The sequence below is a fragment of the Allobosea sp. Root483D1 genome (assembly GCF_001429505.1).
Classification (GTDB): Bacteria; Pseudomonadota; Alphaproteobacteria; order Rhizobiales; family Beijerinckiaceae; genus Allobosea.
Genome location: NZ_LMJW01000022.1, coordinates 1,182,205 through 1,264,239 on the forward strand (window position 1 = coordinate 1,182,205; position 82,035 = coordinate 1,264,239).

Annotated in this window: 88 protein-coding genes and 3 pseudogenes (1 of these 91 only partly in view); 39 read left to right on the top strand and 52 right to left on the bottom strand. The window is 66.6% G+C overall.

The features are described from left to right. From ASE66_RS28270 to ASE66_RS28285, 4 genes are all read right to left on the bottom strand, one after another. Positions 1–843, bottom strand: the 5' portion of a protein-coding gene (locus ASE66_RS28270) for an arginase family protein (RefSeq protein ID WP_057193026.1). The gene continues 90 nt to the left of window position 1, outside the view; only the first 843 of its 933 coding nucleotides appear in the window; its start codon is at positions 841–843; its stop codon lies beyond the left edge, outside the window. Positions 844–1,007: 164 nt separating this feature from the next. Continuing rightward, complete coding sequence (locus tag ASE66_RS28275; RefSeq protein ID WP_156412357.1) at positions 1,008–2,633, bottom strand: SPOR domain-containing protein; 1,626 nt, start codon at positions 2,631–2,633, stop codon at positions 1,008–1,010. Positions 2,634–2,822: 189 nt separating this feature from the next. Then, on the bottom strand, positions 2,823–4,589 hold the full coding sequence (gene argS, locus ASE66_RS28280; RefSeq protein WP_057193028.1) for an arginine--tRNA ligase: 1,767 nt from the start codon (positions 4,587–4,589) through the stop codon (positions 2,823–2,825). 35 nt (positions 4,590–4,624) lie between these two features. Continuing rightward, the gene (locus tag ASE66_RS28285) at positions 4,625–5,866 is read right to left on the bottom strand and encodes a deoxyguanosinetriphosphate triphosphohydrolase (protein WP_156412358.1); all 1,242 of its coding nucleotides are present in this window, start codon (positions 5,864–5,866) and stop codon (positions 4,625–4,627) included. A gap of 98 nt (positions 5,867–5,964) precedes the next feature. On the opposite strand from ASE66_RS28285, the gene ASE66_RS28290 reads away from it, so the two are divergent. Continuing rightward, positions 5,965–6,315: a HesB/IscA family protein gene (locus tag ASE66_RS28290; protein ID WP_057193030.1), complete on the top strand. Its 351-nt coding sequence runs from the start codon at positions 5,965–5,967 to the stop codon at positions 6,313–6,315. 9 nt (positions 6,316–6,324) lie between these two features. On the opposite strand, the gene ASE66_RS28295 is transcribed toward ASE66_RS28290, so the two are convergent. The 3 genes from ASE66_RS28295 to ASE66_RS28305 all read right to left on the bottom strand — a co-directional run bounded on the left by ASE66_RS28295 (position 6,325) and on the right by ASE66_RS28305 (position 8,974). Beyond that, positions 6,325–7,359, bottom strand: a complete 1,035-nt coding sequence (locus tag ASE66_RS28295; protein ID WP_156412359.1) for an HD-GYP domain-containing protein — start codon at positions 7,357–7,359, stop codon at positions 6,325–6,327. Between the two features lie 107 nt (positions 7,360–7,466). Continuing rightward, positions 7,467–8,144 (bottom strand): HPP family protein, encoded by a 678-nt coding sequence (locus ASE66_RS28300; RefSeq protein WP_162262542.1) that lies wholly within the window; start codon positions 8,142–8,144, stop codon positions 7,467–7,469. Between the two features lie 218 nt (positions 8,145–8,362). After that, complete coding sequence (locus ASE66_RS28305; RefSeq protein WP_057193033.1) at positions 8,363–8,974, bottom strand: cold-shock protein; 612 nt, start codon at positions 8,972–8,974, stop codon at positions 8,363–8,365. A 205-nt stretch (positions 8,975–9,179) separates the two neighbouring features. Between ASE66_RS28305 and ASE66_RS28310 the strand changes: the two genes are divergently transcribed. Next, complete coding sequence (locus tag ASE66_RS28310) at positions 9,180–10,298, top strand: mandelate racemase/muconate lactonizing enzyme family protein (RefSeq protein WP_057193034.1); 1,119 nt, start codon at positions 9,180–9,182, stop codon at positions 10,296–10,298. 11 nt (positions 10,299–10,309) lie between these two features. Continuing rightward, the gene (locus ASE66_RS28315) at positions 10,310–10,942 is read left to right on the top strand and encodes a LysE family translocator (RefSeq protein WP_057193035.1); all 633 of its coding nucleotides are present in this window, start codon (positions 10,310–10,312) and stop codon (positions 10,940–10,942) included. On the opposite strand, the gene ASE66_RS28320 is transcribed toward ASE66_RS28315, so the two are convergent. Further along, positions 10,943–11,698 carry an SIR2 family NAD-dependent protein deacylase gene (locus tag ASE66_RS28320; protein ID WP_057193036.1) on the bottom strand — a complete coding sequence of 252 codons (756 nt, stop codon included), beginning with the start codon at positions 11,696–11,698 and terminating at the stop codon, positions 10,943–10,945. A gap of 110 nt (positions 11,699–11,808) precedes the next feature. Here ASE66_RS28320 and ASE66_RS28325 point away from each other — a divergent pair, with 110 nt between their 5' ends. Further along, positions 11,809–12,993, top strand: coding sequence for an aminotransferase (locus ASE66_RS28325; protein ID WP_057193037.1), 1,185 nt, complete (start codon positions 11,809–11,811; stop codon positions 12,991–12,993). On the opposite strand, the gene ASE66_RS28330 is transcribed toward ASE66_RS28325, so the two are convergent. The 4 genes from ASE66_RS28330 to ASE66_RS28345 form a co-directional block, all read right to left on the bottom strand. Beyond that, a complete protein-coding gene (locus ASE66_RS28330; protein WP_057193038.1) occupies positions 12,990–13,385 on the bottom strand; it encodes a hypothetical protein in 396 nt (131 codons plus the stop codon). The two genes, ASE66_RS28325 and ASE66_RS28330, sit on opposite strands and share 4 nt — an antisense overlap. Positions 13,386–13,584: 199 nt before the next feature. Then, positions 13,585–15,114 (bottom strand): UxaA family hydrolase, encoded by a 1,530-nt coding sequence (locus tag ASE66_RS28335; protein WP_057193039.1) that lies wholly within the window; start codon positions 15,112–15,114, stop codon positions 13,585–13,587. Positions 15,115–15,235: 121 nt separating this feature from the next. Further along, positions 15,236–16,576: a cytochrome c peroxidase gene (locus tag ASE66_RS28340; protein ID WP_057193040.1), complete on the bottom strand. Its 1,341-nt coding sequence runs from the start codon at positions 16,574–16,576 to the stop codon at positions 15,236–15,238. Positions 16,577–16,580: 4 nt separating this feature from the next. Then, positions 16,581–17,450 (bottom strand): hypothetical protein, encoded by an 870-nt coding sequence (locus tag ASE66_RS28345; protein ID WP_057193041.1) that lies wholly within the window; start codon positions 17,448–17,450, stop codon positions 16,581–16,583. A 226-nt stretch (positions 17,451–17,676) separates the two neighbouring features. On the opposite strand from ASE66_RS28345, the gene ASE66_RS28350 reads away from it, so the two are divergent. After that, positions 17,677–18,336 carry a Fe2+-dependent dioxygenase gene (locus tag ASE66_RS28350; RefSeq protein WP_057193042.1) on the top strand — a complete coding sequence of 220 codons (660 nt, stop codon included), beginning with the start codon at positions 17,677–17,679 and terminating at the stop codon, positions 18,334–18,336. Positions 18,337–18,352: 16 nt separating this feature from the next. Here ASE66_RS28350 and ASE66_RS28355 read toward each other — a convergent pair whose 3' ends face one another. Both ASE66_RS28355 and gnd read right to left on the bottom strand, forming a co-directional pair. Further along, positions 18,353–18,880, bottom strand: a complete 528-nt coding sequence (locus ASE66_RS28355; RefSeq protein WP_244495083.1) for a gluconokinase — start codon at positions 18,878–18,880, stop codon at positions 18,353–18,355. 4 nt (positions 18,881–18,884) lie between these two features. Further along, positions 18,885–19,871 carry a phosphogluconate dehydrogenase (NAD(+)-dependent, decarboxylating) gene (gene gnd, locus ASE66_RS28360; RefSeq protein ID WP_057193043.1) on the bottom strand — a complete coding sequence of 329 codons (987 nt, stop codon included), beginning with the start codon at positions 19,869–19,871 and terminating at the stop codon, positions 18,885–18,887. 213 nt (positions 19,872–20,084) lie between these two features. Here gnd and ASE66_RS28365 point away from each other — a divergent pair, with 213 nt between their 5' ends. Next, complete coding sequence (locus ASE66_RS28365) at positions 20,085–21,899, top strand: monovalent cation:proton antiporter-2 (CPA2) family protein (RefSeq protein WP_057193044.1); 1,815 nt, start codon at positions 20,085–20,087, stop codon at positions 21,897–21,899. Positions 21,900–21,918: 19 nt separating this feature from the next. Here the strand turns inward: ASE66_RS28365 and ASE66_RS28370 are convergent, their stop codons facing one another. Both ASE66_RS28370 and ASE66_RS28375 read right to left on the bottom strand, forming a co-directional pair. Beyond that, positions 21,919–22,209, bottom strand: coding sequence for a hypothetical protein (locus tag ASE66_RS28370; protein ID WP_057193045.1), 291 nt, complete (start codon positions 22,207–22,209; stop codon positions 21,919–21,921). Between the two features lie 5 nt (positions 22,210–22,214). Further along, a complete protein-coding gene (locus ASE66_RS28375; protein WP_057193046.1) occupies positions 22,215–23,225 on the bottom strand; it encodes a 1-aminocyclopropane-1-carboxylate deaminase in 1,011 nt (336 codons plus the stop codon). Between the two features lie 93 nt (positions 23,226–23,318). Between ASE66_RS28375 and ASE66_RS28380 the strand changes: the two genes are divergently transcribed. The 3 genes from ASE66_RS28380 to ASE66_RS28390 all read left to right on the top strand — a co-directional run bounded on the left by ASE66_RS28380 (position 23,319) and on the right by ASE66_RS28390 (position 24,649). Continuing rightward, positions 23,319–23,783, top strand: coding sequence for an Lrp/AsnC family transcriptional regulator (locus ASE66_RS28380; RefSeq protein WP_057193047.1), 465 nt, complete (start codon positions 23,319–23,321; stop codon positions 23,781–23,783). A 97-nt stretch (positions 23,784–23,880) separates the two neighbouring features. After that, positions 23,881–24,309: a MerR family transcriptional regulator gene (locus tag ASE66_RS28385; protein WP_057193048.1), complete on the top strand. Its 429-nt coding sequence runs from the start codon at positions 23,881–23,883 to the stop codon at positions 24,307–24,309. Beyond that, positions 24,245–24,649, top strand: a complete 405-nt coding sequence (locus ASE66_RS28390; protein WP_057193049.1) for a carboxymuconolactone decarboxylase family protein — start codon at positions 24,245–24,247, stop codon at positions 24,647–24,649. Before ASE66_RS28385 ends, ASE66_RS28390 begins: the two co-directional genes overlap by 65 nt. Before the next feature lie 48 nt (positions 24,650–24,697). Here ASE66_RS28390 and urtE read toward each other — a convergent pair whose 3' ends face one another. The 5 genes from urtE to urtA all read right to left on the bottom strand — a co-directional run bounded on the left by urtE (position 24,698) and on the right by urtA (position 30,456). Next, complete coding sequence (gene urtE, locus ASE66_RS28395; RefSeq protein ID WP_057193050.1) at positions 24,698–25,393, bottom strand: urea ABC transporter ATP-binding subunit UrtE; 696 nt, start codon at positions 25,391–25,393, stop codon at positions 24,698–24,700. A 175-nt stretch (positions 25,394–25,568) separates the two neighbouring features. After that, positions 25,569–26,333 carry an urea ABC transporter ATP-binding protein UrtD gene (gene urtD, locus ASE66_RS28400; RefSeq protein WP_057193051.1) on the bottom strand — a complete coding sequence of 255 codons (765 nt, stop codon included), beginning with the start codon at positions 26,331–26,333 and terminating at the stop codon, positions 25,569–25,571. 5 nt (positions 26,334–26,338) lie between these two features. After that, complete coding sequence (gene urtC / locus ASE66_RS28405) at positions 26,339–27,478, bottom strand: urea ABC transporter permease subunit UrtC (protein WP_057193052.1); 1,140 nt, start codon at positions 27,476–27,478, stop codon at positions 26,339–26,341. Continuing rightward, positions 27,475–29,076: an urea ABC transporter permease subunit UrtB gene (urtB, locus tag ASE66_RS28410; protein ID WP_057193053.1), complete on the bottom strand. Its 1,602-nt coding sequence runs from the start codon at positions 29,074–29,076 to the stop codon at positions 27,475–27,477. Before urtB ends, urtC begins: the two co-directional genes overlap by 4 nt. Positions 29,077–29,196: 120 nt before the next feature. Then, entirely contained in the window at positions 29,197–30,456 is a 1,260-nt protein-coding gene (gene urtA, locus ASE66_RS28415) for an urea ABC transporter substrate-binding protein (RefSeq protein ID WP_244495102.1), read from the bottom strand. A gap of 652 nt (positions 30,457–31,108) precedes the next feature. Here urtA and rnr point away from each other — a divergent pair. From rnr to rpmG, 4 genes are all read left to right on the top strand, one after another. Then, the gene (gene rnr, locus ASE66_RS28420; protein WP_057193483.1) at positions 31,109–33,424 is read left to right on the top strand and encodes a ribonuclease R; all 2,316 of its coding nucleotides are present in this window, start codon (positions 31,109–31,111) and stop codon (positions 33,422–33,424) included. 82 nt (positions 33,425–33,506) lie between these two features. After that, entirely contained in the window at positions 33,507–33,893 is a 387-nt protein-coding gene (locus ASE66_RS28425) for a DUF983 domain-containing protein (RefSeq protein ID WP_413814295.1), read from the top strand. After that, positions 33,890–34,624, top strand: coding sequence for an NUDIX hydrolase (locus tag ASE66_RS28430; protein WP_057193058.1), 735 nt, complete (start codon positions 33,890–33,892; stop codon positions 34,622–34,624). The genes ASE66_RS28425 and ASE66_RS28430 overlap by 4 nt, the downstream gene beginning before the upstream one ends. 154 nt (positions 34,625–34,778) lie before the next feature. Beyond that, complete coding sequence (gene rpmG / locus ASE66_RS28435; RefSeq protein ID WP_057193060.1) at positions 34,779–34,946, top strand: 50S ribosomal protein L33; 168 nt, start codon at positions 34,779–34,781, stop codon at positions 34,944–34,946. A gap of 95 nt (positions 34,947–35,041) precedes the next feature. Here rpmG and ASE66_RS28440 read toward each other — a convergent pair whose 3' ends face one another. From ASE66_RS28440 to ASE66_RS31660, 3 genes are all read right to left on the bottom strand, one after another. After that, the gene (locus ASE66_RS28440) at positions 35,042–35,491 is read right to left on the bottom strand and encodes a DUF5662 family protein (protein WP_057193061.1); all 450 of its coding nucleotides are present in this window, start codon (positions 35,489–35,491) and stop codon (positions 35,042–35,044) included. A gap of 160 nt (positions 35,492–35,651) precedes the next feature. Beyond that, the gene (locus ASE66_RS28445; protein WP_057193063.1) at positions 35,652–35,843 is read right to left on the bottom strand and encodes a hypothetical protein; all 192 of its coding nucleotides are present in this window, start codon (positions 35,841–35,843) and stop codon (positions 35,652–35,654) included. A 188-nt stretch (positions 35,844–36,031) separates the two neighbouring features. Beyond that, positions 36,032–36,358 (bottom strand): hypothetical protein, encoded by a 327-nt coding sequence (locus tag ASE66_RS31660; RefSeq protein WP_244495084.1) that lies wholly within the window; start codon positions 36,356–36,358, stop codon positions 36,032–36,034. 268 nt (positions 36,359–36,626) lie between these two features. Here ASE66_RS31660 and ASE66_RS28455 point away from each other — a divergent pair, with 268 nt between their 5' ends. After that, positions 36,627–36,830 (top strand): hypothetical protein, encoded by a 204-nt coding sequence (locus tag ASE66_RS28455; protein WP_057193066.1) that lies wholly within the window; start codon positions 36,627–36,629, stop codon positions 36,828–36,830. Positions 36,831–37,114: 284 nt separating this feature from the next. Here the strand turns inward: ASE66_RS28455 and ASE66_RS28460 are convergent, their stop codons facing one another. Beyond that, the gene (locus ASE66_RS28460; protein ID WP_057193068.1) at positions 37,115–38,491 is read right to left on the bottom strand and encodes a PleD family two-component system response regulator; all 1,377 of its coding nucleotides are present in this window, start codon (positions 38,489–38,491) and stop codon (positions 37,115–37,117) included. Between the two features lie 16 nt (positions 38,492–38,507). Continuing rightward, positions 38,508–38,879, bottom strand: coding sequence for a response regulator (locus ASE66_RS28465; RefSeq protein WP_057193070.1), 372 nt, complete (start codon positions 38,877–38,879; stop codon positions 38,508–38,510). Positions 38,880–39,022: 143 nt separating this feature from the next. Between ASE66_RS28465 and ASE66_RS28470 the strand changes: the two genes are divergently transcribed. The 3 genes and pseudogenes from ASE66_RS28470 to ASE66_RS28475 all read left to right on the top strand — a co-directional run bounded on the left by ASE66_RS28470 (position 39,023) and on the right by ASE66_RS28475 (position 40,593). Beyond that, on the top strand, positions 39,023–39,313 hold the full coding sequence (locus ASE66_RS28470) for a DUF3572 domain-containing protein (RefSeq protein WP_057193072.1): 291 nt from the start codon (positions 39,023–39,025) through the stop codon (positions 39,311–39,313). Then, positions 39,310–39,511, top strand: a pseudogene (locus tag ASE66_RS33495) (hypothetical protein); the annotation flags it as partial. The gene ASE66_RS28470 and the pseudogene ASE66_RS33495, both read left to right, overlap by 4 nt. An 8-nt stretch (positions 39,512–39,519) precedes the next feature. Then, positions 39,520–40,593, top strand: coding sequence for a DNA polymerase IV (locus ASE66_RS28475; protein WP_320409793.1), 1,074 nt, complete (start codon positions 39,520–39,522; stop codon positions 40,591–40,593). On the opposite strand, the gene ASE66_RS28480 is transcribed toward ASE66_RS28475, so the two are convergent. Both ASE66_RS28480 and ASE66_RS28485 read right to left on the bottom strand, forming a co-directional pair. Continuing rightward, a complete protein-coding gene (locus ASE66_RS28480; protein ID WP_057193075.1) occupies positions 40,550–41,377 on the bottom strand; it encodes a cell envelope integrity EipB family protein in 828 nt (275 codons plus the stop codon). The two genes, ASE66_RS28475 and ASE66_RS28480, sit on opposite strands and share 44 nt — an antisense overlap. A 110-nt stretch (positions 41,378–41,487) precedes the next feature. Continuing rightward, positions 41,488–42,063 (bottom strand): TetR/AcrR family transcriptional regulator, encoded by a 576-nt coding sequence (locus ASE66_RS28485; protein WP_057193077.1) that lies wholly within the window; start codon positions 42,061–42,063, stop codon positions 41,488–41,490. A 119-nt stretch (positions 42,064–42,182) separates the two neighbouring features. On the opposite strand from ASE66_RS28485, the gene ASE66_RS28490 reads away from it, so the two are divergent. The 9 genes from ASE66_RS28490 (at position 42,183) to ASE66_RS28530 (ending at position 48,941) form a co-directional block, all read left to right on the top strand. Further along, complete coding sequence (locus ASE66_RS28490; RefSeq protein WP_057193484.1) at positions 42,183–42,995, top strand: SDR family NAD(P)-dependent oxidoreductase; 813 nt, start codon at positions 42,183–42,185, stop codon at positions 42,993–42,995. Positions 42,996–43,102: 107 nt separating this feature from the next. Next, positions 43,103–43,576 carry a RidA family protein gene (locus tag ASE66_RS28495; RefSeq protein ID WP_057193079.1) on the top strand — a complete coding sequence of 158 codons (474 nt, stop codon included), beginning with the start codon at positions 43,103–43,105 and terminating at the stop codon, positions 43,574–43,576. Next, entirely contained in the window at positions 43,576–44,325 is a 750-nt protein-coding gene (locus ASE66_RS28500; protein ID WP_057193081.1) for a glycerophosphodiester phosphodiesterase family protein, read from the top strand. The genes ASE66_RS28495 and ASE66_RS28500 overlap by 1 nt, the downstream gene beginning before the upstream one ends. Then, positions 44,322–45,557, top strand: a complete 1,236-nt coding sequence (locus ASE66_RS28505; RefSeq protein WP_057193083.1) for a GNAT family N-acetyltransferase — start codon at positions 44,322–44,324, stop codon at positions 45,555–45,557. Before ASE66_RS28500 ends, ASE66_RS28505 begins: the two co-directional genes overlap by 4 nt. 32 nt (positions 45,558–45,589) lie before the next feature. After that, a complete protein-coding gene (locus tag ASE66_RS28510; protein WP_057193085.1) occupies positions 45,590–46,018 on the top strand; it encodes an HIT family protein in 429 nt (142 codons plus the stop codon). A 64-nt stretch (positions 46,019–46,082) separates the two neighbouring features. Next, positions 46,083–46,550 (top strand): carboxymuconolactone decarboxylase family protein, encoded by a 468-nt coding sequence (locus tag ASE66_RS28515; protein WP_057193087.1) that lies wholly within the window; start codon positions 46,083–46,085, stop codon positions 46,548–46,550. A gap of 70 nt (positions 46,551–46,620) precedes the next feature. Continuing rightward, complete coding sequence (locus ASE66_RS28520; protein WP_057193089.1) at positions 46,621–47,094, top strand: carboxymuconolactone decarboxylase family protein; 474 nt, start codon at positions 46,621–46,623, stop codon at positions 47,092–47,094. 10 nt (positions 47,095–47,104) lie between these two features. Then, positions 47,105–47,992 (top strand): sigma-70 family RNA polymerase sigma factor, encoded by an 888-nt coding sequence (locus tag ASE66_RS28525; RefSeq protein ID WP_057193090.1) that lies wholly within the window; start codon positions 47,105–47,107, stop codon positions 47,990–47,992. Between the two features lie 163 nt (positions 47,993–48,155). Continuing rightward, the gene (locus ASE66_RS28530) at positions 48,156–48,941 is read left to right on the top strand and encodes a M48 family metallopeptidase (RefSeq protein ID WP_057193092.1); all 786 of its coding nucleotides are present in this window, start codon (positions 48,156–48,158) and stop codon (positions 48,939–48,941) included. Positions 48,942–49,030: 89 nt separating this feature from the next. Here the strand turns inward: ASE66_RS28530 and ASE66_RS28535 are convergent, their stop codons facing one another. The 7 genes from ASE66_RS28535 to ASE66_RS28565 all read right to left on the bottom strand — a co-directional run bounded on the left by ASE66_RS28535 (position 49,031) and on the right by ASE66_RS28565 (position 55,410). Next, positions 49,031–49,387 carry an AzlD domain-containing protein gene (locus ASE66_RS28535; RefSeq protein WP_057193093.1) on the bottom strand — a complete coding sequence of 119 codons (357 nt, stop codon included), beginning with the start codon at positions 49,385–49,387 and terminating at the stop codon, positions 49,031–49,033. Continuing rightward, positions 49,384–50,118 (bottom strand): AzlC family ABC transporter permease, encoded by a 735-nt coding sequence (locus ASE66_RS28540; protein WP_082613784.1) that lies wholly within the window; start codon positions 50,116–50,118, stop codon positions 49,384–49,386. The genes ASE66_RS28535 and ASE66_RS28540 overlap by 4 nt, the downstream gene beginning before the upstream one ends. Before the next feature lie 218 nt (positions 50,119–50,336). Continuing rightward, positions 50,337–50,612 carry a hypothetical protein gene (locus tag ASE66_RS28545; RefSeq protein WP_057193097.1) on the bottom strand — a complete coding sequence of 92 codons (276 nt, stop codon included), beginning with the start codon at positions 50,610–50,612 and terminating at the stop codon, positions 50,337–50,339. A 3-nt stretch (positions 50,613–50,615) separates the two neighbouring features. Next, positions 50,616–53,126 carry an ATP-dependent Clp protease ATP-binding subunit ClpA gene (clpA, locus tag ASE66_RS28550; protein WP_057193100.1) on the bottom strand — a complete coding sequence of 837 codons (2,511 nt, stop codon included), beginning with the start codon at positions 53,124–53,126 and terminating at the stop codon, positions 50,616–50,618. Between the two features lie 46 nt (positions 53,127–53,172). Next, the gene (gene clpS, locus ASE66_RS28555; RefSeq protein WP_244495103.1) at positions 53,173–53,514 is read right to left on the bottom strand and encodes an ATP-dependent Clp protease adapter ClpS; all 342 of its coding nucleotides are present in this window, start codon (positions 53,512–53,514) and stop codon (positions 53,173–53,175) included. Positions 53,515–53,784: 270 nt separating this feature from the next. Beyond that, on the bottom strand, positions 53,785–54,870 hold the full coding sequence (locus ASE66_RS28560) for an aromatic ring-hydroxylating oxygenase subunit alpha (protein WP_057193102.1): 1,086 nt from the start codon (positions 54,868–54,870) through the stop codon (positions 53,785–53,787). Between the two features lie 195 nt (positions 54,871–55,065). Beyond that, entirely contained in the window at positions 55,066–55,410 is a 345-nt protein-coding gene (locus tag ASE66_RS28565; RefSeq protein ID WP_057193105.1) for a phasin family protein, read from the bottom strand. Between the two features lie 383 nt (positions 55,411–55,793). Between ASE66_RS28565 and ASE66_RS28570 the strand changes: the two genes are divergently transcribed. Beyond that, a complete protein-coding gene (locus ASE66_RS28570; protein ID WP_413814296.1) occupies positions 55,794–57,434 on the top strand; it encodes an SPOR domain-containing protein in 1,641 nt (546 codons plus the stop codon). A 17-nt stretch (positions 57,435–57,451) separates the two neighbouring features. Here the strand turns inward: ASE66_RS28570 and ASE66_RS28575 are convergent, their stop codons facing one another. Beyond that, positions 57,452–58,180: a DnaJ domain-containing protein gene (locus ASE66_RS28575; protein ID WP_320409791.1), complete on the bottom strand. Its 729-nt coding sequence runs from the start codon at positions 58,178–58,180 to the stop codon at positions 57,452–57,454. Further along, positions 58,177–58,926, bottom strand: coding sequence for a hypothetical protein (locus tag ASE66_RS28580; protein ID WP_057193111.1), 750 nt, complete (start codon positions 58,924–58,926; stop codon positions 58,177–58,179). The genes ASE66_RS28575 and ASE66_RS28580 overlap by 4 nt, the downstream gene beginning before the upstream one ends. A gap of 86 nt (positions 58,927–59,012) precedes the next feature. Between ASE66_RS28580 and panC the strand changes: the two genes are divergently transcribed. Beyond that, positions 59,013–59,861: a pantoate--beta-alanine ligase gene (panC, locus tag ASE66_RS28585; RefSeq protein ID WP_057193113.1), complete on the top strand. Its 849-nt coding sequence runs from the start codon at positions 59,013–59,015 to the stop codon at positions 59,859–59,861. Positions 59,862–59,864: 3 nt separating this feature from the next. On the opposite strand, the gene ASE66_RS28590 is transcribed toward panC, so the two are convergent. Further along, on the bottom strand, positions 59,865–60,308 hold the full coding sequence (locus ASE66_RS28590) for a cupin domain-containing protein (protein ID WP_057193115.1): 444 nt from the start codon (positions 60,306–60,308) through the stop codon (positions 59,865–59,867). Positions 60,309–60,494: 186 nt separating this feature from the next. Next, positions 60,495–60,932, bottom strand: a complete 438-nt coding sequence (locus ASE66_RS28595; RefSeq protein ID WP_057193117.1) for a DUF1489 family protein — start codon at positions 60,930–60,932, stop codon at positions 60,495–60,497. Positions 60,933–61,083: 151 nt separating this feature from the next. Between ASE66_RS28595 and ASE66_RS28600 the strand changes: the two genes are divergently transcribed. Together ASE66_RS28600 and ASE66_RS28605 are read left to right on the top strand one after the other, a co-directional pair. Then, the gene (locus ASE66_RS28600; RefSeq protein ID WP_057193119.1) at positions 61,084–61,863 is read left to right on the top strand and encodes an SDR family NAD(P)-dependent oxidoreductase; all 780 of its coding nucleotides are present in this window, start codon (positions 61,084–61,086) and stop codon (positions 61,861–61,863) included. 53 nt (positions 61,864–61,916) lie between these two features. Beyond that, positions 61,917–62,777, top strand: coding sequence for an aminoglycoside phosphotransferase family protein (locus ASE66_RS28605; RefSeq protein WP_244495086.1), 861 nt, complete (start codon positions 61,917–61,919; stop codon positions 62,775–62,777). Here the strand turns inward: ASE66_RS28605 and ASE66_RS28610 are convergent. Continuing rightward, positions 62,774–63,742, bottom strand: coding sequence for a threonine/serine dehydratase (locus ASE66_RS28610; protein WP_057193121.1), 969 nt, complete (start codon positions 63,740–63,742; stop codon positions 62,774–62,776). The two genes, ASE66_RS28605 and ASE66_RS28610, sit on opposite strands and share 4 nt — an antisense overlap. 94 nt (positions 63,743–63,836) lie before the next feature. On the opposite strand from ASE66_RS28610, the gene ASE66_RS28615 reads away from it, so the two are divergent. Next, the gene (locus ASE66_RS28615) at positions 63,837–64,418 is read left to right on the top strand and encodes a helix-turn-helix domain-containing protein (protein ID WP_057193123.1); all 582 of its coding nucleotides are present in this window, start codon (positions 63,837–63,839) and stop codon (positions 64,416–64,418) included. A 25-nt stretch (positions 64,419–64,443) separates the two neighbouring features. On the opposite strand, the gene ASE66_RS28620 is transcribed toward ASE66_RS28615, so the two are convergent. From ASE66_RS28620 to ASE66_RS28640, 6 genes and pseudogenes are all read right to left on the bottom strand, one after another. Then, positions 64,444–66,429, bottom strand: coding sequence for an acetyl/propionyl/methylcrotonyl-CoA carboxylase subunit alpha (locus tag ASE66_RS28620; protein WP_057193126.1), 1,986 nt, complete (start codon positions 66,427–66,429; stop codon positions 64,444–64,446). 88 nt (positions 66,430–66,517) lie between these two features. After that, positions 66,518–67,768, bottom strand: a complete 1,251-nt coding sequence (locus ASE66_RS28625) for a YeeE/YedE family protein (protein ID WP_082613785.1) — start codon at positions 67,766–67,768, stop codon at positions 66,518–66,520. A gap of 18 nt (positions 67,769–67,786) precedes the next feature. Continuing rightward, positions 67,787–67,944, bottom strand: a pseudogene (locus ASE66_RS33500) (sulfurtransferase); the annotation flags it as partial. A gap of 1 nt (position 67,945) precedes the next feature. Then, positions 67,946–68,655 (bottom strand): annotated as a pseudogene (locus ASE66_RS28630) (sulfurtransferase); the annotation flags it as partial. 193 nt (positions 68,656–68,848) lie between these two features. Beyond that, positions 68,849–69,577 (bottom strand): cation transporter, encoded by a 729-nt coding sequence (locus ASE66_RS28635; RefSeq protein WP_156412362.1) that lies wholly within the window; start codon positions 69,575–69,577, stop codon positions 68,849–68,851. A 136-nt stretch (positions 69,578–69,713) separates the two neighbouring features. Further along, positions 69,714–70,475: an SDR family oxidoreductase gene (locus ASE66_RS28640; protein ID WP_057193130.1), complete on the bottom strand. Its 762-nt coding sequence runs from the start codon at positions 70,473–70,475 to the stop codon at positions 69,714–69,716. A gap of 155 nt (positions 70,476–70,630) precedes the next feature. On the opposite strand from ASE66_RS28640, the gene ASE66_RS28645 reads away from it, so the two are divergent. Together ASE66_RS28645 and ASE66_RS32300 are read left to right on the top strand one after the other, a co-directional pair. After that, entirely contained in the window at positions 70,631–71,713 is a 1,083-nt protein-coding gene (locus ASE66_RS28645; protein ID WP_057193131.1) for a Kelch repeat-containing protein, read from the top strand. A gap of 15 nt (positions 71,714–71,728) precedes the next feature. Next, on the top strand, positions 71,729–72,628 hold the full coding sequence (locus ASE66_RS32300; protein WP_156412363.1) for a hypothetical protein: 900 nt from the start codon (positions 71,729–71,731) through the stop codon (positions 72,626–72,628). An 80-nt stretch (positions 72,629–72,708) separates the two neighbouring features. Here the strand turns inward: ASE66_RS32300 and ASE66_RS28655 are convergent, their stop codons facing one another. After that, positions 72,709–73,668 carry a nucleoside recognition domain-containing protein gene (locus ASE66_RS28655; RefSeq protein WP_057193136.1) on the bottom strand — a complete coding sequence of 320 codons (960 nt, stop codon included), beginning with the start codon at positions 73,666–73,668 and terminating at the stop codon, positions 72,709–72,711. Between the two features lie 113 nt (positions 73,669–73,781). On the opposite strand from ASE66_RS28655, the gene ASE66_RS28660 reads away from it, so the two are divergent. Then, positions 73,782–74,234, top strand: a complete 453-nt coding sequence (locus tag ASE66_RS28660; protein ID WP_057193488.1) for an Lrp/AsnC family transcriptional regulator — start codon at positions 73,782–73,784, stop codon at positions 74,232–74,234. A 23-nt stretch (positions 74,235–74,257) separates the two neighbouring features. Here the strand turns inward: ASE66_RS28660 and ASE66_RS28665 are convergent, their stop codons facing one another. Next, a complete protein-coding gene (locus tag ASE66_RS28665) occupies positions 74,258–74,848 on the bottom strand; it encodes a hypothetical protein (RefSeq protein ID WP_057193138.1) in 591 nt (196 codons plus the stop codon). A gap of 285 nt (positions 74,849–75,133) precedes the next feature. On the opposite strand from ASE66_RS28665, the gene ASE66_RS28670 reads away from it, so the two are divergent. Continuing rightward, entirely contained in the window at positions 75,134–76,099 is a 966-nt protein-coding gene (locus tag ASE66_RS28670; protein ID WP_057193140.1) for a Bug family tripartite tricarboxylate transporter substrate binding protein, read from the top strand. Between the two features lie 65 nt (positions 76,100–76,164). On the opposite strand, the gene ASE66_RS28675 is transcribed toward ASE66_RS28670, so the two are convergent. From ASE66_RS28675 to ASE66_RS28690, 4 genes are all read right to left on the bottom strand, one after another. Next, positions 76,165–76,728, bottom strand: coding sequence for a methylated-DNA--[protein]-cysteine S-methyltransferase (locus ASE66_RS28675; protein ID WP_057193142.1), 564 nt, complete (start codon positions 76,726–76,728; stop codon positions 76,165–76,167). A 58-nt stretch (positions 76,729–76,786) separates the two neighbouring features. Continuing rightward, a complete protein-coding gene (msrP, locus tag ASE66_RS28680) occupies positions 76,787–77,743 on the bottom strand; it encodes a protein-methionine-sulfoxide reductase catalytic subunit MsrP (RefSeq protein WP_057193489.1) in 957 nt (318 codons plus the stop codon). Positions 77,744–77,860: 117 nt separating this feature from the next. Next, positions 77,861–78,403 (bottom strand): SRPBCC family protein, encoded by a 543-nt coding sequence (locus ASE66_RS28685; RefSeq protein ID WP_057193145.1) that lies wholly within the window; start codon positions 78,401–78,403, stop codon positions 77,861–77,863. A gap of 11 nt (positions 78,404–78,414) precedes the next feature. Then, positions 78,415–78,723, bottom strand: coding sequence for an ArsR/SmtB family transcription factor (locus ASE66_RS28690; protein ID WP_057193147.1), 309 nt, complete (start codon positions 78,721–78,723; stop codon positions 78,415–78,417). 113 nt (positions 78,724–78,836) lie between these two features. Here ASE66_RS28690 and ASE66_RS28695 point away from each other — a divergent pair, with 113 nt between their 5' ends. The 4 genes from ASE66_RS28695 to ASE66_RS28710 are packed head-to-tail and all read left to right on the top strand — an operon-like array spanning position 78,837 to position 81,986. After that, positions 78,837–79,781, top strand: coding sequence for a DMT family transporter (locus tag ASE66_RS28695; RefSeq protein ID WP_057193149.1), 945 nt, complete (start codon positions 78,837–78,839; stop codon positions 79,779–79,781). Positions 79,782–79,793: 12 nt separating this feature from the next. Continuing rightward, positions 79,794–80,342, top strand: a complete 549-nt coding sequence (locus tag ASE66_RS28700; protein ID WP_057193151.1) for a hypothetical protein — start codon at positions 79,794–79,796, stop codon at positions 80,340–80,342. Next, positions 80,329–80,835 carry a hypothetical protein gene (locus ASE66_RS28705; protein WP_057193153.1) on the top strand — a complete coding sequence of 169 codons (507 nt, stop codon included), beginning with the start codon at positions 80,329–80,331 and terminating at the stop codon, positions 80,833–80,835. Before ASE66_RS28700 ends, ASE66_RS28705 begins: the two co-directional genes overlap by 14 nt. A gap of 17 nt (positions 80,836–80,852) precedes the next feature. Continuing rightward, on the top strand, positions 80,853–81,986 hold the full coding sequence (locus ASE66_RS28710; RefSeq protein ID WP_057193155.1) for an iron-containing alcohol dehydrogenase: 1,134 nt from the start codon (positions 80,853–80,855) through the stop codon (positions 81,984–81,986). The last annotated feature ends 49 nt before the right edge of the window (positions 81,987–82,035 follow it).

An 82,035-nucleotide genomic window follows, 5' to 3' on the forward strand; every position in this document is an offset into this window, starting at 1 on the left:
GGGAACGAACTCGACGATGTTGAAGCCGATGATCGGCGCCCGTTCCGCGACGCCGTTCAGGAGGTCGACGACATCGCCATAGCCGAGGCCGCCCGGCGCCCGGCCGAGCACACCCGGCACCACCGACGGATCGAGGCCGTCGACGTCCAGGCAGACCACGACAGGCCGGCCCGTCGGCACGCATTGAACCGCATGGCCGATCCCCTTCTCCCTCAGCGTCCGCATATCGATAAGCTGCGCCCCCGCGGCCCGCGCCTCGATGACATCCGCTTCGCGAGCACTGCCGATGCCACGGGCGCCGACCTGGACGATCGCCTTGACGCCGGCGAATTCGGAAACACGCCGCATCGTGCTGGACAGCCCGAAGCGCTCACCTTCGACTTCCTCCCGCCAGTCGATATGCGCATCGATCTGCAGGATCGTGATCTCGCCGAGCGCAGCGAAGGCTTTCAGGGCGGGAATCTGCACGCTGTCATCGCCCCCGAGCAGCAAGGGTGCAGCACCCCGCGCCAGCAAAGCCGTGTAGACGGCTTCGATCCTCGCCCGATTGCCGGCGAAATCACCGGGATCGAAAGCGATGTCGCCGCAATCCACCAGGTTCTGGTCCGACCAGGCCGACGCCCGACCGAGATCGAAATCATAGTGCCCGCGCCGCGCAGCCGCTCGCGCGCTCGCATGGCGGATCGCCGCCGGCGCCGACGCGCTGTGCAAGCTGCCTGACGGATAGGGCGTCGCGCCAGGAATGCCGATCACCGCGACCGCGCCATCAGGCACCGCGTCGAAGGGAACGGCTTCGCAGCCGAGAAAACTCTCGCTGGCACGGGGCGTCGAGTCGAGAGGCATGGCAAACGAACCAAATGTGGAGGACGGTTTTCCCAGCCTGCCTGCCGCCAGGCGTCCGGGCAAGCAGCGGCGTCGACGAGCTACCGGCCCGCAAACGTCACATGAAAACACCGGCCGCTATGATCGCGGCCGGTGTCAGGGTTGAGAAGAATGTCTTGTGTGCGTCAGTTCTTCGCGATGAAGCACTGGCCGCCGGCGGCCTGCAGCGCCGTGCACATCGAGCTCGCATCCTCGCGGGCATACGGGCCGACGCGCAGCCGGTAGACCGTCTTGCCGCCGGCGAGCTCGGTCTTGCGGATGATCGGGCTCTGGCCGGTGAGCTGGTCGGGATATTTGCGCTGCAGCGCCGCGAAGGTGGCGCGCGCCTCGGCCTCGCTGCCCGGCGCGCCGAGCTGCACGGCGAAGCCGCCATTGGGATCGGTCTGCGGGCCAGCGGCCGCCGGCGCGGCTGCTTGCGTCTGCTGCTGCGGCGCGAGCGCCGCGGTGCGGGTATTGGCGGGCGGCGTCTGCGCGGCCGGCGGGGTCACCGGGACGGCGGCCCGTTCCTGCGTCTTCGGCGCCGTGGCGGGCGTTGCGCCCGGCTGCTGCGGACGCGGGGCAGCCTGGGCCTGCGTAGCCGGTGCCGAGGCTGGGCGATTCGACGGGGCGGAGCCGGTCACGAGGCCCTGCCCTGCGCCGTTCGTGGCGGCGGCGCTGGTGGGCGCCGGCGTGCCGTCGGGGCGGATCGCGACGGTGCGGACCTTGCGCGGCTCGCCGAGGCCCGGCACGGCCGGGATCGGAATCAGGCCGGGCTCGGTCAGGGCAAGGCCTGCGGCGGCGGTGTCGGTCGGCGTGATCGCGCCATTCGAGCCTTGAGTCGGACGCGGCGCCATGGCGCGCGCCGCCTGCTGCACGTCGACCGGCTGCTCCTCACGGCTGACCACCTTGGTCTTGTCGGCCGAGGCATCGCCGCTGCGCTCGTAGATCTGCTTGTTCTGATTAGGGATTTCGGCGCCGCCCGGATTAACGGGAGCGACCTTGGACGGGCCGTTGTCGGCCGTGATCACCGGCGGCTGGCCATTGACGCCGGCCGGACGCCCGTTGCGGAAGACCATCGCGGCGCTGACACCGCCGACCGCCACGACGACAAGCGCCGCCGCCGTCAACATGCCCTTGCGCGAACGCGAGCGGCGGAAGTCGCGATGCTCGTGCTCGGCATCCTGGGGCTGCGCGTCATAGTCGGCTGCCGCCTGATGGTAGTCCTGCACCGGCTGGGGATCGTAGGCGTGGACCTGGGCGTGGGCCTGCCCGGCCGCCTCGTCGAGATCGCGCGGCTGCTCGGGGACATAGGCATGCGTACCCTCCTGCTGCATCGCATAGGGCTGCGCATGCGCCGGGAGCGGCTCCGGCTCGTCATAGTCGTGCACCGGCGGCTTTGCGATGGGCTGCGGCGTGGCCTTCACCGGCTCGGTGCGGCGCAGCAGCGCCTCGAACTCGTCGAGCGCGCCGCGCACATCGGCCGGCGGCGGAGCCGACGGCACCGGCGGCGCGGCGACCAGCATCGGCTGGAAGCTCGGCTCGGTGCGAGCCCAGGAGGCTGGCTGCGGCGCAGCCGGAACGGCGGGACGCGCCGGCTCGGCGGAGCGGCCGGCGAAGAGCTCCTTCAGCGGATCGTCCTGCCCGACGAGGCGGGTCAGCTCCATCAGCGGATCGGAAGCCGTGCCCGGCTTCTGCGGCTGGGCCGCTCCACGCAGCTGGCGCTCGAGATCGTCGAGATCGAGGGCGAAACGGTTTCTAGCTGGCTCGCTCATGACATGATCCATTCCAGCGCGTGCCGTCGCCCATCAAAGAACGTCGCCACAGCGCGGTCAATCTGACGAAAGCCTTAGCCAGCCTGCTTTCCAGCACACCCGGCCAACATCGCTTCCGTATCGGACCCGGCGGACGCCGACCGGATCATCCTGATCCGCAAAGCGCCCGATGCGCCGGGATGGACCCCGTCAGCGCATCTCCTCCGGCGCCGTCACCCCAACGACCGCCAGACCGGAAGCAAGGACGCTGCGCACTGCATGCACGAACGCCAATCTTGCCGAGGTCGACTTTCGATCAGTTTGATTAACGAACCGTAATTGCGGCGAGTCTTTGCCCTTGTTCCAGAGCGAATGGAAAGCGCTGGCCAAGTCATGCACGAAAAAGGCGACACGATGGGGCTCGTGTGACGCCGCCGCGGCGTCGATCATCCTCGGATAGGCGGCAATCATCTTGACGATGCCGATCTCCGACTCATCGGTCAGCAGGCCGAGATCGGCTTCAGCCAGCGCCTGGGGCGACAGGTCGAGATCGGGGAAGACCTCCGCCGCCTGGCGGAAGATCGAGGCGCAGCGCGCATGCGCATACTGGACGTAGAAGACCGGATTGTCCTTCGACTGCTCGACGACCTTGGCGAGATCGAAGTCGAGCGTCGCATCGTTCTTGCGGAAGATCATCATGAAGCGCACCGCGTCGCGGCCGACCTCGTCGATGACCTCGCGCAGCGTGACGAAGTCGCCGGAGCGCTTCGACATCCGGACCTGCTCGCCATTGCGCAGCAAGCGAACCAGCTGGCAGAGCTTGACGTCGAGCGCGCCCTGCCCGTTCGTCACCGCCTTCACCGCGGCCTGCATGCGCTTGACGTAGCCGCCATGGTCGGCGCCCCAGACATCGATCATCTCGGCGAAGCCGCGCGCGAACTTCGAGCGATGATAGGCGATGTCGTTGGCGAAATAGGTGTAGCTGCCATCCGACTTCAGCAGCGGCCGGTCGACGTCGTCGCCGAACTTGGTGGCGCGGAACAGCGTCTGCTCGCGGTCTTCCCAATCCTCGTCCTTCTGGCCCTTGGGCGGCGGCAGCCGGCCTTCATAGACCAGGTCGCGGGAGCGCAGGTCCTCGATCGTCTGGTGGACGGCGTTGGAATTGCCGTCCCGGCCCTGCAGCGAGCGCTCCGAGAAGAAGAGGTCGTGGACGACGCCGAGCGCGGCGAGATCGTCGCGGATCATCACCATCATCCCGTCGATCGCCGCCTGGCGGACCAGCGCGAGCCAGTCCCATTCCGGCTTGTCGCGCAACTCCGGGCCGTACTGCGCGGCGAGCGCCTGGCCGACCGAGACCAGGTAGTCGCCGGGATAGAGCCCTTCCGGGATCGCGCCGATATCCTCGCCCAGCGCCTCGCGATAGCGCAGGAAGGCGGAGCGGGCCAGCACATCGACCTGCGCGCCGGCATCGTTGATGTAGTATTCGCGGGTGACGTCGTGCCCGGCAAAGGCGAGCAGGCTCGCCAGCGCATCGCCGAACACCGCGCCGCGGCCATGGCCGACATGCATCGGCCCGGTCGGATTGGCCGAGACGTACTCGACATTGATCCTCGGCTCGCCCTTCGGCGCACCACGACCATGCTCGGTTCCGGCCAGCACCGCCGACTTCAGAACCGCAGTGAAAACAGCAGGTTGCAGCGTCAGGTTGATGAAACCGGGACCGGCGATCTCGGCCTTGAGGACATCGCTGTCCTTGGTCAATTCGGCGACGATCAGCTCGGCAAGCGCGCGTGGCGCCATGCCGGCCTCCTTGGCGAGCACCATGGCGGCGTTGATCGCAAGATCGCCATGCGCGGGGTCCTTGGTCGGCTCGACCACGACGCGCGCCAGCGACAGTCCGGCCGGGATACGGCCGGCCTCGGCCAGTCCGGCGAGGACAGTGGCGAGGCGTGCGGAAAAGGTCTCGAAAATGTTCATGGTGACCAGCAATATCAGGAAAAGCGCGCCCGGCCCTATCGCAGCGACGGGGTGGCGTCAAACAGGCGTCGGTGCTCGTCGAGCGCGTAGGAATCGGTCATGCCGGCGATGTAGTCGGCGATTCGGCGCGAGAGGCGCGCTTCGTCGAGCGCCTCGCATCCCGCTGCCCACTCCGAGGACATCGCCTGCGGCTGCGCCTTGAAGCGCACGAACAGGTCGCGGACGACGTCCGCCGCCTCCTTGCGGATCATGCCGATGCGCGGATGCCGGTACATGTTCGGATAGAGGAAGCCCTTGATCGCCTGATCGGCGGCGACGATCGCCGGCGAGAAGGCGACGACCGGCGCTCCGGCCCGCCTGATCGCGTCGGCATCGGCTGGGGCCAGCGCCACGATTCGCGCCTCGGATTCAGCGATCACGTCCTCGACGAAGCGGGTGATCACCCGGCGCACCAGCTCGTTGGTGGCGCGCGGCTTCTCAAGCCCCGGATGCAAGGCATCGATCTCGTCGAGCAGCTCGGCCAGGAACGGCACCATCCGCAGTTCGGCGAGTTCGAACAGCCCGGCACGCAGGCCGTCATCGATGTCATGGGCGTTGTAGGCGATATCGTCGGCGAGCGCGGCGACCTGCGCCTCGGCGGAGGCATGGCTGCCGAGCCAGAGGTCCTGCTTCTCCTGGTATTCGAGGATCGCGACCGGAATGCCGGTCTTGGCATAGCGCTCGGTCGGCCTGCCATCGGCGCCCAGCAGCGGGCCGTTGTGCTTGACCAGCCCCTCAAGCGTCTCCCAGGTCAGGTTGAGCCCGTCGAAGCCGGCATAGCGCCGCTCGAGCCGGGTCACGATCCTGAGCGTCTGGGCGTTGTGATCGAAGCCGCCGAAGCCGGTCATGCATTCGTCGAGCGCGTCCTCGCCGGTATGGCCGAAGGGCGTGTGACCGAAATCATGCGCCAGTGCCAGCGCCTCGGCGAGGTCCTCGTCGAGCCCGAGCGCCCGGGCGAGCGCACGGGCGATCTGCGCCACCTCGATCGTATGGGTCAGGCGGGTGCGGAAATGGTCGCCCTCATGCGAGACGAAGACCTGGGTCTTGTGCTTCAGCCGGCGGAAGGCAGTCGAATGAATGATGCGGTCGCGATCGCGCTGGAACGGGTTGCGCGTCGCCGAGCCCGGCTCCTCGACGAGTCGGCCGCGGCTCGTCGCCGTCCGGCAGGCATAGGGCGCACGCCAGCGATCGCCGGGCTCGCGGCCCATGACGGCAAGAGTCTCTGTGGCTTGCGGCATGTCTGCTTGCTGCATGGCAGCCCCGTCGGCGGGCGCTTGAAGCAACGCCTGCTGGCCATTACCTTTGCAGATGAGGCAGGAGCAAGGATGTTCTGCGCATGAGCACGGCAATCGAAGCCAATCCGCACACGATCTCGCTGACCGGCAAGGCGGCGAGCCGCATCGTCGCGGTGATGGCGAACGAGGCTCCCGGCGCGATGCTGCGCGTCAGCGTCGCCGGTGGCGGCTGCTCCGGATTCCAATACGTCTTCGATATCGATCGCGAGAAGGCGCAGGGCGATCTCGTGCTGGAACGCGACGGCGCGACCGTCCTGATCGACGAGACCTCGCTCGAATTGCTCGACGGCTCGACCATCGACTTCGTCGACGATCTCGTCGGCCAATCCTTCAAGATCATCAACCCGAACGCGACCAGCTCCTGCGGCTGCGGCACGTCCTTCGCGCTCTGAAGAACGGCGTCAGCCCGACAGTACGACCGGGCGAAAAGCCCGCAGCAGATCGGCGTCGAGCTTGGGGCCCATTGCGACCAGCACGGAATAAGCCTCTTCGGGCGCCATCGGCTCCTTGTAGGAGCGCCGCTCGATCAGCGCGGCATAGATGTCGCAGATCGTGATCATCCGGACGATATCCGGGATCTCGTTCGCCTTCAGCCCCTGCGGATAACCCGAGCCGTCGAGATATTCGTGGTGGCTGCGCGTCGCCTCGACGACCTCGCGGGCGAAGGCCCCCTGCCGCAGCAGCATCTCGTAGCCGGTCTGCGGGTGTTCGCGCACGATCGCGAACTCCTCCACCGTGAGCTTGCCACGCTTGTGCAGGATCGCGAGCGGGACGCGCGCCTTGCCGATATCGTGCAGCACGGCGGCGCTTGTGACCAGCTTGCGCGCGCTCTCCGGAAAGCCGAGTGCATGGGCGAAGGCGGCCGCAAGTCCCGCGACCAGCAGGCAATGCTGATAGGTCGCATCGTCATGGTTCCAGACCATGTCGAGCCAGGCGCCGAGATCGCGATCGTCGGCGGCACGGTTGATCGCCTCGACACTGCCCTCCAAGGCCGCCACCGGCAGTGACCCGCCCTCGGAGGCGGCCGTGAGCAGGTCGGCCATGGCGGCGGAAGCGGCCACGAACTGGCGCTGCATCGGCATCGCCCCGCCCGGATTGAGGATGCGGCCGATCTCGTCGAGCAAGGCCTTTGTCGGAAGGTCGGCCGGCAGGATCGCGCTCGCGCCGATCGCGTTCGCCTGGGTGGTCAGGCGCGCTGACTGGTCACGCAGCAGGCAGAGAAGGGGCATTCCCTTGCGCCTGTGCTCCGCCAGCCGGTCGCGAACGGCTTCGACCGCGATGCGGTCGGACAGGTCGACATCGCTGACGAGCAGCCGATTCGGCGCCGGCCCGCCCTGCACCGGGCGATGCAGGTCGACGACGTCGCAAGGGCCCCATAGCGACAGGAGCCGCTCGAGCTTCACGCTCTGCTCCGGGCGGTCTGTGATCAGCAGCACGGCAATCGGCATGTCCTCATAACGAGGTCACACTAGCCGCGGGTCCGTTGAAGCCGAATAAAAGTGAATCGTTCAAATTCGCCGTTTCCGTTCAGAAACGGCTGAGCTCATGAACTGCGGGCCTGCCGGCGCATCGCGCTCGCTTCGGCATATTGCAGCAGCCGGTCGAGATCCTCGCGGGCGATGTCGAAGGAATCGCCCATCTGCGCCAGCGCCTCGTCGATATCGGGCGCACTGAACGTCGCCGGCAGCGCAGCCTGCGGAACCATATTGCCGGCCTGCGGCGGCCGATGCGGATAGCTGCGCCGCGTCACGGCGTGGAATGCGACACCGAGCGCGACCAGCGACAGCGAGCACAGCCCGATCGGCACGAAGGGGAACAGCAGCCCCCATTTCATCACCGCCGGGCCGCCGAGCACCGCCGTGAGCGCGACTGCCCCGCCCGGCGGGTGCAGCGAGCGCGTCAGCGACATGATCGCGATGGCGAGCGCCACGGCCAGCGCCGCGGCGATGGTCAGGTCCGGTACGGCCCAGCCCACCGCAGTTCCGACCAGGGCCGAGATGACATTGCCGCCGATGACCGGCCAGGGCTGCGCCAATGGGCTCGCCGGCACCACGAAGACCAGCACGGCCGAAGCGCCGATCGGCGCCACGACCAGCGGCGAGTTCGTCGGGAAAACATATCCGGCGGCAGCGGTGAGCGCGATCGCGGCAAAGACGCCGGCACAGGCAATGACGCGCTCGGTCAGCGTCGCGCCGGCAAGGATCGGATGGAACAGCTTCACGGCCGGCTCTCCGGAGCCCGTCCCGCCAGCCATCCGGCCGGGCGAAGCGTGCTCTCATATCAGTCTCGGATCGCCTCTATAATGGGCATTACGCACAATTCAACGGCAAAATGATCAATCCACATCCACCAATGTGAATTGCGTGAGCTATTCTCTGCAACTACCCGAAGCTCAATAAAAAAGGCGCCCGAAGGCGCCCTTTCGGAGAACGTTATTCCTCAGTGCGAACTGGGAGGCCCGCCCTGCTCGAACCGGATCTCGGCCGCCATCAGCCCCTTCGGTCCAGGCCCATAGCGCACCAGCACGATCTGCCCCGGAATTAGCTCGACGATGCCGTAGCGGCGCAGCGTCTCCATATGGACGAAGATGTCGGGCGCGCCCTCGCCGGCGGAAACGAAGCCGAAGCCGCGCAGCCGGTTGAACCATTTCACCACCATGCGCTCCAGCCCGCTGGTCGGCGTGACCGTCGCATTGGTGCGCGGCATCGGCATCTCGGCCGGATGGCGTGCAGCGGAGGTGTCGATCGAGAGCACGCGGACAGCCTGGCGGCCACGGGCCTTGGCGACCACCTCGAGCACGATGCGCGCGCCCTCGGCGATAGCGTGGAAGCCGTCGCGCTTCAGAGTGGTGACATGGACCAGAACGTCGCTGCCGCCATCCTGCGGCACGACAAAGCCGTAGCCTTTGCTCACGTCGAACCATTTGACGTGACCGATGATCTCGACCGTCTGCTCGCCAACGTCGTCAGGCCCATCCAGCCGCACGATCCGGTTGAGCGATTGCAGCGGGCCGACCGGTGGCCTGCCTCCGTCGCCGTATTCGTCGGACATGTCCCGCTCATCTCCGCCGCGAACGTGATTCGTGACATAACGATAGCACCCCGGCGGAGTCGGGAAACAGCCGCATCCGGCTCATCCACATCATCAGCATGCGCAAAGCGCGTGCGGGACCGACAAAAGCTGCGCCTTGTCGCTCCCGCGCATCAGGTCGATGATCCCCGGCACAGTGTTTCGGCACAGCGCTTCGGAGACCAGCATGCGCATCGCCCGCATCGAACCCTTCATCCTCCACATCCCGGTCACCGGCGGCTCGATCGCCGACTCGACCCACCGGATCAGCCATTGGGGGGTGGTCGGCACGAAGATCGTCACCGAGGACGGTCTCACCGGCTACGGCTTCACCGGCACCCATGCCGATCTCGCCTCGGACCGATTGATCACCGCCTGCATCCGCGACTGCTATGCGCCGATGCTCGTCGGCGAGGACGCGTCCGAGCATTCACGGCTCTGGCTCAAGCTTGCCCGTCATCCTGCCCTGCAATGGGTTGGCCGCGCCGGCATCACCCAGCTCGCCCTCGCGGCCGTCGACATCGCGCTCTGGGATCTCAAGGCCAAGAAAGCCGGCGTGCCGCTCTGGCATCTGCTCGGCGGCGCCAGCAAGGCCAAGCTCGAAGCCTACAACACCGATATCGGCTGGCTCTCGATCCCGAAGGACGAGCTGGTCGAGGGCGCGCGCATGGCGGTCGAGCGCGACGGCTTCCATCGCATCAAGATCAAGGTCGGCCATGCCGATCCGATGACCGATATCGGCCGCCTCGAAGCGGTGCGCCGCGCCATCGGCGACCATGTCAGCATGGCGGTCGACGGCAATGGCAAATGGGACCTGCCGACCTGCAAGCGCTTCTGCGCCCGCGCCGAAGGGCTCGACCTGTTCTGGTTCGAGGAGCCGCTCTGGTACGACGATATCGGCTCGCATGCCGAGCTCGCCCGCTCGACCTCGATCCCGGTCGCGCTCGGCGAGCAGCTCTATACGCTCGATGCCTTCCGCGCCTTCGTGCAGGCCGGCGCGATCCACTATGTCCAGCCCGACGTCACCCGCCTCGGCGGCATCACCGAATACATCCAGGTGGCGGAGCTGGCGCTGGCCCACCGCCTGCCTGTCGCGCCCCATGCCGGCGAGATGAGCCAGGTCCACGTCCACCTCGCCTACTGGCATCCGGCGACGCCGCTGCTCGAATACATTCCCTGGATCAAGGACGCCTTCGCCGAGCCGGCCAATGTCGCCGATGGCTGCTTCCTGCGTCCGCAGCAGCCCGGCGCCGGCACCACGCCGACGAAGGACGCCTTCGCGCGCTTCGCCAAGCCGCTGGCCTGAAGGAACCCGTCATGCCGGATTTCACCACGCTCGCTGTGTTCACCGCCGCCTGCGCCGTGCTGACCGCGACGCCCGGCCCCGACATGCTGCTGATCGCCTCGCGCAGCATGAGCCAGGGCCGCGCCGCCGGCTTCATGACCTATGCCGGCATCGCCACCGGCAGCTATCTCCAGGCGCTTGCCGCCGCCTATGGCCTGTCGCAGCTCTTCCTTCTGGTGCCGGCGGCCTATGACGCGCTGCGCTGGGCGGGTGCGGCCTACCTGGCCTGGCTCGCCTGGAAGACCTTCAGATCGCCGGCGACGCTGTTCGCTCCGACAGCGGATGCGGCACGATTTCCGCTGCGCCAGATCTTCTTGCAGGGCCTGCTGACCAACCTGCTGAACCCGAAGATGGCGCTGTTCATGTTGGCGCTGCTGCCGCAGTTCCTGAAGCCGGAGGCCGGCTCGCTCCTGCTCCAGGTCGTGGTGCTGGCGTCGATCCTCAATCTGATGGGCCTGATCGCCAACGGCATCGTCATCATGACCGCGAGCCGCCTCGGCCGCGCCATCGCCAACCGCCCGCATCTGGCGCACTGGCCGCAGCGCGTCCTCGGCGTCGTCTTCGGCGGGCTGGCGCTGCGACTCGCCTTCGCCTCGCGCGACTGATCAGTTCGCCAGCCGCGCCAGCACCGGGCCTATCTCGCTGCGCACGACGAGATCGGCGATCGGGTCGAGATCGGTCGGCTCGCGGTTGAGGATGACGAGCTTGGCGCCATTGCGCTTGGCGATCACCGGGAAGGTCGCGGCCGGAAAGACGACGAGCGAGGAGCCGGCGACCAGGTAGAGATCGGCCGACATGGTCAATTCATGCGCACGCAGCATTGGCTGCTGCGGCATCTGCTGGCCGAAGGAAATCGTCGCCGTCTTCACGATACCGGCGCACATCATGCAGGCCGCCGGTTCGCCGCTCGCCTCGAACGCCTCCCGGATCGCCGCAAGCTCATGCCGCCAGCCGCAGGTCAGGCAGGTCGCATAGGTGCCGTTGCCATGCAACTCGATCACGCCGTCCTCGGCGATGCCCGAAGCCTGGTGCAGGCCGTCGATGTTCTGGGTGATCACGCCAGGTGAGCGCCCTTCCGCCACCAGTGTCGCCAGCGCGCGGTGGCCGCGATTGGGCTTGGCGTCGCGATAATGGTCATCCATCGCGAATTTGCGCCGCCAGGCCTCGATCCGTGCCTCAGGGCTGGCGAGGAAGGCCTCGAACGGGATCGGCTTGTTGCTCATCCAGGGCGAGCCCGGCGTGCGGAAGTCCGGCACGCCCGATTCGGTCGAGATCCCCGCCCCGGTGAACGGCACGATCACCCGGGCGCGGTCGAGCATGGCATGCAGTTCCTCGATCGCGTCCTGTGTCGCCTCGTCCATTCCGTCAGCCTCGCCTTGTTGCGGTTCGAATATGGGGCGTACCGGCGCTGCGCTCCAGCCCTGCCGGCGAAGCCGTTGACGCCGCGGGAAACGCGCCGCAAAGCTCAGCCATGCCTGCGCCCTCTCCCACCCCGCTCAATCCCGATCTCATCGACACTGCGACCCCGCCGATCCCCGAGGCCAAGGCCTGGGCGCGCGGCTATGCCGGCGGTGCCGGCCCGCTGATCGACCTGTCGCAGGCCGTGCCCGGCTCGCCACCACCGGCTGCCCTGCTCGAACGCCTAGCCGAGGCAGCGGCGCTGCCGGAAAGCACGCGCTATGGGCCGATCGCCGGCGACGATGCCCTGCGCGAGGCCTATGTCGCCGAGAGCAGCGCCTTCTATGGCGCGGCGATCCGGCCGCAGGAGGTCGCGATCACCGCCGGCTGCAACCAGGCCTATGTCACCGTGATGATGGCGTTGGCGCGGGCCGGCGACAATGTGCTGCTGCCGACGCCCTGGTACTTCAACCACGAGATGACGCTGAACATGCTCGGCGTCGAGCCGCGCCCGCTCCCTTGCAATCCGGCACAAGGCTTCGTCCCTGATGCGGCGATGGCCGAGACGCTGATCGACGAACGCACCCGCGCCATCGTGCTGGTGACGCCGAACAACCCGACCGGCGCGGTCTATCCGCCCGCCACCATCGCCGCCTTCGCCGAGCTCTGCCGTCGGCGCAGGATCTGGCTGGTACTCGACGAAACCTATCGCGACTTCCTACCCGAGGGCGCCAACCGCCCGCATGAGCTCTTCGCCGCAAGCGACTGGCAGGATTCGTTGATCGGCCTCTACAGCTTCTCCAAGGCCTATGCCGTTCCCGGCTGGCGATTGGGCGCCATCACCGCCGGCGAGGCACCGCTCGCCCAGATCGGCAAGGTGCTCGACTGCGTCCAGATCAGCCCGGTCCGTGCCGGCCAGAGCGCCGTCGCCTGGGGCATCGACGGCATCCGCGCCTGGCGCGAAGCCAACCGCGCCGAGATGAACTCCCGCGCCGCGCTCTTCCGCCAGGCGATAGCGCCGCTGAACGGCTGGCAGGTGCTCGCGGCAGGCGCCTACTTCGCCTATGTCGCCCATCCCTTCGAGGGCGTCCCGGCCGCCGAAGTGGTTCGCCGGCTGGTGCAGGAGCGCGGCGTGCTCGCTTTGCCCGGCCCCTATTTCGGCCCCGGCCAGGAGCAGCATCTGCGCATCGCCATCGCCAATGTTGCGGCTGAGCGTATCGCAGAGCTCGGCGAGCGGTTGAAGAGCTTCGGCCTCTAAGACCGCAGTAGCGCCGCGTAGCGCTCGCGATAGGCCCAGACAAGGAGCCCGCCAGTCACGATCAGAATTAGCGCGACCGGAATACCTTGCGCGTTGACCGCGAAGTGGAACAGCACGATCACCGCCATCACCGGCGCGATCAGCGCGAGCCCGAAGGCCGGCGCGACGTTGAGCAGCAGGCTCAGACCTCCGGCGAGGTTCACCACCTTGAGAAAAGGCCAGAAAAAGCCGGCATTCTGCAGCGCCGCCTCGAAGGCGAGGCCGCGGTCGGAGGTCGGCGGGTGGATCAGATGGGCGCCGGTGGCGAGCCACCAGAAGCCATCGACGGCGCTGACGATGAAGAGCAGGCCGAGCACGGTGCGCGGCAGGGCGACCAACAGAAAATTGCGCATGATGTTCCGTTGAGCTTCTTGTGAAGGCTCGGCCTGGACGGCCGGTGCGCGACGCTTGGCGGCGGCTGAGGGTTTTTGGCGCCTGCGGTCATTCTCGGGCGAAGCGAAGCGCAGACCCGAGAATCTCGTGACAAGAAGGCGCCGACCGGCACCTCCTCCTGCCTGAGATGCCAGGGTCAAGCCCGAGCATGACAGTTCCTCACATCGTCGCGCCGATCTGCCAGGGCACGAATTCGGCGTCGCCATAGCCCATCTCTTCGGACTTCGACTTCTCGCCCGAGGCGATCTTCAGCAGATAGTCGAAGATTTCCTTGCCCTTCTCCTCCAGCGTCACGCCGTCGAGGACATCGCCGCAATTGAGGTCCATGTCGTCGGTCTGCTTCAGATACATCGGCGTGTTGGTCGCGAGCTTGACCGAGGGCGTCGGCTTGCAGCCATAGGCCGAGCCGCGCCCGGTGGTGAAGGCGAGGATGTTGGCGCCGCCGGCGACCTGCCCCGTCGCCGAGACCGGGTCGTAGCCGGGCGTGTCCATGTAGACGAAGCCCTTGGTCCGGACCGGCTCGGCATAGTGGTATACCGCCGCCAGCGTCTTGGTGCCCCCCTTGGCGGCGGCGCCGAGCGACTTTTCCAGGATGGTGGTCAGCCCGCCGGCCTTGTTGCCGGGCGACGGGTTGTTGTTCATGTCCATCCGGGCGCGGGCCGTGTAGTCCTCCCACCACTTGATGATGCCGACGAGTTTTTCGCCGACCTCGCGGGTGGCGGCGCGGCGGGTCAGCAGATGCTCGGCGCCGTAGATCTCCGGCGTCTCGGAGAGGATCGCGGTGCCGCCATGCTCGACCAGGAGGTCGACTGCCTTGCCCAGCGCCGGGTTGGCGGTGATGCCGGAATAGCCGTCCGAGCCGCCGCACTGCAGAGCCAGCATGAGCTCGGAGGCCGGCACGGTTTCGCGCACGGCGCGATTGGCGATCGGCAGCATTATCTTCAGGGCGTCGATCCCGGCCGCGACGGCCTTCCTGGTGCCGCCGGTTTCCTGGATGGTCAGCGTGCGGAAGACGTCGCTCTCCTCGACGCCATAGGCTTCCTTCATCCGCTTGATCTGGAAGCCCTCGCAGCCGAGGCCGACGACGAGCACCGCCGCCATGTTCGGGTTGCAGGCATAGCCCCAGGTCGTGCGCTTCAGGACCTCGAAGCTCTCGCCATTGTAGTCGATGCCGCAGCCGGTGCCGTGCGTCAGCGCGATGACGCCGTCGACATTGGGATAATCGGCGAGCAGGCCCGAGCGCTTGACCTCCTCGGCCATGAAGCGCGCAGCCGAGGCCGAGCAGTTCACCGAGGTCAGGATGCCGACATAGTTGCGCGTGCCGGCATTGCCGGCCTTGCGGCGAAAGCCCTCGAAGGTCGCTTGCTGCTCGACCGGCAGCACGAACTCCGTCTTCGCCTCGGCGGCATAGGCATAGTCGCGCTCGAAGGGGTGGAAGCCGGTATTGTGCTCGTGCACCCATTCGCCCGGCGGAATGTCGAGCGTGGCGAAGCCGATGATCTGGCCGAATTTGCGGATCGGCTCGTCCTTGGCGATCGGCACCAGCGCGACCTTGTGGCCGCGCGGGATGCGCTTCAGCGCGGTGACGCCGGCAGCGCTGACGCCGACATCGATCGGATCGACCGCGACCGCGACATTATCGGCGGCATTGAGCTTCAGCGTGCGCGGCGGAACGGCTTTGTCGAGCATGGTGATACCTTGGGATCGGCGGCTCCCCCGCCTCCCCCAAGCAATGCGCTGATTGCGGCCTTTTTTCAATCGGTTGAAACTGGGAGCTGCCTTGCAGCCCGCACTGGGCGGGCAAGTTCCGCTAGCGTTCGACCGAAACGTCGAGCCGCATTGCCGGGTGGATGCCGCAATAGAGCTCGTACCGTCCCGGCCGCGCGAAGGGCAGCGTCACCGACTGGCCAGGCTCCTGCGCGCCGGAATTGAACTTCTGCGGCCCGGTGTCGAGCCGGACATTATGGGTGCGGACATCGTCGTTGACGATCGTCAGGCTCTGCCCGGCCCGCACGCGCACCACCGAGGGCTGGAACAGCTTGTCCTTCTGCGAGATCACAATGCCCTCGCGCGCTGCCGGCGGAGCAGCGGGGCCCGCGGCGACCAAAGGCGCCGGCACAGGCGGGTTCTCACTCGACAAGACAGCCAGAAAGGCGAGCAGCGCCGCGCGCTCCGGCTGCGTCAGCGTGACCCGCTTCAGATCGGGCGACAGGCTCGGCCGCCGGACGACGCCATGATCGTAATGGTCGAGCACCGCATCGAGCGTCGCCAGCGAGCCGTCATGCATATAGGGCGCCGTCCAGGCGAGCTCGCGCAGCGACGGCGTCTGGAAGGCATGGTCGGCCGCCGGCAGGCCGATGATCTTGCCGCGTCCGAGATCGCTGCCGGCCAAGCCGATATCGTGGAAGGCCCGGTCGGTGAAGGCCCAGCCGGAATGGCAATTGCTGCAGCCTGCCTTGCCGTTGAAGAGGGCGAACCCCGCCTTCTCCTCGGCGTTCAGCGTCGCCTCATCGCCCTCGACCCAGGCGTCGAAGCGTGTTTTCGGCGAGACCAGGCTGCGCACATGGGTCGCGAGCGCGGCGGCGATCTGGTCCGGGCCGATCTGCGGATGCTCGGGAAACGCCTCGGCGAAGGCCTTGCGATAGGAACGATCGCGTCCGAGCCTGCCGGCGAGATGGGGCAGGCTCTCGCCCATTTCGAGCGGGTCTTCGATCGGCCCGCGCACCTGCTGCTCGAGCGTGCGTGCCCGGCCGTCCCAGAAATAGGCGGCTCCCCAGGCGAGATTCCACAGATGCGGGACATGCCGGACGAGCGGCTTCTTGGCGACGCCGCGACCGATCGGCACTCCGTCCGTGAGACCGAGCGCCGGATCATGGCAGCTCTTGCAGGAGACCGCACCGTTCACCGACAGAGCGGGATCGGAAAAAAGCCGGCGCCCGAGTGCGAGGCTGGCCGGCGTCGGCGGATTGGCATCGGGAAACGGTACACCGTCCGGCCGGCGATAGAGCCCCCGCAGGGCTCCGGTGTCGCCCGCCTCCGGCATCTGCTCCTGCGCCTGCGAGCCGCCGGTCAGCGCGAGCGCGGCTGCGAGCATGCCGGCGAGGAACGCCTTGGGCAGCGACGGCGCCGGCTTTGTTTCGCCAAGGCCCATCGCCTCAGCGCAGGAAGTTCCCGGCCTGGAGCTCGACGCGGGCAATGTCGGAGAGGACGTCGCTGGCATCCTTCACCGGCTTCTTCGGTGCGACGGCCGCCGGCCAGGCCTGCTTCAGCCCGGCGAATGCGCTGCGCACCTCCTTGAGTGCATCGGCGTCCTTGGCCTGGAGATCGCTCGCGACGGCCTCGATCATCGCTTCGGCCTGCCAGACGAAGCCGCGCGAGTCCTGATACTCCACCGCCTTGGCGATGCGGCCCTTCTCGATCGCGTTGCCATATTCGTCGGCAGCGACCTTCAGCGCCTCGAGCGCGGTCTCGACCGAGAAGCGCGGCCAGTTCTGCTCGGCCGCACGCAGGCCGACATCGGCCTCGGCGAGCCGCTCCTGCACCTGCTTCAGCGCGCCGTCATACGCCTCCTTCTTCTTGGCCTTGACCGTCTGCACCAGCGCCTTCAGCGCCGCCTCGAAAGGGCGGACCTTGTAGGTGGAAAGGTCGCCCTTGATGCCGCCATAGATCTCCTCGGCCGGGTGCAGGAAATGCGGCAGCGCCTCGCCGAAGCGACCCTCGCGCACCAGTTCGTCGCCGACCAGAAGATGGCCGCGGATCAGGGCGATCGACCGTGCGAATTTCAGGTTCGGAGCGAGCGCCTCGGCCTTGCCGCCTTCGCCGCCCTCTCCGCCTTCGCCACCTTGCCCCTTGGCAGGCTTGGCCGGCGCGCCATGACTGCCCGCCGCATGCTGCGCGAGCTGGATATCGTCCGCCTGACGCAAGCCCGGCGCCGCAGTGACCTGGCCGAAATTGGTACCGGCAAGACCCGTCCCCGCGACGACCACGGTGCCGAGGCCGAGCCAGAGTTTGCTGGTGGTCTTCATCACGGCCTCCTGTCATTGAGCCGGTTCGACTTGGCCTGCCAAAGGGCTTCCAAGTCATCGCAGCGGCATGAGCCTGAATTCCCGGTCAGTCAAGGAAAGAGCTTGGATCGAAGTCTTGATTTTATTGATTCCAAAAAGGCTTGACCGAAGCGCCGAAGGTGGCCTTGCAGTAGACAGGTCGCGCCATGCCACCGCATGATGACCGAGCCTGCATGAAGGTCCCGCCATGATCCTGCCTATCGGCAACGTCCTCAGCCCCAGCGAAATCGACGAGGTCCGGATCGAGCTCGCCGCGATCCGTTTCGAGGATGGGCGCAGCACCGCCGGCTGGAGTGCAAGGCTGGTCAAGAACAACCGGCAGGCCGCGCCTGGGGCACGCAGCGAGGCGATGTGCCTAAAGCTCGCCGAGCACATCCTCGCCAACGAGGTCTTCGCCGCCGCCGTCCGGCCGAAGGCGCTGACGCCCCTGCTGATCAGCCGCTACCAGCCCGGCCAGGCCTATGGCAGCCATATCGACGACGCGCTGATTGGCGGCCTGCGCACCGACGTATCCTTCACCCTCTTCCTCGCCGCGCCCGAGAGCTATGAGGGCGGCGAACTGGTGATCGAAGGCACATCCGGCGACGAGCGGATCAAGCTGCCCGCCGGCTCGCTGATCGCCTACCCCTCGACGAGCCTGCACCATGTTGCGCCGGTGACGGCAGGCGAGCGCCTCGCCGCCGTCGGCTGGGCCCGCAGTTTCATCCGCGACAGCGGCCAGCGCGAGATCCTGTTCGATCTCGACCGCGCGAGGCGCGCTCTGTTCGCCCGCGAAGGCAAGACGGCCGAGTTCGACCTCTTGTCGAAGTCGCTCGCCAACCTGACCCGGATGTGGGCGGAAGATTGAGGTCGCGGCAACCCGGTCAGCCGAGCCGCAACTCCCGAACGACCTGCTCGACGAGCGCCTCCTTGCTCGCCTCGATCTGGACGACGAGCGGATTCTCGTCCGCGCCCGGCTCCTCCAGCGTCGCAAACTGGCTGTCGAGCAGCGAAGGCGGCATAAAATGGTGCTGGCGGGCGGCCATGCGTTCGCCGATCAGCTCGCGCGAGCCCTTGAGATAGACCAGCGCCACATCCGGCCGCTTCCCAACGATTACGTCACGATAGGCTTTCCTCAGCGCCGAGCAGGTGACGATGCCGTGGCCACCGGTGGTGCGCAATTCGTCGATCCAGGCGGCGATCGCCGCAAGCCAGGGCTTGCGGTCCTCGTCGGTCAGCGGGATACCGCCCGACATCTTCGCAACATTCGCAGGCGGATGAAAAGAGTCGGCGTCGCGGAACGGCCAGCCGAGCTTCTCGGCGAGCCGCTCGCCGAGCGAGGTCTTGCCCGAGCTCGCCACGCCCATGACGACAACCACCGCCGGCGCGCCGGCTCCGTTCGCGCGGCTCATCGCCTCAGCCCTGCTTCTTCGGCTCGACATGGCCGCCGAAGCCGGCGCGCATGGCGGAAAGGATCTTCTCGGCGAAGGTATGGTCCTTGCGCGAACGGAAGCGGGTGTAGAGCGAGGAGGTCAGCACCTCGGCCGGTGTCGCGGTCTCGATCGCCGCCTGCACCGTCCAGCGCCCCTCGCCCGAATCCGAGACATGGCCGGAATAGGCGCCGAGCTCCTCGTCGGCGGCGAGCGCCTCGGCGGTGAGATCGAGCAGCCAGGAGGTGACGACCGAGCCGCGCCGCCAGACCTCGGAGATCTCGGCGACGTCGAAATCGAAGCCGTATTCCTCCGGCAACCCCTCCTTGGCCGAGGCGTTGCGCAGGAGGTCGAACCCTTCGGCGAAGGCCTGCATCATCCCGTATTCGATGCCGTTATGGATCATCTTGACGAAGTGGCCGGCGCCAGCCGGGCCGCAATGCAGATAGCCCTGCTCGGCCGTCGGATTGCGGCCGTCACGATGCTTGGTCGGCTCGATCTCGCCCTTGCCCGGCGCCAGCGCCTGGAAGATCGGCTCGAGCCGGTCGAACACCTGCTTGTCGCCGCCGATCATCAGGCAATAGCCGCGCTCCAGCCCGTGCACGCCGCCGGAGGTGCCGATGTCGAGATAGTGCAGGCCCTTGGCCTCGAGCTCGCGCCCGCGCCGGACATCGTCCTTCCAGAAGGCGTTGCCGCCATCGATCAGCGTATCACCAGGCGCCAGCATCGCCGCGAGCTCGGCGAGCGTTTTCTCGGTGATCTCGCCGGCTGGCAGCATGATCCAGATCGCGCGCGGCGCCTGCAGGTTCGCCACCATCTCCTTGAGATCGCCGACATTGACGGCGCCGTCCTTGGCGAGCGCCTCGCCCGGCTTCGGGTCGCGGTCATGGACCACGCATTGGTGCCCGGCGCGGTGCAGCCGGCGGACGATATTGGCTCCCATGCGGCCGAGGCCGACCACTCCAAGCTGCATCGCGAACGCTCCTGCCGGCCGGCGGGAAGCCGGCTTTGGCGACGCTACATGCCCCGGCCGACAGCGGCGAGCAAGCATCGCGCGGCCGGCACGCTAGCTGCATCGTGTTGTCCGGGCAGTCTGGCGGTCGAGCAAAAGCTTGCCTAAACCCGGCCGACGCTTCTTTTTCATGAGCGGCGGGTATCCACAGCGAAGGCAGGCAAAGGGAGCGTTATGGCGGCGGAGGGTTTCTCACAGGATCTGGTTCAGGCGGTCGGGCTTCTGGGCGCGGGCGTCATCGCGGTGCCGATCTTCCGCAAGCTCAAGCTCGGCTCGGTGCTCGGCTATTTCGCCGGCGGCCTCGTCATCGGCCCCTCCGGCATCGGCCTGTTCTCCAATCCCGAAAGCGTGCTCCACGTCGCCGAGTTCGGCGTCGTCATGTTCCTGTTCATCATCGGGCTGGAGATGCAGCCCTCGCGGCTCTGGAACCTGCGCGGCGAGATCTTCGGCCTCGGGGTCGCCCAGGTCGGGCTCTGCGGCGCACTTCTGACCGGAGTCGGTATCCTTGCCGGCCTGCCTCCTGCCGCAGCCTTCATCGCCGGCATGGGTTTCGTTTTGTCCTCCACTGCCGTCGTGATGCAGATGCTGAACGAGCGCGGCGAAGCCTCGACGCCGCAGGGCCAGCAGGCGGTCTCGATCCTGCTGCTCGAAGATCTCGCCATCGTACCGCTGCTCGCGGTCGTCGCCGTGCTGGCGCCGGCGAAGGCGGCGGACAGCGGCGGCCTGATGCCCCTGCTGATCGGGACCGGCTCGCTCATCGGCCTCGTCGTCGCCGGCAAATGGCTGCTCAATCCGATGTTCCGGCTGCTCGCCAATGCGCAGGCCCGCGAGGTCATGACCGGCGCGGCGCTGCTCGTCGTGCTCGGCTCGGCCCTGGCGATGCAGCTCGGCGGCCTCTCGATGGCGATGGGCGCCTTCCTCGCCGGCGTGCTGCTCTCGGAATCGACCTTCCGCCACCAGCTCGAGGCCGACATCGAGCCGTTCCGCGGCCTCTTGCTCGGCATGTTCTTCCTCGCGGTCGGCATGTCGCTCGACCTCAAGCTGATCGGCCAGGAATGGCGGGCTGTGGCGCTCGGCGTCGCCGCCTTCATGCTGGTCAAGGCGGCCGGCATCTTCATCGTCGCCAAGCTGTTCCGTACCCGCACGCGCAATGCGATCACCCGCGTCGCATTGTTCTCGCAGGGCGGCGAGTTCGCCTTCGTGCTCTACAGCGCCGCGGCCGCGGCCGGCATCTTCGATGCGCGGGTCAATGCGATCGCCAGCGCCATCGTGATCCTGTCGATGGCGATCACGCCATTGGTCGTCCTCGCCATCGACCGCTTCATGCCGGCCGAGCGGGAATCGCTGGATGGCATCGAGCATGCCGAGGGGCTCAAGGGACGCATCCTCGTCATCGGCTTCGGACGTTTCGGCCAGGTCGCGAGCCAGGCTTTGCTCGCCCGTGGCTGCAGCATCTCGCTGATCGAGACCGATGTGGAGATGATCCAGGCTGCCGCGAGCTTCGGCTTCAAGGTCTACTATGGCGACGGCACCCGCGCAGACATCCTGCATGCCTCGGGCGCCCATCAGGCTGAGGCGATCCTGGTCTGCGTCGAGAAGCGCGAGACGGCCAACGCGATCGTACGGGTGGCGCAGGCCGAGTTCCCGCATGCGAAGCTGTTCGTGCGCGCCTTCGACCGCGGCCATTCGATGGACCTGATTAGGGCCGGCGTCGACTATCAGATCCGCGAGACCTTCGAATCCGCCATGGTCTTCGGCGGCGAAGTGCTGCGCGCGCTGGGCGTGCCCGAGGACGAGGCGATCGAGATCGTCGAGGACGTGCGCCGTCGCGACGCCGAGCGCCTCGACCTCCAGGTCGCCAGCGACATCCATGCCGGTCAGGATCTGATCCATTACGGCAACCAGCCGATCCCTGCCCCGCTCACCAAGCCGAAGGCGGCGGGCACGGTCATTGGCGACCTTCCGGCCTCGGCCGGCGCCAGGCCATAAGGCCCGGCGCCGAGCCCGGTCAGGGGAACATCAGCGGCAGCGGCTCGGCCTGCCAGGTGGGCTCGACCGCGAGCAGCCTGACGTCAGCCGGAGCAAGCCCGTCGCCGATGGCCTCGGCGACGAAGCGCTCGGCGCTCGCCCTGTCGGGGAAGCCGACCGCCACGAGCGTGTTACCAGGGACATTCCGGTCGCGGGCGACGAAGCTGAGCTTTGCCCGCTCGCGGAGTCCGAGCCGGCCGACGCGCGCCAGCAGGGCCTCGCGCAGATCCTTGCGCCCCGCCGCGATCTCGCAGAGGACGAGCGCCTCCATGGCGCTCAACCGTTGCGGAAGGTGTAGCTGTAGCCGTTGATCGCCGGCACGCCGCCAAGATGGGCGTAGAGCACCTTCGATCCCGCCGGGAAGAAGCCTTTCCTCACCAGGTCGATCATGCCCTGCATCGATTTCCCCTCATAGACGGGGTCGGTCATCATGCCCTCGAGCCGGGCCGAGAGTCTGATCGCCTCGATCGTCTCCTTTGAGGGCACGCCATAGACCGGATAGGCGTAGTCCTCGTTCAGCACGATGTCGTCTGCGGTGATCGCCTTGCCGCCAACGAGATCGGAGGTCTTCTGGGCGATGTCGAGCACCTGCGCCCGGGTCTGTGCCGGCGTGAAGGAGGCGTCGATGCCGATGACATTGCGCTGGCGGCCATCCTTGGCGAAGCCGACGACCATGCCGGCATGGGTCGAGCCGGTGACGGTGCAGACGACGATGTAGTCGAACTGGAAGCCGAGCTCGGCCTCCTGCGCCCTCACCTCCTCGGCAAAGCCGACATAGCCGAGCCCGCCGAACTTGTGCACGGAGGCGCCGGCCGGGATCGCATAGGGCTTGCCGCCCTTGGCCTTCACATCCGCCAGCGCGTTTTCCCAGCTCGCCCGGATACCGATGTCGAAGCCCTCGTCGACCAGCTCGACATGGGCGCCCATCACCCGCGACAGCAGGATATTGCCGACCCGGTCATAGACCGCATCCTCATGCGGCACCCAGCTCTCCTGCACCAGGCGGCACTTCATGCCGATCTTGGCGGCCGTCGCCGCGACCATGCGGGTGTGGTTCGACTGGACGCCGCCGATCGAGACCAGCGTATCGGCGCCCGAGGTGATCGCGTCCGGCACGATGTATTCGAGCTTGCGCAATTTATTGCCGCCGAAGGCGAGGCCGGAATTGCAATCTTCGCGCTTGGCATAGAGCTCGACGGCGCCGCCGAGATGCGCGGAAAGGCGCGGCAGCTTCTCGATCGGCGACGGCCCGAAGGTCAGGGGATAGCGTTCGAACTTGGCGAGCATGGCGGGNCCTCTGATTTTTCTTCAGCTTTCGCATAACTCGCAATCTGCTAGCTTTGGGCGACATCAAATGCGGTAAAAACGGAAGAATCATTCATGGAGGCCGAGCTCGACAAAACCGACCTCAGAATCCTGCGTTTGCTGCAGGCCGACGGGCGCATGGGCAATGCCGAGATCGCCAAGCGGGTGAACACCAGCGCCGCGACCTGCCATCGCCGCATCCAGCGCCTGTTCGCCGAGGGCTATGTCACCGGCGTGCGGGCGCAGGTCGATCCGCACAAGGTCGAGAAGGGCACGCTCGCCATCGTCGGCGTGGTGCTCGACCGCTCGACGCCGGAAAGCTTCGGCCTGTTCGAGGAGGCGGTGAAGCAGCTCCCCGTCGTGCTCGACTGCCACATCGTCGCCGGCGATTTCGACTATTTCCTCAAGATCCGCGTGCGCGACCTCGCCGATTTCAACAGGCTGCACGCCAGGACGCTGCTCGCTTTGCCCGGCGTGCGCCAGACCCGCACCTTCTTCGTGATGAAGGAGGTCATCGACAACGCGCCGCTGGAGTTTTGAGACGGCGCGCAGCCCTCAAAAAAACCTCGCATGACGGCATTGACTTAGAGTGCACTCGAACTCGTAGCTTCCCCGGCATCGTGATGAGAAGGCGGCCATGAAGATCGGTGAACTGGCAAGGCGATCGGGACTGTCGGCCCATACGATCCGCTATTATGAGCGGATCGGGCTGCTGCCCTATGCCGACAGGGATCGGTCACGCCAGCGCGACTACGACGCCTCGATCCTGACCTGGATCGAATTCCTCGGTCGGCTCAAGACCACCGGCATGCCGATCCGCGAGATGTTGCGCTATGCCGCCTCGCGGGAAAAGGGCTCCGGCTCGGAAGCCGAGCGTCGTGCATTGCTGGAACGGCACCGCGAGCAGGTTCGCGCTCGCGTCGCCGAACTCGAAGCCTGCCTTCTCGTCCTCGACACCAAGATCGCCGGCTATGCCGACATCGAGAAGAGGATCGAAGACCATGACGCACATCAACTCACACGTCGAAACCAGCAGGCTGGAGCGCGGCAAGCGGGCCCTCGCTGAGATCGATGGCGAGGCCGGCCACAGAGTGATCGCAGCGCTCGCCGACATCGCACCCGATTTCGCAAATTACGTATTCGAGTTCTCGTTCGGAGACATCTACTGCCGGCCGGGTCTCGACCTGCGCTCCCGCGAGATCGCGACGATTGCGGCACTCGCCGCGATGGGCAATGCCCAGCCGCAGCTCAAGGTCCATATCGAGGCGGGGCTGAACGTCGGCTTGTCGCGCCAGGAGATCACCGAGATCCTGATCCAGATGGCAGTCTATGCCGGCTTCCCGGCGGCGCTCAACGGACTGTTTGCGGCGAAGGAGGTCTTCGCGGCGCGCGACCTCGCAGCTTGAACCGAGGCTGCATCGGACCCGCTGACTCCTGATCAGCGGATCTGACCCTCACACCTGAATCAATCTCTGAACCTGTGCTCCGTCGAGCTCCGCCATCGGCCCGGCCAGCACGACCTCGCCGCGGTCCATCACGAACATCGTGTCGGCGAGGTCGCGGGCGAAGTCGAAATACTGCTCGACCAGCACGATCGCCATGTCGCCGCGCTGGCGCAGATAATCGATGGCGCGGCCGATATCCTTGATGATCGAGGGCTGGATGCCCTCGGTCGGCTCGTCGAGAACCAGCAATTTGGGTCGGGTGACCAGCGCTCGCGCAATGGCGAGTTGCTGTTGCTGGCCGCCCGAGAGGTCTCCGCCGCGCCGGCCCAGCATGGACTTCAGCACGGGGAATAGGTTGAAGAGCTCATCCTGGATGTAGCGCTCCTTGCGCGACAAAGGCGCGAAGCCGGTCTCCAGGTTCTCCTTGACGCTCAGCAGCGGGAAGACCTCGCGGCCCTGCGGCACGAAGCCGATGCCGGCGCGCGCCCGGTCCTCGGTACGCAGGGTCGAGATGTCCTCACCGCCGAAACTGATCCTGCCGCCGCTGATCGGCTGCTGGCCGACGATGGCACGCATCAGCGAGGTCTTGCCGACGCCGTTGCGGCCCATGACGCAGGTGACCTTGCCGATCTCGGCGCTGACCGAGACCCGCCGCAGCGCCTGCGCCGCGCCGTAATGCAGATCGATGGCTTCGACGTTCAACATGAGACGGGCTCCGCCATAACTTTACGGGAAACCACGCGGGTCATCCCGGGCGGAGCGGAGCGCAGACCCGGGATCCATTCCTGAACGGTTCCGGCATGGATCCCGGATCGGCGCGGCTTTGCCGCTTGTCCGGGATGACGGCCGAGGGGGATCAGAAGGCAATGCACGATCATGCTTAGCGCCCCAGATAGACTTCGACGACTCGCTCATTGGCGCTAACCTGATCGAGCGGCCCCTCCGCCAATACCGAGCCCTCGTGGAGTACCGTGACCTTCACCCCGAGTTCGCGGATGAAGCCCATGTCGTGCTCGACCACGATCACGGAATGGTCTTTCGCGATCTCCTTGAGCAGCACCGCTGTCTGCGCCGTCTCGCCATCGGTCATGCCGGCGGCCGGCTCGTCGACGAGCAGGAGCTTGGGGTCCTGCGCCAGCAGCATGCCGATCTCGAGCCACTGCTTCTGGCCATGCGAGAGCGAGCCGGCGAGCCGCTCGCGCTTGTCGGCAAGCTTGACGATGCCGAGGATCTCGTCGATCCGCTTTTGCTGGGCGCCTTCCGTCTGCCAGAACAGCGTCTTCAGCACTGTCCGCTTCGACTTCAGCGCCAGGAGGATGTTGTCCTCGATCGTGTGGAAGTCGAACACCGTCGGCTTCTGGAACTTGCGGCCGATGCCGAGATTGGCGATCGCCGCCTCGTCGAGCTTGGTCAGGTCGACCGAACCGCCGAACATCACGGTGCCCTCGTCGGGCCGCGTCTTGCCGGTGATGATGTCCATCATCGTCGTCTTGCCGGCGCCGTTCGGGCCGATGATGGCGCGCATCTCGCCGGGCTCGATGGTGAGCGACAGGCCGCGGATCGCCTTGAAGCCGTCGAATGAAACGCTGACACCGTCGAGATAGAGCAGCGAGGAAGTCAGCGCGCCGGGTGTGGGAGCGTTCATACCAATTACTCCGCCGGAGCCGGTTCGGCCGCTGGCACGGGCGCGGGCCGCTTGCGGCTCTCCCACCAGCCTTGCGCGGTGCCCAAAATGCCCTTGGGCATGAACAGGGTGACGAAGACGAAGAGCGCGCCGAGCGCGAACAGCCAGTACGGCGCCATGAAGCCCGAGGTGAACATTGTCTTGGCCCAGTTGACCACCACAGCACCGAGCGCCGCGCCGACCAGCGAGCCGCGCCCGCCGACCGCGACCCAGATCACCGTCTCGATCGAATTGGCCGGGGCGAATTCGCTCGGATTGATGATGCCGACCTGAGGCACGTAGAGCGCCCCCGCAACGCCCGCCATGCAGGCCGAGACGGTGAAGACGAAGAGCTTGAAGCGGTCGACCCGGTAGCCGAGGAAGCGCGTGCGCGATTCAGCATCCCGGATCGCGATCACCACCTTGCCGAGCTTCGACGAGACGATGCCGCGCGCGATCAGGAAGCCGGAGATCAACATCACGCAGGTCATCGCGAACAGCGCCGCGCGCGTGCCCTGGGCCTGGACGTTGAAGCCGAGCAGGTCCTTGAAGTCGGTCAGGCCGTTATTGCCGCCAAAGCCCATGTCGTTGCGGAAGAAGGCGAGCAGCAGCGCATAGGTCAGCGCCTGGGTGATGATCGAGAGATAGACGCCGGTGACGCGGCTGCGGAATGCGAACCAGCCGAAGACGAAGGCGAGCAGGCCGGGGACCAGCAGCACCATCAGCATGGCGAAGGGAAAGGACGAGAAACCGTACCAATACCAGGGCAGTTCCTGCCAGTTCAGGAACACCATGAAATCGGGCAGCACCGGATTGCCGTAGACGCCGCGCGAGCCGATCTGGCGCATCAGGTACATGCCCATCGCATAGCCGCCGAGCGCGAAGAAGGCGCCGTGGCCGAGCGAGAGGATGCCGCAATAGCCCCAGACCAGGTCGAGCGAGATCGCCAGCAGCGCGTAGCAGAGATACTTGCCCCAGAGCGACATGGTCGCGGTCGAGACATGCAAGGGCGAGCCCGCCGGCATCAGCAGGTTGGCCAGCGGCACCAGCAACCCGATCGCAGCGATGAGGGCGAGGAAGACGAGGCCCCGCCTGTCCATGTTCGAGAGCAGGAAGCGGGTGATCATGCTTCCACCGCCCTGCCCTTGAGCGCGAACAGGCCGCGCGGGCGCTTCTGGATGAACAGGATGATGAAGACCAGCAGCGCGATCTTGCCGAGCACGGCGCCTGCGTAAGGCTCCAGGAGCTTGTTGGCGACGCCGAGGCTCATGGCGCTGATCAGTGTGCCCCAAAGATTGCCGACGCCGCCGAAGACCACGACCATGAAGCTGTCGATGATATAGCTCTGGCCGAGATTGGGGCTGACATTGTCGATCTGCGAGAGCGCGACGCCGGCCAATCCCGCGACACCCGAGCCGAGCCCGAAGGTCAGCGCGTCGATCCGGCCGGTGCGGATGCCCATAGCCGAGGCCATGCGCCGGTTCTGCGTCACCGCCCGCATCTGCAGGCCCATCGGCGTCAGCTTCAGGATGGCGAGCAGCGCCGCGAAGACGAGGGCCGCGAAGACGATGATCCAGAGCCGGTTCCAGGTGATGGCGAGCCCGCCGAGCTCGAAAGCGCCGGACATGAAGGCTGGCGCGCCGACCTCGCGATTGGTCGGGCCGAAGGTCGTGCGCACCGCCTGCTGCAGGATCAGGCTGATGCCCCAGGTCGCGAGCAGCGTCTCCAGCGGCCTTCCATAGAGGAAGCGGATGACGCCGCGCTCGATCGCGACCCCGACCGCGCCGGCGACGATGAAGGCGGCCGGGATCGCGATCGCCAGCGACCAGTCGAACAGGCCCGGCGCGTGCGTGCGGATCAACTCCTGCACCACGAAGGTGGTGTAGGCGCCGAGCATGACCATCTCGCCATGGGCCATGTTGATCACGCCCATAACGCCGAAGGTGATGGCGAGGCCGATCGCGGCGAGCAGCAGCACCGAGCCGAGCGAGAGCCCGTACCAGAGGTTCTGGCCGGCCCGCCACAGAGCGAGCCTGCCCTCGATCTCGGAAATGGCGCGCGCCTGGGCCTCCTTCAACCCCGGCGAGGCGTCGCCCGGCAGGGCCCGCAGCGTCGCCAGCGCATCCTGGTCGCCGCGCTCGCGCAGCACGTCGACGGCAGCGATGCGGTCGAACGGCGGCGCGTCGGTCTTGGCGATCAGGATCGCAGCTTGCGCCTGCCTGAGTGCAAGGCGCGCCCGGTTGTCGGTTTCCTTGGCGATGGCCGCCTCCAGAACCGGCAGCACCGTAACGTCGCGCGCCCGAAAGACAGCTTCGGCAGCGGCGATGCGCTTGCCGGGATCGGGATTGATCAGCCCGAGCCCGCCGAGCGCGCCCTGGATCACCCGCCGGACATTGTTGTTGAGCCTGACCGGGTTGACGCCAGCCGGTTGGGCGGTGAGCGCCTGCCCGGTCCGCGCGTCGAGGAAGCCGCCTTCCTTCGTCTTGACCACGACCGCGCCGCCACCGGCGAGCAGGCGCCCGTCAGCCAGCGCCTCGATCACCACCCCGGCATTCGGATGCGCGCTCTGGACCAGGATGTCGATGGCGCGCGCCGTGTCCGAGAAGCTGTCGGCGCCGAGCCGGGCGAAGGCGTCGTCGGTGCTCTGCGCGGATGCGATGGCCGGCATGAGCGCAAGCGTCATCGCGAGCGCAAGCATGCGCAAGAGGCTGGAGAGGATCCGCATGTCTCGCTTCGATTGGCTGGTCGGCTGTCCAGCATGCCGCCGGACGATCCGGCGGCATGCTCAGGCAATTTCGAAGGGCGGCCGGGCTTTCCGACCGTGCCGCCCTTCCCCCTCTTCAGCTCAGGCGCCGCCGCCGCACTTGCCGGTCTTGACGTTGAAGTTGCCGCACTTCTTCTCGACCCAGTCGCCGACCAGGTCCTTGGAGCCGTCGAGCTCCTTCGACCAGGCGTCGCCGGCGACGAGGCCGGTCTTCGACACGACATCGAACTGGCCGTCGGCCTTGATCTCGCCGATCAGCACCGGCTTGGTGATGTGGTGGTTCGGCAGCATCTTCGAGATCCCGCCGGTCAGGTTCGGCGCCTCGATGCCGGGCAGCGCGTCGATGACCTTGTCGGGATCGAAGCTCTTGGCCTTCTCGACGGCCTTCACCCACATGGCGAAGCCGATGACATGGGCCTCCATCGGGTCGTTGGTGACGGCCTTCTCGTTCTTCTTGTAGGCCTTCCATTGCTTGATGAAGGCCTCGTTCTCGGGCGTCTTGACCGACTGGAAGTAGTTCCAGGCGGCGAGATGACCGAGCAGCGGCTTGGTGTCGATGCCGGCGAGCTCTTCCTCGCCGACCGAGAAGGCCACGACCGGGATGTCGGTCGCCTTGATGCCCTGGTTGCCGAGCTCCTTGTAGAACGGCACGTTGGCATCGCCGTTGATGGTCGAGACCACGGCGGTCTTCTTGCCGGCCGTGCCGAACTTCTTGATGTCCGAGACGATGGTCTGCCAGTCGGAATGGCCGAACGGCGTGTAGTTGATCAGGATGTCCTCCTTCTTCACGCCCTTGGCGAGAAGGTAGGCCTCCAGGATCTTGTTGGTCGTGCGCGGATAGACGTAGTCGGTACCGGCGAGGACCCAGCGCTCGACCTTCTCTTCCTTGGCGAGGTAGTCGACGGCCGGGATCGCCTGCTGGTTCGGCGCGGCGCCGGTGTAGAAGACGTTGCGCTCGCTCTCCTCGCCCTCGTACTGGACGGGGTAGAACAGGATCGAGTTCAGCTCCTTGAAGACCGGGAGCACCGACTTGCGCGACACCGAGGTCCAGCAGCCGAACACGGCCGCGACCTTGTCCTTGACGATCAGCTCGCGCGCCTTCTCGGCGAAGAGCGGCCAGTTAGAGGCGGGATCGACCACGACCGCCTCGAGCTTCTTGCCGAGCACGCCGCCCTTTTTGTTCTGCTCCTCGATGAGCATGAGCATGACGTCCTTCAGCGTCGTCTCCGAGATCGCCATCGTGCCGGAGAGCGAGTGCAGGATGCCGACCTTGATGGTCTCTTGCGCCGCCGCCGGCAGCAGCGAGGAGAGAACCGTAGCGCCTGCGAAGGCGGCGCCGATGACCGTGCGACGAGTGAGTTTCACTGCGATGTCCCCTGAGGTCCCTGTTGACCACGCCCTTGCCGGGCGCCAGCTGCCGTTCCAGCTGGCGGGGAGGTTCGCAAGCGACGTGCCAACCCGGTGCGAGACCGTCACAGTGCCGCAACAAGGCGTGTTCAGGGCGCTTTCCGAAGCGATTTCCTGCCGGCGAGACGCCATCTCGCGCAAACATCATGCGCGGCGGCGGCTTGTGACCACTCAGTGAGCAGATCGCTCGCCCATAAAATGGGCAGCGACGTCCGAAGCCGGCCTAATGCCTGATTTTATTGCAGTCAGGCGAGCTGTGAGCCGCCGAATCTTTGCCATTTACGGCGGCGACGGAATCACCCTAGCCTCCTCCTTGTCGGTAACAACTGAAAGGAGGTGATCCAGTGTCTCATTGTCATCAACCGCTGTCGCGGGGACTGCGTGGCCTGGTCTCATCCCATGAGGGGTTCGGTTCCGCGTGAGTTTTCGCAACGCCTAGCCCTGTTACCGGGGCTGCGGTTCGGCAATGGAAGGGCTGCCCGCAAGGGCAGCCCTTCTCCGTTTCGGGGAGCAGTTCTGCACAGGCCGTTCTGGCGCCCTTGGCCGTGGCATGGCAGAAACCCTCCATGTCTTTTGCGCCCAGCCGCTGCTGACGAGGCCCAAGCCTTTGTCCCGTTCCGACGCCGACCCCTCCCGCGACGCCATCCTCGCCTTTATCGAGGAGGAGCGTGCCGCCGGCCGCGAGCCCGGCCGGCGCGACATCGCCAAGGCCTTCCAGCTCGATGGCGGCGGCAAGATCTGGCTGAAGCGCCTGCTGCGCGAACTGGAGCTGGAGGAGAACGGCGGCGCCGGCCCGGTCAGCCCACATGCGGCCCTGCCCGCCGTCCTGCTCTGCGAGATCAAGACGCGCGACCGCGAGGGCGACCTCATCGCGGTCCCGCTAGAATGGAACGAGACTGATCAAGGCGAGGCGCCGAAGATCCTGCTCGAGCGCCAGCGCGAGTTTCGCCGCACGCCGAAGACCCCGGCCGCGGCTGCCCCCGGCGTCGGCGACCATGTCCTGCTCAAGCTGACGAAGCTGCGCGGCGTGGAAGGCTATCAATGGTCCGGCCGCACCCTCAAGGTCATGGGCAAGGCCAAGGCGCAGGTGCTCGGCATCTTCCGCGCCCTCCCCGACGGCTCTGGCCGGCTCGTCCCCGTCGACAAGAAGTCGCAGGGACGCGAGGCGATTGTTCCCAAAGGCCAAACCGGCAACGCCGAGGATGGCGATCTCGTCTCAGTCTCCTTCGCCAGCGAAAGCCGATTCGGACCGGCTCAGGCCAGGGTGCGCGAGCGACTCGGCTCGCTGAAGTCGGAGCGCGCGGTCTCGCTGATCGCGATCCACGCCCACGGTATCCCGAACGAGTTCCAGCCGGCGACGATCGCCGAGGCGGAAGCCGCCAAGCCGGCCACGCTCGCTGGCCGCGAGGATTGGCGCACCCTGCCGCTGATCACCATCGATCCGGCCGATGCCAAGGATCATGACGACGCGGTCCATGCCGCACCGGACGACGATCCCGACAATCCCGGCGGCCATGTCGTCACCGTCGCCATCGCCGACGTCGCTTCTTACGTCCGCCCCGGCTCCGCACTCGACCGCGAGGCGCTGGAGCGCGGCAACTCGGTCTATTTCCCCGACCGTGTCGTGCCGATGCTGCCTGAGCGGATCTCCAACGATCTCTGTTCACTGCGCGGCGGCGAGGACCGCCCTGCCCTCGCCGTCCGCCTGATCCTCAAGGCCGACGGTTCGAAGAAGAGCCACTCTTTCCACCGCATCATGATGCGCTCGGCGGCGAAGCTCTCCTACCAGCAGGCGCAGGCCGCGATCGACGGCACGCCGGACGACACCACCACGCCGATCCGTGACAGCATCCTGATGCCGCTCTGGGCCGCCTATGGCTCGGCAGCGCGGGCCCGCGACGCCCGCCAGCCGCTCGATCTCGATTTGCCCGAGCGCAAGCTCGTCCTCGACGCCAATGGCAAGGTCACCCGCGTGATCGTTCCCGAGCGGCTGGCCGCGCACCGGCTGATCGAGGAGTTCATGATCCTCGCCAACGTCGCCGCGGCCGAGACGCTGGAGAAGGCGAAGAGCCCGCTGATCTATCGCTGCCATGACGAGCCCTCGCTCGAGAAGATGCGGGCGCTCGGTGAGGTGCTGGCTTCGATCGGGATCAAGCTGCCCAAGGACGCCGCGCTGCGGCCGGTGCTGTTCAACCGCATCCTCGCCATGATCAAGGGCTCGGAGAACGAGCTGCTGATGAACGAGGTCGTGCTGCGCACACAGGCGCAGGCCGAATACGTCGCCGAGAATTACGGGCATTTCGGCCTCAACCTGCGCCGCTACGCCCATTTCACCTCGCCGATCCGGCGCTATGCCGACCTGATCGTGCATCGCGCTTTGGTCGCGGCCCTCAAGCTCGGCGATGACGGCCTGCCGAAAGCGACGACGCTCGCCGAACTGCGCGAGGTCGCGACTCGGATCTCGGCGGCCGAGCGGCGCGCCATGGCGGCCGAGCGCGAGACCACCGACCGGTTGATCGCGCATTTCCTCGCCGACCAGATCGGCTCCAGCTTCGACGGCCGCATCGCCGGGCTCAACCGCGCCGGCCTCTTCGTCAAGCTCGACGGTACCGGCGCCGACGGCTTCATCCCGGCTTCGACATTGGGCGCCGACTACTACCGCCATGACGAGCGCGCCCATGCGCTGGTCGGCGATCGCACCGGCGAAAGCTGGCGCCTCGGCGACCGCGTCCATGTCAAACTGGTCGAGGCAGCCCCTGTTGCGGGCGCGCTGCGATTCGAGTTGCTCACAGAGGGCAGGCCCGCGACATCCGACCGCTCTGGCAAAAGGTCACGGCCTGCTTTACCTATGGGGCGAAAGCAGGGCCGCCCCCCGCCCAAACGATCGGGCCGCAAGCGCTGACGCCCCGCATTAACGAAGACATCCCATGTCCATACATTGTCACCAACCCAAGCCGGTCCAGGCTCGCGACTGGCGTCAGGCTATGCGTCGCGGCCTCTTCGGCCGCTGCCCGCATTGCGGCGAGGGCCGGCTCTTCCGCGCCTTCCTGAAGCCGGTCGATTCCTGCCAGGCCTGCGGCGAGACCCTGCACCACCAGCGCGCCGACGACCTGCCGCCCTATATCGTCATCACCATCGTCGCCCATGTCGTGGTCGGTGGCATCCTGCTGGCCGAGAAGTACAGCGACTGGTCGATCGCCCTGCACCTCTGGGTCTGGCTGCCGCTGACTGTCGTGCTGAGCCTTGTCCTGATGCAGCCGGCGAAGGGCGCGGTCATCGGCCTGCAGTGGGCGTTGCGCATGCACGGCTTCGGCGGCGCCATGCCCAAGCCCGAGCGCCAGCCCGCCATGAAGGCCGTGGGGGGCCGATGAGCGACCACACCATCACCCTGACCCAGGCCGAGCGGGCGCGCACCAACGTCAACCTGCGCCCACGCGACGCCGCGACCATGCTGATCCTCGATCATTCCGGGAAGAAGCCCAGGGTGCTGATGGGCAAGCGCCATCCCGGTCACAAGTTCATGCCGGGCAAGTACGTCTTCCCGGGCGGCCGCATCGAGGCGGGCGACCGCCGCATGGCCGCGACCGGCGCCCTCTCCACCCCTTGCGAGCAGCGCCTGCTCGCCCGCTGCGTGCGCCCGAGCATCCAGCGCGGCCGTGCCCTGGCGCTCGCCGCGATCCGCGAGACCTTCGAGGAGACAGGCCTGCTCTTCGGCAACGCCGATTACGGCTCCCCCGAGAATTCGCCCGAGGGCGTCTGGGCCGACTTCGCCGCCAAGGGGATCTTCCCCGATCTCGGCGCGATCACCTTCGTCGCCCGCGCCATCACGCCGCCGCGCCGGCCCAAGCGCTTCGACACGCGCTTCTTCGCCGTCGATGCCCGCGCCGTCGCTGGCAAGGTCGAGGGCGTGATCGGTCCCGATTCGGAGCTCATCGACCTCGTCTCCGTGACCTTCGACGAGGCGCGCGAGCTCGACCTGCCGACCATCACCAAGGTGATCATCGCCGAGGTGGAGGAGCGGCTGAAGGCCGGATTCGGCCCGCATCTGCCGGTTCCGTTCTATTGGGAGAAGCGCGGCAGCTTCGTGCGCGAGTTGCTCTGACGCAAACGGTGGCGGAGAATCCGGTCCCCCGCCCGATATTCCTTGACTTGCCAGCGCCGATACGGCATTCCCCGCCCATCGGATTGCCGGGTTCGCCCGGCCGTTTTGTTTTTTGCGCGGGCCCAGGCGGCCCCATCTATTCGAGGGCTCGCCCATGGCCAAGGCCGTGACCATCAAGATCAAGCTCATCTCGACCGCGGACACCGGGTTCTTCTACGTGACCAAGAAGAACTCGCGCACCATGACCGAGAAGATGTCGAAGAAGAAGTACGACCCGATCGCGCGCAAGCACGTCGAGTTCAAGGAAACCAAGATCAAGTAAGGCCAACCGCCTTAACTGACTGGATTTCCACGCAAAAAGCCGCCCTGTTCGGGGCGGCTTTTTCGTTTGCCGGTGTCCGCTGGAAGAAGGCTCGCCTACATCCAGCCCAGGCGCTGCGCCGTGTTGATCAGGATGGCGCGCAGTTGCGGGTCGAGGCGATGACGGCTGCTGTTGATCTCGATGCCCTTGGCGATGCTGTCATGGCGGTATGGCTCGCCCGCTGCTTTCCAGTCGCAAAACATCTCGACGAGGTCGAACAGGTCCATGCCCGCAACACCGCGCTCCCCGTAGAACTCGGGATGATGCGGGTTGACCGCGTGATGGCTCGCAATGGCATGCTTCATCTCCTCGGAGCGGACATGCGGATCTCCGAAGCGATGCTCGAAATTGGGCGGATTGGCATCGCGCGCAGGCTTTTCAGCCGGCCCGAGCTTGCTGGCATCGTGGACCTCGCCACGGCGGGCAAGCTCCGCGGCACAGGCCGCGAGCAACTCTTGAACGCGGCGAATATGGCGCAGCGTATCGGCCGTAGAATCGTAGCTCATCACGACAGGTTAGCGGATCGGCCCGGGCTCGATAATCCACACCCGCCCCCGCACCGTCCTCGTGCCGATCCTCCGGCGAATAAGGCGGTCCCGGCTCCAACGCGCTGAAACCAGGCTCGGGAGCGGCCCTGGGCCTTCACGGTCCGAGCCGTGACGGCCGTCACGTCTGGCCGGCCGCGCGCTCCGTCAGCAGCGCGTTGAGCCGGTCCTGCTTCTCGTTGAGCAGGTCCGACAGCCTTTCCTCGCTTCCCGAGCCGGAGGCGGCGGTGGCCTGCTCCGTCAGGTCGGAGATTTGCCTGCGCAGGAGCGCAATCAGATCGTCCAGCGCTTCATGATTGCCGTTCTCCGCCATGGCCGATGCCTCCGTCCGTCTCGATACCGGGCAGCGAGCTACCTGCATTGCAGATGACGGCAAGGCAGGATCTCGCGGTCTTCGGTAGCCTTCCAGGCAACACACATTTGCGCCATGGCGAGGCAAATTCAATCGCCCCGACGTTGCACCGCCACCGGGCTACCCCGGCTTTCCAAGCCTGCGTCCGCTCAGAACGCCGGCTTCGGCACGAACAGGCAGAACGGCCGCTGTGACGGCGCGATCACCGTGCCGGTCAGCATTCCGCCACTGCGGCAGATGTGAAAGCGCCCGTCCTTTGAGACCCGCGTATTCTGCTCCGCGACGAAATGCCCGTCATGGGTAAGGTATCCGCCCGGAACGATGCGCGGCTCCGGCTCGCGCGCATCGGCGTCGAGGCCCATCGGCCAGCAATCGCGGTCGCTGCAGCAATCGTATGGGTACCAGCTATGCGCGTGAACAGGCCCTCCGCCCCACGACAACAGCGCGAGGCAGAGCGCCGATGCGATGAGACGCATGGGTCGCTCCTTGGCGAGGATGTCAGGCCAGCAACTTCGCAGCCGAAAAGCAGGGCATACGAATCGTCGTCAGATTAGCATGAGATGACGACGGTTGATGCTCTGCATAGCTAGGCCGTCTAATCCCTGAGCGGTACTCGCCCATAAACTCGCCCGACGCCTGAACGCCGTCGGCGCTTTCCAGTTCTTCGCTCGCCGCTGGCGCCGAGGGCTTCGATCTTCTAGCCTGCCCGCGCGGCACTGCCCGTGCCATCCGCAGGAGCGCCTTTTGAACACCGGCCCAGATTCAGCCGAACCACCACCGCGCCCGGGCGGGCTGGTGCGCGGCTTCCTGCGCCTGATCGTCGAGGTCGATGAGTCGCGCCGCTGGACGCACCGGCTGAGGGCCGCCTTGCTGCTTCTGCTGCTGCTCGTCGGCATCGGCCTGCTCGGCTACTGGGTGCCGGAGGTGATCGAGCGCTACCTGCACTGAAGCAGGCGCCGGGGCTCGCTACACCCAAAAACAAGGTGGCCGGCCGACGACGGGGCTGAGGAGGCCAGGATCCCGCCATCGACCGGCCGAGCCCAGCGGTGACCCAGGAGATGCGGCGGAACCTGGGCTGCCGAAGGGCGTTCCGGACGGCTGCTCAGCAGCCGTTCTCTTGGAAATCACCCTACGTGGAAGCCCCCTCGAATCAATCGAATCCGATTGATTCACCAATATTCATCGAAACTTAACCCTACTTGGAAACCTTACCGGCCCGGCGCCCCTGCCCTTCAGGCGGCGCTGGCGACGATGACGCGATTGCGGCCCGCGGCCTTGGCCCGGTAGACCGCCTCGTCTGCCCGTTTCATCATCTCGACCGGCCCGCCATCACCCGCCCGCCGGCTGGCGACGCCGATGGACACCGTCACGGAAATCGCGCGCTGCCCGCGCTGGATCTGGAAAGGCTCGCCCTCGACCCGCTTGCGGATCCGTTCGGCGACCGCCTGTGCCGCGTCGAGCGCCGTGTCAGGCAGCACGACGACGATCTCCTCGCCGCCCATGCGCGCCACCAGATCGATGCCGCGCGTGCAGGTGCGCACCCGGTCTGCGAATTCGCGCAGCACCTCGTCGCCGGCATCATGGCCCCAGCTGTCGTTGACCGCCTTGAAGCGATCGACATCGAGCACCAGCAGCGAGAGCGTCCGCGCCCGCAGCGCCGACTCGTCGAACAGGGTCGAAAGCCGGCTGTCGAGATAGCGGCGATTATGCAGGCCGGTGAGCTGATCCATCACCGCCATTTCCATCGAGGACTGCACGCTGTCGCGCAGCCGCTCGGCGAAGCGCTTGCGACGGACCAGAGTCCGCGCCCGCGCCAGCAATTCGTTGCGGTCGATCGGCCGGACCAGGAAATCATGCGCGCCGATCTCGAGCCCGCGCAGCACGCGGGACTTGTCCGCTGCCTCGCCGAGCAGGAGCACCGAGAGATTGCGGGTCCGCTCGAGCGTGCGCAGCTGGCTGCAAAGTCGGAGGCCGTCGTAATCCTTCAAATCCAGGCTCACCAGCACGATCTCGAAATCGCCCTCGGCGGCGCGGGTCAGCGCCGTCTGCGCATCCGGCTCGGTCTCGATCGAGTGGAAGGCCGACAGCGCCTGGGTCAACCGTTCGGCGATCAGCGGCCGATCCTCGATCAAGAGGACGCGGCCGTTGAGCCCGGTTTCCGCCGCGGCGGCCGCCAGCGGATCGGCGATGCCGAGCTGGCGCGAGGCGAGCGCGCGCTGGCGCAGTTCGTCGGTCACCGACTTCAGCCGCACCAGACTGCGCACCCGCGCGAACAGGGCGATGTCGTCGATCGGCTTTGTCAGGAAGTCATCGGCGCCGGCATCAAGCCCCTTCAGCCGGTCGCTCGGCTGGTCGAGCGTCGTCACCATGACCACCGGGATATGCGCCGTGGTCGCGCTGCTCTTCAGCCGGCGGCAGACCTCGAACCCGTTCATGCCCGGCATCATCACATCGAGCAGGACGATGTCGGTCTCGCCGCGCTCGCAGATCTCCAGCGCATCGATCCCGTTCATCGCCGTGACGACGTCGAAGTACTCGGCGCCGAGCTTGGCTTCGAGCAGCTTCACATTCGCGGGAATGTCATCGACGACCAGCACCCGTGCGGACATGGCTCAGCGCTTCCCTTCAGGCCGAGCCGACATAGGCGCGCACCGTCTCGAGGAACTTGCCCACCGAGATCGGCTTGGAGATATAGGCCTCGCAGCCACCCTCCCGGATGCGTTCCTCGTCACCCTTCATCGCAAAGGCGGTGACCGCGATCACGGGGATCGACTTCAGCGCATCGTCCTCCTTGATCCATTTCGTCACCTCCAGCCCGGACACTTCCGGCAGCTGGATGTCCATCAGGATGAGGTCGGGATGGTGCGTGCGCGCCAGCTCGATCGCCTCGATGCCGTCGGCCGTCTTGAGCGTCGCATAGCCATGAGCCTCCAACAGGTCGTTGAAGAGCTTCATGTTGAGCTCGTTGTCCTCGACGATCAGAACCGTCTTCTTCATCTATCCCCCAGTCCGTACAGCCCCGGTTGTCCAGTGCGCCGGATTTTCCAGGCTGTCGGCCGCGTTCAGTGCTAGGCTTAACATGCGAGCAGTTGACGAAACGCAAACCTGAACCCAGACTCGCCGATTATAGATAGATAGCCATGCCGCACCCGATCACCAGCGAGGAAGCGCAGACGCTGGCGCTCAAGGCACTCGCCTTCCTCGCCTCCGAGCCCGAGCGCCTCGAGCCCTTCCTGGCTGTCACCGGCCTCGGCCCCACCACTCTGCGCAGCGCCGCGCAGGAGCCCGGTTTCCTCCTCGGCGTGCTCGACCATCTCTGCGCCAGCGATTCGCTGCTGCTCGAGTTTGCCGGAAATCTGAGCTTGAATCCGGACCTGCTCGCGCAGGCGCGCGAAGTCCTGGCCGGTCCGCCCGAAGCCTTCGAGCCGTGAGCGGCCCGGGCGGCCCGGCCGTCTCTGCCCGGGTGCTGTGCCGCGACTGCCTGCAGGATCATGACGAAGCCGCCGCGCCGGCGCGCCGCTGCCCTGCCTGCGGCTCGCCGCGGCTGCTCCGCCATGCCGAGCGCGACAGCCTCCACCTCGCCCATATCGACTGCGACGCCTTCTACGCCGCGATCGAGAAGCGCGACGNCTGCTACATCGCCCGCATGTCCGGGGTGCGCTCGGCCATGCCGATGTTCCAGGCCCTGAAGGCCTGCCCCGAAGCCGTCGTGGTCAAGCCGGACATGGCAAAATACGTCGCGGTCGGCCGTCAGGTCCGCAAACTGATGCAGGAGCTGACGCCATTGGTCGAGCCGCTCTCGATCGACGAGGCCTTCCTCGACCTCGGCGGCACCGAGCGGCTCCACCATGCCAGCCCGGCGCTCACCCTCGCCCGCTTCCAGCGCCGGATCGAGGACGAGATCGGCATCACCATCTCGGTCGGGCTTTCCTACGCCAAATTCCTCGCCAAGGTCGCCTCCGATCTCGACAAGCCGCGCGGCTTCGCGATCATCGGCCAGGCCGAGGCCGTCGCCTTCCTGGCCCAGAAGCCGGTCGGCATGATCCCCGGCATCGGCAAGGCCGGTGCGGCCAAGCTGGCGCAATCGGGCTTCCGCGTCATCGGCGACCTCGCCAAGGCCGAGATCGCGACGCTCTATCGCCTGGTCGGCAAGGACGGGCCACGCCTCAGGAACCTCGCGCTCGGCATCGACCCGCGCAAGGTCACGGTCGAGCACGAGGCCAAGACCGTCTCATCCGAGACGACGCTCGACGTCGACCTCGCCCGCTTCGAGGAACTGGAGCCGATCCTCTGGCGGCTCTGCGAGAAGACCTCGCGGCGCCTGAAGGCGCAGGAGCTCGCCGGGCGCACCGTGACCCTCAAGCTCAAGACCCACGATTTCCACCTGATCACCCGCGCCGTCCGACTGCCCGAGCCGAGCCAGCTCGCGGCGCGCCTCTTCGCCGCCGGGCGCGATCTGCTCAGGCGCGAATGCACCGGGCCGCGCTACCGGCTGATCGGCATCGGCATGAGCGATTTCTCCGACCCGTCCGAAGCCGATCGCGGCGACCTTGCCGACCTGCACACCCCGAAGCTGAAGGCGATGGAAACCGCCCTCGACAAGGTCCGCGCCAAATTCGGCGACGCCGCGATCGAGAAGGGCCTGTCGCTGCGCGACAGGCGCAGGGTTACTTCGAGCAGCCGCTCGCCGGAAGCAGATCCAGACGCGTGAGCGTGCCGCGCAGCGCAAACGAGCCGTAATCGAGCCGGATCGCGCCGGTGACGCCGTTCTCATAGAGCTCGAAGGAAACGGTGTAAGCCGGTGTGCTCTCGCCCGAACCGACCTTGAAATAAGAGATCGTCACCGGCCAGCGCGCGAGCTTCTCGAATTCCGGCTTCTGCAGCGGCGCTTCGGCCGGCGCCTTTGCGATCTTGCGGCCGATCACCGAGAGCGTGTCGTAGACGTCCTTGCCGCTGTTGGCGCCGTCATAGAGGCGGACATTGAAGGTGTTCTTGCCCTCGCGCGCCGCCTGGATCACCGCCTTCATCTGCTCGTTCGGGAACATCGCGGCGCTCGCCTCGCGATGCGTCTCGGCCTTGGGAGCGCGCAAATTGACCTCGTAACCGGCCTCGCTCTTCTTGGCCGTGCCGTCGACGACGTCGGCGGGCGCGCCGGCGGTCGAGCTCTCGGTCTTGAAGCGATAGCTCTTGGCGTCGCCTTCCTCGAAGCTGGTGGTGCGCGCGTCGATCACGCGGGGCCCGCCCTCGCTGGTCAGTTCGGTGACCTGGCGGAAGGAGAGCGCGTAGCCGTCGCAGGCATCGCCGGAGAAGTCGAAGGCGATGCGGCCGCGCGCCGTGGTGATGTCGCGCGAGGGTTTGCCGTCGTCGAGCACGAGATCGTAGACCGCCCGATGCGGCACCAGCACGACGCGCTCCGCCGAAGCCGGCGTCTGCGCCCAGGCTCCCGTGGCCGCCATCACCGCCAGGCCTGCGATCCCGCCGCGATACGTCTTCATGCCGATCCTCGATTCGCGCTCTTAGCCGGGTCGAACTGCAGCCCGATCGAATCTAGGTGCATTGCGGCAATGGCGCAAACAAGGCGGGACAACACCGAGCGTGGCGCCCGTCACGCCTCCGCGGACTGAAGCGCAGCCCCCGCCGCGGCGAGGATCTCGTCCGACAACGCCGCGTCGTCGACCATGCGGGAGAGGACGAGCGCGCCGACCAAGGTGGCGTAGTTCGCAATAGCGCTCGTCCTGCGCTCATCCGCGGTTGCGCCGGGCTCGATGGCGGACAGGCCCGCGATTGCCGCGCGCACCCCTTCCGTCGCGGCCAGGCGCGAGGCCTCGCCCTGGCGCGCAATATCGCAACCGAGCGCCGCCACCGGACAGCCCTGCCCGGGATCGTCGCGATGCGAGGGCGACAGATAGCGGCTGACAATCGCCTGCAGCGGCGCCTCTGGCTCCGCCGATTTCGCCTCGGCGGCCCATCGATTGGAATGGACGAAAGCGCGCCCGAGCGCCTGGGCAGCAAGGTCGTCCTTCGACGAGAAATGCCCGTAGAAGCCGCCATGGGTCAGGCCGACCGCCTTCATCACATCGGCGACGCCGACCCCATCGAAGCCGCGCTCGCGAAACATCGTCGACGCCGTGTCGAGAATGCGCTCGCGGTTCTCCGCCATCTGCTCGCGGCTGACCCGCATCGATCCGCTCCTTCGAAATCCAGAAATCCGGCCTTGACTCTTTATATGATCATGATCATGTAAATTCAATCATGATGATCATCATGAAAAAGAATCTCGAATTCGAACAGGAGATGGACATGGCTACGCAGCAGCTCGGCACCGCCCTCATCACCGGCGCCTCGACCGGCATCGGCGCCGTCTACGCCGACAGATTGGCCCGCCGTGGCTATGACCTCGTCCTCGTCGCCCGCGATACGGCGCGCCTCGAAGTGCTCGCCGACCGCCTCCGGCGCGAGACCGGCCGCAAGGTCGAATGGCTCAAGGCTGATCTGACGGCGAAGGCGGAGCTCGCCGAGGTCGAGCGGCGCCTGCGCGAGGACCAGAGCCTGACCCTGCTGGTCAACAATGCCGGCATGTCCGTCTCCGGCACGCTGGTCGAAGGCGACATCGACCGCTTCCAGGCCATGATCGAGCTCAACGTCATCGCCCCGACCCGGCTCGCGGCCGCTGCGGCTCGCAACTTCGTGACCCGCAAGCAGGGTGCGATCGTCAACATCGCCTCGGTGCTGGCGCTGGCGCCGGAGCTGTTCAACGGCAGCTACAGTGGCACCAAGGCCTATATGCTGAACCTCAGCCTCTCGCTGCAAAGGGAACTCGAGGCAGCCGGCGTCCGCGTCCAGGCCGTATTGCCGGGAGCGACCCGCACCGAGATCTGGGCCCGGGCCGGCGTCGATGTCGACGGCTTCCCGCCCGAGATGGTGATGGAGGTCGACGATATGGTCGATGCAGCGCTGGCCGGCTTCGACCAGGGCGAGCTCGTCACCATTCCCTCGCTGCCGGATCCCGCCGACTTCGAGCGCTACAGCGCGGCGCGGCTGGCTCTCGGCCCCAATCTCTCGCGCAACCGGCCTGCCGAGCGCTATCTGGCGAAGCGTTCGGACGCCGCCTGACCTGCCCTGCTCGGCAGGCGCATCGGCCAAGCCGCGTCGTGCTTGCGACCCGGCCTGCCATCGGCGATGAAAGGCTCCTGTCCAGCACAGGCCGGGAGCCTCTCATCATGAACGCCATCGACACCAAGCTCGCCGCCCTCGGCATCACCCTGCCCGCCCCGGCCGCGCCGGTCGCGAACTACGTGCCCTATGTGATCACCGGCGATCTGCTGATCATCTCCGGCCAGCTCTGCTTCGGCCTCGACGGCAAGCTCTCCGAGGCTCACAAGGGCAAGCTCGGCGCCGAAATCTTCAACGAGGCCGGGCTCGAGGCGGCCAAGCTCTGCGCCATCAACGTGCTCGCCCAGGCGAAGGCGGCGCTCGGCGGCGATCTCGGCCGGATCCGGCGCTGCGTGCGCCTCGGCGGCTTCATCAACGCCACCCCGCATTTTGCTGCCCTGCCGGCGATCATGAACGGTGCCTCCGACTTCATGGTCGAGGTGCTCGGCGATGCCGGCCGCCATGCCCGCTCGACCATCGGCGTCGCCAACCTGCCGGCCGACGCCGCCGTCGAGGTCGAAGCCATGTTCGAGATCGCCTGATGGCAGCGCAGGCCTGGCTCACCGCCCGCCCGATCGCGCATCGTGGCCTGCACGATGTCGCCGGCGGCATCATCGAGAACTCGCTCTCGGCGGCCGCCGGCGCCATCGCCGGCAACTTCGCCATCGAATGCGACGTCCAGCTCAGCGCCGATGAGGAGGCTCTCGTCTTCCACGACTTCGTCCTCGACCGCCTCACCGCCGAGAGTGGCCGCGTCGATGCGCGGAAGGCAGCAGAACTCGCGCAGATCGGGCTGAAGGGCGCGAGCGACCGCATCCCGACGCTCACCGCCTTCCTCGATGCCATCGGCGGCCAGACGCCACTGGTGATCGAGATCAAGAGCCGCTTTGACGGCGATCTGCGCTTGGCGAAGCGCACCGCTGAGATCCTCGCCGGCCACAAGGGCCAGCCGATCGTGCTGAAATCCTTCGATCCCGTGATCGTCGCGGCCTTGCGCGAGCTCGCGCCCGGCTTCGCCCGCGGCATCGTCGCGATGAACGAATACGACTATGGCGACTATGTCCGCCTTTCGCCTGGGCAGAAGCATGCGCTCGCCAACCTCCTGCATTTCGAGGAGAGCCGGCCGGACTTCGTCTCCTGGAAGGTCGCCGACCTGCCGAGCGCCGCGCCCTTCCTTTGCCGCAAGGCACTGGGCCTGCCGCTGATGAGCTGGACAGTGCGCACGCCGGAAGATCGCGCGCGTGCGGCCGAGCATGCCGACCAGATGGTCTTCGAGGGCTTTTTGCCTTGAGCGAAACCGGCACACGCGAAACTCTCAGGGTCCGCGTTGCCACCTCGCTGAAAAGCGTCCCGGCCGCAGACTGGGACGCCTGCGCCAATCCGGGCGCTGGCCGGCCGCTTGAATCGGTCTCCGAGCAAGCGGAATCAATCTCTCAAGCAGACCCGGACAACCCTTTCGTTTCGCACGCTTTTCTGCGCGCTTTGGAAGAGAGCGGCTGCGTCGGCGGCCGCACCGGCTGGTCGCCGGCCTATCTCCTGGTCGAGGACGCCGACGACCGCCTGATCGCCGCTGCGCCGTCCTTCGTGAAGGGCCATAGCCAGGGCGAATATGTCTTCGACCATAGCTGGGCCGAGGCCTATATGCGCGCCGGCGGGCGCTACTATCCGAAGGTCCAGGTCGCAGCTCCCTTCACCCCCGCAACCGGCCCGCGCCTGCTCGTCGCCGAAGGGCCGCACGCCGGCGAAGCGCGCGAAGCCCTGATCGCCGGGCTCGACGCACTTCGCGAGCAGGTCCGCGGTTCCTCGATCCACGTCACCTTCGCGCAGGAGCCGGACATGGCGACGCTGCTGGAGGCGGGCTTCCTCGAGCGTCACGACATCCAGTTCCATTGGCAGAACCAGGGCTTCGGCAGCTATGACGACTTCCTTGGCACGCTGGCCTCGCGCAAGCGCAAGGCGCTGAAGCGCGAGCGGCGCGAGGCCCTCTCTGCCGGGATCGAGGTCGCGGTGCTCTCGGGCTCGGATTTGACCGAAAGCGTCTGGGATGATTTCCACGCGTTCTACGAGGACACCGGCTCGCGCAAATGGGGCCGGCCCTATCTCAACCGCCGCTTCTTCTCGGAGATCGGTGAGCGCATGGGCGAGCGCGTCGTGCTGATGCTCGCCCGCCGCGCCGGCCGCAACATTGCCGGCGCCATCAATTTTCGTGGCGGCAACACGCTGTACGGCCGCAACTGGGGCTGCATCGAGGACCATCCCTTCCTGCATTTCGAGCTCTGCTATCACCAGGCCATCGACTATGCGATCGCGCACAAGCTGATCCGCGTCGAAGCCGGCGCCCAGGGCGAGCACAAGCTCGCCCGCGGCTATCGCCCGGTGATCACCCGTTCGGCTCATCTCCTCGCCGATCCCGGCCTTGCCCGTGCCGTCGCCGCCTACCTGCCGGACGAGCGCCGTGAGATCGCCTCTGCAGTGGCTGCGCTTGCGCAGGAGAGCCCCTTCCGCAAGGCTGGCGACATCTGAACTATCTCTTCGAACCACCGGGACACGCGCCGATGACCGCCTATGATCCAAACAACATTTTTGCCAAGATCCTGCGCGGCGAATTGCCGGCCCATCGCGTCTATGAGGACGACCGGGCGCTCGCCTTCCTCGACATCATGCCGCGCGCGCCCGGCCACACGTTGGTGATCCCGAAGAATCCGGCCCGCAACCTCCTCGACATCGACGCCGGCGATCTCGGCTATGTCGCGACAATCGCCCAGCGGATCGCACGGGCGCAGATGAAAGCCTTCGGCGCCGACGGCATCACCGTGCAGCAGTTCAACGAGAGCGCCGGCGGCCAGGTCGTCTTCCACCTGCACGTCCATGTGATCCCGCGCCATGACGGCGTCGCGATGAAGCCGCCAGCCAGCGAGATGGCCAAGCCCGAGGACCTGGCGGCTGCCGCAGAAAAAATTCGCGCAGCGCTGAAAAATATCTGAGAGGCATGTCACGTGGGCGCTGGCCGTCTCGTCTTGTCTTCATCACCACCCGATGGAGAGAACGATGACCCAGCGCCTCAATGCCTTCCAGACCGCCCCCGACGCCTACAAGGCCATGCTCGGCCTGCAGGAGTACGTGAACCAGACCCAGCTGGAACACAGCCTGCAGGAGCTGGTGAAGATCCGGGCCTCGCAGATCAACCGCTGCGCCTATTGCCTGCACATGCACATCGCCGACGCCCGCAAGGCCGGCGAGAGCGAAGCTCGCATCAACCTGCTCAGCGCCTGGGAAGAGTCCGAGCTCTATACCCCGCGCGAGCGCGCCGCTTTGCGCTGGACCGAGGAACTGACCCACGTCGCCGACCGCAGCCCGAGCGACGCGGCCTTTGCCGAATTGCGTGAGCATTTCAGCGAGAAAGACTGCGTCGACCTCTCGGTCGCCATTGGCATGATCAACCTCTGGAACCGGCTGAATTGCGGCTTCCGCACCCGGCATCCGAACGATCGTCGCCGCGAGCCGGCCGCCGCCTGAGTTCAACCTCGTTGCCAGTAGCCCGGTGCGAGCGCGCCGGGCCGGAACGCCCAACACGAAAGCCCCCGTCATGAGCAAGCGTCTCAACCCCTACGTCACCGCCCCCGACACCATGAAGCCGATGATCGCGCTCGAAGCCTCGATCAAGGAGAGCGGCCTCGAGCACAGCCTGATCCATCTCGTGAAGATGCGGGCCTCGCAGATCAATGGCTGCGCTTATTGCCTGCACATGCACTCGGCCGATGCGATCAAGGAGGGCGAGAGCCCGGCCCGCCTGTTCCTGCTCGACGCCTGGCACGAGTCGGTGCTCTATACCCCCCGCGAGCGCGCCGCCCTCGCCTGGACCGATGCGCTGACGCTGATCTCGCAGAGCCATGCGCCAGACGAGGCCTATGACGAGGTCGTCAGCCAGTTCAGTCCGGAGGAGGTGGTGAAGCTCACCTTGCTGATCGGCACAATCAACAGCTGGAATCGGATATCGATCGGCTTCCGCTCGGCCCATCCCCACGACCGGCCGGCCAAGTCCGACGCAACCGCCGCCTGAGACGCGTCCCATGGCCGCCCCGGATGACATCTTCGAGACGCATCGCCATTTCCTGACCCGCCTCGCCTATCGCATGCTCGGCTCGGTCAGCGATGCCGAGGATATCGTCCAGGAGGCCTGGCTGCGCTGGCGCGATGTCCCGCAGGGCGAGATCGAGGCGCCGCGCGCCTATCTCGCCCGCACCGTCACGCGCCTCTGCCTCGACCAGATGAAATCAGCCCGCAGCAAGCGCGAATTCTATGTCGGGGCCTGGCTGCCCGAGCCTTTGGTCGAGGAGATCGGCGCGGCCGAATCCGATCTCGACACCCAGCTAGACGCCCCGATCGCGCTGATGCTGGCGCTCGAACGGCTGACGCCGCTCGAGCGCGCCGCCTTTCTGCTGCATGACATCTTCGACCTCGACTTCGCCGAGATCGCCCGCACCATCGACCGCAGCGAGAGCGCCTGCCGCCAGCTCGCCAAGCGCGCCCGGGAGCATGTCCGCATCGACATGCCGCCGCGCAACAAGGTCGAGCCCGCCGAGGCCAAACGCTTCGTCGAGGCCTTCTTCAAGGCCGCCCACAAGGCCGACACCAGCGACCTGCAGACCCTGCTCGCGCAGGACATCGCCTTCCACAGCGACGGCGGCGGCAAGGTGCTGTCGATTATCAACTCGCTTTACGGCATCGACCGCGTCCTGCGCTTCTTCGCCGGCATCGCCAGCAAGGTCGCCCATCGCCACAAGACGACGACCCTGTTCAGGCCGGTGATGATCAACGGCATGCCGGGCTATCTCAGCCTCGAACGCGGCGAGACCCTGCAGGCGACGGCCCTCGACATCCGCGACGGACGCGTCCACGCGATCTACGTCGTGCGCAATCCGGACAAGCTTCGGCACATCTCGCTGACGGCGGACTAGGTCCTCCCAACGCCCTACCCCGTTCGCGCTCGTGCGGCGATTATGGCTCAAATGTGAACAAGGCAACCCGGCCAGCTGATTTGCATCTGCTCAGGAGCCTTGCGCAATGAATTTTGATATTTCTCAAGTTAAGCACCCAAAAGAAAAGCTTTACGGCAGCATCATGCTCGCCGTCGGAATCGCAATCTGGGCCGTCCTGCTCGGTGTCATTGCCGTCGCCCTGTTGAGTGGCTCGATCTGGCACGGGCTCGTGCTGCTCTTCTATTTCGGCATCTTCTGGCTGGTCTCCTATTGGGCGCGCGCCCTCACCCGCGCCTACATGGTCGGCCATTTCGTCATGGTCGGCCCCGACCAGTTCCCGCACATCCACCGCATGATCGAGGATGGCGCCCGCGCGCTCGGGCTACGCGAGATCCCGCAGACCTTCGTCTACAACTCCAGCGGCGTCCTGAACGCGATGGCGCTGCGCCTCGTCGGCCGGCAGCGCTATATCTGGCTGACCTCGGCCCTGCTCGACGCCGACAATGACGAGCAGGTCCGCTTCGTCATCGGCCATGAGCTCGGCCACCACGTCGCCGGCCATCTCGACGAGCCCTGGAGCTATCTGCGCTTCCCCGGCCATATCATCCCGTTCCTCGGCGCCGCCTACTCCCGCGGCCGCGAATTGACCTGCGACCGGATCGGCGCGCTCGTCGCCCGCGATCTGCAGGCCGCCCGCACCGGCCTGCAGATGCTGGCCTGCGGCAGCGCCAAGCTGAACGCCCAGATGAACCCCGACGCCTTCCAGAAGCAGGAGCAGATGGTGCCCGGCATCGCCGGCTTCTTCCTGAAGATCGTCTCGCATTATCCGCGCCACACCCGCCGCGTCGAGGCGGTGACGCAATGGTACAAGACGCAGCCGGCTGTCGGTCAGTCGATCCGCCCGAGCTTCGCACCGCGGACGGCATGAGAGCTGCCGCGGATCTCGACGCATCATCGAACCGGCGCCCTCTCGGCGCCGGTTTTCATATGGAGAGGCCCTGGAGCAGGGCTCGGCCTTCAGCTCAGCCACACGGCGCCGCCGATCAGCACCGCCTCGCCGGCCAGCACCGCCAGCATCACCTTGCGCCGGAAGGCGAGCACGACCGCGACCGCGACGGCGAGCGCCGCCAGCCTGACCGTGAGCGGCACGGCGGCGAGCGCGCCGGGCGCCGCCAGCACCAGCTTGGCGACGACCCCGGCGAGCAGCGCCATCGCGACCAGCCTCACCCATTCGAGCCAGGGCGAGTTCTCGTCGAGCCGCCGCGCGAAGACGACCGCGAGCCAGCGCCAGATCTCGGTCGGCAGCACCGCGAACAGGACAAGCGCGAGATAGGGCCACCACGGCCCATCGAGGAACGCGATCGGCTGCGTCATCCGGCGCTCCCCCGCGTCATGCGCCAACGCTGGACGAGAAAAGCGACGCTGCCGCCGACGAGGCCGCTGGCGATCAGGTCGAAGCCGCCGCCGATCGCCCAGCCAGCCAGCGGCGCAAGGGCGAGACCGAGACTGATCGCGATCGTATCGCCAAGTCCGCGGATACCAGCGACCATCGAGGACAGGAAGAAGATCGGCGTCAGGCAGAGCAACCCGGCCGCGACCGGCGCCGGCACCACGCCGGCAAGCTGGAAGCCGACGAAAGTGGTGAACGCGCTGACGACGATCAGCGCATTGGCGAAGCCGAAAAAATAGGGCACGCGCTGCTCGGACGGAATGTTCGGCAGCCGTCGCAGCGCCTCGACCCAGGACGTGACCGCGACACAATGGGCGATCAGCATCTGCTGCGCCATGCTTTGCCCCGGCCGGCGGAGCAGCGGCAGCAAAGCCACCGTCATCGGCAGGAAGCGCAAGGAAGCAAAGCCGATGGCAAGCGCGATCGCGCTCCAGGCCGCGCCGGCGGCGACCGAGGCGAAGAACAGCACCTGCGACGGGCCGGCCCAGACCAGGATGGTCGAGAGCACGGCCACCTCCACGGGATAGCCGACGTCGCGCGCCAGCGTGCCGACCCCCATCAGCGAGAGCCCGACCACCCAGGCCGGCAGCATCACCGCATCACGAAAGCCGCGCCCCCATGGTCGCAGCCAATGATTGGACGCTACTTCGGTCATGCCACCCTAGCTCTGCGCCATTCGATGACTGTCAGCACAATTCTGCGCCGGAGAGCTCTGCGACAACTGAAGGTCGGGTGGTTTGAGGATCGAATCATTGGACCGACAGACACGAAAAAGGCCCGCAGCGGCTGCGAGCCCTTTCGTTTAAGCGCATTACGGCTGTCGCATGACAGCCACCGGTTCGCGCGCCCGCTTTGCGTCGGACGCAAGTCGGATCAGACGCTCTTCATCGCGAGCCCGATCAGCTCCTGGAAGAAGTCCACGGCTTCCTTCGGTATGCCACCGACGGCGCGATAGCCGAGATAGAGCAGATAGAGGAAGGCCGGCACGAGAATCCAGCCCAGCACTTCCTCGAAGACGATGCGCCGACGCCGCCGGCGCGCTCGCTTCTCGAACCAGCCGAGCTTTTCCTTGGGCGCGGGAGCTGCCGCCTCTGCGGCGACCTCTCCCTCCTGCGCCCAGACACTTTCGGACTTGCGCTTGAAAAACACCGATCAGGCCTTGGTCAACGGAACCTTCGGGACGGTACGCACGCTGCGCGCCTTCGGCGGCTCGACCGGCGCATCCGGCTTCGGACCGCGCTTGGCGCTGCCGGACGAGGCAGCCTTGGCCTTGCCCGGCGTTTTCGCCCGCGGCTTGCGCGTCCGTTTCTCGGCCGCGGCAGCGACGTCCTTCTCCGGCTTGGGCTTCACCGGCCCGTCGGGGAATTCGAGGCCGAGCACCTTGATGCCGGTCTCGGACTGGATCACCACCACCTTGACCGCGCCGCCATTCTTCAGCCGGCCGAACAGCACCTCGTCGGCCAGCGGCGTCTTGATCGTCTGCTGGATCAAGCGGGCCATCGGCCGGGCCCCCATCGCCTCGTCATAGCCGTTCTCGACCAGCCATTCGCGCGCCTCGTCCGAGAGCTCGATGGTGACGTTGCGATCGGCGAGCTGCGCCTCGAGCTGCAGCACGAACTTGTCGACGACGCGGGCGACCACGGTCTTCGGCAGGTGGCCGAAGGAGATCACCGAATCGAGCCGGTTGCGGAATTCCGGCGCGAACAGCTTGTTGATCGCCTCGGTGTCGTCGCCCTCGCGCTTCTGGCGGGTGAAGCCATAGGCGTTCCTGGCCATGTCGGCGGCTCCGGCATTGGTCGTCATGATCAGGATGACGTTCCTGAAATCGACCTGCTTGCCGTTGTTGTCGGTCAGCTTGCCGTGGTCCATCACCTGCAGGAGGATGTTGAACAGGTCGGGATGGGCCTTCTCGATCTCGTCGAGCAGCAGCACGCAGTGCGGATGCTGGTCGATCTGGTCGGTCAAGAGGCCGCCCTGGTCGAAGCCGACATAGCCCGGAGGCGCGCCGATCAGCCGCGAGACGGTATGGCGCTCCATGTACTCCGACATGTCGAAGCGCACGAGCTCGACGCCGAGCGAGGACGCGAGCTGGCGCGCGACCTCGGTCTTGCCGACGCCGGTCGGGCCGGCGAAAAGGTAGCAGCCTATTGGCTTCTCGCCGTCGCGCAGGCCGGCGCGGGCCAGCTTGATCGAGGAGGACAGCGCCTCGATCGCCTTCTCCTGGCCGTAGACGGTGCGCTTCAGCGTGGTCTCGAGATTGCGCAGCACCTCGGCATCGTCCTTGGAGACGGTCTTGGCCGGAATGCGCGCCATCGTCGCAACCGCCGCCTCGATCTCCTTGACGCCGATGGTCTTCTTGCGCTTGGCCTCGGTCACCAGCATCTGCGAGGCGCCGGTCTCGTCGATCACGTCGATCGCCTTGTCCGGCAGCTTGCGGTCATGGATGTAGCGCGCCGACAGCTCCACCGCCGCCTTGATGGCGTCGTTGGTGTAGCGCAGCTTGTGGAACTCCTCGAAATAGGGCTTCAGCCCCTTGAGGATCTCGATCGTGTCCGGAACCGACGGCTCGTTGACGTCGATCTTCTGGAAGCGTCGCACCAGCGCCCGGTCCTTCTCGAAATACTGGCGGTATTCCTTGTAGGTGGTCGAGCCGATGCAGCGCAGCCCGCCCGAGGCGAGTGCCGGCTTCAGCAGGTTCGAGGCGTCCATGGCGCCGCCCGAGGTCGCGCCGGCGCCGATCACCGTATGGATCTCGTCGATGAACATGATCGCCTTGGGGTGGGCCTCGATCTCCTTCATCACCTGCTTGAGGCGTTCCTCGAAATCGCCGCGATAGCGCGTGCCGGCGAGCAGCGTGCCCATGTCGAGCGAGAAGACGGTCGCGTCCTCCAGCACCTCGGGCACCTCGCCGCGCACGATCTTGAGCGCCAGGCCCTCGGCAATCGCGGTCTTGCCGACGCCGGGGTCGCCGACCAGCAGCGGATTGTTCTTCTGCCGGCGGCAGAGAATCTGGATCGTGCGCTGCACCTCGGGCTCGCGGCCGATCAGCGGATCGATGCGCCCATCCCGCGCCTTGCGGTTGAGGTTGACGCAGTAAGCGTCGAGCGCGCTTTCCTTTTTCTTCTTGTCCTTGTCGCCGTCATTGGTCTGCTCGCTGCGCTGCTCGCGCTGCTGCTCGGCCTCCTCCTCGGCGCCGCGCACGGGCCGGCTCTCGCTGGAGCCGGGGCGCTTGGCGATGCCGTGGCTGATGTAGTTGACCGCGTCGTAGCGGGTCATGTCCTGCTCCTGCAGGAAGTAGGCGGCGTGGCTCTCGCGCTCGGCGAACATCGCCACGAGCACGTTTGCCCCGGTCACCTCCTCGCGGCCGGACGACTGGACATGGATCACCGCGCGCTGGATCACGCGCTGGAAGCCGGCGGTCGGCTTGGAATCGTCGCGCCCGTCGGTGACGAGGTTGGTCAGCTCCGCGTCGATGTAATCGACGAGGTTGCGGCGCAGCGTGTCGAGATCGACGCTGCAGGCGCGCATCACTGCGGCCGCGTCCTGGTCATCGACCAGCGCGAGCAGCAGATGCTCCAGCGTCGCATATTCATGGTGGCGTTCATTGGCGAGCGCGAGGGCCCGATGAAGCGCCTGTTCGAGGCTGCGCGAGAAGCTCGGCAAGGTCAGCGCTCCCAGTCCAGTTTCGAAAGATTGATGGTGTTCAAAGCTACTTTTTCTCCATCACGCATTGCAGCGGATGCATGTGCTTGCGGGCGAGGTCCATCACCAGGGTGACCTTGGTCTCGGCGACCTCGTAGGTGAAGACGCCGCATTCGCCGACGCCGTTCTGATGGACGTGCATCATGATGCGTGTCGCTTCGGACCGGTCCTTGTTGAAGAACCGCTCCAGCACATGCACCACGAACTCCATCGGCGTGTAGTCGTCGTTGAGGATCAGCACGCGGTAGAGGTTGGGTTTGCGCGTCCTGGTGCGGGTCAGGACGGCGGTGCCGGCCCCGGTGCGGTCGCTATCGGTCGGGCCGGACGGCGCCCGCGGCTTCGAAGCCAGACGCGGCGCAAACGAAGACGCGTTCCCGCGCGGCTGCGCGCCGGCTGGCAGGTCCTGATCGATCGGCGTACTGGCTGCTTGGCTCAAGGTGTCCGTCCCGAAGGCTGACCTCAAGATAGTGCTTCGCTCACGAATTTACAGACGTCTCCCCTGCTCCGCCAGCCCGTTGCGGCGGCAGGCCACAGCGAACCGTCATTTTTGAACCGGACGAATAAAAGCCCGGCCAGGAATAGCCGGGTTTCTCAGGGTCTTGCGGCGCTGCGAGCGATTTCAGGTGCGCCAGCGCAGCCGTTCGGGAGTCAGCACATTGGTGAAAGCCTGTCCGTCGCGCCGAGCCGTCGCATAGTCGCGCTTCAAGCGGAAATACCATTGCGCCAGCCGGTCGGCCTGCCCGAGCAGCAGCATGGTCGGCTTGCGCTCGAGCCCCTGCTGGGCGAGTTCGAGGATGTGCTGGTCCTGGCGCAGGAAGGCGCGCGCCGCCCACCTGATCACCGGCGCAAGCGGCATGAGCTGCGGCAGGTCCGAGAGCAGTACATTGGTGAGCAGCGTCCGCCCGCCATCGATCGGCGTGGCGAAGGTCGCGTTGACGATCGAGCGCTCGCCCATGCGGATGCGCTCGATCCGCTGGCCCGGCAGCAGGAAGTCGACCTCCGTCTGCGGCCGCCCCAGCAGGCGATAGCCGCGCGAATTCGCCGCCGCCTTGTGCGCCTTCATCCGGAAGCCGAACGGCAGCGGCTCGAAGTCCTTGACCTTTTCCTGCGCCGTCGCGTTCGGCCGCCACCACCAGGAATTATGGACGTAGCCGACATGACCCGGGTCGATCAGGCTGAGCACGCTGAGATCGTAGGAGGCCTCGACCAGCACCGAGACCGCGACGCGACAGCGCGACGGGCCTGTCAGCGTCAACGCCGGCACCGGCGGCGCATGCTCGGGCCGCGCGCCCGGATAGAGCCAGATGATGCCGTCGCTCTCGCGAATCGGGAAGTCGCCGACCTTGACTTGGCCGGGATCGGTGACGTCGCCCTCGACCAGCGTCGGCATCGCCCGGCAGCGGCCATCGGCCCCGAAGCGCCAGCCATGGAAGGGGCAGGTGATCGCGACGCCGTCGAATCGCCCCTCGGACAAGGGGGCGCCGCGATGCGGGCAGCGGTCGCGCAGGGCGAAGAGTTCACCCAGCTTGGTGCGGCCGATCACGAACTGCTCGCCGAGAACGGTCACGCTCGCCATCGCGCCGGGCGCCAGGCTGCCGGTGCTCCTGACGCAGTACCAGGCCTCCCGCGGTGGCTCGCGGAACTCGCTCGCCGGCGGCGGCCCCGCGGCGGTCGATGCGTCCATAGCAATCGTCGAACGGCTCATTGCGGCTCCTGGCTCACCTCGCCGCCATCCGGCGAATGGCGACGAGCGCAGGCAGCCGCCTGCCAGTTGCAACAGCATTGCCGCGACGGTGATCCCGGGATTCGGCCCGTAAACGCAAAGAAGCCCGGCCGAGGCCGGGCTTCTTGAAATTCTCAGGTGATCAGCTGCAGCCGGGCGAAGCCGGCCGCTCTGAAATCACTTGGCCGGGGTCGGGACGGCCTTGGCGACGATGCCCTCGAACGGCTTGTAGGCGTCCTTGGCGATCGCGGCATAGAGCTCGCCGATCTTGGTGACCTGGGCGACATAGCCCTCGAAAGCGGTCTTGACGTAGTCGGTCTGGATCTCGATCGCCTTGTCGAGCGTCTTGACGCCGGAGAGCTTCTCGATCGTGGCCGTGCCGGCCTCGAACGACTTCTTGGCGTAATCGGTTGCCTCGACGGCGAGAGCCTGCACGCCCTTCGAGGTGGCGCCGAAAGCCTTCAGGGCCGCATCGACGTTCTCTTTGGAAGCCTTCTGGATGGTCTCGAACTGCTGGATCATTGTTCCTCCGACGCTCGCGGGCGCCGCCTCTGCTGACGAGCCTAACGGCCCGGGTTCCGTGTCCCCAAGGTCAGATGAAGGGTTCATCACCGGGACGACCCTGATATTGTGCACCGCAACATAAAAGTCAAGATCGCGCTGCAATGCACCAAGCGCAGAGCCCCCCAGCGTGCATCGGCAACGGTTTGCAACCGGACAGCTTCAATGCTGGATTTTTTTCGCTTAACTCCTCCGTAACCGCATCCACCTAACCTCATCTCCTGTGTCCTTCGCGCCACGCTGCAAAGCCTGCGACGGACGGGTGGGTTTGAGTTGAGGCGAGTTGCATGGCTTCTGGTTGCGTTGGGTCCCGACGCGGACGCTGGCTTGCGTTCATCGGGTTGGTGAGTGCTGCTGCCGTCGTGCTGACCGCGACGGTTTCGCCTGCCGAGGCGGCGCGCAAGAAGCGGCGCCATGTCTCGGGCGGCTACGCCCCGCCCTATGCGGCGATGGTCGTCGACGCCAAGACCGGCCGCACCCTGCACGCCGTCAACGAGGATGCGCCGCGCATCCCGGCCTCGCTCACCAAGGTGATGACGCTCTACATGCTGTTCGAGCAGATGGAGCGCGGCCGCTTCGGCATGAATTCGGAGCTCAAAGTCTCGGCCTATGCCGCCTCGCAGCCGCCGACCAAGCTCGGCCTGCGCGCCGGTTCGACCATCGAGGTCGAGGACGCGATCAAGAGCATGATCACCCTCTCGGCCAACGACTCCTCCGTCGTGGTCGCCGAGAACATCGCCGGTTCGGAAGAAGCCTTCGCCGAGCAGATGACGCGCAAGGCGCGCTCGCTCGGCATGGATTCGACGCGCTTCTACAACCCGCACGGCCTGCCGAACTCGCCGCCGAACATCACGACGGCGCGCGATCTCACCATCCTGGCGCGGGCGATCCAGGAGCGCTTTCCGCGCTACTTCCCGCTCTTCCAGATGCGCTCATTCCAGTACGGCTCCCGCACGATCCGCGGGCACAACCGCCTGCTCGGCCGCATCGAGGGCGTCGACGGCATCAAGACCGGCTACACCCGCGCCTCCGGCTTCAACCTGATGACGTCCGCCAAGGCCGAAGGCCGCCAGATCGTCTCGATCGTGCTCGGCGGCCGCTCCGGCGCGTCGCGCGACAAGATCATGTCCGATCTCGTCCTCGCCAGCCTGCCGCGCGCCAGCACCGGCGGCCGCAGCGCCCCGATGATTGCCGAGGCCTCCGAACCGCAGCAGGAGCGTTACCGCGCGCCCGCCCCGGCTCCGATTCCCGAGCCGCCGGCTCGCCCGGCGCTCGTCGCCCAGGCGCCTGAGCCTGCCCCGGCACCCGCGCCGATGCCGGTGCCGCGTCCGCGCGCCGAGCCCGACGTGCCGCCCGCCGCCCGCGCCTATGCCGCGTCGACGACGACCGCGCAGATCGCCCCGCCGCGTGCCCTCAGCGGCAGCGCCCAGGCGCTCGCCCTCTCCAACATGCGCCCGGTCACCGCGACCACGACGCCATCCGCCATGCGCTGGTCGATCGGCGCCGCACCGGCCGAAGGCAAGGTCCTGCGTCCGCCGGCGAATGTCGACACCACCTCCTCGATCGCCAAGCTCGCCGAGCCGGCGGCCAGGGAGGAGGCCCAGCCCATGCCGAAGAAGATCGAGGCCCGCCTGCCCGAGCCGGCACCGGCACCGGCTCCGGTCAAGGTGGCGCATCTCGCCAAGGCGCCTGAAGCCAAGGCGCCTGAGATCAAGCCGGCCGAGAAGACCGCGATCGCCTCGAAATGGGTGATCCAGCTCGGCGCCACCGACGACGAGGCCAAGGCCAAGGACATCCTGGCCCGGGCCCGTGCCAAGGCCTCCGGCTCGCTCGCAGACGCCTCGCCCTTCACCGAGAAGGTCGAGAAGGGCGGCGCCACGCTGTTCCGCGCCCGCTTCGCCGGTTTCGAGGAGTCCAAGGACGCCGAGAAGGCCTGCGCCCAGCTCAAGCGCGGCGGCTTCTCCTGCTTCGCCACCCGCAGCTGACCGATTGGGAAAGGAGATCAGCCATGCTTTTTCAGCAAGGTATCCTTGGCCTGGTTGACCCGAGCGGCAAGCCCGCTGGTGCCGCCGGCATCCGGATGGATACGCTTCATCAGGCCCCGATGGGCCTCGCGGATCGCCTCCTGGCCCGCCCCCGGCTGAAGCCCCAGGATCTCGTAGGCCTCCTCGTTCGTCATCGCGCCCGTGCGCGCCGGGCCGCGCTGCCCCGCGTCGCGGTGACCATCAGCGTCTTCACGCCATCCGGGCGCCCGGCGGTCGAGATAAGCCTCTAGCAGGCGCGCCCCGTCGGGATCACCGGCGAGGCATTCGCGCAGCAGCGCACCGAGCTCCCCGGGCGTGAGATCGTCGAGATCGCGTCCGGCGAAAGCGCCGCCCAGCACCTTGCCCCTGATGCCGCCGCTGTCATGGTCGAGCTCCATGTCGAGCAGGACCGAGGCGACCTTCGAGCGCCCGGCCGAGCCGGTGCCGCCCCAATCCTTCGCCCATTCCGGCATCTTGAGCCCGCCGGGACCATAGGCGCTCCAGCCGAGCAGCCACGCTCCGAGCCCGCCGAGGAAGATCGCCATGTCGGCCCGGCCGCGCAGCATCAGCAGCGCCGCGACGCCGAGCGAAAGCGTGCCGCCGACGATCTTGCCGAGCTTGACCAGCTTCTTCGGATCGGCCCCTGCGAAGAACTTGGCCAGCCACCAGATCAGGATCAGGGTGGCGATGCCATAGAGCAGCGTCACGATTTACGGCCCTCCATCGCCGTGAGCAGCCTCTGCGCCGCGGCATTCTGCCCGGCCAGCTTCAGGAGCGCCTCGCGCCCGCCGCTGGCATAGGCGGCAGCCCCGCGCAGCAGATCGAGCAGGGAATTCGGCGCATTGACGTCGAAGCGCGCATGGGCGCCGCCGGTCAGGCGCGCGATCTCGGCAAAGGCTGCGCTGGCGTCGGGATCTGAGCCTTCCTGAAACATGAAGCCCTTGACGCCGCGCAGACCGAGCTCGCCGCCGAGCGCGCAGAGCCGGTCGACATCCTCCTCCATCGCATCGCCGACATACACGAAGGCACGGATCGGCACCTGCCGCTCCTCGTCGCGGATATGCTTGAGCACGCGCCCGATCTGCGTCTGCCCGCCGCGGCAGTCGATCTTGTTCATCAGCCCGGTCAGGCGCTGCGGCTCGCCGAGCCAGCCGGAGGCGCGGCATTCGTCGAAGCCGCGGAAATAGATGAGCTGCACCGCCAGCCCGCCGGTCCGGGCCGCGACCTCGAACATCTGCCCCTGCAGCGAACAGGCGAGATCCCAGCTCGGCTGCCGGCTCATCGTCGCATCGAGCGCGAAGACGAGCCGCCCGGCCTGCCCGGTCGCCAGCGGTGCGAGCTGCTTTGCCGCAGTGAGGAAACGGTCGATCTCCCCGGGCTTCGAGTGCGCAGCACTCTCGGCCGGGCGCGTCTCGCCCACCTTGCCCACCGCCTTGCCGTCTTCGCGTGTCATGCCGTCTGCCGGGATTCGCTCATGCCGAAGATATTGGCCGCGCCGCCGGCATTTGCTACCCGTCCGGCAGGTTGGAGGAGAACGAGATGTCGCAGGTCGCGGTTTTCGAGACGGTCAAGGCGATGCGCGAGGCCGTCGCGGCCTGGCACGCCGCAGGCGAGAAGGTCGCGCTGGTGCCGACCATGGGCGCGCTGCACGAGGGCCATGTCGCGCTCGTCACCGAGGCGCAGAAACACGCTCGGCGCGTCATCGTCTCAATCTTCGTCAACCCGACGCAGTTCGCCCCACACGAGGACTTCAAGAAATACCCGCGCACCTTCGACAGCGACCGCGCCCAGCTGGAAGCGGTCAGTGCCGATGCGATCTACTTTCCAGCGGTCGAGGAGATGTATCCGCCCGGCTTCGCCAGCCGCGTGCTGCTGCTCGGCCCGGCGGCGGTCGGCCTGGACGATCGCTTCCGACCGACGCATTTCGAAGGCGTGGCAACGGTTTGCTGCAAGCTCTTCACCCAGTCTCAAGCCGATCTCGCGGTCTTCGGCGAGAAGGACTACCAGCAGCTCAAGGTGGTGACGCGGATGGCTGGCGATCTCGACCTCGGCATAAAGATCGTGCCGCTCGCGACTTTCCGTGAGGCCGACGGCCTCGCAATGTCCTCACGCAACCGCTACCTCTCGGCGCAGGAGCGCGCCCTGGCTCCGACGCTGCACAAGGTGATGCAGGCCCTCGCCGCCCGCATCCGCAACGACGACCCGCTGTTCCAGGCGGTCGCCGAGGCCCAGACCGAGATCATCACCGCCGGCTTCGAGCTCGACTATCTCGAAGCCCGCCACGCTGAGACACTTGCGCCGGTGACCTCGCGCGCCGACGGCCCGATCCGCCTGCTGATCGCGGCACGGATCGGCGCGACGCGGCTGATCGACAATATCGGGGTGTGAGATCTATCCCTTTGTCGAGGCGCCAGGAGCGACCGGCACGAGCCCGTAGCGCAGCATGATGTCCTTGATTTTCGCCGGATCAGGCGGCGCGCCCGCCGAGATGAGCGCCGCCACCTCCCTGAAATAGCCCGGACCGAGCACTCCCGGCGTCAGGACCGACAAGCAGGTCGCCGGCTCCTGAGTGTCATTCCTGAAGCCGTGGACCACACCGCGCTGAATGAAGACCGATTGGCCAGGTCCGACGGCAATATCCTCGTCGCCCACCTGGAAAGTCAGCGTGCCGCTGAGGCCGTACACCGTCTCTTCCCAGCTCTCATGGTAATGAGGAACCGGCATTCGGGCATTTGGCAGCACCGTCATCTTGAACATGTCGAGACTGCCCGCCGTATCCTCCTTGCTGTGGAGGAATTCCAGCACCATGCCGCCAAGCTTTATCGTCTCGACCATGTTGCCCCCCTGCCGCCCCGGGCGCGAACCCACCCCTCCGACGAAGTGGTGACACGGCACCCATGGCCACACAACAGGCCCTGAAACCGGACGCGCTTTTGCGGTGCCTCCCATGCGGTTACGGTCAGGGCTTGCTTGGGGAGCGCATCATCCACGAGCGGCCGGCGGCAGGCCGGCAACCACAGGCTAAAGCAGCCCCAGCTCCGCCAACTCCCGCCGCATCTGCTCGGGCATCACACCGAGATCGCCGCTGCGGCCGTCGATATCGCGGGGCGCATCCTTGTCCTGCATATAACGCCAGCCCTGGAACGGACGGAACGGGCGCGGCTCGACCGGCACCACCACCGGTTCCATCACCAGGTGACAGCGGCCGATGCCTTCGCCATCGGTGAAGGGGCGGATGTCGATCAGGCGCTGGCGCGCCGAGACCTGCCCCTTGATCACCCAGTAGAGCGAGCCGCCGGAGATGATCTCCTCGATCCGCTTCGGCACCATGCGGGTGGTGTGCAGTTGCTCCGCCGGTTCGCCGCGGGCGCGGCGCTGCGCCTGTCGCTCGGCGATCCACGCTTCGAGATCGCTGATCGATTCGGCGCCGACGCAGAGCTTGAGGATATGGAGCGGCATGGCGGGCAACCTAATCCTCGCAGGCGCACCTCGCCAGAGCCTGCGGCCTTTCTCCACAACCGCGCCGCGCCGGGGTGGCCGGCACGAACGCGGTCATGACGGCGCCGCTTCCACAGGCTAGTAAGGCCACCGATCCGAACGGAGGCACGACATGCGCGGACTGCAAGGCAAGGCCATTCTCGTCACCGGCTCATCGACCGGCATCGGTTACGCGATGGCTGAGCGGCTGGTCGCCGAGGGCGCCAAGGTGCTGGTCCATGGCCGCGAGCAGAACGAGGTCGACACCGCCTGCCGCAAGCTCGGCCCCGCGACCTCCGGCGCGACCGGTGACCTCGCCGAGCCGGCGACGGCGCAGGCGCTGGTCGACGCGACGCGAAAAGCCTTCGGCCGCATCGACGGCCTGGTCAACAATGCCGGCATCTACCCGCGCGGCGTGCTGGCTGAGACCACCGCCGCCTTCTTCGACCATGTGATCGCGATCAACACCCGCGCGCCGCTGCTCTGCGCCGAGGCGGCGATCCGCGCCTTCCGCCTGCAGAAATCCGGCGGCTCGGTCCTCACCGTCGGCTCGATCAACGCCTGGTGCGGCAACTCCAACCTCACCGTCTATTCGATGTCGAAGGGCGCGCTGATGACGATGACGCGCAACCTCGCCAACACGCTCGGGCGCGAGCATATCCGGGTCAACCAGCTCAATGTCGGCTGGACCTTCACCGCCAACGAGGATGCGACGCAGCAGCGCGAGGGCAAGAAGCCGGGCTGGGAGAAGGAGGTGCCGCTCGAATTCGCGCCCTTCGGCCAGATCATGCAGCCGGCCGAGATCGCCGCCCACACCGCCTTCTGGCTGTCCGAGGAGAGCGGCCACGTCTCCGGCCAGATCTACGAGGTCGAGCAGTTTCCGCTGATGGGCCGTGGCCGGGCCGCCGATTGACCTCCGACGTCGTTGCGACGAGCGCAGTGACGAAGCAATCCAGAGCGCTCGCAATGACGGAACAGACGACGACGATGCCGACCAGTATCTTTTCGCCCTGGCTGATGCGCTGGAATCTCGAAGCCGCCGGTAAGCCGATCAAGACGCCCGGCAGTCATCTCCTGCCGGTCCTGCAGCATGGCGAGCCCGCGATGCTGAAGCTCCCGGACGGAGAACACGAGCGGCTCGGCTATCTCCCGCTCGACTACTGGAACGGCGACGGTGCCGCTCGCCTGCTCGCCCGCAATGAAGACGGCAGCGCCATGCTGATCGAGCGCGCCACCGGCACGCGTTCGCTCGCCGCCATGGCCCGCAGCGGCGCGGCTGGCGACGACGAGGCGACCATCATCCTCTGCGACGCGATCGCCGCCCTGCAAAAGCTGCGCGGCCCGGCGCCCTCCGGCCTGATCCCGCTGGAGGCCTGGTTCAAGGACCTCTTCCCGATCGCGCAGGAGCATGGCGGCGTCCTCGCCCGCTCTGCGGCCGCGGCGCGCGAACTGCTGCCGGCGCAGCGCGAGATCGTGCCGCTGCACGCCGACCTGCATCACGACAACGTCCTCGATTTCGAGGCCAGGGGCTGGCTCGCCATCGATCCGAAATGCGTGATCGGCGATCGCGCCTTCGAATACACTATCCAGTTCTGCGATCCCGACCTCGCCGATCCCGAGCCGCCGGTCGCGACCGTGCCGGGCCGTTTCGAGCGCCGTCTGGAGATCGTCCTGGCGAAGTCCGGACTTGAGCGTGAGCGCCTGCTGAAATGGATCCTGGCCTGGTGCGGGCTCTCGACCGCCTGGTTCCTCGAAGACGAGGATCCGCTGTCGGCGATCAATCTCGCTGTTGCCGAGCGGGCGATCGTGGCTCTCGACGCGCTTTAATTTCGCATCCAGCCGCTGAATTGATCCGGCAGGACGTTCGCCCCACAGATAACCGTGGCCACGCGCTTGCCGCGATAGCGCGCGGGATCTTCCAGCATCGCGGCGATGCCGAGCGCGGCCGAAGGCTCGGTGACGAGCGCGGCGTTCCGGTAGAGCATCCGCATGCCCTCGACGATGCTGGCCTCCTCGACCAGCGGGACATGGTCGGCGACCGCGAGCAAGTCGTCGAGGACCTCCGAAATCGGAAATCGCCCGGCGACGCCGTCGGCGATGGTATCGGTGCTCTCGGTCGTCACAACCGAACGGGCGCGCCAGGACAGCGCCAGGGCCGGCGCGCCTTTCGGCTGGATGCAGACGATCTCCGTCCTGGGCGCCAGGGTCTTGAAGACATGGCCGACGCCAGTCGCGAGCGCGCCGCCGCCGAGCGCGAGCAGGACGGTATCGATGCGGTCGACGCCTTCGACGAGTTCGAGCCCGATCGTGGCCGCACCTTCGCAGGTGTCGAGATTCTCGCTGTCCTCGATCAGGAAGGCCTTGCCATCAGCCGCAATCGCGCGGGCGCGCTCACGGGCATTCTCGATATCGCCCTCGACCAGCTCAACTATCCCGCCCAACCGGCGAATGCGCTCGATCTTGCCGGCATTGGCACCCTTCCCCGCGATCACGCTTACGGCGATGCCGCGCGCCCGGCCGCTATAGGCGAGCGCCTGGCCGAGATTGCCGGCGCTGGCGCAGACCGCCGCCTTGGGCCCCGAGCTTCTGGCGAGCCGAGCCATCGCGACCTCGGTCCCACGCCCCTTGAAGCACCCGACCGGATTCGCGGTCTCCAGCTTGATGACGAGCTCGCAGCCGAGCAGTCCGCCCAGCGTCGGAGATTGGAACTGCGGCGTATCCCGGAAGACGGAGGAAATCTCCCGCCGAGCCTGCCTGATGCGTTCGAGATCGAGCCTGGTGTCTGGCTGCACGGGACAAGCCTCCGATAGGGTGATACGACGGCTTGTGCGCTTTAGCGCACAAGCCGCGTGTGCGCAATAACGCACAAGCCGGAGAACGCTTGCAATGACGCCCGTCGGCCCCGTCGACACGCCCAAGCTGCTAAAATCTATCAGGAGCGAACTCGGCTGGAGCCTCGATCAGACGGCGGCGCGGACCGGCGTCAGCAAGGCGATGCTGGGCCAGATCGAACGCGGCGAATCCGCGCCGACCATCGCGACCCTCTGGAAGATCGCGACGGGCCTGGGGGTGCCCATGACCGCATTGCTGGAGGCCGATCGCGACGACGGCGATGTCCTGCTCATGCGTGACGCCAACAAGCTGCGGGTACGCCCGTCACAGGAAGCAATGCAGCGGGCGCTGCTCTTCCCATACGAAGCGCGGTTCGGCTTCGAGCTTTACGAGCTCACCTTCGCGCCCGGCTTCGAGAGCATCTCCGAGCCGCATGACACCGGCGTCGTCGAGCACATCACCGTGCTGCAAGGCGAGATCGAATTGCTGGTGGACGACGAATGGCGGTCGCTCAAGCAGGGGCAATCGCTGCGGTTCCCCGCCGATCGCCGCCACGGCTATCGCAACCAGACCGGCGAAGAAGCGGTGGTCATGGACCTGATCCATTACCGCTTCACGCCGAGCGCGAAGGCTTGAAGCCTTAGGGGAGGCGGCGGCCGACTCACTCCCCGAGCACGACCACCTTCGCGCCCTCGGCCACCTGCGCGCCGGGTTCGGCGCCGAGCTCGGTGACGGTGCCGTCGCGCGGGGCGGTCAGCACATGCTCCATCTTCATGGCTTCGACGATGGCGAGGCGCTGGCCCTTCACCACCGCCTCACCGGCCGTGACGAAGAGCGCGATCAGCTTGCCGTGCATCGGCGCCTTGATCACGCCGCCAGCACCGGCGACTGCATTAAGATCGACGCTGAACGGGTCGAACAGAGCAACGGAGGTCTGCCGGCCGCGATGCAGCGCGAGATAGGTCCCGGCCTCGGCCCGGGCGAGCGTCACCTCGTGCTCGCCCTCGGGCAGCGGATGGCCCGGTAGCGACACGCGGGCATCCTCGCCGTTCCACTCGATCCTGGCCTCGATCCGCTCGCCATCGACCAGCAGTGGCAGGCCGAGTGCCGGGCGTGGCATCAGCGAGAAGGCGTCGGCATCGAGCCAGGGCGACTTGCTTTCATCGCTGGTCCGCTCGATGGCAAGGTCGAGCACGCCTACCTGGCGCTCCTCTTCCAGCTGCAGAGCGGCTGCCGCGACCGCGGCCGCGTCGAGCGGCTGCGGCTCGGCGCCGAGGGCTTCGATGTTGCGCTCGATGAAGCCGGTGTCGAACGGCCCCGTCCGGAAGCCCTCGGCCTCCGCCAGCTTCTTCAGGAAGGCGAGATTGGTGCGGGGGCCGGCGACGATGGTCTCGCCGAGCGCGAAGGCGAGATGATCGAGCGCCTCGTCGCGGGTGCGGCCATGGGCGATCACCTTGGCGATCATCGGATCGTAATAGGGCGTCACTGTATCGCCGGCCTCGACGCCGGTATCGATGCGGATGTCCTCGCCCTGAGGGAACTGCAGTGCCCAGAGCTTGCCGGTCGAAGGCAGGAAGCCCTTCTCCGGATCCTCGGCATAGAGCCGCGCCTCGACGGCATGGCCCTCGGCGCGGACGTCCTCCTGCGCGAAGCCGAGCGGTTCTCCGGCAGCAACCTTGAGCTGGAGCTCGACCAGATCGAGCCCAGTGATTGCCTCGGTGACGGGATGCTCGACCTGGAGACGCGTATTCATCTCCATGAAGTAGAAGCGGTCGGCGCGCAGGCCGTCGCGCCCGTCGGCGATGAACTCGACCGTGCCGGCGCCGACATAGCCGACCGCCTTGGCGGCTTCGGTCGCCGCCTTGCCCATCGCGGTGCGCACCTCGGCCGTCATGCCTGGCGCCGGCGCCTCCTCGATCACCTTCTGGTGGCGACGCTGCAGCGAGCAGTCGCGTTCGTAGAGGTGGACGACATTGCCATGGCTGTCGCCGAACACCTGGATTTCGACATGGCGCGGCGAGAGCACGTATTTCTCGACCAGCACGCGCGCATCGCCGAAGGCGTTCTTCCCCTCGCGCTGGGCGCTGGAGAGCGAGTCGGCGAAATCCTCGGGACGGTCGACCTTCTTCATGCCCTTGCCGCCGCCACCGGCGACCGCCTTGATCAGCACGGGGTAGCCGATGCGCCCGGCCTCCTTGGCCAGGAAATCCACATCCTGCTCGGCGCCGTGATAGCCTGGCACCACCGGGACATTGGCCTTCTCGACCAGCGCCTTGGCGGCATCCTTCAGGCCCATGGCCCGGATCGCCGAAGCCGGCGGCCCAACGAAGACGATGCCGGCGGCAGCGCAGGCATCGGCGAAATCGGCATTCTCCGAGAGGAAGCCATAGCCCGGATGGATGCAGGCTGCCCCGGCCTCCTTGGCAACGGCGAGGATCTTGTCCGCGTCGAGATAGCTCTCGCGCGCCGGCGCCGGGCCGATCCGGTAGGCCTCGTCCGCCATCTCGACAAACAGCGCCTCGGCGTCGGCGTCCGAATAGACCGCGATGGTGCGCAGGCCGAGCCGCTTGGCAGTGCGGATCACCCGGCAGGCGATCTCACCGCGATTGGCGATCAGGATGGAAGGCAGTTTGGCGGCAATCGACATGGGGCATCCTCGAACCGATGCCCCGTTATAGCTCAGCCGAAGCCCTTGTCTGCGCCTTGTTGCGCAGGGTGCGGATGGGCGCAGCGCCTCAATCCAGCAATCGCAAGCGCCGCCCGAGCTTCAGCGTCGCCGTCGTGCCGGCGATCAGCCCGAGCCCGAAGACCCAGCCCGAGACCGCGCCGGCCGAGATGCCCGATAGCAGCGTGCCGACCGTGCAGCCGAGACCGAACACCGTGCCCCAACCGAGCAGCACGCCACCAATCAGCCCGCGCAGGACGTGCCCGCCGCTCGGTCGCCGCGGCTTGAACTCCCCCGCCGCCAGCGCCGAGGCGAACGCGGCCGCAGCGAGCCCAGCGACGAAGAGCCCGTTCGGCGTCAGCAGCGTCTCGCGGATCAGGGTGGCGCAGCCGCGGAAACTGTCGAGCCCTTCCAGCCGCGCCGGCAGCCAGTCGAGCGCGGTCGCGAACTGGCGCGAGCGCGAGCCGAGCTCGGCGGTGACACCGAGCGGCGAGAGGCGCAGATAGGCGGCAACACCAATCAGCCCGACGAAAAGCCCGCCGAGCCAGGCCGGCCAGCGCCGCAGGAAGATCGCGACGACGGGATCGGCCTGCACACTCTCAGGGGCCGTCTGCTCGCTCGACTGGCCGGTCCGCAGCAGCCACCAGGCGGCTGCGCCGAGCACAGTAAGCCCGGCCAGCAACGCGCCGCCATAGCCGAGCTGGCGCGGCAGCCACAGCACGGGCGATTCCGAGATCGTCAGGAGATAAAGCTCGTTCCAGCTCAGGAAACCGAGGACGAAGCCGAGGCCTGCGCCGATCAGCGCGAAAGGCGAGGTCGGCGACCCCTCGCCCAGCCGGTAGAGATGGGCACTGATGCAGGAGCCGGAGATCGCCATGCCGGCGCCGAAGGCAAGACCCGCCAGCAGCAGCGCCGGGCCGACCGGGCCGATATGTGCCGTCGGCGGCAGGCGCGTGCCGGAGGGATCGGGCAGCCAGGCGCCGTAGATCAGGGTGTAGCCAGCGAGCCCGACTGCCAGCGCCGTGAGGATGCCGAGCAGCCCGCGCGGATCGCGCCGGTCGAGCCAATCCTTCCAGATGCAGAAAAAGCAGAAGCGCGCGCGCTGCAGCACGATCCCGAAGGCGGCGCCCAGGATCAGCGAGAGCTGGAGCTGCGGCGCCGGATCGCCATGGCGCCCGACCAGGTAGATGGAGACCGCGATCGCAACAGTGACCACGGCCGCCGCGATGAAGCGCAAGGGCGGCAGCCTGATCGGCTCCGCCCCCGCCTGCCGGCGCGCCAGCTCATAATCCAGCGCGCCGCTATCGTCGGAGATGCTCATTCAGGCTGACTTGCAGTCTTACTTGCCGCCCCAGACCGTGCCGGCCGGGTTCGAGATCGGCAGCCCGACGACATTGCCGTATTCGGTCCAGGAGCCATCATAATTGGCGGCCTGGTAGCCGAGCACGCGCGAGAGGATGAACCAGGTATGGCTCGAGCGCTCGCCGATGCGGCAGGNACCTCGGCATAGAGCTTCTTCAGCTCCTCGGGCGACTTCAGCGTGCCGTCGGCCTGGTTGACCGCACGGGCCCACGGCACGTTGACCGAGCCCGGGATATGGCCGGCGCGCAGCGCCAGTTCCTGGAAGCCGGCCGGCGCGATGATCTTGCCGGAGAACTCGTCCGGCGAGCGGATGTCGAGCACCCGCGCCTCGGACTTCTTCTCGACCGTGGCGACGACATCGGTCAGGCGGGCGCGCAGCGCCTTGTTGGGCTCGCCGACAGTGAAGCTCGAGGCCTTGACCGGGACGGGATTGGTCGCGACCGGGCGCTTCTCCAGCTCCCATTTCTTGCGGCCGCCATCGAGCAGTTTCACGTTGTCGCGCAGCCCGTAGATGTCGAACACCCAGGCGCCCCAGGCGGCGAACCAGTTGTTGTTGTCGCCGTAGAGGACCACGGTCACGTCCTTGTCGACACCGAGCTTGCGGGCCAGCGCCTGGAATTTCTCCGGGCCGGCGATGTCGCGCGAGACGGTCTCGACCAGGTCGGTATGCCAGGCGATGTTCTGCGCGCCAGGAATATGGCCGCGCTCATAGATGCCGGGCTCGACGCTGACCTCGACGATCCTGACCTTGGGATCATTCAGGTTCTTTTCGAGCCATTCGGTCGAGACCAGCGGGCCGGTCTGGGCCAGCGCCGCGCCGCCGAGCGCGAGGCTCGCGGCCAACATCGCCGCACCACGGCGGATGAGGGAGAGGACGGACATTCTGGCGCTCCTTGGCGCCGAAAGGGCCCGGTTACCGGCCCACTTCGGCATGAATTGCAGGGGTTGCCATGATTTCGCCACAGCCCCCGCGGGAGAAGCCGCACAGGATTTTTTTGTTTGCCGCCAAGACGGAAGAACCCGGTCGTACGACCTTGGTCTAGGAAGAATAATCTTCTTTTGCTTCGACTTTCGTCCGATCCGGCGACTGCCTGGTCGCGCGCCAGATCGCCCAGGTCGCCTGGAAGCAGAGGAAGGCGACGAAGACGTCGAACAGGTATTCCGGCCAGCGCACCGGCAGCAGCCTTGCGCCGAGGCCGAGCAGCGCAAAGCCGGTGGTCGAGATCGCATCGTTGCGGGACGAAAGCCAGGTCGCCTTGATCACCGGATTGGACTCGGCCCGAAAACGCCAGAGCACGCCGATGATCAGATAGGCGATCAGGATCGCACTCGCCGCCGAGAAGCCGAGCGCGAAGACCTCGATCGGCCGCGGCCGCATGATCTTGTCCCAGAGGTCGTAGAGCGTGTGCAGCCCCGCCACCGCCATCACCGCGCCGATGCCGAGCGCCGCGAGCTTCTCGGCCCGTTCGTCGCGGCCGAAGACCAGTGCCGCGATGCCGTAGAGCGCGACGTCGTAGACCCAGTCGACGCCGTCCTTGAACAGCTGGTTGTTGCCGATCGCCAGTGCCCAGAGCACGACATTGCCGGCGAAGATCAGGATGCCGAGCGCAATCCCCCAGATCGTCAGCCGATAGGCCCGGCCGACCTTGGGATCGACCGGCGCGGCATGGCCAGGCTCGCTCTCACCGTGGGCGCCTTCATCGTCATGGTCGCCCTTGTGGCGACCATCCACGTCTTCAGGCTGCTGTGACGCATCGAAGGCTGACAAGCGAGGCACTCCCGGGCCGCCCCGGACAATGTCGCGCAAATGATGCTCGTCGCAAGACGTCGAAGGCCGGGACTGGCCCGACCATGACGACAGCGGGTCGCCGCTCATCGCACCGGCGCTTGCGAGAGTATGTCCCTCAGCCGCGGCCGACGAAGGGCGCCTTGGTCGCCATCACCGTGACGAACAGCACATTCGCCTCGATCGGCAGCGCTGCCATGTGCAGCACTGTCGAGGCGACATGGCCGACATCCATCACCGCCTCGACCTTGATCGAGCCGTCCGCCTGCGGCACGCCGGTCGTCATCCGCTGCGCCATCTCGGTCAGCGCATTGCCGATATCGACCTGGCCGACGGCGATGTCGTATTTGCGCCCGTCGAGCGAGGAGGTCTTGGTCAGACCGGTGATGGCATGCTTGGTCGCGGTATAGGCGATCGAGTTTGGTCGCGGCGCATGGGCCGAGATCGAGCCGTTGTTGATGATGCGCCCGCCGCGCGGCTCCTGGTCCTTCATCAGCTTGAACGCCTCCTGCGTGCACAGGAACGGGCCGGTCAGATTGGTATCGACCACCTTCTGCCAGTCGGCCAGCGACAGGTCTTCCAGCATGATCCCGCCAGGTGCGTTGACGCCGGCATTGTTGAACAGCACGTCGAGCCGACCGAACTTGGCCTTGGTCGCGGCGAACAGCGCCTTGACGGAAGCCTGGTCGGTCACGTCGGTCGGCACGGCGAGCGCCTGCTCGGCCGGCGCGCCCGAGAGCTTGATCGTCTCCTCCAGCGCATCAGTGCGGCGCCCGGCCAGCACGGTGCGGTAGCCGTCCTTCAGGAAGGCGATGGCGACGGCCCGGCCGACGCCCGAGCCGGCACCGGTGATGATCGCGACCTTGTTATGCCCTGACATGCGTTTCCTCGCCCTACCGTGATTTCAACCGTTTCAGGTGCCGCACCATAACAGCGTATGCAGTATGCGGAACCGCATTTCCGACAAACCAGCTCCGCGCCTGCGCTTGCCTGACGCAGCGTCTGCCTTACTGTTCTAGCGAGGGAGGATGCATCATGACCAGCCTGAGCCGCCGCAGTTTCATCGCCGCCGGGGCCGCTGGCCTCGCCGCCCCTGTCTTTGCCCAGCAGCCCGGCCATGAGCAGCATGGTGGCCATTACGAGCGGCTGAACCAGCCCGGCCGGATCGGCAAGCCCGAGCTCGCCGCCTCGCAGAACGTCTTCGATTCACCGGCAGCCAAGGCGGCCAATCCCGGCCGCTGGCAGCCTAAGGCCCTGTTGCCGCTGCCGCGTTCGGAGATGGCTTGGGCGACCGCCTATGACGACCGCATGCACATCGTCGGCGGCTATGGCGAGCAGCGCACCGATCGGGCCTATCATCACGTCTACGATCCCAAGGCCGACAAATGGAATGACGGCGCGCCCCTGCCGCAGGGCGCCAACCATGTCGGCGTCGCCTTCCTCGACGGGCGGCTCTACGCCATCGGCGGCTTCCTCGAGCAGAACCGCAAGCCGCATCCGCGCTGCTTTGTCTACGACCCCAAGACGGATAAATGGGCCGAGATCGCGCCCCTGCCCCGCCCGATCGGCTCGGCCGCGATCATCGGGCTGAACGGCCTGCTACACTCGATCGGCGGCGCCATCGGCGACACCACCGAGAGCAAGACCTCGGTCAACTGGCACCGCGTCTACGATCCCAAGGCTGACGCCTGGAGCGAGCGCGCGCCGTTGCCGACGGCGCGCGACCACACCGGGACGCTGCCGATCGGCAACCTGATCCACGTCATTGGCGGCCGGGTCGACAGCTTTCACACCAATTCGAACCTGCACCACGCCTATGACCCGGCGACCGACAAATGGGCGCCGCGCAATCCGCTGCCGACCGCCCGCTCCGGCCATGGCGCCGTGCTCTATCGCGGCAAGGTCTTCATCATGGGCGGCGAAGGCACCAACCGCGTCTTCGGCCAGATGGAGGCCTATGACCCCGCCAGCGATGGCTGGGAGCAATACGCCCCGATGCTGACCCCCCGCCACGGTTTGGGCGCCGCTCTGGTCGGCGACGCCATCCATGTCGCCGGTGGCGGCCCGATCATGGGCGGCGGCGTGCAGAGCGCGGTGCACGAGGCGTTCAGTCTCTAGGAAACGGGGGAAAGCATGGCGTCCAATGAGGTCAGAGCCGAAGATTTCGGCTTCATCTATCTAGACGTCGATGATCCAGCGATTGCATGGCTAGCTTACCGGGGACTCATCTCAAGCAGCGATATCACCCCCGCAAACCCAGGTAATATTTCTTGGTTTTCTACTAAATTGATCAAGCGAGGGCTCTCGTCAACGCTAGAGCGAGAAGGAAAATTCGAAGGGGTTAGGCAAAAATCATTCAAAGAGAAGCTATCAAGATTAAGTTCGTTATACACCTTTGACAATGTCGAAACTGCAAGAGAAGCATTGAAGAATCTTGGAAAATTCAATAGCGAAAACCTCGTATCGATCGAGCCAGCGGATCAAGATTTTCGCCGCGAAATTTACGATATGCAATGGATCGACAACTTCGACCTGATTGGAATTGATGCAGCAGAACGCTACTGGTCCGGCGAAAACTACCCGGAGCACCCACTTCCAGAAGCACTTCTCTCTGGGCGCTTTTGGATTCTCGGCACCTCTGTTCGCAAGCGGGCTTATAGAACCATTCAGCGCTTAGATCCTAAGGCACTCGCCGTTCTTGAGTTGGCAAGGCTTGCCGCCCATTTCGGTTCGAATCTTGGCGCCATATCTCCTTGGCTGCGTAAGGAGGGGGAGACCATAATTGTCAGTCAGGTAATAAACTACGACGAAAAGGAAGGCCTTGAGGTTTTTCAGAGAGCTCTCGGTGAGCACCGTAAAAATCCGGAATTTCCAATCAATTGGCCTGACCTTAAGCCGCTGAAAGGATCGAAAGAGGATAAGAATCTCGACGATCTGTTTAAGGTTCCTGATGGGCGTTTATTCGAGCATGAATTCCGCGTTGATAAAGCTACAGAACTAGCCCAAACGATTCAGAACATTCTCCTAAGCTGATATTATCAGTGCCTAACCGCACTGCGCGTAGACCTTCTCTACTTCCGCCCTGACCACGCGGCTATTTCAAACTGCTGCCCCTAGGACTGGCTCGCAGAGTCACGCGGCACCGGAGATGTGCTCGAGAACCGATCGAGTATGAAGGCGATGGCCGCCGTCACGGCAATGGCGAAGGCCAGCCGCCCGAACAGGATGGTCATCAGGTCCGCGCCCAGCGCGACCATGATCAGCGTGTCCTCGATCAGGCTGTGGGCGAAGCCCATGAAGACGCTGGCGAGGAAGACCTGGCGCGGCTCGATCGGCTGCCGGCGCACTTCCGCCAGCATCAGCCCGCTGCCGTAGGAAATGCCGAGCAGCAGGCCGACGGTCGTGAACGGCAGCGCCTCCTGCCGCAGGCCGACCAGCCGGAACAGCGGGGCGAGCCGCTTGTAGAGCACGTCGAGGATGCCGGCCGCCCTGAGCAGCTCCATCGCCCAGGACAAGGCGAGCAGGACCGCGAGCATCACGATCAGCGTCTTGGCGGTGCCATAGGCGAAGCTGACCCAGCCGCCCTCGCCCGCCGCGGGCTTCCAGACCGGGGCGATCGGCTGCGACAGCCAACCGGTGGCGGAAAAGAGCTGATGCAGCAGCGCGGCGAAGGCAATTGCACCGGCAATGCGCAGGATCGAGGTCGCCCAGAAATTCGGCCCGGCCCTGGCAACGATGCGCTGCTCGACCGGAATCGCATGCGCCATCAGCAGCAGGCTGGAGAACACCGTGATGTCGGCGGTACTGAGCGTCATCGTCGGAACGAGGGTGAACAGCACGACAACGCCACCCCACATCCCGACCAGCAACCCCGTAAGCCAGGCCAGCGCCAGCTCCGGCGGCAGGCCGAAAAGCTGCATCGCCGGCGCCAGCCAAGGCGACGCCGCCTTGATGACCCCGAACTCCGTCAGAGCCTGCGTCGCCACCGCGATCGGCACTATGATCACCACCAGCTCGCGGTAGACAGCCAGCGTCTCCAGCGTCTTGCGGTAAAACCCGGTCTGCAGCGGCATCGGCGGTGATCCTCGATTGGCAGCTGCAGACTAGCGCCGGCCCATGCGCGGCGGTGGTCAAAATCGTCGCGTTCGTGCAATTTTATTGCACGAACGCGCTGGGGATGGCCGCGATGGATCGGATCGACAGAAAGCTGCTGAACCTGCTCCAGGCCGATGCCTCGCGCACCAATGCGGAGCTGGCGGACGAGATCGGGCTGGCGCCTTCGAGCTGCCTGCGGCGGATCCGGCGGCTGGAGGCAGCCGGCCTCATCCTGCGGACCGTCGCGATCCTCGATCCCGCCAAGACCGGCAAGGGCCTCAGGGTGATCATCGCCGTCGAGCTCGCGCGGCATGACGAGCCGAGCAGGCGGCGTTTCCTCGAACTGGCGGCGCGCCAGCCGGCGGTCGTCCAGGCTTATGGCGTCACCGGCCAGACCGATGTGATCCTGATGCTGCGGGTGGCCGACATGGACGAGGTGACGGCGCTGTGCAAGCTGCTCTTCGGCGAAGGCAGCAATGTGACGCGCTACTACACCATGGTCGTCAACAAGACCGCCAAGGAGACGACGGCGGTTCCGCTGTAGTCCAGCGGGCAGAGAATGGGATTTCAGATGCCATTGTGGCCACCCGTATTCTTACCGTATTCAGAATCCTTTGCTAAATAAATATCGCCAGCTTCGACGTATATATCCTCGAACAGACTATCAGATGATACATCCATGCCGCGGTTCTTCCCAACCTTCACGGCAAGGGCGTGCACCGGCGCGCCATTCCTGAAGAAACTGCTCCCGCTGCGGCGATAATGCTTCCCTGTATGGTAGAGAACGTAAATCGCAGAGGTCAAACCGGCGCACGCCTCTTCTTCAAAAGGCGAGACGGTATCCACGCGATCCATATCGAGAACGGCGTGAAGGCACTCATGGATAATGGACGCTCGAAGGTCGATCGATATCGCCGTTGAGTTCAGAGCGTTAGAGGGAAGGATAATTGTATTTTGATTGTACTTATAGGAGGCGAGGCTGCCTTTAAGGGCTGCATCATTCGCAACAACGGAGATTCTTTCGCTCCTCACAGCCGATTTTATCTTCGAAAAAGCTTCCTGGTAAACATGGTACCCTCTGATCTTGAAATTCACTTTGGAAACAGCCGGGCTGGATAAGACTATCGATACCAGCGATCGCAGTCCCGCTTCCGACATTGTCTCTCTCCGATCCAGGGCGCGGGATCCGTTTTACGCGATTGGGAGCCCGGCACGTCCTCCAAACGCATGAGTTCTGGAACAGCATTCGCGATCCTGGCCCAGCCGGCGCCGCGACCTCCCGCTTTCGAGCGAGACTTCCACATACGTCATGCAACGATCGCCACGAAGCGGGGACGCAGGCGATATCCTGCATACAAAATTCCGCATACACCCTTGTCGCTGGGGCAAGAGCGCTCTACTCCTTGCATGCAAGAAGCAATGACAAAGCATGGGAGGAGTACGATGAAGGGTTTCCGCAAGCTCGCTTTGGCCCTGGGCGCACTCGCCATCGGCGCAGCGCCGGCCTTCGCCTTTCCGGATCGGCCGGTGCAGCTGATCGTGCCCTGGGCCGCCGGCGGCGGCATGGATTCGGTGATGCGCATCTTCGCCAACGGGCTCGAGGCCGAGCTGAAGCAGCCGGTCAACGTCGTCAACCGCACCGGCGGCGGCGGCATCACCGGCCATACCGCGATCGCGACCGCCACGGCGGACGGCTACACCATCGGCGGCGCCAGCCCGGAGATCTCTTTCTTCAAGTCGCTCGGCCTCGGCGAGCTGACGCCTGACTCGATCGACATGTTCTCGCGGGTGTCGCTGATCCCGGCCGGGATCACGGTCAAGGCCGACAGCCCGTGGAAGACCGCGGCCGACTATCTCAAGGCGGTTAAGGAGAGCCCGAAAGGCTCGATCATGGCGTCGGGCACCGGCGTCGGCGGCTCCTGGCACATCGCCTCCGGCGGCATCCTCAAGGCGGCGGGCATCGCGCCGGACGCCGTGCGCTGGGTGCCGAGCAATGGCGGCGCCCCTGCTTTGCAGGACCTCGTCGCCGGCGGCCTCCAGGTCTTCACCGGCTCGCCGATCGAGGCCAAGGCGATGCTCGATGCCGGCCGCGTGCGCACCATCCTGCTGATGACCGAGGAGCGCCACCCGAACTTCCCGGATGTGCCGAGCGCCAAGGAGGCAGGGCTCGACTGGACCTATCAGAACTGGTTCGCGCTCGCCGCGCCCAAGGGTGTCCCGGCCGACCGGCGCAAGATCCTGTTCGACGCCGCCCAGCGCACCATGCAGCGCGACGATGTCCGCAAGGGCATGGCCGATCGCGGCATCACCCCGGTGTGGGACAAGCCGGAGGAGTTCGCCGCCTATGTGAAAGCCTTCACCGAGCGCGGCAACGGCGTGCTGAAGGAACTGGGGCTGACCAAGAACTGAAGGCCTCGCGACGATCCGGGCCGCTGCATGAGCAAGCGAGCCCGGCTTCGCGATGTCATCCACACTTACCGCCGCCTCGCCTGCAGCGGCAGGTCGCCGAACAGCGACGGCTCGGCGCTGGTGCGCGCTTTCTCGATCGTCAGGATCTTCAGCTTGGTCTCGACGCCGCCATCGGCCGAGAAGCCGCCGGTCTTGCCGCCCGCGGCGAGCACGCGATGGCAGGGCACGATGATCGGGATCGGGTTCTGGCCGAGCGCAACGCCGACGGCGCGCGCCGCGCCGGGTTCGCCGATCCGCGCCGCGACCTCGCCATAGGTCAGCGTCTCGCCGGGCGGGATCGAAAGCGCCACCGCATAGACGCGCCGGTTGAATTCCGGCGTGGCCGTAAGGTCGATCGGCAGATGCGAAAGATCACGCTGCTCGCCGGCCAGCAAGGCGACGACATCGGCGATCGCCTGTCGCACGAAGGTCGGCGGCTCGGCCTCGCCCGCCTCGGGAAAGCGCTTTGCCAGCCGCCGCCGAGCCGTGTCCTCGTCCCGCTCGGGCAATTGCGCCGCGATGATGCGCTCGCCCTGCCAGACCAGAGCGCAGGAGCCGATCGCCGTGGTGAAGAGACAGATGTTCTGCATGGGTCGGAGGCTAGCGCAGATGCCGTCTGTACGGCACCCGCTTTCTGCCAGCAGGCGGTCAAGCCCAGAGCCGTTCCTTCTCCAGCCCCTTGTAGAGATCGGCGACCTGCTCGGCATAGCCGTTGAACAGCAGCGTCGGCTTGCGGTCGCGAGAGCCCAGCACCTGCTCGCTCGCCTGGCTCCAGCGCGGATGTGAGACCTCCGGGTTCACATTGGCCCAGAAGCCGTATTCGGAGGCCTGCAGCCCCTCCCAGAAGGTCTTGGGCCGCTCGGCGACGAAGCTGATCTTGCTGATCGATTTCACCGACTTGAAGCCGTATTTCCACGGTGTGATCAAGCGCAGCGGCGCGCCATGCTGGGTCGGGATCGGCTTGCCGTAGATGCCGGTCACTATCAGCGTCATGTCGTTGGTCGCCTCGGCGATTGTCAGCCCCTCGGTGTACGGCCAGGGATACCAGCGCTGCGACTGGCCCGGCGCCACCTTCGGATTCATGAAGGTCTGCATCTGGATGTATTTCGCGCCGGAAAGCGGCTTGGCCAGCTCGACCAGGCTCTTCAGCGTGAACCCCGTCCACGGGACCGCCATCGACCAGGCCTCGACACAGCGGAAGCGATAGAGCCGCTCCTCTAGCGTGACCTTCCGAATGAGGTCGTCGATGCCGATCTCGAACGGCTTCTCGACCAGCCCGTCGATCGCGATCGTCCAGGGCCGGGTGACCAGCCGCTTCGATGCGGCGGCCACCTCCTTGGAGGTGCCGAACTCGTAGAAATTGTTGTAGTTCGCCGCCAGCTCCTCATCGGTCACCGGTCGGTCGAGCGTGTAGGCCGCGCTGCGTTTGGCCGGGTAGAGGTCGAGCGTCGGGTCGGCCCCCTGCGCTCGGGCGCCTTGCGGCAGGGCAGCTCCGGCGATCAGACCGGCACCACCGGCGAGCCATTGCCGCCTGTTCAAGAAGACAGCCTCGGATGTCGCCTGGCTCTCGGGCATTTCCCAGCCGGCGCGGCGCTTGATCAGCATGACGGACATACTCCGTTGTAATGGAGCAAGTTTAGTCGATCAGGCGCCCACCTACCAAGTCACGAGCGGGAGAGCAGCTCTCCCGCCCGCTCGGAAACCACAAAAGATCGACCTTGCTCAACCCGGCAGATCGTCGAAGCGCTTGGCGTAATCCGCCTCGAGCCCTTCGATCCGCGACCAGAAGCCGCGCGGCGGATCTCCGGCGAGCCTGTCCTCCAGAATGCCGAGATGGGTGTGCCAGCCACTGGAGACGCTGGTCATCTCCGCCTTGTCGGCGAGCTTGCGATGCGTCAGCACCAGCTTGACCTTGTCACCCTGCGGCATGAGCTCGAAGGTCACCTCCGAGGCGCCGGTGCCCTCGCCCGGCCAGGTCATCGCCAGCGCCGTCATCGGCTCGTAGCGCGTCACGGTTCCCTTGGAAGGCCAGCCATTGTCGTTCATCTCGCGATAGCGCTCGGGCGGCCGTTCGCTGGTGATCTCGGAATGCTTGAACAGGAGATCGGCCTTGCCGCCGACGCGCGGCTCGATCTCGCCCGAGGCCAGCCAGGTGCCGCGCTTGTCGGACTGCGTGAGATAGGACCAGACCCGTTCGACCGGGCCGGGCAGGAGGCGTTCGAAGCGGACCGCCCCGCTCTCCAGAACCACGCCATACTCGTTCATGATCTCTCTCCTTACTCGTCTTCGGGTTTTGTGAGTTCTCGTTCCAGGCGGTCGAGCCCGGCATTCCAGAAGCCGCGCACCTGCCGGACCCAGGCCTCGAACGCGTCGAGCCCCTCCGGATCGAGCCGATAGATCCGGCGCTGGCCGGCGATTTCGACGCTCACCAGCCCGGCTTCCTTCAGCACCTTGAGATGCTGCGAGATCGCCGGTGCGCTCATGCCGAATTGCGCGGTGATTTCGCCCGCCGCCATGGCGTGTTGGCCCAGCATCTCGACGATGCGGCGGCGGGTCGGGTCGGCAAGGGCGGTGAAGCGATCCATGCGCTTTATTTAGCCGATGACTTAATTAAGTCAATACGAAAATAATTATGCCCTGCCGGCGCTGCGCCCTCCCCTTGCGTCGCCCCCGCTTGCCGCCCCGGTTGCGGCAGGCCATGAAGAGCGCCCCGTCCGCCGCCTCCCACGAGATCATGCCCTCCCGAAACGCCACCCTCGCCGGCATCCTGATGATGCTGATCGGCATCCTGCTGTTCTCGCTCAACGACGTGATGGGGAAATGGCTGGTCGCGACCTATACGGTCGGCCAGGTCCTGCTGCTGCGCTCCGCCGTCGCCCTGGTGGCGATCATCCCCTTCGTGGTGAAGCAGGGCGTCAGCCGCACGCTGCGGCCGGAACGGCCGGGCCTGCAGCTGCTGCGCGTCACGCTCGGCTCCTGCGAGGTCGCGCTGTTCTACTGGGCGGTGTCCTATCTGCCGCTCGCCGACACGATGACCTTTTGGCTGGCTGCGCCGATCTGGGCGGTGGTGCTGGCGGCGCTGCTGCTCGGAGAGCGCGTCGACACCGGCCGCTGGCTGGCCGTGGCCGCCGGTTTCGTCGGCGTCGTGATCACGCTCAACCCGTCGGCACAGAGCCTGTCCCTGCCGGCGGTCATCGCGCTCGCCGGCAGCTTCTCCTTCGCGGCGATGATGATCACCGGCCGGCAATTGCGCGGCACGCCCGACGTCACGCTGGTGTTCTGGCAGACGCTCGGCGCGCTGGTGATGGGCGTCGTGCTGCTGCCGTTCGGCTGGGTGACGCCGAGCCTCGCCGATCTCGGCCTGCTCGGCCTGCTCGGCATCGTCGCCATGGTCGCGCATATCTGCGTGACGCGCTCGCTCAAGCTGGCCGAGGCCTCGGTCGTCGTGCCCTATCAGTACACGCTGATCGTCTGGGCGCTGGTCTTCGGCTGGCTGGTCTTCGGCGACTGGCCGACCTCGACCATGCTGATCGGTTCCGCGCTGATCGTCGTCGCGGGCCTCGCTTTGCTCGTGCTCGAGCGCCGGGCGGGCAACTCGGCCTCTGAGACCACCAAGGAGCGTGTTACGATCGAGCAGAACTGATCCGGAGACGCGATGGCCGAGGTTGCGAAACCGCCCGACTTCTGGAGTTGGCTGGGCGCCGCGATCTCCCTCGTCCTCGGCCTCTGGCTGCTCATCGCCGGTTGGCGCACCCTGCCGCTGGCACGCGGCGACCTCCTCGTCGCCGACCATGTCGGCCCGATCAGCTACAGCACGCCGTTGATGCGCGTCAGCTCGGGACGCCGCGGGACGACGACCTATCGCACGCAGGATCTATGGCTCGTCGTGCTCAGCGATAACCCGCGGATCAACTACCAGCAGCTCTATCGGCCCGCCCGCGGGCTCTGGGTCGACGGCATCGACCGGCTCGACCCTGGCCAGCAGGTCCGCTTCCTCGTCGATCCCAACCATCGGCTCGTCTATGAGGCCACTTCTCGGGGCAAGACCTTTCTCGCTTATGACGATACCGCCGAAACGCTGACCAGCGGCGCGCATCGCTCGTTTCTGTTCGGCCTTGCGCTGCTCGGCAGCGTTGTTTGGCACTTGTGGCCGATGGCCTGGCGCTACTGGCGTGAACGGCGCGACGACAATGGCGATAGATAAGGCCGAGGTCGCCAATCTCTGGTGGGGCTGCGTCGCGCTGCTCGGCCTCATCCTGCTGGCCTATAGCTACGCCATCTTTCCGGTCTCCCGCGAAAGCCTCGTCGTCGTCGAGTTGGAGGCGCCGCTGCCGGTCCGGCGCGTGCTGTTCGAAAGCAGCAGCAACCGCAACAACTACTTCACCCAGCATGTCGAAGCCTCAATGCCCGGTCGCGGCAAGGTCGCGATCAGGCCGGTGGCGAGGATGCTGATCGACGAGATCGAGACGGTCAGCCGCGGCGCCGTCCGCTTCCTCGTCGATCCCATCCCGCTGACGATCTACGAGGTCAGCGTCGATGGCCGCATCGTCCTCGCCTATGCGCAGTCGGCCAGCCGACAGCGCCGCCACGCCCTCATCGCGCTTTTCGGAGGGCTGTTCTGCATTGGCGTCGGGGCTCTGGGACTGGCGCCATTGCGCTGGGCGCGCGACAAATCACCGGCCCCTCCGAACAGCTGAGCGGGCGGGAGGATTACATGGCGACGATCACCTACCTGACCACCGTCCAGTTCGGCTTCGGCGAGCTCAGGACCATCGCAGCCGGCCTGGCCGAGCTGAAGATCGCGCGCCCGCTGATCGTCGCCGATCGCGGCCTTGCGGCGACCGACCTGATCGACCGGCTGCGTGCCGCTTCGCCTGTGCTCGGCAATGCCCCGCTTTTCGTCGATACCCCGACCAACCCGACCGAGGAGGCGGTCGAGGCCGCGGTCGCGCTCTATCGCGAGCATGATTGCGACGGTCTCGTCGCCATCGGCGGCGGCTCGCCGATCGACCTCGCCAAGGGCGTCGCGCTGCTCGCCAGCCATGACGGCCCGCTCGAAACCTATGCCGCGATCCTCGGCGGCATCCCGAAGGTGACGAGCAAGGTCGCACCGGTGATCGCCGTCCCGACCACCGCTGGCACCGGCAGCGAGGTCGGCCGCGCCGCGCTGATCACGCTGAAGGACGGCCGCAAGCTCGGCTTCATCTCGCCCTATCTGATCCCGAAGCTCGCGATCTGCGATCCCGAGCTGACGCTCGGCCTGCCGGGCTGGCTCACGGCTGCGACCGGCATGGACGCGCTCACCCATTGCATCGAGACCTATTTGAGCCCGCGCGAGAATCCGCCAGCCGAGGCGATAGCGCTCGACGGGCTGAAACGCGCTGCCACCCATATCGAGCGCGCCACCGCCGATGGCTCCGACCGCGAGGCCCGCAAGGAGATGCTGATGGCCGCCCTGCAGGGCGGCCTGACCTTCCAGAAGGGCCTCGGCGCGGTCCATGCCCTGTCGCATCCGCTCGGCGGCCTGAAGCAGGTCTCGCTGCATCACGGCACGCTCAACGCCGTGCTGCTGCCGGCCGTGCTGCGCTTCAACGAATCGGCGGCCGTCGCGAAATACGCCGAGATCCGCCGCGTGCTCGGCCTGCCCGCCGATGCCGATCTCGCCAGCTGGGTCGCCGGGTTGACGCAGCGCCTCGGCCTGCCAGGTTCGCTCTCGCAGATGGGCGTCCCGCGCGAGGTGCTCCCCGCTATCGCCGAGGCGGCGACGCAGGATCATTCGAGCGCGACCAATCCGCGGCAGGCGAGCGCGGCGGACTATCTGGCGATGCTGGAAGCCTCGTTCGGGTGACGGTTGGCGCGGGGAACCCCTCTCCCGGATGGGAGAGGGGCAGGGGTGA

Coding starts and splice junctions, on each gene's coding strand:
- gnd (WP_057193043.1), bottom strand. CDS start 19,871: ATGCAGCTTGGAGTGGTCGGCCTCGGCCGCATGGGAGCCAATATCGTC.
- ASE66_RS28510 (WP_057193085.1), top strand. CDS start 45,590: ATGACCGCCTATGATCCAAACAACATTTTTGCCAAGATCCTGCGCGGC.
- ASE66_RS28690 (WP_057193147.1), bottom strand. CDS start 78,723: ATGGATCGCTTCACCGCCCTTGCCGACCCGACCCGCCGCCGCATCGTC.
- ASE66_RS28560 (WP_057193102.1), bottom strand. CDS start 54,870: ATGAGCCGTTCGACGATTGCTATGGACGCATCGACCGCCGCGGGGCCG.
- ASE66_RS28685 (WP_057193145.1), bottom strand. CDS start 78,403: ATGAACGAGTATGGCGTGGTTCTGGAGAGCGGGGCGGTCCGCTTCGAA.
- ASE66_RS28330 (WP_057193038.1), bottom strand. CDS start 13,385: ATGCGCAATTTTCTGTTGGTCGCCCTGCCGCGCACCGTGCTCGGCCTG.
- msrP (WP_057193489.1), bottom strand. CDS start 77,743: ATGCTGATCAAGCGCCGCGCCGGCTGGGAAATGCCCGAGAGCCAGGCG.
- ASE66_RS28640 (WP_057193130.1), bottom strand. CDS start 70,475: ATGTCAGGGCATAACAAGGTCGCGATCATCACCGGTGCCGGCTCGGGC.
- ASE66_RS28465 (WP_057193070.1), bottom strand. CDS start 38,879: ATGAAGAAGACGGTTCTGATCGTCGAGGACAACGAGCTCAACATGAAG.
- ASE66_RS28320 (WP_057193036.1), bottom strand. CDS start 11,698: ATGGACGAGGCGACACAGGACGCGATCGAGGAACTGCATGCCATGCTC.
- ASE66_RS28355 (WP_244495083.1), bottom strand. CDS start 18,880: ATGAGCCGCGCGAACGGAGCCGGCGCGCCGGCGGTGGTTGTCGTCATG.
- ASE66_RS28495 (WP_057193079.1), top strand. CDS start 43,103: ATGAACGCCATCGACACCAAGCTCGCCGCCCTCGGCATCACCCTGCCC.
- ASE66_RS28380 (WP_057193047.1), top strand. CDS start 23,319: ATGGAGGCCGAGCTCGACAAAACCGACCTCAGAATCCTGCGTTTGCTG.
- ASE66_RS28565 (WP_057193105.1), bottom strand. CDS start 55,410: ATGATCCAGCAGTTCGAGACCATCCAGAAGGCTTCCAAAGAGAACGTC.
- ASE66_RS28385 (WP_057193048.1), top strand. CDS start 23,881: ATGAAGATCGGTGAACTGGCAAGGCGATCGGGACTGTCGGCCCATACG.
- urtC (WP_057193052.1), bottom strand. CDS start 27,478: ATGATCACCCGCTTCCTGCTCTCGAACATGGACAGGCGGGGCCTCGTC.
- rpmG (WP_057193060.1), top strand. CDS start 34,779: ATGGCCAAGGCCGTGACCATCAAGATCAAGCTCATCTCGACCGCGGAC.
- ASE66_RS28675 (WP_057193142.1), bottom strand. CDS start 76,728: ATGCAGAACATCTGTCTCTTCACCACGGCGATCGGCTCCTGCGCTCTG.
- panC (WP_057193113.1), top strand. CDS start 59,013: ATGTCGCAGGTCGCGGTTTTCGAGACGGTCAAGGCGATGCGCGAGGCC.
- ASE66_RS28370 (WP_057193045.1), bottom strand. CDS start 22,209: ATGGAGGCGCTCGTCCTCTGCGAGATCGCGGCGGGGCGCAAGGATCTG.
- ASE66_RS28340 (WP_057193040.1), bottom strand. CDS start 16,576: ATGGGCCTTGGCGAAACAAAGCCGGCGCCGTCGCTGCCCAAGGCGTTC.
- ASE66_RS28655 (WP_057193136.1), bottom strand. CDS start 73,668: ATGCCGCTGCAGACCGGGTTTTACCGCAAGACGCTGGAGACGCTGGCT.
- argS (WP_057193028.1), bottom strand. CDS start 4,589: ATGAACATTTTCGAGACCTTTTCCGCACGCCTCGCCACTGTCCTCGCC.
- ASE66_RS28315 (WP_057193035.1), top strand. CDS start 10,310: ATGCCGGATTTCACCACGCTCGCTGTGTTCACCGCCGCCTGCGCCGTG.
- ASE66_RS28375 (WP_057193046.1), bottom strand. CDS start 23,225: ATGCTCGCCAAGTTCGAACGCTATCCCCTGACCTTCGGGCCGTCGCCG.
- ASE66_RS28705 (WP_057193153.1), top strand. CDS start 80,329: ATGGCGATAGATAAGGCCGAGGTCGCCAATCTCTGGTGGGGCTGCGTC.
- ASE66_RS28660 (WP_057193488.1), top strand. CDS start 73,782: ATGGATCGGATCGACAGAAAGCTGCTGAACCTGCTCCAGGCCGATGCC.
- ASE66_RS28485 (WP_057193077.1), bottom strand. CDS start 42,063: ATGCGGGTCAGCCGCGAGCAGATGGCGGAGAACCGCGAGCGCATTCTC.
- ASE66_RS28480 (WP_057193075.1), bottom strand. CDS start 41,377: ATGAAGACGTATCGCGGCGGGATCGCAGGCCTGGCGGTGATGGCGGCC.
- ASE66_RS28620 (WP_057193126.1), bottom strand. CDS start 66,429: ATGTCGATTGCCGCCAAACTGCCTTCCATCCTGATCGCCAATCGCGGT.
- ASE66_RS28310 (WP_057193034.1), top strand. CDS start 9,180: ATGCGCATCGCCCGCATCGAACCCTTCATCCTCCACATCCCGGTCACC.
- ASE66_RS28290 (WP_057193030.1), top strand. CDS start 5,965: ATGAGCACGGCAATCGAAGCCAATCCGCACACGATCTCGCTGACCGGC.
- ASE66_RS28670 (WP_057193140.1), top strand. CDS start 75,134: ATGAAGGGTTTCCGCAAGCTCGCTTTGGCCCTGGGCGCACTCGCCATC.
- ASE66_RS28520 (WP_057193089.1), top strand. CDS start 46,621: ATGAGCAAGCGTCTCAACCCCTACGTCACCGCCCCCGACACCATGAAG.
- urtE (WP_057193050.1), bottom strand. CDS start 25,393: ATGTTGAACGTCGAAGCCATCGATCTGCATTACGGCGCGGCGCAGGCG.
- ASE66_RS28425 (WP_413814295.1), top strand. CDS start 33,507: ATGCGTCGCGGCCTCTTCGGCCGCTGCCCGCATTGCGGCGAGGGCCGG.
- ASE66_RS28625 (WP_082613785.1), bottom strand. CDS start 67,768: ATGAGCATCTCCGACGATAGCGGCGCGCTGGATTATGAGCTGGCGCGC.
- ASE66_RS28590 (WP_057193115.1), bottom strand. CDS start 60,308: ATGGTCGAGACGATAAAGCTTGGCGGCATGGTGCTGGAATTCCTCCAC.
- ASE66_RS28350 (WP_057193042.1), top strand. CDS start 17,677: ATGATCCTGCCTATCGGCAACGTCCTCAGCCCCAGCGAAATCGACGAG.
- ASE66_RS28430 (WP_057193058.1), top strand. CDS start 33,890: ATGAGCGACCACACCATCACCCTGACCCAGGCCGAGCGGGCGCGCACC.
- urtB (WP_057193053.1), bottom strand. CDS start 29,076: ATGCGGATCCTCTCCAGCCTCTTGCGCATGCTTGCGCTCGCGATGACG.
- ASE66_RS28305 (WP_057193033.1), bottom strand. CDS start 8,974: ATGTCCGACGAATACGGCGACGGAGGCAGGCCACCGGTCGGCCCGCTG.
- ASE66_RS28490 (WP_057193484.1), top strand. CDS start 42,183: ATGGCTACGCAGCAGCTCGGCACCGCCCTCATCACCGGCGCCTCGACC.
- ASE66_RS28335 (WP_057193039.1), bottom strand. CDS start 15,114: ATGCTCGACAAAGCCGTTCCGCCGCGCACGCTGAAGCTCAATGCCGCC.
- ASE66_RS28605 (WP_244495086.1), top strand. CDS start 61,917: ATGACGGAACAGACGACGACGATGCCGACCAGTATCTTTTCGCCCTGG.
- ASE66_RS28390 (WP_057193049.1), top strand. CDS start 24,245: ATGACGCACATCAACTCACACGTCGAAACCAGCAGGCTGGAGCGCGGC.
- ASE66_RS28600 (WP_057193119.1), top strand. CDS start 61,084: ATGCGCGGACTGCAAGGCAAGGCCATTCTCGTCACCGGCTCATCGACC.
- urtD (WP_057193051.1), bottom strand. CDS start 26,333: ATGAACGCTCCCACACCCGGCGCGCTGACTTCCTCGCTGCTCTATCTC.
- ASE66_RS28525 (WP_057193090.1), top strand. CDS start 47,105: ATGGCCGCCCCGGATGACATCTTCGAGACGCATCGCCATTTCCTGACC.
- ASE66_RS28695 (WP_057193149.1), top strand. CDS start 78,837: ATGAAGAGCGCCCCGTCCGCCGCCTCCCACGAGATCATGCCCTCCCGA.
- ASE66_RS28365 (WP_057193044.1), top strand. CDS start 20,085: ATGGCGGCGGAGGGTTTCTCACAGGATCTGGTTCAGGCGGTCGGGCTT.
- ASE66_RS28460 (WP_057193068.1), bottom strand. CDS start 38,491: ATGTCCGCACGGGTGCTGGTCGTCGATGACATTCCCGCGAATGTGAAG.
- ASE66_RS28580 (WP_057193111.1), bottom strand. CDS start 58,926: ATGACACGCGAAGACGGCAAGGCGGTGGGCAAGGTGGGCGAGACGCGC.
- ASE66_RS28530 (WP_057193092.1), top strand. CDS start 48,156: ATGCTCGCCGTCGGAATCGCAATCTGGGCCGTCCTGCTCGGTGTCATT.
- ASE66_RS28645 (WP_057193131.1), top strand. CDS start 70,631: ATGACCAGCCTGAGCCGCCGCAGTTTCATCGCCGCCGGGGCCGCTGGC.
- ASE66_RS28345 (WP_057193041.1), bottom strand. CDS start 17,450: ATGAAGACCACCAGCAAACTCTGGCTCGGCCTCGGCACCGTGGTCGTC.
- ASE66_RS28325 (WP_057193037.1), top strand. CDS start 11,809: ATGCCTGCGCCCTCTCCCACCCCGCTCAATCCCGATCTCATCGACACT.
- ASE66_RS32300 (WP_156412363.1), top strand. CDS start 71,729: ATGGCGTCCAATGAGGTCAGAGCCGAAGATTTCGGCTTCATCTATCTA.
- ASE66_RS28665 (WP_057193138.1), bottom strand. CDS start 74,848: ATGTCGGAAGCGGGACTGCGATCGCTGGTATCGATAGTCTTATCCAGC.
- ASE66_RS28285 (WP_156412358.1), bottom strand. CDS start 5,866: ATGCCGCAAGCCACAGAGACTCTTGCCGTCATGGGCCGCGAGCCCGGC.
- ASE66_RS28515 (WP_057193087.1), top strand. CDS start 46,083: ATGACCCAGCGCCTCAATGCCTTCCAGACCGCCCCCGACGCCTACAAG.
- ASE66_RS28595 (WP_057193117.1), bottom strand. CDS start 60,932: ATGCCGCTCCATATCCTCAAGCTCTGCGTCGGCGCCGAATCGATCAGC.
- ASE66_RS28275 (WP_156412357.1), bottom strand. CDS start 2,633: ATGAGCGAGCCAGCTAGAAACCGTTTCGCCCTCGATCTCGACGATCTC.
- ASE66_RS28535 (WP_057193093.1), bottom strand. CDS start 49,387: ATGACGCAGCCGATCGCGTTCCTCGATGGGCCGTGGTGGCCCTATCTC.
- ASE66_RS28710 (WP_057193155.1), top strand. CDS start 80,853: ATGGCGACGATCACCTACCTGACCACCGTCCAGTTCGGCTTCGGCGAG.
- ASE66_RS28470 (WP_057193072.1), top strand. CDS start 39,023: ATGCCGCACCCGATCACCAGCGAGGAAGCGCAGACGCTGGCGCTCAAG.
- ASE66_RS28500 (WP_057193081.1), top strand. CDS start 43,576: ATGGCAGCGCAGGCCTGGCTCACCGCCCGCCCGATCGCGCATCGTGGC.
- ASE66_RS28445 (WP_057193063.1), bottom strand. CDS start 35,843: ATGGCGGAGAACGGCAATCATGAAGCGCTGGACGATCTGATTGCGCTC.
- ASE66_RS28440 (WP_057193061.1), bottom strand. CDS start 35,491: ATGAGCTACGATTCTACGGCCGATACGCTGCGCCATATTCGCCGCGTT.
- ASE66_RS28540 (WP_082613784.1), bottom strand. CDS start 50,118: ATGACCGAAGTAGCGTCCAATCATTGGCTGCGACCATGGGGGCGCGGC.
- ASE66_RS28615 (WP_057193123.1), top strand. CDS start 63,837: ATGACGCCCGTCGGCCCCGTCGACACGCCCAAGCTGCTAAAATCTATC.
- ASE66_RS31660 (WP_244495084.1), bottom strand. CDS start 36,358: ATGCGTCTCATCGCATCGGCGCTCTGCCTCGCGCTGTTGTCGTGGGGC.
- ASE66_RS28700 (WP_057193151.1), top strand. CDS start 79,794: ATGGCCGAGGTTGCGAAACCGCCCGACTTCTGGAGTTGGCTGGGCGCC.